This window comes from Dehalobacter sp. CP (genome assembly GCF_047652685.1).
GTDB lineage: Bacteria > Bacillota > Desulfitobacteriia > Desulfitobacteriales > Syntrophobotulaceae > Dehalobacter.
Genome location: NZ_CP157399.1, coordinates 260,001 through 375,343, shown reverse-complemented (window position 1 = coordinate 375,343; position 115,343 = coordinate 260,001). Strand labels below are relative to the sequence as shown.

Here is a 115,343-nt window from a genome sequence, read left to right as displayed (position 1 = left end):
TGTCGGAATCCTCATCATAAATAGGTTTGTTCAGCGATACGTACGAATTGAGCGGAATATGCTTTTGTCTGGTAGCCGTCTTGATCGCTGTAATAATCTGCCGAGTTATGCATAACTCGGCAAATGCTCTGAAAGAGGAGAGCTTGTCCCCACGAAAGTCACGAATTGCTTTATACAGCCCAATCATGCCTTCTTGAATGATATCTTCCCTATCCGCACCGATCAAGAAATACGATCTGGCTTTTGCTCTGACAAAATTCTTGTACTTATTGATCAAGTACTCCTGAGCTTCTGCGTCACCGATCTTTGCTAACTCAACTAGTTCCTCATCTGCTATGTACTCATTAGCCTCGAATTCTTCTGGAATCTCTGTCTGGATACTGTAAGTCAAGTCCATCCCTCCCGAAACCGATTCACGAAGGTAACGCTGAAGCCTCCATTATATGCTTATAACAAAACAATTATACCTGAAATGCACAAATAGCGTCAAGATGAAGATTGGCGGGATATGGCAGATTAAGTCTGATTTCTCTGTCTCCGTACCTCATACATGATGATGGATCCGGCTACGCTGGCATTCAAAGATGAAATTCTGCCACACATTGGTAAGGATATAATTTCATCACAGGTTTCCCGGATCAGTCTACCGAGTCCCTTATCCTCTCCGCCAATGACGATGACCCTTGGCCCTTTCAGTCCCGCCTGATAGATATCTTTGCCGCCGGCTTCCGCACCGGATACCCAGCAGCCCTCTTCTTTGAGATATTTCAGTGTCTGGACAAGATTGCTTACTCTGGCCACAGGCACATATTCCACAGCTCCGGCCGACGTTCTGCCGACAGCAGGTGTGAGTGCGGCACTTCTTCTTTTTGGAATGATCACCCCATGAACACCCGCTGCATCGGCAGTCCGAAGAAGAGCTCCTAGATTATGCGGATCCTCGATCTCATCCAGAACAAGGATAAATGGATCTTCCCCTTTTTGCCTTGCTATCTCCATAATATCGGATGGTTCTGCATATTCTTTGGCAGCAGTAAATGCCACCACTCCCTGATGCTTTTCTCCGGCAGTATATTTGTCCAGGACAGTATTCTCCACAAATTGGTACGGTATGCCACGCGTTTTAAGCAGATGCAGGATGTCCGAATTTCTTCCCTGCCCCTTTTCATTTTTGACCAGCACTTTATTTACCGGATTCCCGGATTTGATCAGTTCGGTCACAGCGTTGCGCCCGCACACAATATTTTCTTCCAAAGCCGGTTTCTCCTTTCGAAAGTTTGTCGTAGCATACTAACCTCTAAAATTTGTATATTACGACGTTCACTTTCTTACATATTTTACAACACTGTACTGAATGTCATTATAAGTTTGCAATTCACCCTCGGACTCAACTCTCCAATTGTCATCTTCATCGACATTCCTAAGATGCTTATCCGCAGGGAATGTGTGCCTGATTTTTGTCACATACAGTTCATTCAGATAGGGCATGAGCAGCTGAAAAAGTGATTCTCCGCCAATCACACAGATATCGTCCGAAGGGTATTTTTTCAGCTCCTGAAGCAGGTCCTCCAGCGAATGGCAGATTATAACTCTGTCGTCCTGAAAATCCCTGTTTGTACTCAGGACGATATTGGTTCTGTCCTTCAAAGGTTCTTTCCCTGGCAATGATTCATAAGTCCCTCTGCCCATGACCGCAACCTTGCCGACGGTCATCTGCTTAAAAAACTTCATATCTTCCGGAATTCTCAGCAGCAGGTCTCCTTTATAGCCAATACCCCAGTTTTGATCTACCGAAACGATTGCTTTCATTCCTTAGCCCCCTAAAAAATTTCCAGAACGACGCAACAAATCATCTGTGGATAATAAAATGCTGCATGTGAATCGCAGCCGTTACTTTTGCCTGAAACAGAACAGATCTCTTACTTCCTGCTGTTTGCCGCAGGTCATCTTCCCTTCATGGCATTTGCTGACCAGACAGGGCGGCAGTGCTTTTTCATAGAGTACACCGGATAATTCTCTGAGGATCTTCAGTTTCTTGACAGCGAGCTTTCTGATTTCCCACTGGGCGTTTAGGCAGGTCCTTTCCGAGAGCATCTGATTGTCTATCCTCGCATTTGTGGACATAATCATTTTTAAAAGCTGGCAGTTCAGGATAAACGGCATAGCTTTGCCCAGCCCCAATTTTTGATAAATCTCCCTGGAAAATGTCCGATAGGCTTCCGTCAGATTTAAGAACTCCTCCAAAAACGGAGAATCGCGAATGCTGTCCGGAACGATTACCGGTCTTTCTGTGTCGCTGAAAAGGTTACTGAAGTCTTCCCGGAACATTTCCGGCAGACGATGACGGACCTGCTGGTGATACGTCACCAAGGAACACATCATCCCAAAAGTGGTCCGGACCTGTTCGGCAATACTTTCATGACCGTAACCAAGCACTCTCTGGACAATTTCTTTCGCCTTAACTGGAGCTTCCTCCCCCCAGGACAGCAAAACCTCGGAAGACGCCCTGCTTTTGGTGCTGGTCAGAGCGCCCAGACCAGCCTTAATGTCCGGATCCTGACAACTGGATAATAAGATGAGGTCATCTTCGGGATTAATTCTCGCCAAATCTGTCCGATAGAAGTCCTCAATGATTGTTAATTCTGCCGTACTGTCATAGTCATCGGGGAACAGCACGCGTAATTCAGCCGGAAGGAAGGCTTCCAGCTCATTTTTCAGGGTCTCGAATATCCCTTCATATTTCCTGTCATTGAATAAAAGAAAGAACTCCCATAGTTTGTCCCCGGACATCGAAACGGATAGATTCGTCTTTGCCGCGAGCGGCAGTATATAGCGGGCATCTTCAATCGGAATCGCGTAAAGGTAATGCTCAGGCTTAGGTCTCCCTTTAAACCCGCCTTCCTTTAGTGCACACATTCTGGTATACAGATCCAATGCTTGCTGCCCGAGCTCCAAGGCTCTGTGGCAATCTTCAGGCGGTAGGTCAGGAAAAGCAAACGCGTCCTGATCAAGCGCCACATATCTTTGACTTTGTTGGACATAGGATGCTTTCAGCTCACAGAGCAGCATGCTCTGAACCCGGTTGATACCTTCGGCAACAAAGAATATATTGGCCGTTTTCAGAACTTTCTTTAGTTCCGTGGCGGATATCCCGCTTAAATGACTCCGTTTAATCCAGGCTGCGACTCGGTCCAGTCCGGTATGTTCAAAGTTCGTGATCTTCATGTTTCGACTCCCCCCGTTTCCCGGTTTCTTCGGGTAAAGTACCTCTTTCTGTTTTCTTGCTATTTTCTGTCGCCATTGTCTCAAGAATCCCGTCTATGTTGTTTAGAACCGCGCCCATCCGAGTATTTTTGCCAGTAATATGCCAGTAGCCGATAAGCGCTTCGAAGGCTGTAGAATGCCTGTAGGTGACAACATCAACACTACGTGGATAGTGGCCCTTCGCATTCCGACCCCTCAGAACAACCTCTGTTTCCGTTTCATCCAGTTCGTTCATGAGATGCCTCAGAATACCTGCTTGCGTTTTGGCCTGTACATAGAAAATAGCCCGCTTATGCATGAGTTGTACCTTGGCAATGTCCTGCTCCAGAAGATGCTTGCGTACCCATAATTCGTAAACGGCGTCACCTATATAGGCAAGCAGCAGGATATTAATATCCTGCCACCGTTTATTGATTTGTACCGACCAAATATCCGGCATGCCGTTATCCTGTTCAGGTTCGTTTTGCTTAGGCAAATGTTATCATCCCTTAACTATTTCAAATACCAGCGGGCACCCTCAGGGGTATCTTCAATCACAATCCCAATTTCTTTAATCCTGTCCCTGATGAGATCCGCAGTCGTCCAGTCCTTGTTCTTACGGGCATTGGCCCTGATCTCCATCACAAGCTCCATGACCTGGGCCAGTTTTCCGGAATCCTCCTGTAAAACTTCAGCCTCTGCTTCCAGATCAAATCCAAGTATCCCAGCCAGCTCTATCAAAGTCTGTGCTGCTTCAGCCAAAGGTTCAGTCTTAATAGAAACTTTGGCAAGGTACGTATTGATTCCTTTGGCCAGCTCGAATAAGGCTGCATAAGCCTGGGCCGAATTAAAATCATCGTCCATAGCCTGTTCGAAAGCATTCCTGGCCTCCAGACTGGCCTTAGCCATTTCATCATCCGCCTTCTGGTTCCGGTTCACAGCAATGATACCGAACGTCATACCCTCTTTACCCTGTGCTTTGCCCAGGGCTTCTTTGGCCAGACGCACGCTGTTTTTCAGGCGGTCCAGTCCTTTTGAGGCCATGACCAGCTTCTCATCATCAAAATCCAGCGGACTGCGGTAGTGTGTTCCGAGCAGATAAAAACGGATAACATCTCCCGGGAATTTTTCGGTAACATCTCTGACCAGAAAGAAATTCCCCAGCGATTTGGACATTTTCTCCTGATTAATAGTAATAAACGCATTATGCATCCAGTACCGCGCAAACTGCTGGCCCTCCAGACAGCCTTCGGACTGCGCAATTTCATTCTCATGATGCGGAAAAACCAGGTCGCCTCCGCCCCCATGAATATCAAACCCAGGCCCGAGGTATTTCAAGGACATCGCTGAACATTCAATATGCCAGCCGGGCCTTCCTTTACCCCAGGGGCTCTCCCAGAAAGGTTCTCCCGCTTTGGCTTTTTTCCATAGCGCAAAATCCATTGGGTTATGCTTCTTGTCATCCACCTCTACACGTGCTCCGGCCTGCATATCTTCAAGCGTCCGGCCGGACAGCTTGCCGTATCCAGGGAATTTGTCGACAGCAAAATAGACATCCCCGTCAATATTATAGGCTAAGCCCTTTTCCTCCAACCTGCGGATAATGTCAATCATCTCCGGGATATGTTCCGTGGCTTTCGGGTGGATATCGGCAGGAAGAATATTCAAAGCCTTGGCATCCGTAAAGTACTCATTAATATATTTGCCGGCCAGCGCTATCGGGTCACAGTCTTCTTCAGCTGCCCGGTTAATAATCTTATCATCGACGTCGGTAAAATTCTGGATATACGTAACGTCAAACCCTTTATGGATCAGGTAGCGCCTGATCATATCGAATACTACCAGCATCCGGGCATTTCCCAAATGGAAATAATTATACGTCGTAGGGCCGCAGGCGTACATTGAAGCCTTTCCCGGTTCTCTCGGAACAAACGCTTCTTTGCGGCGTGTAAGTGTATTATATAGTCTAATCGCCATCACGATTTCCTCCTTGTACTTACTTCGAGTAAGCAGCCGTTTTCTCCAATCGCCCGTAAATATTTTCTTTACCCAGCAGTTCCATGATCCGGTCGAGATCCGGGCCATGCATCTGCCCCGTAAGCGCAATCCTAACCGGCATAAATACATCCTTGCCTTTCAGGTTAAGTTCTTTGGTGATCTCTTTTAATATGCTCTTGGCTGCCGGTGCGTCGAGCAGCGCGGCTTCCCGGACCTTGGCTGCAAAAAGCTTCAGCACTGCCGGTACGGTATCTGCCTTCATAATCGCTTCAGCTTCCTCCGTCAGCACATCAATTTCTGTTCCAATAAAATAATGAATATAGGACTTAACCTCGCTTAAGCAGTTGATTTTTTCCTTGACGGCGTCAATAAAGCCGGTCACCCACTGCTGTTCGGCCAAAGAAAGCTCATTCGGAAAAAGTCCTTTTTCTCTCAAAAACGGCAGCACCAACCGGGCAAGGTCTGCCGAAGAAGTCTGTTTCAGGTAGTGCGCATTGATGTAGTTCAGTTTATTCAAATCAAAAACTGCCGGGCTCTTTGATACTTTTTCCAATGAAAATTCTTTCTTGAGTTCTTCGATCGTAAAAAATTCCTGCTCACCGGAAGGCGACCAGCCTAAAAGCGCGATAAAGTTCACGACGGCCTCCGGCAAATACCCTTTATGGAAATAATCCATGACAGCAGTATCCCCGTCCCGTTTGCTCATCTTCCGCCCTTCAGTATTCAAAATCAAGGAGATATGGGCAAAATCCGGTACTTTCATTCCAATGGCCTCATAAATTAAGACCTGACGCGGTGTATTGGATAGATGTTCTTCTCCTCTGACGACATGCGTGATGCCCATCAGGACATCGTCGATGACCACGGCATAATTGTATGTTGGGATTCCATCTGATTTGACAATGATATAATCCCCGATGCCATTACTTTCAAAAACGACTTTCCCTCTGACCAGGTCATTGATCACGATATCCTGGCCTTCCGGCACTCGGAAGCGGACAACAGGTTTCCTTCCTTCCGCTTCATAAGCCTGGCGTTGTTCTGCGGTCAGCGTCCGGCATTTTCCGAGATAGCGCGGGGTCTCCCCACGGGCACTCAGCTCCTGACGCTCCTGTTCCAGTTCTTCTTCCGAACAGTAGCACAGGTAAGCATGTCCGCTCTGAAGAAGCTTATCCGTGTATTCACGGTATGTATCGAGCCTTTCCGTCTGCCTGTAAGGGCCGGAATCTCCGCCGGCGTCTATCCCCTCGTCCCAGGTGATCCCCAGCCAGTGCAGCGCTTTCATGATATCCTGTTCCGATTCCCGGCTCGACCGTTCCAGGTCGGTATCCTCTATCCTAAAGACAAAGGTCCCACCTTTGCCTCTTGTAAACAAATAATTAAAAAGAGCTGACCTTGCTCCTCCGATATGCAGGGGACCGGTCGGGCTTGGAGCAAACCTTACTTTCACCGTCATAATCGACATAACCTCATTTCTACTTCGTACTGCTTGTCTTCATCAAGTATTAATAAAATACAAGATATAAAAAAATAAAAATAATAGCGTTTAATATTATATCAGGTCATACAGGCAAAAGACAAACGATTGCCTGGGAACTGATTCCTTCTTCTCTGCCCTCGAAGCCCAGGTACTCCGTCGTCGTTGCTTTGATCGATATACAGTCCGGACTTGCGTTCAGAATCTCAGCAAGATTCCTTCTCATCTGCGCAATATAAGGCAATACTTTCGGTTTTTGAGTAACAATAATACTATCCAGATTCCCAAGCCTGTAGCCTTCGCCTTGCGCAAGCTTTACAACTTCAGCCAGCAATGCCAGACTGGAAATGCCCTTGTACCGGGCATCGCTGTCGGGAAAATGTTTGCCAATATCACCAAGCGCACAAGCCCCGAGAATCGCATCCATTACGGCATGCGTCAGAACATCCGCATCAGAATGCCCCAAAAGTCCTTTGTCATGGGGAATTTCTACTCCGCCCAGAATCAACGTCCGTCCCTCAACCAGTGCATGGACATCGTAGCCCAGTCCCATCTTCATTTGAGGCACCTCTCTTCTTCTGTGCAGGATGGACTCCGCCCAAAGCATATCTTCAGGCGTGGTCACCTTGATATTCTCGTAACTGCCTTCAACAACCCTGACCGGTAAGCCCTGCCACTCAAACAGAGAAGCATCGTCCGTGGCCAGGTACTGCTGTTCAAAGGCAAGTTTGTGTACTTTTTCTAAAAGGTTCCGGTTAAAAATCTGCGGTGTCTGAATCGCCCGAAGCTGTTCCCGCGGGGGTGTTTCCATAACTTGGCCCTGAGTATCCACCTTTTTCACAGTATCTTTCAAAGGTACAGCCATGACAGCCGCTTCAGAGTCAGCCGTTTTTTCAAGAAAACGGTTCAGATCATCCAGTGTTAATAAGGGTCGGGCACCGTCATGGACGATCACGCTGTCCACTTCAGGACTTAAGGACTGAAGCGCCCGGTAAACGGATTCCTGCCTTTCGGCGCCTCCCTCAACCACTGCCGTCACCTTTTTCAGGTTGTATTCTTCCATCAATTTTTTAATTGTCAAAATATCTACCCTTGCCGCAGGAATAATGATTTCTTTAATTAGCGGACAAAGTTCCAGCGTTTTTAGAGTAAAAACAAGGATAGGGGTCCCGGCAAGTTCAAGCAGAAGCTTGTTGCCTTGACCCCCCATCCTTTTTCCCCGCCCGGCGGCAGGTACAATAGCCGCAATATTAGCCGAATGCATTAAACTCATGGGAAAACTCCTCAGATGATTTTTCCTGCATCCCTTTGGGTTTAGCAAAGATCATCCTACCCGCGGCAGTTTGCAGAACAGTCGTAACCAGCACGGTGGTCTGTTGCCCAATGTACCTGCGTCCTCCGTCAACGACAACCATCGTTCCGTCATCCAGATAAGCTACGCCCTGTCCAGCCTCTTTTCCTTCCTTCATAATCTGAATATACATCTCTTCGCCCGGAAGGACAACTGGTTTCACAGCATTGGCCAATTCATTGATATTTAAGACTTTTATCCCCTGAAGCTCGGCCACTTTGTTCAGGTTATAATCATTGGTCAATATCGGTGCGTCCAGAATATTCGCCAGTTTGACAAGTTTACTGTCCACTTCAGCGATGTCTTCAAAATCACCTTCGTAGATCTCGACCTTGATGACCGATTCCTTGGAAATCTGATTCAAGATATCAAGTCCTCTCCGACCCCGGTTTCTTTTCAGGGCGTCTGAAGAATCGGCAATATGTCTGAGCTCTTCCAGAACAAAACCAGGAACCAGAAGAACCCCATCTATAAAGCTCGTTTTGACAATATCCGCAATTCTGCCGTCAATAATCACACTGGTATCAAGCACTTTATAGCCTGCAGCAGCGGACTGCTTCCCGTGCCCCTTATCTTTATTCTTTTCTTTTTCAGCACGTTCCCCTTTCAGTTTGGGTAAAAAGTTGAAAAATCCAAGAATATCATCCTTGCGCGTGATCCCAATAATCAAGCCGACGTAGCCAAGTAACAAGCTGACGACGACAGACAGAATTGGGCCGAGAAATGGAATACCCACAAAAGTAATGCAAATCAGGCGGGCAATCAGCAAACCGACAATACCCCCAAGTGAACCTCCGACCAGATCGTGAATCGGCATGCGGGTAAGTCTGCTTTCCAGCCATTTGACAAGGCCAATAAAGACTTTCATACATACAGGGGCGAGAAAGAAACCAAAAGCAGATAACACAATAAAAATAATAATATAAGTCCAGTATAAGTGAATCTCAAAACCTAATGTCTGACTAAGCTGACGAATATCGACAACCTTTAATAACAAGTAATCTACGTAAATTCCTGCTGCACCGAACAGCAGCGTAATGATGCCGCGAACAATTTTGCTAAGCATCAAATTCACCTCCCTTTTTCTATATTTTGGCTAAAAACAATTCTGTTTATACCAGGAGCCTGAAATTTTCCTAATCTGTCCCTATGAAATTGTTTAGCGGTATTTTCCCCTGTATCTCATCATTATATCAGGTTGTATTTCTCTTTCAAAGTAAACGACAAATTATTTCAATATATCTTAATTCAAGAAATATTTCCCGATTTGATGAAATTGACAACAGCTTCTGATGCTGTCTATAATGAAATTGGCAGAAAGGAAGTGTATGTACTATGAGTCCAATCAATAATGATTTTCAAGAAACGGTTGATGCTATGCTAATTCGACACCAAAGCATCTTGGATATTTTATCAAAAGGACAAGAGGCTTCTTCCCGGGTAAACAGGGCTATCACGAAGGCTGTAACTTCTTGCGGCTGTGTCTCAGTGGATGCCCACAAAAGTCTAATTCCGGAAAATGCTACCATATCAGATCTTAAGTTTCTCCTGAACAGTCATCTGGAAGGAAACCTTTGTTCCAACTGCCGTGAAGTTGTCGAAACCGAACTGGGAAATCAGCTTTTTTACATCTCAGCTCTTGCCAATATTCTGGGCTTGTCTGTAAACGGAATCCTGGAAAAGGAAGAAAGCAGACTCAAAACACTTACAGTTTTTAATTTTAGATAGCCGAGCTTAAAAGAAGATTAAAGAATGCGGAGATATTTTCTGTCATTTTGTATATTTGTATATCAGTTACTAATGCCATATCAGTGATGCCTTGGAATGACTGCCGCGGATGTCTTTTGACATCCTTTTTTATTTTGGTATCAAAATTATCTAAAAAAGAAAATCCAGCACTTCCTCAATGTTCTTAACCGGAATGATCCGGCAATCGGTCCTCCCGATACTGTCTGCATTGACTTCTGGTACCAGGCAATTTCGGAAACCAAATTTTTCCGCTTCTCTGATCCGCTGCTCAATATGAGAAACCCCTCTAATTTCTCCGGTCAGACCGAGTTCCCCGATTAAGGCCATATTTCCAAGCGGCTGATCTTTAATTCCCGACATCACAGAGGCGATGACGGCAAGATCCGCTGCCGGTTCATCCACATCGAGACCCCCGGCAATATTGACAAAAACATCCCGGGCGCCAAAAGCGTATCCGGCCCGTTTGTCCAGAACTGCCAGAAGCATCAGCAGGCGGTGGTAATCCATCCCGTTTACGGTTCTTCTCGGCGGCGTGAAGATGGACGATGTTACCAAAGCCTGGACCTCCACTAAGAGCGGCCTTGTTCCTTCCATTACGACAGCCACCCCGGAACCAGCGGATACCTGTGTATGATCGCCCATAAAAAACATGGAGGGATTTGTAACATCAGCTAGACCGCAGCCTCTCATCTCAAATACCCCAATTTCGTTGGCCGGACCGAAACGGTTTTTAACTGCCCGCAGCAGACGGAAAATATGGTGCTGATCTCCTTCAAAATACAGGACCGTATCGACCATGTGCTCCAGAACCCTGGGCCCGGCAATCGCACCCTCCTTTGTAATATGGCCGGCCAGGAAAACTGTAATCTCATTTTCTTTGGCCAGTTTCAACAAGAAAGAAGCCCCTTCTCTGACCTGGCTGACGCTTCCGGGTGCAGACTGGACGTCTTCGAGTAGCATCGTCTGAATTGAATCAATAAAAATGACTTTATAGCCTTTGTTCAGTACCTCCGAACGTACTGCTTCCAGGGAATTATCGGCGAGTATATGTACCCGGGAAGAAGAAAGTTCCATTCTGTCAGCCCTGAGTTTGATTTGCCGGGCAGACTCCTCTCCCGACACATAAAGCACATTTTCCTTCCGGGAAAGATATTCTGCCATTTGCAGAAACAGCGTGGATTTGCCGATTCCAGGCTCTCCGCTTAAAAGAACAAAAGATCCTTCGACAACCCCTCCCCCAAAAACCCGGTTAAGTTCCTGACTTCCGGTATCAAGTCTCTGCCCTTCCATCGTTTGGATTTCAGTCAGAGGGATCGCCTGAACGATCCCTCTGTTTTCTGTAGGTTTGGATTTTTCTACGCGTTCCTCAATCAGTGTATTCCATTCACCGCATCCGGGACACCTTCCGAGCCATCTCGCGCTTTCCTGCCCGCATTCCCGGCAATAGAACTTCGTCTTTGGGCCTGCCAAAATTCCTTCCCCCTTAGACCTTTTCCAGTTTCTTTCTGCCCTTTTTCTTGACGGCAGCGGGTTTCACAAAAACGACTTCTTTGTCGGAAAGTTCGACCTTAATCGTATCGCCTGCGTTATAAGTTCCTTCAAGAATCTTTTCAGACAAGGGATCCTCAATCATTTTTTGGATGGCCCTCCGTAAAGGACGCGCCCCATAAGTCGGATCATTACCCTCTTCTGCCAGATGCTCCAGAACCTCATCATCCAGGACCAGTTCAAGCTCCTGCTCTTTTAGTCGTTTGCTGACATCCTTGATCAGGATTTTTGTAATCTTCACAAGATCGTCTTGCTTGAGCGGATGGAATACCACCATTTCATCCACTCTGTTCAAAAATTCCGGACGAAAAGTCTTCTTAAGTTCCTCCATGATCCTGGAACTCATGGATTTATATTCGCTTTCTTCGTTTCTTCCGGAGACAAAACCCAGAGATTCTTTTTTGAGGAAAGAAGCTCCGACGTTGGACGTCATAATCAATACGCAGTTGCGGAAATCCACAAGCCTTCCCTTAGAGTCCGTGAGCCTGCCGTCTTCCAGTACCTGCAGCAGAATATTAAACACTTCAGGATGGGCCTTCTCTATTTCGTCAAACAGAATGACGCTGTATGGTTTCCTGCGGACCGCCTCCGTAAGCTGACCACCTTCATCATGACCGACATATCCCGGAGGCGAACCTACCATCCTGGATACGGCATGCTTTTCCATATATTCGGACATATCAACTCTGATCAGCGAATTTTCATCCCCAAACAGAGATTCAGCCAAGGACCTCGCCAGCTGGGTTTTTCCGACTCCTGTCGGTCCGAGGAAGATAAACGAACCAATGGGCCGCTTAGGGTCTTTGAGTCCCGCCCTGGCCCGTCTGATCGAACGGGCAACAGCCGTGACCGCCTCATCCTGTCCGATCACGCTCTCATGCAGAAGGGATTCCAGTTTCAAAAGTCTGAAGCTTTCTCCTTCTTCAAGTTTATTCACTGGGACTCCTGTCCAGCTCGATACGATTCCGGAGATATCCTCTGGCCCCACGACCATCCGGTCCTTGTCTCGGCTTTCCTCCCAGTTCTTACGAATCTCGCTGAGCTTTTCGCGTTTCTTTTGCTCTTCGTCTCTGATTTCGGCGGCTTTTTCGAATTCCTGCCTTTTTACGGCTGCTTCTTTTTCTTTCTTCAGATTTTCGATTTCTTCCTCCAGCTCTTTCAAATCCGACGGTGCCGTAAAACTGTGAATGCGAACTTTGGATGCAGCCTCATCAATTAAATCGATGGCTTTATCGGGCAAAAATCTGTCGGAAATATACCTGTCGGACAAGCGCGCTGCCACATCAATCGCCTCATCGGATATCTTCACCCTGTGATGGGCTTCATACTTGTCCCTTAAGCCCTTCAGAATGGCCACGGTTTCCTCAACTGTAGGCTCTCCTACCTTAATCGGTTGAAAACGTCTTTCCAAGGCTGGATCACGTTCAATATGCTTACGGTATTCATCGAGCGTCGTTGCTCCGATACATTGCATTTCTCCTCTGGCCAGGGCCGGTTTCAGAATATTGGCTGCGTCAATGGCTCCTTCGGCAGCCCCCGCTCCGATCAGCGTATGGAGTTCGTCGATGAAGACGACCACGTTGCCCGCCAGCCGGATTTCTTCCATGACTTTTTTCATTCGCTCTTCAAATTCACCGCGATATTTTGTCCCTGCTACCATCGAAGAAAGATCGAGTGTCACAACCCGTTTATCGGCAAGGATCTCCGGCACTTGGTTGTTGACAATCCTTTGGGCCAAACCCTCGGCGATGGCCGTTTTTCCGACCCCGGGTTCTCCAATCAATACAGGGTTATTCTTCGTCCGGCGGCTCAGCACCTGAATGACTCTTTCAATTTCATTTCCCCGGCCGACGACGGGGTCAAGCTTCCCTTCAGCGGCCATAACCGTCAAGTCCCGTCCGAACTCGTTTAAAGTCGGTGTTCCGCCTGCCTGTCCGGGTTTGCTGTTATTCGCGGCGGCACTTCCGGGCATTGATGTGCCTTCGGTTTCTCCTCCCAGGAGCTCTACAACCTGCTCCCATATTTTTTCCGGACTGATCTTAAGATCCGCCAGGACTCTCGCAGCAATTCCTTCTCCCTCAATGATCAGGCCAAGCAGAATGTGCTCGGTTCCGATATAATTGACCCCCTGGCGTTGAGCCTCTTCGGTGGCAAGCTGAATCACGCGCTTCACTCGCGGAGACAATCCGACCTCTCCACTGATAGGGGTTCCTACGCCAATGATCTGGGTAATCTTTGCGCTTACCTTGTCAGGAGCCAATCCAATCCCGGTCAGCGCCTTCGCGGCAACTCCTTCTCCTTCTTCAATCAAAGCCAAAAGAATATGCTCAGTCCCTATAATCTTATGGCCCATGCGTTTGGCAATCGCCTCAGCAAGCATAAATACTTTTTCTGCCTTTTGCGTAAATTTTCTTGACATTCTGATCCTTCCTTTCCAAACTTATCGGCGTTTAATTTACATTCTCACTCATTTTGTGATGGTAGATTCCACGCACAAAATTAGCTCTTTCTGCGTTAATATGATAAGCATCCAGCTGCTTATTGAGATTATATTGCAGACATCCCTGCATTGAGTTGATCAAGACAGACACGAAACCTGCAGAAACTCTAGACAAAATGCCCATATCAATGCCCAGCCGGTCCTCCGATAGAAGTGAATAGATCTCTTCCGTTTCAAGGATCCTGACATTTTCCAAAGTCCCCCGGGCCCTCCATACTTTGTCTTCGACGATAAGCGGAGATTCTTTGCGAACAACTTCCCGCATCTGGACTTCCCGTTCCATCAGCTGCCGCGTCACCGCATCAAGATGTGCCAAGGTGTCCTCTTCACTCTTACCTAACGTAACCTGGTTGGATATCTGAAAGATATTTCCGAAGGGCCTGGAGCCTTCACCGTACAGGCCGCGTACTGCCAACCCAAGCGAAGTCAGGGCACCCAGAACCTGCTGGACCTGATTGGTTAGCACCAGGGCCGGCAAGTGAACCATTACGGATACTCTCAGGCCGGTTCCAACGTTGGTGGGACAAGTCGTCAAATAGCCAAGCTTTTCTTTATAAGCAATATCCAGATGCGCTTCCAGATAATCATCGACCAATCCTGCAAGATGCCAAGCTTCCCTGAGGCTGTTCCCCGGCATCAGCACCTGAATTCTCAGGTGATCTTCTTCATTGACCATGACTGCAATTTTATGGCTTTCGGACAAGGCCAGACCGCGTGCATATTCAGTCTCGTTAAAACCCGGGCTGACCAGATGCTTTTCAATCAGTACCTTCTTCTCCACCGGAATAAGCATTTTCAATGGAATATAAACAAGCTTTTCCCCTTCAGCGGTAAAACCGTCCAGAACGCTGGAAATCTGTGCTTCAATTTTTTCGGCATCATCGTGGGACATGACGTGAGGGAAAGGATTGTCCGCGATATTTCTGGCCAATCTGATTCTGGAACTCAATACAATCGGAATGTCCGGCGTATCCTTCATCCAGAAGCTGTCTTTGGCAAGCAGTTCCCGATAAGTCATTTGCTCTCACCTCCGACAGTATTCTCCATTTCTTTAATCCGGTCTCTTAATATAGCTGCCTCTTCAAACTTTTCTGCTTTTACTAGCTCCAAGAGTTGTTCTTTCAATTTGACTATTTCCTGTTTGTTTCGGAACGAAGCGCCTCGTCTTACCGGCACTTTCCCGACATGCATCCCTCTTCCATGGATCCGGCGCAGGAGCATTTCCATTTGGGGCTCGAATTCATCGTAACATCTGCTACAGCCCATTTTCCCGGCTTGCTGTATCTGGGAAAAAGTTCTTCCGCACCCGGGACATTTTCCGGGCTGGCTGTCTACGATCGTCTGATCATACTGTCCTGCCGGATTTACCCCAAATAATGCCTGTAAAAAATCCGATACCATTCCAGGGTAGAGATTGAAGCCGGTACCAGGCGCTTTCTGCGCACATTCCTGGCAAAGATGAAGCTGCGCCGCCTGTCCATTAATGATTTTGGTCAGATGAACCACAGCCTCCCGTTGTTGACAGTTCTGACAAAGCATTGCTATCCCCCCGATCAATCATTAACATCGTCCCGGCACATATTCGCCAGTATTTCTTTCATCATACGGGCCCTAAGCGTAGAAGGCAAATTCGTCACTCCAACCAAAAGCCGGTCGGAAAAAATCGTTTTTACCAAGATTGCTTCTCTTTTGGTGAACAGATCTTCTTCTCTGAGTCTGTCCACAAGATTGTTGGCCCGATCCTGGGAAAGGTCATCCCCGATGAGTTCCGACATGAGTCTCTGGAATTTACCCTCAGGATCAAGTCCCAGCCTAACAATCCTTAAATAACCGCCGCCGCCTCTTCTGCTTTCAACAAGATAGCCGCGTTCTGCAGTAAACCTCGTTGTAAGAACATAGTTAATCTGGGAAGGAGCACATGAAAAGAAATCAGCAAGATAACCTCTTTGCAGGACAATGTACCCAACTTCGGCCTGCTCTATAATCTTTTTGAGGTACTCCTCGATTCTGTCCGCCAAATTACTCATCGTCATCCATCCTTATTTCAATGTTGACCTTTGCTGACTTTATGACCTTTCTTGACCTTTGTAACTATTTTAACCCTTTTTGATCATTTTGAAAACTATTTTATTTAAAAAAACCTATCCGAAGATAGGTTTTTATACTCGCTGACTACAAAAAATTTAACATTGCTGTACTTAACGAAAAGTCCTCAATCGCTGATAAACAAATACCACAAACCGAAGGTGACCGCTGCGACAATCACAACCAGAATAACAAGCTTTAGTCCACCAAAGCCGCTTTTCTGTTCGAACTCAAAATCTAGGTCATCGTCATCGTCTGCACTCGGGTCATTTTTACTGTTCATGATATAACTATTTAAATCAGAAAAGCGGCTTCTTTCTTCCGCCCCTACTTCTGTTTCCTCCAGAGTACCCAGATCAGTCGGTCTTTTCGGGATCATAGCGGTATCTTCTGCGTTGTAGGCTTCATCAGCTTTATTCAAATCATCCACTGCCTCAGTATCAGCAAGCGGGCTGAAGCTGTTCGGACTTGTTTCCGCCGGATCATTGATTTCGCTTATACCCTCTATTCCATTAAAATCATCTTCCAGGGAAGCCGCTTGGGAGATAAACAGTCTTTGCAGTTCATCCTGCCCCGAATTTTGATCACCAAGCAGAATTGTTCTGATCTCCTCATTGTCTTCATCCGAATCTCCGGCAAAAACAGGCCCTGCTTCCGCTTGATCCTCTTCCGGAGACTTCCCGGCCGTCCGGCCATATTCTCCGTTGGTCTGGTCAAATTCCCCGGTGTTCTGGTCATACTCGTCCATAGCACTGTCATTAATATCAGCCTCATCTTCAAGACTAAACTGCCTTCTGATGCTTTCCGCATTTTCCTCGGACAGTTTGGGCTCTATATCTTTCCAATACAAGCCTCCCTCCAACAACTGCCGGAGTTCCTCAGGATCAAGCCAAATCTCTTTTTTCTTATCATTTTTCATTCTAATATTTCCCCCACAGGTTGAAAATTCAGTCGAGTAAAGTATTATAAAGTATTATTTAGTAGTTCTACAAAGAAATTGTTTATCCTTCGTGCCGTATTTCTCAATTCAGATAAAATTTGCATCTTATCTTTTTCAGGATAAAATAGGATTAATAACTTTGATTAGAGAAAGAAGGAACCCTATGCCGTCTCTTTATCCGGAATTTAAGTTTTGTCCCGTGTGTTCTGCCGCACTGGAGTATAAACTAATTGAAGACAAAAAGAGGCAAAGCTGCCCGGCCTGTGACTATATCCACTGGGGGGAATACTCCCTGGGCGTAGGTGGTCTTTTGCTTCAAGACGACAAAGTACTCCTCGTCCAAAGAGCGCATAACCCCGGTAAAGGAAGATGGACCATTCCCGGCGGCTATGTAGAACAGAATGAAAAAATTGCCCAAGCGGTTGTCAGGGAAGTCCGCGAGGAAACCGGCATCCTATCGAAGCCTGTAAGCATTCTGGCAGTCCGCGATTACCCTGAAGATATCCCGAACGTGAAACACAATATTTATATTGTCTTCTTTCTTCGCGGTCTGGGCGGTCAATTAAAACATGATCCGGTCGAGGTAATCCAGGCCGGTTTCTACTCGCTCGAAGATTGTCGTAATTTACCTATCGCCCCGATGAGTCTTGAAGTGATCACAAAAGCAATCGAACACACCGGAAAAGAAAATCCTTTCCCAGGACTAATTCACAAAGAAGGAGTCCCTGTATTCGGTGCGCTTTCCGAACTATTCACTTTAATCTAAAAATAATTAAATTTAGGGTTAACCGTGATACTGATTATTAAGGGATATTTTACAATAAGTAAAATATCCCTCCCTGTCACAAACTATGATCATGCTAAAACGATATTTAATTTACGGGCTGATGGGCTGGAGCCTCGAAATAATCTGGACAGGACTTGATTCTCTTATTCACGGGGATTTTCGGCTAATGGGCTTTACCAACCTTTGGATGTTTTTTATATATGGTTCCGCTGCTATTCTTGAACCTTTACACGATTTAATTTCAGGATGGAGGTGGCCTTTGAGGGGACTCGTTTGGCTCACAGCAATCTGGGGGATAGAATATTTTAGCGGTCTGTTTCTACTTAAAATTCTGGGGGTCTATCCTTGGCGGTATACGGATCCGCTGGCGATAAACGGACTCATTACACTCAGCTATGCCCCGGTATGGTTTATCGGCGGCCTTCTCTTTGAGCGGGTTCACCGTAAACTTGATGCTTTCGTTATACTCACAAACAGATATTCAGAAAGGTAAACGGTAAACAAGCTCAAGGACATACCCATATAATGATACCTGGATGTGTATGCCTGGGTTATTCTGAGAGGATTTTTGCTAATTCTTCGGGGGTATTTACAGGCTCCCTGCAAGTAAAATCCCTGCAGACGTAAACCGATAGGTCCCTACCGACAGGGTAATCATCCATTCTTGGGATTAACTGTCCTAACGAACCGTCATTGTAGGCCACTGCAGCATATGGATGAAAATCCTTAAAAATGACGGTCTGCATTTTTTCTAGCGTTTGATTAGCGGAAGATCCCGACAATACCAGTTCCTCGCCTTGATTTAAGGCGTATTGGATCGCCTGAAGGAAAGCTGTGTATCCCGGAGGATAGTCCTCAACAGTCGTCCGGAATGAATTGATTTGTTTTTCAGCCCGTTCTTGCCATTTTGACAGTCCGGTAAGTCTCCACAGCCTCACTAGATTGCAGGCGCTCATTGAGTTCCCGGAAGGCATTGCACCGTCATAGATCTCCTTAGGCCTGAGTAGCAGTTCCTCAGCATCACAACCGGTAAAATAATATCCCCCGTTCGTTTCATCCCGGAACAGTTTTTCCTGCTCTTCCTGAAGAAATATCGCCTGCTCCAGGTATTCTGTTTTTCCGCACGCCGTATAGAGTTCCAGCAACCCGTGGACTAGAAAAGCATAATCATCGAGATAACCAGGTATACCTGCCTCACCATCCCTGTACCGGGCGAGCAGTCTGCCGCGGGAATCAAACATCCTGTCTCTGATAAAACCTGCGGCATTTTCTGAGGTTAGAAGAAGACTCTTTTTATCATTTTCCCAAGAGAGATCACCTGAGAGCACCTGCACTCCTTTGGCTAAAGCTCCAATCATCAAACCATTCCAGGAAACCAGGATCTTATCATCTTTAGCCGGGTGGACTCTTTTTTCTCTTGCTGAAAACAGAATGGTATTACAAATGTCCAACATCTCGTCCAGTTCGTCTCCAGTCAGACTATAGCGGGAAGTGAGGTCCCCAACACCGACATGAAAGATGCGTGAAGGAATATTTTTTCCTTCATAATTACCTTCATCCGTTATGCCATACGCATCACAATAGATATCCGCCACTTCTTCTTTTTGCTTAGAAAGAGGTTTAAATCCGTTTTTAAGCTCTCTTTCTTTTTGAAGGGATTCAATTCCATCCTGGAGTGTTTTTCTAATCTCATCTTTGGACCAAAGATAGTATTTGCCCTCCTCCCCTTCAGAGTCGGCATCTTCCGCACTGTAAAAGCCTCCTTCCGCAGAAGTCATATCGCGCAGAATGTACCGGAAAATATTCTGTGCAACCCGGCGGTATTTTTGGTTTTTCGTCCGCTGAAAAGCTTCTAAATAGACACGCGCCAAACCGGCGTTGTCGTAAAGCATTTTTTCAAAATGAGGGACCAGCCAGTAACGGTCTGTGCTATAGCGTGCAAAGCCAAACCCGATATGATCGAAGATCCCTCCGTCAGCCATGCTGTCCAATGTTTTTTCAACCATCGCCAATGCTTTGCTCTGTGGCTCTTCCATTGAATACCGCAGTAAAAAACCCAGGTTATGGGGAGCCGGGAATTTGGGAGCACTGCCGAATCCCCCGTATTTTGAATCAAACTTGTTTTCCAGCAGTTCATATCCTTTGCCCAGTAGGGTTTTACCCCAGATCGCTATATCACCGCTGTCTTTTTCTTTCTCTGTAAATGGCAGGGTCTGCTTGTTCTTTGGCACGGCAGACGTGGCGTTTTTATCCCCTCGATAATGCCTGGTAACTGTTTCGTAAAGTTCCGCTGCCGTTTGGATGACTTTATCTTTCTCTGTCTGCCACAACTCACCTACCTGACTCAAAATATCCATGAGACCAGGACGTCCGTAATGGCTGTGTTTTGGGAAATAAGTTCCGGCAAAGAAAGGCTGTTTATCCGGCGTCATCAGCACTGTCAGCGGCCAGCCCCCTGCTCCGGTCATCACCTGACAATAGGTCATGTACAGTTGGTCAATATCCGGTCTTTCTTCCCGGTCCACCTTAACCGGAATATAACTGCGGTTCAGAATTGCGGCGACTTCTTCATCCTCGAATGATTCCCGTTCCATGACATGGCACCAGTGACAAGTTCATCATAGTAGACAAGTCAGCTATACCCAATAGAAAGGAAAACCGGCTTATCCTCTGATTTTGCTTTGGTAAAGGCTTCATCACCCCAAGGGAACCAATCCACTGGGTTGTAAGCGTGCTGAAGCAGATAAGGCGACTTTTCATTCGCTAATCTATTGGGTATTTTATTTTGATTGTCCACATGACCACCTCCTTTTTTTATGAATGTACACCCCATATGCACTTTCAATTTATTTGAAGTTGACAATTACTTTTATATCGTCTCCGTTTTTCTGCCAGACTATGCTTTCAATAATAGTACGGTAGAGATCATTACGAGCCGCATTATCGGTTGTCTCAGTAATGTTTTCAAGAAAAGCGTCCAACATCTTTTGCCGGTCTGCATTTGTTATTTTAGCGGTAGACTTAGCTTTTTTCTTTAGTTCATAAAGCGTATTGCTTGTATGATAAATTTCATCTTCCCACTTCTTTTTTCTTCTAAGCCATTCACTTCGGCAATAATCCCCATATTCATAAGCGTCATTGACAACTTCCAATGCCCGCTTCTGCCTTTGAAGATTAGCGTCACATTCTATGATCATTTCATTAATGCTGTTTAGTGTATCATTTTCAGCCTCAGTTTCATTTGCAATAAAGTCAACCTTGTATTTCTTTATTTCCTCAAGCACCATTTTCTCAATGAAAGATATTCTTATACCTTCATTACGGCATTTTTCCCCCACGGGGTTAATATACCAGCACGGCTTCATAAATACTTCATTCCGCTTTACGTAGTAAGTATGGGAATGACCGCATTTTGCGCATTTAATCAGCCCGGAAAAAGCATATGTTTGATGGCGAGCCTTGGTACCGATCAGCTTCCTGTTTCCTATCAACTCTACAATTCTATCATGTTCTTCCTGCGTTTTAGCTGGCTCGTGACAGTTTTCGACCACTACCCATTCGCTTTTAGGAAAGACTTTCAAAGCCTTGGCGTTTGGGCGTTTCTGTTTATGACCATCTCCCTGGGTCTTATTGCTGATAATTTTCCCTAAATGGGTTTCGTCTGTCAACAACCTTTGAACAGTTTCTCCTCTCCAGTAATTCGACTTAACCGTAAGGATACCTTTTCTGTTAAAATTTTCAGCTATTTTCTGCGGAGGTATTCCTTTTATAGCTTCCTCAATCATATTTCTGTAAATTATATATCTTTCGTCATGGATGACAATTCCTTTGGGATTGTACTTATCTTTATAACGCTGATAGACATAAGGAAACGGCGGGATGCCGTTTGTCCATTGTCCCCGTCTTGCCCCAATTTTCTTTCCTTGGCGCAGCCTCTTGGTTATCATCTTGTATTCCTGCCGGGCAAAAAATCCCTTTAAATCGGCATATGTATCATCAATATCATCATTCAGGTCGTAAATTTTATCCGGAGTGATAATGAGCGTATTTGATTTTTGAAACGCCTTTTTGAGCCGGTCTTGCTCTCCCAGATCTCCCCTGCCTAACCTGTCATATTCAACAACACAGACAGCATCGTATACCCCTTCCTCGACTTCTTTCAAAAGCTTACAAATCTTCGGGCGCAGATCGATGCTGTCTGATGTTCCGACTTCCATGTACTCCACATATTTAAAATTGTTTCTTTTGCATAGGTCAATAAGAACCATGCGATGCTTTTCCAAATCCTCCATGCCCTCCGCACGGGATTTTCTAATATATATAGCTACATATCGGATAATGAATTTTTTATCCTCAATACCCAATATGCTCACCTCCAAACAAAAATAAAGCATCACACTTAAATAAATGAAAAACACTTGCCTTTGTGAATATTATCAATTTGCGAATAAGTAACGTCAAAGGTACGGAATACAGAGGATTATTGTAATTTTAAGCTTTACAATTATGAACTGGGCGGATCAGTATATTCAACTCGTTGTTTTCCTGAAGTTGGTACAGCTTCTTTTGAAATTGTCTAAGTGCTTGGTTAGATGGTTTATTCGCAATTACAGTAATTCTCAGTTTGCTTTCGCTGGACATTATGTCTCCTCCTCATTATCCTAATGAATCTGCAGCGGTAAGGGTATGCCTTATTTTAGAACCACTTATAGATTTAAATTGGCATACCCTTACCGCTTCTGTTTTGGTTTACTAAGGTTATTGGTTTTATCCGGCAGACGGCGGTTGACCGTCTCATAGGAATTACACCTCCCCGTCAGCGACCGAGGCGTACTCTGGGACTTAACCTCGACTGCACGCAAGTATCATTATCCCGCCGTATGTGTCATGGCCATAAATGCTACCAGCATTTATTTATTGCACGGGTATTTGTCGCTTCCACCTCAAGGTGATCATGGCGTACCTGCAATATGGCTTTCCTTTTCTAGGACATACGGGGAAAGTACCGGATAAAACACATATTCAATTTTCAAAGAACCTCCGAGGGGGTAGATAAAAGTCCCTCTATTAATCAGCAGATTTTTTGGTCGTTTATACCCCCCCTTTTGAAATTTTTAGGAAATTTTTTAACGGAATTGATCGAGTCGGCTTAACTTAACTCCCTACTTTTATTCCGCTAGCTTTTGTACATCCAATAATGTTTAGAAAAGAAAAGACACCGCAATCTTGCGATGTCAAATTTCATTGAGCAAAACAGTATCATTTCAGCTTTTTATCCGTTATCGAAAACAAGTCTTAGATTCATTTCCGTCCTCCGCGATTCTTATAATCCTTTTGAATTTCGTCGTTCCAGCCTTCTGGCATTGCGGAGCATTCGCGGAATGAAGCAACGGCCTCACTCATCACACGAAAATTCAATTCAACACCTTCTTTGTCTGCGTGATAGTTCTGGGCGCGGTCTGCGGGAATCCCAAATCGTCCAGCTGTTTCAACAGCGTCGATATTTGCACCGAGAAAGATAAACTCCCACCCATAATTTTTCTTTTGCCGCTCGATCTGCGCCTTGACCTTATCAGCCGAATATTCACGGCTGGAATTCTCCTCGCCGTCCGTGATAATAATAAACATTACCTTCTCAGCACGGTAATCGTCGGCTGTGTGTTTTTGAGCGTTGCCAATTTTGTGGATTGTCCTGCCAATAGCATCAAGCAGTGCCGTTGAACCGCCAACAGCATATTCCTTCTTGGTAATTGAGCTAACCGCCTTGATGTCGATACGGTCGTGGAGCAGTTCATAGTTGTTGTCGAACAGCACAGTCGTAATGTGGCATTCTCCGTCTACCGACTTTTGCTTTTCGAGCATCGAGTTGTAACCACCAATTGTGTCGCTTTCCAAGCCGCCCATTGAACCGCTCTTGTCGAGTATAAAAACAAGTTCTGTTAATCCTTTTTTCATTTTTCATGTCCTCCTTAAGTTTCATTACGACTTAAGGATAATAGTTTCGGCGGGACGGGTGGTCGCTTCGGAAGTGACATCTTACAAAATTGCTTTTGATTTTACTCCTTGTTTATCATTACTATCCCACCACGGATGCTTCATGCAAGAAGTAGTACTTACCATCTTTAATAATAATCTGAACACCTTCATCATATACTTCTTCTGGTTTATTTAAAGCTTTCGGCTTAGGTTTGGTTTGAGTGTTAATCTTTTGAACCAATCCTTGTTTTAATTCCTTGTATTTCCACTTTTCATCTACAAAACCTGGTATTGCCGAAAACAATCTATCAACTCCGGTCTTTGAAATACGATTTTTATCCAAATCAATACATAGTGATTTAACCTGTCTATCGTGCCATTGCTCTAGCAAATTTCTGGTTTGTACCGATTGCTCTAAATACTTGTTAAATAAGGAATAGCTCATATCACTTGATATGCCGCCTTTCCCAAATAAATATGTCAATTTGCTGATTTCCTCAAGAACGGTAACTAATATATTCTGATATTCAACAAGAATATTAAATACATCAATTTTTTTCTGATACTTTTTATAATCGAGATTAGGACTCTTTTGAGAAATGTCGGTTATCGTTATATTCACTTGTCCAAGTAGTTCAGTAGTAATACCTTTTAAATTTTCTAAAGTTGTTAGTTTGATTTTCCTTTGTTCGTCATTTTCCATAATTTCAGAACTGAATTGAGAAATCTCCCTAACGCGAGAAAGTAAAGATAAAATCCTACTCTTTAATTCCATCTCTTGAAAGTCGCTTATTTTGTCTATGCTCTTTGTCATAGTCTCTAGCTTGGAATTTATCTCCGACATATAATATTGCCCGACAACCAAAGAACCAACATTTATGACATTTGCAACACCGTTAGCTACCAAAGTAGCCTTAGAAATTTTTGTAGGGTCTACTTTAACAAAATTTGCTTGTCCTTTAATTCTTTTTGTTCCGCGATAAATACCTCTTACAGCACCTTCCATTTGTTTAGATTTTGTAAGGGTTGCTCCACTTGGAATTACCGCTTTATATAACTCAACACTTTTAAGAGCTTTTTTTGTAATTGTTTTTGCTGCGATTTCCGCTGCAGCCGGAATAGTCTCTGAGATTCGGGCAATAACCGTACGGTCTGTAATTTCAAATAGACTTTTTTCATCAAATTCGGTTGTCACCGGCAGTCGCTCTATTGGTATGGTTATTCCGCTTTCTTGAACACATTCTGCCTCAAGTGCCTCAGAAGTAATTGGGGCAGAATTTACAGTGTCTAAAACATCTTTGCTGTAAGAATTAGCTTTTCTCCTTGATTTAATTACCAAGGCAGCAATCAAAGCAACGATTATTATAGATAGTATTATTACCAGAAAATAATCCATGATTTCACCCTCCCAGCAACGGCTGGTCGTATTTGAACAGTACTTCATTAATCTCAAAAATGTCGTACTTCCTGCTGACAATAAAGTATTCGACAATAACGTCGAACTTCTGGCTGTGGGACAGGGCATAGCCAGCCCGCTCCAAAAGGTCATCCGTTTCATCGAGTGACAGCTCCAACGCCACTGCAAGGGCAACGGCAGTGCGCTTGCTCGGTGTATAACCTTTTCCGGTTCTGATTTTGGAAAACAGCTTTCGGTCAAGGTTGGCGCGTTTGTAGATTTCCACGTCCGTCTTGCCCTTGGCATCAATCAACCGCAGGAGTGTCTCCGAGAATGGCTCGTCCAGGCTGCCTATCAGCTCGTCAATACCAGTGCCAACAGTCGGGGCTTGCGTGGGTGACGGCACGTTATACCTGATAAAATCAGCTTCCTCAAGGACTTCACGCTCGACATCAAGCAACTCTTGCCGAGTATACTTGTGTTCTGCGACGTAATGCTCATCAATATAGCTCTCGACTTCACCGATAAGCTTCTCACTGACCGTGAACGCCGCCTTATCAAATACGGCGAGATACACTTCCAATTCGTGTTCTCCGAGGAAGTCTTGGATAGCTCCCGTGGCAACTTGCAGGGCTTCGTCTTTCGGGTAACCATAAATACCGCTCGAAATCAGCGGAAATGCTATGCTTTCGCATTTGTTCTCTACCGCTCGTTTCAGACTGTTTATGTAGCATAGGCGTAGTTGCTCTTCCTCACCATTCTTGCCGTCACGGTAAACTGGTCCCGCTGTGTGGACAACAAACTTGGCGGGCAGCCCGAACCCCGGTGTAATGACTGCGTCGCCAGTTTGAATCGGCCCGAGTTTTTTGCAGGCCGCTTGCAGTTCGGAAGCGCCCGCCGCCTTGAATATGGCCCCGCAAACGCCTCCACCCATTTGAAGCGCGGTGTTTGCAGCATTGATGATTGCGTCAACCTTCATTTTCGTAATGTCCTGCCGGACTATGGTAAAGGGCATATGGTCACCTCATATTTGAGCTATCCTCGAAGCTGTTTCTTCACTTTATACGTTTTGCTCGTTCGCGGTAATATGTCCACGTTTATAAGTTGAGAGGTCAATATGGATGTTTTTCCATCCACTCGATGGAACGATAGCATCAGATTGATGCCTTGACTGTAATTTGTTATTCTTCCGTTCTCGGGAATAGGTCGATAGTGGCTTTTATGTGTGTTATCCGTTTGTGGAACAATTCAGCAGTCTTAATCAGTTCTTGGGAACAATTCGATATATATAATGGCGATTAGCGATTAGCGATTAGCGATTATCTTAGCGTAAGCATCGCAAACAGCCGTTACAACGGTTTCAACTTCATCTATACAGTTGTATTTGCCGTATGAAATGCGAATAGCCGACTTTGCCTGTTGCTCGGATAGCCCCAGCGCAAGCAACACATGCGACGGTTCATCTTTACCGGAATTACAAGCAGAACTTGTGGATACACATACCCCTTTCAAATCAAGAAGATGCAAAAGCGATTCTCCAGAAATATTATCAAAGCCTAGATTGACTGTTCCTGGTAGTCGGTTCTCACAATCTCCATTAATCCTCACAAATGGGATTCTTTCTTTTATTCCCTTCACTGTTTTCTCAACCATAGCCCTTAAGAGCTTTACTCTTTCGGCCATTTCGCCGACGCTTTCCTCAATAGCGTAACCCGCCGCGACTATTCCGGCAACATTCTCTGTTCCGGCACGGATCCCGCGTTCTTGTTCACCGCCGAAAACCAACGGCGATAATTCTAATCCTGACCGCTTATATAAAATTCCCGTGCCTTTTGCTCCATTAAATTTATGGGCAGACGCAGTTAAGAAATCTACATTCAAAGACTTAACATCGACAGGGATATGTCCGACTGCTTGCACTGCATCGGTATGAAACAGGATACCTTTGCCTTTCAAAAGTTGGCCTATCTCTGCAATCGGCTGTACTGTTCCAATTTCATTGTTGGCAAACATAATCGAAACCAGTTTTGTATTGAGTTTGATTGCCGCTTTAACTCTCTCGATTTCAATGAAGCCCTTGCTATTAATCGGTAAATAGGTGACTTCAACTCCTTTTTCTTCAAGAGCATGGCAAGCGTTCAAAACCGAGTGATGTTCTATAGACGACGTAATAATATGAAAAGCTTCACCATTAAAATCGGCTAACCCATGCAAAACCCACGAATTGGATTCCGAACCGCCGGAGGTAAACGTGATTTCAGACGGCATCGAATTAATCGCAGTGGCAACCTGAAGTCGAGCCTGTTCGACTGCGCGTTTTGCTTTTACACCAATTGAATATAGGCTAGACGCATTGCCGTACTGCTCCTGTAAGAAAGGTAGCATTTTGGCAAGAGCCAATTCGGATATTTTTGTTGTTGCGGCATTATCAGCGTAAATCACGTTTTCACCCCCCTAAAATAAAGTACATCCTTGCTCCTTAAATTCTTCAACCTTAGCGAGCAGAAACTCAGCGTCAACCTCCAAATACTCAGAAAGGCAATCAAGACAATAAAAGGTCTTGGCACCCTTATTCAAAAGCTTTTTATTGAGACCCATCTCGTTTTTGTTCAAGTCTTCTTTTCCGCAAACATAACAGATTTTACCCTTCATATAGTTATACCTCTCTTATTCCGAATACAGGTACATCTTTTCCCTTGTACTCATTGTCGAGAAGTCCCAATTGAGTTTTGATTATGTCGCGCATACGATATGCTCGTTGTAAACAATAACGCTTGAAATCTGAAGCAGAAATATCTCGTGCAGTGCGAACATTCGGAAACAGTAATTTTAAGTATGCTGTGGCAATACGCTTTACAGCCTCGGTATCACGGGTGTCTGATTTATCAGGCACTTCTACAAGCTCGTCAACAATTGCACGATAACTCATATCGTCTCGAAGTTCGTGTAAAATGGAACAGAAGTATTCCGAGTTTAATGCCCAACCCGATATCTTCAAATCTTCATTCATTCTAGGGATATGCCATCCTTTGATGAATCCATGAAAACGGTCAATAAGTGCCGATTCATGGAAAGACTTAGGCAGTTCACTAAACATATTACTGAACCCACCGTCATCCATTATTTCTTTGCTGATATTGCCGCAAAGAACGAATCCGGCATCCGCGGCACGTTCATAAGAATCAATCTTAATAATTCCTGATTCAAGGTATGCTTTCAATACGGTGCGCATTTCATCAACATCACCGAATTGAATTGTTTGAATTTCGTCGAGCACAACGAAGTCGCTCGTGGCTACTAAGCCCTCGGTATGACGTGTCTTATGATAAAAGAGGGTGGCGCGGCTTATTTTACTATCAGTTGGTAAAGCTCCAAAACGGCTCACACGACCAAAGAGATACGATTTACCTGTGCCTTTAGGTGCAAGTTCAATAAGGTTGAGCCGTTTTTCGACAAATGGAAGTAGTCGCGTGAGCATGGTGAGTTTCGTTTCTTCGTCTGAGTATCCACCCGCATTGTAATCCACTGCGCCAAGTAAAACATCAATCCATTCAGCCGTTGAAAATTCTTTTCGTGCATCTTTGTAGTATTCAACATCAACCGTATATGGACAAAATGGCTTGAACGCAGTAAGCTTTATTTTGCCTTTATTCGCACCTTTTGCAGATGAACCGCTCTTTGTTTCAGGTGCAAACAAAATATCTGCATCTTCTGGAGAACGATAGCCAATTTCGACCATACCCCATGTTTCGCCGTGAAGCAAATCATCTTTACAGTCATCCCATACATCTTCTTCGATTATTGTGTCTTTGAAGGTCAACCCATAATCCGGTAAAGCAAAATAAACCTGCTTTTTTTCTACGCTAATTTCTGTGGTAATTTTAGCAAGAAAACGAACTTTTTCATTGCCCATAACAACACGGTCTTTTATTGCACTCCAGTCATCTTTGCGCGGCAAATAGGTCTGCACGAATTTCAAAACTTCTTCTGTGTCGTATTCTCCATTTTCGTCTTCAAACTTCTTCAAAAGCCAGTCGCGCATAAATGACGGCAAGTTTAATGCTGAGAAGAAATTTGTCTTTCTCAAATCCTTATAGACAACCATCTCATCAAAACAGTTGCGTAGTGTTTCTATCATAGCACGACCTCCTAAAACATACTGTCAAAATCATCGTCGCCGCTCTTTTTTTGCGTTTCGCTAAGAACGTCGAGATTGATTTTGCCGATTAAATTATCGCTGTCAAATACATCAGCAAGGTATTTGCCCGGGCGTTTAATTTCAGTTCGAATGCGATAATGGTTCTTGTCAATTTTCTTAGCTACGAACGGGGTTAAAATACCCTTGATAACCACACTCACTCGCTGCAATTCAGTTTTTGAAAACAGCATAAATTCTAATGGCTTTCTGAAACTTGCAATAAGCCTGTCATTATCTACAACCTCGACAGAAGTGTCAGGATTTGCGAGTGTAATTTCAATAATCGGGATAACGACTTCTTCCAAAGACGCTCCACCGTGAACTTCGACATTTGCCCTGCGACTTCCTTTGAATCGCCCGTAATTAGCAAGTACCAAGAATTGCCCGTCAGGACTTTCGGTAGCAAAAGGCAAATCATACAATGTTGGCGAATAATCCGCGGGTTTCTTACGACAACGTCCACTGTGCTCACCTTTGGTATCGGTGTCGTATTTTTCTTCTTGCTCATTTATGACAGCAAGACGGCTCGCACCATGATCGCTGGCGATTAGAACTTTCTTGCAGTGATGTAATGCGAGTTTTGTTGCCGCTTTTTCGAGAACTTCAGAAATAATATCCAACTCTTTAGCAAGATGAATCGGAGGATTACCTGGCTGATGAATATAGCCACCGCTTTCTTTATGCTTTAATTCATCAAGCCTTTGTTCTTTTTCCTTTTGGCCTCTCCATTCAAAATAAAATTCGTTGTTCATTGATGTTATTGTAGGCAATTCAGCCTGTGCAATGTGAATGCGAAGCGATAAGCCTTTGTTTTCACACAATTTTTGAATGTAGCTGAGAAATTCCACGCTAAGTGCGTCTATCCAGTAAAGATAAGTGTCGTTTAAATTAAGTGCGGTCAAGACTTCACTACGCGTACGCAAGCTGTTATATTTCCGCTCGATAGCCAGCGTTTCAACTTGCGTCAAGAAATCGTCTTTAATGGCGTTGCTGATCTTTTGACTTTTGTAGCTTTCAAAATATTCTGTCAGCAGTGTATTGAGTTCTCCGTTCACTTTTGGGTCAACGAAAATGTATTTTCGCAAGTAATCAACCAGTGCTGAATACACAATTTCAGCACGTTTCAATAGAGTTTCTTTATCGACGCTTGAAAAAAGTGCAATAAATTCCTCGCGCTCAGTCAATGTCCTATCTGTGAGTTTATATATACTTTCTGTTAAGTCACGCCTATTTTCCGAAACAAAAGCGGCGATATCTGACTCGGCAAATTTCTCTACAAGAACTTTTCGCTCGTTGTAAAAAGTATCAAATCGCCGATCTGTGTGAGGTACATTAATGATTGCATTTATGATATTTCGCTTGAAATCCGCAAATAAAGTCGTCGTTTCAATGACATACTTCAAATATGAATTGCTTATTTCTGATAACTTCAATTTTAAGGTAATGAAGTACAGCCAATTCTTATAGCCCACTCCGTTTATCCAAGCGGAAAACACATTTTCAGGATTGTCGCCAAATTCTTCAATAAGAGCGTTTATTTCGCCGTTAGCTGCATTTAGTGACGACAGAAATTCAGTCCACTGCTCGTCTGTTCCGAAAATTTTAGCAATAGAGAAAGTGGGATGAATGTGTTTTATAGCGTCATATGCAGAATTTATCTTGCTTACCACAAACATTGGGCAGTCAAAAATAACGTTTGACTTTGCTCTTATCTTTGTTTTCCCGCATTCAAATTCGTCCAGCAGTGCCTTTATACCCTCTATTGCGTGCAAGTTTAGATTTGAAGGTATAAAAGCAACGCTAAGAGCGGAGCTTGTGTCATCCGTGAACAGAACGCGCCTCCCGTCAAAACGAGTAGGGTCAGCATTTTGAAGCCGTAGCACGACGCTAGTAACTCCTCGAAGAAGTATAACAACACGGGCATTGCCGACTTTCATGTCTTTTATTTTAGATAAGCGATCAAAAGCAGCTTCTTCGCCACATAACGCAAGATATTCCCCAAGTCCGAGTATTACTATTTTTTTATCGGGACTTTGTCCGTCAATATCGGCAAAATCCACATTGCCAATAAGGCTATCCAGGTTCGGGCGTTTATCAGTGTTTCTGCATAGCTCGCTGACTTTGACGGACTTTAATCCAGCTTCTGACAGCTGTGTTTTTATGCTCTCGTAATTGCCATCGCCGACCACGAGGAAGAAAGGTGCGTTAACACTTGTATTTGACAAGTACTTTGTTACCTCATTCAAAGTCAGATACCCCCTCGTGTAATAATCTCTATCCCAACCGCTGCATTCTCCTTCACAAGGCGTTTGATATATACATCACGCTCATTATCCGTCATCTTTCCGAGGATTGATAGAGCGGTGTCGCTACCGCCTGCAAAATACTCTGCCTCCGCAAGTTTCTTGACTTCAGCTTGGACTGCCGGGTGAGAGAACCAGTCATATGCTTCTATTGTTAAGCGTTCAAGGCGCTCTCTCACTTTTGCCGTTGTAAGCATTTTAGAATAACTGCCAATGATGTACTTAACAAAAGCCTCATCTCGCTTCTCCACACTTTGTAAATCCTCAAAGAATGAAGCGTTATCAAGATATGCAAGCGCATCCTTTATAGCAAATTCAGGCGGATTAGTTTGATTTAGTGTTTCAAATGTTTTCTTTGCCTTGTCGTAGTCATCACCCACTACCAGCGCCAATATCGGTGTGCTGTATTTAGATGACCATTGTTTCGGTGTAGCTGTGTTTGTTCTATCTTTCCATAAAGCAAACAGCTTTACTTTCAATTGTCCCTTGCGAAACTCATCCGCCTTATCTCTAACCTTTATGTTACACTCGCTTGCGGTCATCGAGAACATACCAACAGGAAGTGTGCCAATTATTTTACCCACATCATCCACATCAACTAAATCGAGACCGTCAAGATATGGCGAGTAGATATCAATAAACAGCGATTTTTCATCGTTTAAGAGTTCTGCAAACTTTGTCCCATTAGACTGCAACTCGGCAAGGAACGTCTTGTATTGCTCGTGCAGTAGTTCGGTTTGCCCATAAATTTTTGCCATAAAATCGATGAGCTTTACGAGGTGTGGATACTTTATTTTGAAACCTTCAGCCGAAACATGAACAAATTTCAACCTATCACGCCAAGCAGCGAGAGCTGTTTTTAGGGAATTTGTATTAGCCGAAAGAATGCTGTTGGTTTCACGCGCGACTCCATACTCAGTCAGCAACTTGCGAATTTCTTCTTCGCCAGTTGTTTTTATCCATAAGCGAGAACGTTCGACGCTGAACAGTCTTCGAATGTCGTCGATGAGATTCGCCTCTGCATTGATATCACGAGCAAGGTCAAGGATTTTTCCGCCTTCAAAAGTTTTCAAATACTCACGAATACCATTTTGGCAGTTTTCTTTGGTGATTAACCTTTTTAAATTTTCGCCCAAAGTGGACTTAACCTGGGCAAGTTTGCCGATTTCGATGGCGATTTGTTGCGCTTCCGCTCCTTCTTTTTGAACAAGCGCTATATACTTTTCAACAACATCGTAAACGCCAAACTCGTCAATCTCAGAAAGTACCCAAATAGGCAATCCAAGGTCAGTCATCTTCTTGCCGACAGATATTGCCGCAATACCAACGGTTGAACAGGAGTCAGGTAAAATATCAAAGGCTTTTTCAGATAGGGAGTAGAACGCCTTTTCATCTGCTGTCATCCTTGCGATATAGGTGTCTTTGTATTTAGCAAGGTTAGAGTTACCTATGTAATCGCTGAGCATAAAGGCAAGCGTTTCCTCTTTAGATACGTTTTCAAACGGCTTACCAGTATTGTCAATAAAGCGATACGTATCGTTGCAATATTCTTTCAGCAAGAATCCGGCGAGGAACGCAGAAAGATTGCTCTGCGAAAATCCGAATTCTTCTTCCAGCATATTGTATAGGTCGCGGATAGAAACCTGCCCACCACTATTTTCAAATGCATCATTAATTTTCTTTTCAAGGGCGATCTTGATCTTTGAAATAGGCAATGCTGATAGGACAGGTTGTTCCCAATATCTATCGACTTTCCATACAGAATTGGGAGCGACATCTAATGTATATTTCTCAATATTCGCAACGTCATTACCAGAAGTCACTAATGCACCGTGTTTAGCACTCGCTTTTCCTTGAGAAAGTTTCAACATCCTTTCAGTCAAGCCTTTGTTGAAGTCCATAATTAGCTTATATTTTGTGACAACAAAGCTTTGCAATGCACCGATTACGCCCGTTGCATTCGGATGACGCTCACCTGCACGATTCGCAGAGGAGTAAACGATAAATGCTCCTCTTTCAATACTGTTCTTCCATTCGGTATCAAGGATGTTTCGAGCATCTTTCGCATACTTCTTCGCAAGGTCTTTATCGTTGCCGCTGTAATACATCGACATTGCCTGGAATTCTACATACCGCTCAACGGCATCTGCACCAAGCGGCGTTGAGAGCGCATCAATGAAAATAATATGTTTATAATCATCGTTTGCAGCGGCTTCCGCGATTGCTTTGCGGAATGACGGTACTTCCGTATCATCTTTAGCAAAGCAAAGAACGGCAACGAAACGCCAACCGTAGTCTTTATCTTTAAGGGAAGTCAGCAATCTGGTAAAGTCCGCGCCTGCGGAGGCTGTGAGCAGTTTACCATTCGGTGGCTCAATGTCGAATCGTAATTTTAACGCAGGAGTCAATGACAACACACTTGCCAAATCACCCTCTGCAATAAGTTTAGCAGTTGTTAAGCTTGAACGCAGGTCGCTTTTGTTTTTCTCAATTTTAGCTTGATCGCCCGCAAGTGCAACAACAGCATAAACCTCTTGATTGTTACCGATTTTGCGTTTAATCAACACCCCGTCGTTGACAAGTTTTTTTGCAATAGAAATTGCAGCATTTCCTTCCAGTTCTGAAATGCCTTCAAAGGCAAGCGACAGATTTTTATCGATAAGACGGAACAGTTCTATCTGATTGCCCGTGCGTTGGTCGATTGCTTGGATAATAAGAATCGTCTTTAAAACAGATTGTTCTTTTTTGCTTAGATTTTGCTGGCGCGGGTATGTATCAAGTATCGACTGAATATCAGCCGTGAGATTATTTCTACCTTTTTCATAGAAGAAATTCCACAGTAAATCAACCGTCAATAAAGGGCGGTCGCCATCTGATGCGGTATTGGAGATAAACCACTGAAACGCCTCAACATCCTCGTTGTCTGCTGTTTTGATAAAGTCGAACATGCTACGCTGGTTCGCCTCAAATGCAGTTGCTATATATTTCAGAACCATTGCTGCATATGGATGGAGTGGCATAATTTTTTTGATTACTTCAGTATTTGTAATGCCAGCCGTCTGCATAACAGCACGGCTTGATTCCGGCACAAGTGCATAGAGATTACTTGAAGTGCTGCCCCATGTGGTTTTGGCAGCAGGATTCACTTCAAGCGCACTCCCGATAAGGTCAAACGCTATGCTATCAGGCAGAGTAATTTCCGTAAACTCATAACGTTGTTGAACGACTTTCCATGCTTGATCTTGTGAGTTTGTGATAACGCTAGATGTTTGGTGCGTAACGATTACAAAGTAGAACGCAGTACTTTGGGCAAGGCTTGCAATCTTTTGAAATTCATCGAGTGAGTTTCGGTTGTTCTTGAAATACGACGAAAACTCATCCCAAATAAGGACAATTTTAATCTCGTTCTTCTTAATGATGTCTTTAAGCCATTCAATTAGCCTATCGGTGTTGAGTTCAAACGCAGTAATACCGCGCTTATCGGAAAGATAGAAAATGTTTTCCATCAATTCTTTTAACTCGCCGCCCTTATTAAGATCTTTCAGCACCTCGTCGGCTGTGGATTGAGAGAAGCGGCTCGAGAATTCTGGTAGCTGCAAATACTCGTCAAAGTGTTTTTTGTTCAGCGGATCTTCAAGCCATGCAATAACGCTGTCACGCAGAGTGTTCTCACCTTGGTAGGCGACGCCCGCCTCGACAAGCGCCGCTTTTACGCTATCTTGCACAGCAAGAAGCAAATCACGAGTGCCGTTAATGCCACCGCTGGCATATCGATACGTCACCACGATTTTGCGTTCTTTGTGACCGAGCAACCTACTAAGTAGGTCTTTGTTCGCATTTGTTTGAAGTACGTGTTTATACCTGTCGTCATCCCAATATTCACGCAATTCCACTTCGGGAGCTTCAAGTATTCTCTTTAAGGCATAGGCACACTGACTTTTGCCCGTACCGTAAGCACCATGAACCCAAACCGGGGATTTACTACCCGCAAGCATACGCTCCACATTTTTAAGGAGGTCAACAAATGTGGGGTGCGGATAAGTTTTCTTCCATAATTCTGGATTCATACAAATTGCTTCTTGGTCGATACAGCGAAAGAAATCCTTGTCAATATTGAAATATTCAATGTATTTGTCAGCCACTTTCAGTTGCCCTCCTAAAACAATTCGAGAACATCTTCTGATGTTTTGTCATCTTTAAGCGAGATTTTATCGAGATCATTAGTGAAAGTTGCGTTGATGAATTCGGGGTATTTGCCAGACAAACCAAGCAGCAGTGGTATCATCGCCTCGCGGTCAAGCCCAAAAATTCTGGTGGGTGAAACCCCGTCACGTTCGATATTATCAGAGAGTAAAGCATTCAGCGTGAATTCCTTATAGTCGTTGCACTTCTCAGCAAATTTGTAGAGAGCGTAGAGGATAACGCGGGGGTCGCTAAGCGAGCAAACCGTCCTTGCTAAGTCGCCGTCGTCGGAAACATAGCCGAAGTTAAGCTTTGTACCAAGAGGTGTTTCGGTTAGCCGCTTATATGCCTTCGCAACGGAACGTGCTGCTTTTTCTTTCATATCGAGAGCAAGAAGCATGTCTTCTACTGTTTTACGTTCGTAAAGTCGTCCTATATCAAGGTTAGCAACATACCAGTCGATTTGTGGATTCTCATAAACAAGGTTTGTGAAAATTATCCCCATAGAAGTGTCGCTATCCCAGCCAATTTCGGATAAGAGCTCAGCAAGCGGTAAACAATGATTTTTGTCTTGTAGGCCTGCATCTTTGAGAAAACGCCTAAAGCATTTTACTTGATTCGGGCCTAAGTCATTAGAAACAAAGAAATCGTCTTTGTCCTTGAAAAACGATGCAAGCCAAGAAGTCATTGGCGCATGGTCGTCGAAGCAATTAATTGTTTTCATAGTTTTCTCCTCCTGCGGTATTTTACGGCTTTCGTACATCAAACAACCGCTATTTATTTGGTGGCAGTCATGAATACCGTCAAACTCAAAGTTTTCACAAATGTTTGTTTTTTCACGTTTGCATTTGTTTATATTTTTGCAGTGAATGCAGTTATGACATTGAATACAATCCTTTATGTTTATCTTACCATTTTCAAACGTTATACAACCATTCTTGCAGTTTGTCTCACAAACTTTGCATCCAATACAGTACGCCGCTTTACGAAATACTTGTCGAAATAATTTGCCATATGCAGGGCTCGCCTTCATTTCAGCTTCTGATATTGCAATTTTGTATCCATCTTTCACTTCAGTAACTTTATATCTAATTTTGCTGTCATCAATTGTTTTTATCCATTCACGCCAATCTGAAGCGGGGTTAGTAATTGTTATTGTAATTGTTCCGTTTTTGCATGTTTCGGAATATCGAAGGGTATTTCCAGTTATTCCGCGACCACTACGCCTATTATCCCATCCACCATTTGTAACATAAGTTTCAAGGTTTTTCTTCCCTAAATCCCAGTTATTCATCCTACATATGATGTCAATATACTGATCAACCTCGACCTTGTAATTCTGCCGTCTAATGTAGTCGGAAATACCACCCGACATCGGGCAGAACAAGCATCCAGCTCTCCCGTTTCCTTTTTTATAGGCTTCGTTGATAATCAAATCGTGTGCGTATATATAAAGCCACACTTCAGCAGAAGTCCATTCGAGTATCGAATTATGGCTGTATTGTCCTTTTTGTTTCTTACCATAGTTTTCATATTCGTATTCAGAGCGTGCAATGCTCTCTTGAGCACGGACACCTACATAATCAAGCCCGACATAATTTTGTTTGCCCGTAACTTCCCTCAGTATCAATGTCTGTGGCGTGGACTTATGTACGGAACAGCACCAACGCAACACCCTGGACGGTGGAGCGAACAAGTCCCAGCTTTCGGCTGGTGAAAAATGCGAACTTGCGCGATAGAACTTCACACTGTCTTTCTTGCACTGTGCCTCAACTTTGTCGATAACGGCGTATGTGTCAGGAAACTCCATGCCCGTGTCTCCGAACACCACAACAAAGCTGTCCTGCGGTAGTACGCTCTTAACCAGATCTAACAGCACACAGCTGTCTTTGCCACCGCTAAACGCAACATGGAAGATGTCGAGCTTGCCAGCATATTTTTCGTATACATCGAGAATCTTCTTAGCGGTAGTTTCTTCAAGCCATCCGAGAATCTCTCGATTGTCATCAATCATTGCTGTTATATCAACGGGCCGGAGTTTCCCGCCCGGTTCTGGTAAATCAAGTGCGAAGAGGTTTCCTTTCTTGTCGGTGAATGATTCCCCTTTGTCTTCGGGGTTCTCGCAGACGGTTTTTGAGGTTGCTTTGCCGTTTGGCGTTTCCCTCCAATCGGGGCAAGTGTAGGCAAGCTGAACAACAGGTGCGTGGTAAACGTCGCCGCCCAAAAGCGAGGCAACAAGCCGCCCACGATAGTAGTAGCGGTTCGCCTCTGCCCACATACAGGGGGCATCGGTCTGCTGGTCGTATTTCCAGTATTTATCAAACCCAAGCAAGTTTAGCTCAGGAGCATAGACTGGGCGTGGCTCTTTCGAAAAAACTGCCGGGGTGGAATTAAGTACCAATCCGCCCGTTCTTGCCGAGTATGTGTAAGAGTACATCGCTTAATTCATCCCCCTTTACTATTTATTTCTTATGGCTTTCGCCTGATTGATAAGTTCTGTAACCTTGGTATACCGCCGTACTGAAATATATCCATTTTCTACCAGGAAGTTCAGTACGGGTTGCGCAACCAGTGAAACGTCCGATTTCGCAACTGCATCCGCCATTATGTCGGCATATGACAAGCGACTCTTTTTACGGACGATAGCTCCCGCATTCTTGCTGTTGACCGACAAGCACTCAAATCGAAAGTTGTCTGAAAAGCGACGGCAGTAACTCTCAAGTATGAACAAGTTCCAAGCCTGTCCGCAATGTGGGAGCATAGCGAATGTGGTCACCGATTGAAGAGGGATGTATTCACCACCCTGTAGGAAGTATTCTATCGCCATGTCGATTGCTGCCTTGTCAAAATGAATATATCGTTCGGCAACATAGGCATTTTCGTCTGTTCGCACTAAAACATCGTATCCCGCTTGCATAGGAATCCAGCGATGACATTCGCCAGTTAAGTCGCGCTCGAAATTCAGCAGGTTGTCAAGCGTGCAGCGGTCAAGCGTTTTGCAGTGTTCTTTTATGATGTGCAGAGCGTCGATATTGTCGCCTTTGCGGGTTATAATCTTTCCGTTCTTGGCATACTTGTCCGCAAGACATATAAAGTAAACAGCGTTATGAATTGCTGTAATGGATAGCTCATAATTGCGGTCAAAAATCTCGCCGAGTGATACATCAGATATTGATGCGTAGCCATGGATGCGGATCTCGGATTCGATGTAATGCGCAATTTCACGTTTCTCATGCTCAGCAATGTCAACTTTGCTGATATGAGTGAATTCGCCCTTGGCATTCCAAATAAAGTCGTTGGTTTGCCCGAGATGCTGCTCTATTCGAAACTGTGGTATGTATGTCAGACGTTCGGCAAGAATCTCATAGGTTAGAAGAATGTCATCACCCCATACCCGCAGGATTTCGTTTTGGAGAACATTGTATACCGAATCGTTAATCTGTCCAAAGAAGGTTTGAGTAAAGCTAAAATTTCTAAAGTCCGCGCGAAGTACTTCAATCAACATTTCCTCCGATACAATGCTTGCCTCAAAGAGCCACGATTCATGCCTGGCGTAGAACTCTGCGTAAAATATTGCCGCCGCACCGCACCGAAAGTAGTCTTTGGCTAACTGATAGATATGTTCTTTTGTGTCTTTCGAAATGACATAAATCTTGCCGGCAAACTCTGTTCCTTGCGCCCTAACATAACTAACAATGTCATTATCATCAAGCATTACTTCTTTGCCAAGTCGTTCTTTTGTAAATCTCCGTAAACGGCCGATTTCGATTCCGTTCGAATAGCGGAAACCATTTGTGAATTTCTCCGCAAGCACTTGGTTAATAGCCGCGCTTGTGTCATTGTCGATACTGACTGCATTAACAAATGAAATTTGACGATTATCCGTTACGAGTTTCCTATCTTCCGTTTCTACAATAGGAACGACGGAAGTGACATCGTGATATTCCAAGTATCTCAAGTAGCAACCCATGCCTGCAGAGAACATTCCGGACATGCTACTGTTGACCTGATTATAGTTTGGTGCGGCTTTAAAAATATCCCAATTTACATTTAATTCATCGGGTGTACGGCAAGTAAAAACGTTCCTGTCATTGCCTGCAACAGAGATTTCAAGTTTAGCGGGAGCGGTGCGAAGTGCGCGCATATACTGTCGCACCACATTTTCTAAATATAAAGTACCATTAGCGTTCGGTTGTGTAACCAGCCAAGCCACTACATCATCGGGGGTTATATCTTTCTGCGTAGAGTGTTCAGTCACAATAGCAGGTTCCGCCCCTTTGTCCTCAGTAACGGTGGCAACATCCTTCTTATGGGCAACTAGCTTCTCTTTCAGAAAACGTAAATATAACTGCCCGCCAACGACGAACACCTTATATGTGTTTCGGTCGGTAACGCGGAGCAACTTTACTCCTAAGAGTCTATTATACATAGTTTGAAACGCGCTAAACTGCGTGTATCCCCAAATACTGATGGAACTAATCTTTTTTCGGACGGCATATTCCGAAATTCTGTCCAAACAGGACAAAACAACTTCTGGGGAATACTTCTCTGTATTGCCGTCATTAATCCAGTTTTCAAACGCTTCTCTCATATTCGAAATGGATGCCAAGGAAACCTGTTCATCAGCAGGATTCACGGCAACATTCATGAGGTCTAATTCAGCCACTCCTTGGACTCCTCCTTCATTCTAATTCTTTAATTCTTTGCCCGGAGCACTCGAGCGTATCCATACATCAATCTCGGTAATCTTGAATGTGAAAAAGTCATTGTAATTAGCCGGATAGGGACAATAGGATCACATTATTCTCTTTGAATGCATACCAGTTATCTCCCAACTTCTTGTGGGATAATACTATTACAGACTAATCTATTTTTATTAATACTTAACAACCGCTATTGTACTAAACGCCTTCAACAAACCAACACTATCTGCTAAGTTCTTCTTGAATACATTTTCCCATTTCACTCCCAGTAATTTCAATATATAAGAAGACAACAATTGCTAAAATTCTCCATACTATGAAGAATTCCTTTAAATAATGATAATATTATTAAGCTCTATAATTCAAGCAACATTATTTTCAAATTCAATCACCTAAATCAATTCATATTCTTGCATTCGCACACAAAAATAACCCCCAGAGAAAAACCCTGGAGGTCTTGATATCATTGGAGCCGATGGCCGGAATCGCACCAACGACCTGTTAGATTCAGTTAAGGGCTAGAGCAAGTCACTCTATCAACAGCCTTTAGAAATTTGTAATCCCTTTATAAATTGCTTTTTAAAAATTTTTCAATATTTTTCAGCGCCTGATTTATGGAATGAGCTACTCTGCTTTTTCCAACCCTTTCAGTTCTGGCAATTTGTGTTATGCTCATATTCAGGAAGAAGTGAGCATAAAGTCGCTTCGCCTGTTTTTCCGGCAAGTTGTTTATAGCAGCATACAACTCCTGATTGCTCATTTTTCTTTCATAGATTTCCTCCGGAGATAAAACCAGTAAGATTACATCCTTTTCAATACCGTCGTCAGCATTAAGAGAATAATACGCCCTGTGTACACGCCTGCGTTCATGGTCAGCATGGTCCTTTCGGTTAAACTGTTTGAATTGATCCGCAACATCCTCAGTCACTTCAACAAAAAAATCAGATATATTAACAGGGTAGTAATCCCGCAAATTGATCCTTTTCATATAAACCTCCGTTTTGATTTTTTTGAAAAACCAAAACAGAGGGTGGTGAGCGGCAATCGACAAAAAATTTTCTTTTACGGCAAAAAACGCCCCATTGGATACAGTCCAAATAAGCATTTATGAGTTTTCGGATCTTATTATTAGGTTCTGATAGTTCTATATATCGGTGAAACTTTCCCCTTGCGCAGAGTAAGCTTTTTTTAACAATTCGTTATTGATGATGAGGCAAAAACAAATAATGATATCTGCTTCATCACGCCAAACCGCTAATCATTAATAGCGGTTTCCTTTTTGCAGCATACTGATTTGGCATAAAAAATACCCCGCTGAGCGTGAATTCAGGGGGGTACCGATAATTAGGCATGAAAACATCCCCGCCAAAGTCACGTTTTTTTTATTAGCGGGTAAGCTCAACCTATTTACTTGTGCGCAATCCATTAATATGACCTCTAAATATAATGTGTTCTGTCAGTTCCTGTATATATAGATGCACTATCTCGTTTTCTCATCTAAATAGGAACTGTAAACTGTTATTGGAGGTGAACTAATGGATCACAATGATTTTGACAGATTGGGCGGCATTATTAAAGCTGCCCGCAAAGCGAAAAGACTTACACGGGACCAGTTATCGGAACGGATACACATAACGCCACGTTACCTCATGTCCATTGAAAATGAGAATCAAAAACCCAGCTACACCATCCTTTTTCAGCTCATCCGGGAACTAGAGATATCCGCGGATACGATCTTTTTCCCTGAAAATAAATGCACGAATCCTGAAAGAGAACAATTAGTCCGGCTGCTTAGTTTTTGTGATGAGCGTGACCTTAGAATTGTGACAGCTACGGTGAAAGCTCTGTTAGGATCTAAGCAGCACAAGTACTAATACCATTGACTACTGTTTTCTTTCACAAACAGATTCTTCCTTATCGTCCTAATAAACAAAAAACAGCCACATAAAAGGGCTGGTTAAGCAATAAGCCTCCACGGCAGCCTGGCTGTCATAGCACTTAAGAATGCCTTAGACCCGCGGCTTTGCGTCCCTGCCTTTCAACAGGTTTGCCCTTTTCGTTAATAATTTAGTTTTTACAACAAGTGAAGTACAAAAAACGTAGCATTACTCAAAAAACATATTTATGATATAGTTTAACCTCCATCGTCATATTTAGGTAATATTTTCTAATTTTAGTTAATTATAACATATATGATTTATTGATGCTTGCCATATCAGAAAAACAAATCATTTCCAGACTATCTGTGGATATTTATATACAAGAATATTGAAAAGCAAGTACTGGTATTTTTTCCACGCTAACCGCCAGGAAAGCTATTCGGCATAGCATGCAGATAACTTTCCCCTGACACTATACCCCAAACAACCTCCAATACATTTCTCTTCTTCCCAAAACCTGCATCCGGAACATTCCATAAACGGAGGATGGCTATATCTTTTACTGTCAATCTCACGCAGAAAATAATCATTCACATCTTGAACGGTATTAAAGTCTTTTATATTTACGCTTAGATAATCTTCAAAAACGAAACACCGGGCGACGCTCAAGTCGGGCCTTATATCCATAACCGGCGAACAGATTCCCTTGTGAATCAGATCAAAACCCGAGTAGATGAAATTCACAAGCTGCTCGTTGGAAAAGATGCACTTGGGCGGATTATTGCAATCAACATGAGGAGAAATCCCATTTCTATGGCAATCGTCTAAAAAGTCAACTAATCCGGGCACATAACTTTCATAATGTTCAAGACTGCCCTTCTGGTTATTATCCGAGGGTACGGTAATGCTGTACCTGATGGTCTTTAATTTTAGTCTCTTGCTTTGCTCAATAATATATTGATATTGAAAGTCCGGCTCAAATATATTAATGCCGAGCGTAACCTGGGGTTCGATATTCTTTCTGCGATATTCGAATACCAGGTTTTCTACATTATCTATTGTCCTATTATATAGATGCTCACCGATTACATCCGGCCCATTTAAATTAATCAAGAAGGAAACCTTATTATCCGCAATGGATCGGCTCAAGGCATGATCTAAAGCAATGGCATTGGTGAAAATCTGGATTCTCCGGAAAAATGGATCATCTATTCCTTGATTCACCCACTTTTCAAAGTTCGGATGCAGTGTCGGCTCCCCCCCGAGCAGCCTTAAATCAACATGTGCCGACTTCTTAAAGAAATCGATTATATAGCCATAATTATCATCGGAAATATCGGCCTTGTTCTTGGGATCACAGTTGGCAAAGCAATAGGAACATTTTAAGTTGCAGTAATTATTTAACATAATATTCATAGGAACCTCCATTCCACCGCGTCACTGGCGGCACATATCGCAATTTTGAAGGAGAAGGGGATATCTTTATAACATTTGGACAGCAAAAAGAATAGCAATGAAGCCTTATCTAGCGGGTAATGACATTTTGAAAGTGTTTTACGTTTGTAATGGCGACAGCATTGCTCGATCCGGAATTATTGCTGGCAGTAACATAAAAAGTTATCGGCTGGACAGTTGTCCCGGCGGGAATCGCAAAAGATCCCACCCATGTATTTCCTCCGGTATTTGTAAAAGCAATTACTGTTGAATTTAAGGAATTGGTCGCGGTGACGGAAGTGGTGTTCCCCGTCGTTGTTGCTGTAATCTGGATTGTGGTGTTAGGGAAGGCGACGGCCTGTACACTTGCTACAACCGAGGGGGGCGGTGTCCAGTTATTCCAATCGCTGTAATTGGAATAATTGCTGTAAGCGCCCCAATCGCCATAGTTGCTATAGTTGCTGTAATTAGAATAAGCAGTCCAGTTCGAATATTGGCTCCATGTTTCGGTATGGTTTTCCCATTGCGTATGGTTTTCCCAAACACCGGCATTCGAGTAATTGGCGTTCCAATTTACATAATTGCCGTAAGTGTTGTTGTAGACATCAGTATAAGCGCCATAATTTCCATAATTGGTCCATCCGGAGTTAGGCCAGGACCATTCCACCCAAGCAAAAGCCTTTTCGGGCTGCAAGGAAAACTTAAGGCCCAAAGCCTTGGAGTATTTGCCCTCCTTGGCTTTGGGCCCATCCGGATGATTGTTGTCAAGAACCAGGTCTTGGGTTATTGAAGCATGCAGGACGCTTAATGAAACAAAGGCAAACAGCAATTTTTTTAATCTGGAAAACGTTCTTGCCATATCATTCACCTACCGCACAGGACAATGGCTCCGCCTGCCCTTTCTCCGCAACATAATCCTCGATCTGTTCCGCTTTATAAAAACAATACTTGCATGTGACCCCGCACTGGGCGGCGCATTGCGGCTTTTTCTCCAGGAAATAATCAAGCTTGGGCAAAAACTCAAATATCTCCTTCATCTTCAGTGTTCCGTACGGATGGAAAACCTTGTTCATAAAACGTGAATTATAAGTATTATAGAATTCATTCAGCGCGTATTCCGGATCGGTAACGCCAAGCATATAGGCCTTTATCTTATTGACCAATTCCGGCTTGGGGTGATCCCTGCCAACCAGCTTGATGCTGTTAACCCCTGCTTTCTCATAGCAGGGGATTTCCCAAGGGTAAATAATCCTATTCAGCACCATTTGAATGGCCGGACTTTTAAAGGTAATCTGATCACAGATGAATTTAGGGAATTCCCGGAATAACGGGCTGCATTTATAGATGTTTTCCTGCCTGCCGAACAAGGCATAGTGAATATTCTTGGTCGGACAACAAAAGATGCAGCCTTCATCGGCCATCAATTCCAAACCAACATCAGGCAACAACGTTTTAAACGATTCGATAAAAGTAAAATCCTTATTGAGATCGGAAGCGGGAATGACAGTGGAGATTCCTAGATTTTCGCTGGCATACTTGGCCTGGTTGATTGACCGGATATCCATCATCGTTGAAGCGTTTACGGCCAATCCGCTGAATTCCTCTTTCAAAAAATCAGCAAGAAGCTGGCTCCCAACCGTAATACTTCGCACCCCGATCTCCACCAGATGCCCGACAAACTGCTTCAGCTGGGGAATGTTGACTTCAAAGTCATACAGGGAAATGGTTGAGATATTATTCATCAGATAAATGAACGCCATCCCGTTATCCGAAAGCATTTTTATATAAGGCCTTAAATCTTCCAGTATCCGGATTTTGCCGCTGTCTTCCTGCAAATTAACCGACCGGCCATGTTCATACCCTGATTTGGCGTAAGATGTAACAGGCAGACTGTTATATACGGAACGGATTTTATACTTCGCCTTATTCAGGCTGTTGAGCTTTATTAACTCCTGAATATACCCATAGTCAAATAATAAAGGAACTGAGTAGTACAGTTCCTGCGGCTGGTTCGGGGGCTCAAACTTTTGCTTTTTCTTAAAGATATTGATCATACCTATCAACCTCTCTTTAAATCGCGAGAAACTCCTTCAACTTGTTTTCCGCGTTGACAGGAGTTTCTATCCGTTTAATCGATTCTTCTAAAATATTTTTCATCATCTTGGCGCTCCGGAATTGATGCCTGAATAAAAAGTTCAAGAATCTTGGGTTATATTTCGGCATATCTTCATAATCAATCTCATTAATAACCCGTATGATATGGCTGATCACGTTCCGGTGGGTGTAGCAATTTTCAGGCTCCGGCTTATTCATGGTCAGATCATACTGGATATTGTCATTGTAGCAGCCGCTATGGCAGCTGTAGAAATAATCACAATCGCCGCAATGCTGCAGCATCCTCCGGGTTCCCTCGTACCATCTTATATGGTTGGGATGATTTAAGATATCCTCAACCGATTCCATCTCAAAAATATTCCCGAAAGACACGGCGGCGCTCTCCGGCCAGTCCCGGCCGCAATGATAAATCGTCCCGTCGGGCTGAGTTGAAAACCAGTAATCCTTTCCGGCGCAGTCCGTAAACGCGCAGGAACCACCGGCATCCAAGGCGGCCATCAAATATCGCTCGCAAAGATCCGAATCGGCCGGTCGATACGTATCTAAAATCCAATAGTCAAAGAATTTACAGATTTCCTCAGCAACCATTTTCCCGTCCAGGGTATAGGAATTCATATTTTTATGGGCCGCAAAGATGAGGTTCATCTTGCAGCCCAGGCCTAAGCGTTTAAAGTATTCGTAATCGTCAATTATGTGGTGGATATTATCTTTCGTAATGATCATGATGGCGCCGCCCAAGACCTCATTTTTATCCGCCGTGGCAATCGACCGCATCAACCTGTCGGTATTTTTCCGGGTCAAATGGTTTGTCAAGCCATCGAAACTGAAGCCCGGCCGGATGTTCCACTTCCTCAAAACAGCGGCGTTCTCATCATCAATCAGCGTTAAGTTGGATTGCATGCAAATATTGACTTTCTTAAATTGCTGCTTAATCAGGGCGTTTGCTTCATCATAAAATTCTTTTCCAATCAGTAAAGGTTCCCCGCCGTGCCAGATCCAAGTGCCGACATTCACATCTTTGAACACTTTCAAAATCTGTCTGACCACTTCCAGCGTGACTTTGTTCCCTTCCGCGTTAAGATCCTTGCGAAACATCACATCATAACAATACGGACAATGCAGGTTGCAGGCATGCGTCGTTTTTACGATCAAAGTAGTTTTATCGGGATACGTAATATTCTCCGCGCCAGCCATCTTTTTGAAATCGATATCGCTCTCAAAATACTCCTTATGCCTTTTTATTTGTTTGAGAGACATGGAAAACATCAAGTTCTTATTGCCGGCAATAATGTCCAGAATCTCCCCGGAACTCATGCCGGGCATGATTTCCTGGTAAACACAGCTGCGCAGTTCCCTTTCGTATTTGTTGTTGAATTTACGGAACTGATACAACTCATCTTTTGCTATTAAATTCATAAGCATGCCCCCTATATCTTCAGCTGGGTGTTTTCTTCAGAATCGACCTTCCAAACCCCGTTTACCTGCAGCAAAATAATTCTTTCCTCATATTTGCTTACCCAAAAGTTGCCGCCATTCTGCGCCGCATTGATGACGATGGTAAACTTCAGGAATGCCCCTTCCTGATTATTTAATTGGGGGATTTGATTAAAGCTTATATCCTCAAGGCATAAAGACTTCATCTGTCTAGTATCCTTGTTTTTGATGCTTTCCGATCTGAAATTCGGGAAAAATTTGTCCAACGAACTTTGGAAATTCGCCGTCGTGTAACCGCTTCCCGGCATTTGCGACATTGCTTCAAGCTTCTTATAATCGGTAGATTTAAACTCTACCAACCACCGGGCTGCCGCTTCATAAGCAGCTTTTTCTTTGTCTGTTTTGGTGGCATTATTTTGGACATAAACCTGCTGTCCCAAGCTGTACAAAGATAATCCGGAATTGGCGGGAAGGTTCTGCTCCGGCGCAGGCCCAGGTTCAGGTTTGCTTGGCGTAACCGGGTCAGGCTCGCTTGGCTGATTCGGTTCAATCTTTTGCTGGCTTTGGGGCTCGACACTGGGCTGGGCTTTTGTTTCGGTTTCGGCTTCGGTTTTGATTTCCGGCTGCGGAGCTTGCTCCGGTTCAGTCTCTTTAATCGGCTCAAGCTCTTTTTCCGGGCTTTGATTGTCTTTTTGAATCTGCGTCTCCTGCTGAGCCGGGGTATTTTGTACCGGCTCAGTCTTTTTGGGGCTGCATCCAAAAAGAAGCATGGACAAAACAAGAAGCAGAATGGAAAATGTTTTAACTCTTAACTTTAACATGGTCGTATCCTCCTTTCGGGCCTACCGGAACATCCTCATCACCTATTTTGATATAGGTTTGGGAAAGTGTTTTTTTCTCTGAGGGGTCGGCAGTTCTGCGCCGTTCGTCCATATTCATCTCCATTTCCTCCAGTTGAGACAATATGGCGAGCTTGATAAATCTTTCCCTGCTCATCCCAATCGAAGCGCTGAAGCCTTCCGTTCTTTGATTCAAATTGTCAGAAACATCCAATTCCCATTTAAACATATCCTTTTTCCTCCTAAAAAACAATGTTACTAAAAAAGAATGTTATGAAAACAAGAATGAAGTAAGTATATAGCATGAAGAGATCAACACAGCTCCTCCTCCGGGAAAGGGTCTGCTCTTGACGCCATTGGCAAAGGAATTATTGTTTTCTCCAATAGCGATTAATACTAGCGAATCTGTTTTTACATCATGAATCGTTCGGGATAAGCCTTTGACCCTTACAGTTTGAAAAAAGAAATAAAAGAAAGCTGAAAACATGAAGATAGCTGAGTTAAAGAAGAAGGCCCCGGGTGTTAAAAACAGGCTGAGAGCCAACAGCAATTTAACATCACCTCCCCTCATCGCCCCGTGGGAATAGACGAATAAGAGAATTAAGAAAAGGAAAAAGAAAGACAGCCAGTAACTTGCGGAATATGCTTTGGCGTATATAAGATAAAAAATTCCGAGAATTAAGCCCGGAATCGTCACCCAATTATATATTTTCCGCTTCCGCCAATCCGTCAGAACACAAATTGACAGCAGTATTAAAGGGATCAGCAATGCCAAATCCTTAACCATTTCCTGCATCATCCTTACATTTCAAATTATGGCGAGATTTTCAAAGCAGCGTCTTTGGCTACTTTGATCGTCCAATAAGGGGTTGAATTTACGATTTGGGTCAAGCCGCGCTTTACTCTGACTTCGATATAAACCACATAGGACGGCTCCGTGATAGCGTGACCGTCTATCGGGCTTAACGCCGGCAAAACATCGGAATTATAGGTTTTATAATATAGCGTTGCTTTATTGACATATATAACCGGCGAGCCAGGAAGGGGATTCAGACTATTGTCTAATGATAGATTTTTCTTTACCATCTCCAGAAAAACAACGTCCGCTTGCACTGGGTCTATTTCTAAAACCCCTTGGTTTAATTTGGCCTGGTCGGTTTGCTGGCTGGCCGCTAAAGCGGCGAATTTTACACTATCCGTTATTCCCCGTTTAATGTTTATGGCGTGGTAGTAGTCCGTCCCCCAGCCAATAAGGGCAAGAGAAATACTCAGAAAAATCAGCAGTTCAATTAGAGATGAACCCCGGTCGTCTCTGATTATTTTAAATAGCTTCTTCATAAACACCTCATTTAAGGCAAATATTGACTCATGATCGTTTTGGTTACCGTAACCGTTTCCGATTTGGCAACCGGACGACCGCCTGACCAATCGGTAAATTGTCTGGGCCCGGTTATGGAAATGGTTATATATTGTCCGTAAGCAACGCGGCTTGCCTCACTGCCCGATCCGGTGATCGTGAATAAACCGGTATCGACACCGGTGTGTTTCAGCTGATCTTTAATTAGATTCCGGACCTCTGTCGTGGTTCCTCCGACAACTGCAGCCCTTTCCAACCCGAGATTCACGGCATTAACCATGGAGCCCTGCAGGTTATTAAGGAAAAACATCGATATGAAGGTGAAAAATATCACCAGCCATAAGGCAAAGACGATTAGGAATTCAATCAAGGTGGAGCCCCGTTCATTATTGGGGTTTCTCATTGGTTTTTTTCGTAATTTCAGCATAATTTCAAGTGGATAGCACACGTCTGAACGCATGCTATCCGCCCTCTCCCTTCCTCCTCACGGTGAGGATACTTTCATTAAGGAGTCGTGATATTGGTTATACTGGTATTCATATCCGTCAATTTGCCCCTGATTGTAACAAACAGCACTGATACGGCTGCTACTGTAGCCAGAACACCGCCGAAGATCCAAATAATATTTTGAACGAGATCTCCGCCTTCATCTTGATAAAGGTTTTTCAAAATTTTTCCCATAAAAAAATAACCCCCCTTCTTAATTCAATTTGCTCATTCCGGCTGAGTCATTGGCAATTTTAGCGGTTATTGTATTGTAAAGAATCACCGCAATGCCTACTGTTGCCAGAATGCCCCCCAACAGCAAGACGATATTTTGAACCAGATCCCCCCTTTCATCACGCAGCAATGCTGCCAGACTGCAGGCAATTTTTTTCACATATTGCCACCTCCTACATGATTTGGCCAAGGCTTTGGTTAGCCTGGTATAAGAGCGGGACAAGAATGACTACCGGGATCATGATAAAAGGAATGGCGGTCAAGGCTTCGACAAGCATTTTTTTGTTTTTGTACCGCCTTATTTCTTTTAATCCCTCAATATATTCAATGTCCCGGGACCGGCTGGCCATATAGGCAACCATATTGGAACTATCGATGGTGATAGATTGCATCAAAATATCCGCTAAGTTTTTCAATTCATCGATGTCTGTTTCTTTACTCAATTTAGCAAGCGCCGGTTTTGGCCCTGTTATGGACATATCCTGCAGGAGCTTTTCCAGGTGAGGCCGCAATTTATTGGTCGCGAATAAGGCCCCACGAATAGAATCAACTATGGTTTCTCCCGCTTTTCTCAAGTCAACAATATAAGCCATGATATCCGACAACTCATTGATGAGGGCATTTTGGTACTGGTTGTAAAAATACGCAAGAATGGCTGTGGGCGCTATGCTCCCCACAAAAAAGCCGGTACAAATCAGCCCTATTGCCATCAGCAAGTCTTTTGTGGAAAAGCCTGCAAAGCCAAAAAGAATGGCAAATATGAGGGGGGATAATTTTTGAAAAGTCCTAAATTCCGCATATCCCATCGGCATTGCTCCAGGCTGTTTGAGTATTTCCAGCATGTTTTCCGAACGATTCTGTCTCGGGGTTTTGCTTAATAATTTAGAGATATATTTTGCCGTCTTTTTGCGAAGTTTTTCTAAAGCAGGTTCCTGGGCTTGTCTATACGAAAGCGCGGTAGTGCCGAGAGAATTTATCCTCTTCGACTCCCTGCGGTTCGTCTTAATAAAAAACGCCGCCAAAAGCAGCATCAAACCCAGGGATATTCCCATAGAACAAATCAATAGTATCGTCATACTTGCTTAATCCTCCATTGATAAGAATTTCAGCAGCAGCGCACCCTCAATTAAGACAGAGATAATAATAGCATTCGTATAAAGGTGTCCTAATGAAGATTGTTTTACCAGGGCCAATGAATCCGGCCAAACAAGGCTTACGACTAGATACGTAAGAATCATTACCAGGGTAAAAGCCACCGCTTTGGAGATTAGCGGATTAAGATCCTCTTTAATGGATTGCACCCTGTTTTTTCTTGATCTGATTTTGTCCGTAAGCCTGTATAAAAGCTCTTCCGTGTCACCCCCGGCCAGCCTTGAAGAAACAATAACATTGTAAAAATCCCTGAATGACTGCAGTTTCAAAATTATAGACACTTTGTAGACAACCGTGCCAAATTCTTCACCTTTATTCACCCGGGACTGGATTCGGCTGAACAAAGACCGGATTTGAGAAGGCATTGCAGGAATTGAATCCCAAGTCGCGGCTTCAAGATTATTACGCACGATATAATTGTTTAAGATAAGGCTGAAAGTGTTCAAGGCCTGTTTATTCAGCCTTCTTCGCGTACTGTGATAGATAAGATTGATCATAACCCAAGGCATCAGCAAGCCGATGACCGTAATAATAATCATGCCGAAAATATTATGGCTTACGATTAAAGCCCCCGGACTTTGGTAAGTGGGATTCGGAATCTTCTCCGTAAGAGTTATTATTGAAAGGAAAAAGGAAATAAAGCTAAACCCGATACTCATAAAAAAGAGAGCTTTTAAGCTCAGCTTTAGATTTGTTATATAGATTCTTTGCTCGTAATATCTTGCAAAATTGCTTATCCTGATGTTGTTTTTTACTTTATCTTGAAAATGGTTAATCCTTTCATTAAAGAATACGGATACTTGTTTCTTTCCATTTTTTCCAAGAAACCAGGCGATTACGGATAATAGGAGCCCCATGCTTATGCCATAACAAAGAACAAGCGTCATATCAACCACCTCTTAACATCACCGGCGTTTTTTCTGCCCTTAGCCATAAGACGGTAAACAAGTTTTTTGCTTATGGGGTTAAAGAACATTTTTCCGTCGCTGTCTCTTTTAAAGATATCTTTAATCACAATATTGCACTCCGCATCCAGCTCCAATTCAGCGACTTGGGTGATTTCAATTTTTCTGTCTACTATTCCTAATTGAATGATAATATCTACTGCGGTGACGATTTCAGTGTTAATGACCTTATCGCTGACGTTGGAAATCGCTTGAACCTTGGTTCTTAATTCCTGGCAGCATGCTTCAGCGTCATAGGTATGAATGGAAGCCATTGTATTGGCATGGCCGGAACGCATGGCCCTAAGCGTATACATGGCTTCGACCGGAAAACGGATCTCACCGACCAGAATCACATCCGGATCCATTCTCATAACCTGGGGGTAGATTTCCTCCACCCCGATAGGATTGTATTTTGTGTCTCGTTCCAGCATTTCAACAACCTCCAGGCCAGGATAGTATTTAGCTAGCTGCAACTCCGGCCCGTTTTCGATAGTGATTATCCGCAAACCGCTTTCGGGATCGCCGGGACTATTTTCATCCGGAATAAGATCCTGAAAAATCGAGGCCAGGGTACGGATCAAGGTTGTTTTTCCGGTGTGAGTCCCGCCGCTCACGATGATCGTAGCACCCGCTCTTACCACATCCCGGATAAAATCAAGCTGCCGGTAGGAATGTTCTTCGCTGGGGATATTTTTGATATCTTCATACTCTTTGTTAGGAAAGTTGCGGGGCTTGCCTCTCTCTGATGTCTTTAACGTCCCGATCTTTTCAAGTTCTTCCAGGGAAAAGTTTTTATCCCTGAATCTCCGAATATTTAAGGTAATTCCGTGGCTGGGGACGATGGCGCTTTTATTGATGACAACCCTGCTTCGATCCGGAAGCCAGGCATTATCCACCATGGGGCTGCCCTCGTTGGCTTCCGAGTGGCAAGTAAGCAAGATGCGTTCCGTTATTTTTTCAAGATGGGCCAGATCCGTAAACTGAATATCCTTGGCTAAATACCTGACTCCATTCTTTTTATACGTGATTTGATATGGACCGTTTACGCAAATTTCCGTTATCTCCGGGTCAAGAAGGAAGTCATGGATAACATCATAGCCAATAATGGTTTTATAGGCCTCCCAAGCAATTTCATCGATGCTCATACCGGGCACATCGAGTTTCTCATGGCGAATGATATCTTTTATAACATTGAGGATTTGTTTTTGACATTCCCCTACCCCATAAATAGCGTCGTTAAGCAATTTTGGGTGGTTTTCAGTCAACATGGACTGGACAATACTTATTGTTTTATATAGGTGGGTTTTGCTGTCTGTGTCAGATGCTTTTGAGTCAACGACTTTCGCTGAACTGATTCTCATGTAAAGTTCCTCCAATCTGAATTCCGCATCAGCGTGGACTCCCGAAGCGCGGCGCGGTAAAAAATATACGGCCTTTTTTTACGGTCTTAGATAAATGAAGCTGCAGCAGAATGTTCTCAATTGCTTTATCAAACTTGCCGTATTTTAATAAGGGAATCAGTGAAACCGTGGAGTTATCATACAACACCTTGGAAATACCGGGTATTGTCCCCAGCAAAGGTAGCCCAAGATTGCTCTCAATTTTGTCTTTCGTGTACAGCGCCTTATTGGAATATTGGTTGATGATCAGTTTGAACCTATTGATATCCATATTTCGGGCATGCAGATTATTAAGCCATTTAGCGGTGTTCTCAATCGTGTTTCTGTTTTGGTCTACAATGACCAAGACATCTGTCGCTGCCCTTAGCGCCACGTCTGTAGGAATAATCAGCGTATCGCTTTGGACGTCAATAAAGAGGATATCTACAAGATCTGACAACTCAGTTATGATTGTACAGGCTTGCATATCTCCCAATTTATCTATTAATTCCGGTTCTTTCGTTAATCCCGTCCAGCATAATAAATTAGGAAGGTTCTTTGTTATATGGGCGTTTTCTTTAAGCAAATCGTGATAACTATAATTATCCTGCCAAGACTTAAGGATATATTCCATCGAGCTTTCTTTATCTTCCAGCTCTAAAAACAAGTGGAGACAGGGCGCTATTAACGAAAAATCCAACAACCCTATTTTTAAGTTTGTTTCCTTTGCCAGCTTCCGGGCCAGGTTGCAAGCAAGCGTTGACTTTCCAACACTGCACACACTCCACAAGACGATTATTTTCTTCAACTGCTGATCAACTGCATTATTTTCATCAGCCATATGATTTCCTCCCATAACGTTTACTTTTGAAGCTGAAGCAATGCAACAATAAAATCTCTGCCTATATTTGCCTGGGACTTTTCGATAACATCGTTTATGTTGTAGAGATCCTTGGCATTCCTATCGCGCTGCGCGAGGGAAATCGTTCCCATTGTTTCGGCCTGTTTGATTACTAAAAACTGCTTTGGCGTAACCTTGGCTATTATTTCTGTCGGGATGCCGGTTGTTTGCTCATTGCCTGATAAACTTCCAACCGATGCTGGCCCATTCAAATTATCCGCGGAAGATAATATCTTGCCCGATGAATCGGCAGTCGCTTCAATGAATAAATCTGTGATAATATACCCTGCAAGCGATAAATTGCCCGTTTGTTTCGGGTCAAGCGTTAAAACCAGGTCAACAGTTTGTCCGTACTTGGCAAGACCGGCAATGGAGCCGTTATAATCTGTTTTGAAGGCGATTAACCGCGGATTTTCAACCTTCGTCTTGGTGTTCTGCTCAATTTTATCCAACCGCACCGGATCGCCTTCTTTTAAAGGCCAATTCAGATTCTTGTTTACTACCTGGCTGATGCTTTCCGCAGTTCCCGAAGGAACACTTTCCCTTGGAACGCTTTTAACTTTCAATTGCGCTGCGCTTATGATGGTATCTTCGGGAATATTTGCGGCGGCATAAACCGCAGGAATCAGGCCCTTTGCATAATCTAGGTAAAAATAAAGGCCCAAACCACTCCCTAAAGCGATAACCAAGCCTAAAATAAAAAACACTTTTCTCAAATTAAACACCTTCCTTAATTGTTCACAGCTTTGCTCATCCAATAAGCATTCGTTAAATCCAGCAAAGCAGAATACTCATATTTTTCGAGTGAACTATTCAAAAAAACTAGGCCTGCCAATCACATAGAAACCTGAAGAACTTGCACCGGAAACACTGGTTACCGCTACATTGTTCTCCCCTGCATTGCAATTGGCAATTAACAGATTTTCGTTTTGCTTTCCCACAATAATGCCCACATGGCTTAAGTCAGGATAGAACACCAGATCCCCCGGTTGTGCGCTGCTCCAGTTCACCGGCTTACAGGCGGCATACTGGCTTGAAGTTCCTGTTCCGATTATCTCCGCCGCATCAACATTAGCTGCCGCATTGGCAAACACCCATGCAACATAGCCGGAGCAATCCAACCCGAAAGGCCGCACGGTTCCGGTAGTAGGGCTTCCCTCGGCTGTTACCTTGGTAAGTGTTCCCCAGCGGCTGTCCCAGCCAATGACTGTGGATTTGCCGCCCCAAAAATAACTGACTTTACCGATAAGGGAATAAGCGGCCAGCACCACATTTTTGCGCTGCTCGTCCAAATCCGGCGGCAGATTTTGTGAAATAACAGCAATTTCCTGGGGGGATAAGGTAATATCCGTATAGCTACCGATAAGCTTTGCAAACAGCTCCCGGTATTTGTACTGCATAAGCTCATTCACCATCCCCACTTGCTGCGGATTGAAACGGTATTGGATGATCATGTCCGCATAAGATTTTGTGTTTACACGGATATGCAAAACAGTCTCGGTGCTGGTCGTTTCTCCATCCGAATGCTCAATCGTTTCCAGCCAGTAGTCAATTTTGTTCATATCCCAAAAGATGTCCCGCAGGATTCCCACTTTTGTATCGTCAAGGGTGGCGACCTGCATGCCTTTTTCCGGATCGGCGGCCACCTTCACCGCGTAAACCGCCAGGATGTCCCGCCAGTTGCCGACCATATTGCTGCTGCCGTTGTTGGACAAATCCAGCGTGTCATGCGGGTTTTCCCTCTCTATCTGTTCCAGTTTTGCCGTGAACTCTCCGTTCAGCCGACTGACGGCCTCCGACATTACCAGCGTGTTCTTGCCGGTTCCTTCGTTGGAAAAGAAAATTCCGAAAACGGAGCTTGCCATAAGCCCCACCAGGCATATCAGGAGGATAACCACTACCGCCGCCCAGCCGCCTGCGGCAATCAAAGCTATCAGGCTCTTTAAGGCCGCAATGATCGCTTTAATTGTAGCCAGCATTGTTTTTGCCGCTGCCTTTGCTGAGGCCGTCGCTGCTTTCGTTGCGGCCCGCGCCATCTGCGTCGCCCTTTTCGTAGATTGAGTGGTTTTAACGGCAGTTTGAGCTGCAGATTGCGAAGTTTTTATAGCCGTTTTGGCACTACGTTCTGCAGTTTTGGTCCTTCTTTGCGCCGTTTTAACCATACCCTGGACCGCTTGCTTTATGTTTTTGCTGCTCGTTGCGTCAAATTGCTTGATCCTGCGCCCTGTTTGGCCGTATGTTTTGCCAGTTTGCAACGCTGCTCTTTCTGAGCGTTGGAAAACAGGGTTGTGCAAGACCTGCCCCATTCTCCGTTCAGCCATCCGTCTCGCCTGGGCTTGAGCAGTATTTTCCTTAGTCGTTTGAATCCCTTTGCTATACAAAAGTTTTCGCTCTGTCCTTGAAACATGGACTCCGGTTCTAGAAGTACGCCCTGGCTGGTTCCCATGAGCAATAGTATGCGAGGCATTTGTTTCCCCTCCCCGCCATTTTTTTATTTTTCTAACCGCGTTTTTGCCGTACGTTCCCGCAGCTGCCGCTTTTCGGCCAACTGTTTCCGAACCGTCTTTTACTTTGCCCACCGCATCATCCACATAGCTGCCCTCTTTGTTATGGTCAGTCTGTTCAGCCTGTTCTTTCGTGCGGATATAGGCGTTTTTCATCCTATGGGATATATCCGAGGCCTTATCCAACATCTTTATATCTTTAATCGTTGATTTCGTCCTTATCTCTTTCATTACCCCACCACCTTCCCCGCTGAATCTTAATCTATTTGAAGAATTTACCGCTCCATTACGGAAAGCTGCATCCCTGGGTAATCCTGGCCCTGGCAATATTCTGGATAGCGCAGCCGGATCGCTTCAAAAAAGTAGGGTGCAAAGCGGCAGTCGAAAAGTTCATACGGCGCCGAGTATCTTTCTTTCCCCTCCTCCATCCATCCGTTCCAAAGATTAAAGGCCAGACGGCACAACCGAATAGTTCCTCCGGTCTGCCAAGCCGCCGCAAGGTTCTGCGGTTTGATGCAATTTTCCTTAAAGTCAAATAAGGAACGGATATGCTCCCTTGTTTCCTTGCTAATTCCCATGGCGTAGAAAAAAGACCTGTGGTAGACGTCGGTATTACCCGCCGCCGCGAGCATATCGTAATAAAAATTCTCATGTTCTTTGCTTGCGAACCTAGTATTTTCCATTGATTTTTCCTCCCGATATGATAAAAAGCCGTCGTTTCGTACTCGGCTTTCCTCAATAAGCTTATAGAATTAGACTTCCGCCTGCTCACCCGGTTTTGTGGTCATCAATCGGTAAAGCCTGGTGTTGTGCGGAAATTGGTCGGTAAAGGGTACCAGAGAACTTCCTACCTTAATGAGCCCGTTCCCCGCGTCGACGTTGGTGATGTAGCTGAGCTGAAGGTCGGAAATATTTAATAGCCTGGCCAGCTCCATCCTGTCGGTGGAGGCCTGGTTGAGCATGACAATGAATTCGCTGTTGGCCAGCATCGTTCTCGCCGTGTGGCTCTGCAGCAAATCATCGACGTTTTGGGTTATGCCTGTGCAAAAGGCTCCATACTTCCGGACGCGCTTCCACAGGGTGAAAAGGAAATTGGCGGAATACTCATGCTGAAACAACAGGTAGATTTCATCAATGATAATAAAAGTGTTTTTGCCCTTAGCCCTGTTCTGCGTAATACGGTTCAGGATGCTGTCCAGGACCACCAGCATGCCGATGGGCAAAAGCTGCTTGCCCAAGTCCAGGATGTCGTAGCAGATCAGGCGGTTGTTGACGTCCACATTGGTCGGTTTGGCGAAAGTATTCAGACTGCCGCTGGTGAACAGTTCAATAGCCAGGGCAATTTCCTGGGCTTCCGACTCGCCCTGCTTTAAAAGTTCCGCGTGAAAATCCTGCAGAGTAGGTGCAGCAGTCTGAAAATTGCTTTGGAGGCACTTACGGTAGACACTGGCTGTGCAGCGGTCAATCAGGGACTTTTGCTTGGCCCCCAAGTTTTGGCCGCCGATCAGCTGCTCGCATAATGATAGGACAAATTCGGATTTTAAGATGACGGGATTGGCTCCGTCCCCATAATCTTTGTTCATATCCATCGCATTGATATGGTTTGGGGAAGTCGCTGAAATATGGATGATCTCGCCGCCTATGGCCTTGACCAAAAGCGAATATTCCCTTTCCGGGTCAATCAGAACTATATCGTCATCGCTGGACAGGATCTGGTTGACAATCTCCCGCTTGGCGGTAAAACTCTTACCGGAGCCGGAAACGCCTAAAACAAAAGAGTTTCCATTGAGAAGACATTTGCGGTTGGCAATAATCATGTTTTTGGAAATGACATTCTGCCCGTAGTAAATGCCGCCGCTGTGGGAAATTTCCTGCGCCCGGAAAGGAATAAACACAGCTGTGCTTTCGGTGGTCAGTGTCCGGATCGCTTGTATTTTTCTTAAGCCCAGAGGGAGCACTGTGCTAAGCCCGTCCATCTGCTGGAACGTCAGGGCGGCAAACTGGCAAAGATGCTTCCGCGCCGTAGTCAGCAGGGTTTCAGTATCACTATCCAGTTGCACCTTGCTGTCCGCGACATGCACCATGGTCAGCACCGCAAACATCATCCTTTGGTCGCGGGTGGTGAGGTCGTCCAGGAATTCCTTGCTCTCTTTGCGCTGCTGCTCCATATCGTAGGGCACGACGGCAGAAAAGTTATTGTTCTGGTTTTGCCGCCGCTGCCAGTTGGTGATGTTGGTTTCCACCCCCAGCAGCCTGTTTTCGACCTCCCGCACAGCTTCATCCGTTGGGATGGGTATAATATCCAAAGAGAGCATCATGCTGCGGTTCAAGTCGCAAAGCTCGGACACCATGCTGTCTTTGATGTAGCTGGCGTATTCCCTTAAGAAGATAACGCGCCCGAATTTGCCCCCCATGCGGAAATGGTCTTTTTCAAATTCGAAGGTGTCCGGACAAATATAATCCTTGAAATCGTGTCCTTTTCGCATGGTCTCAATCAGGTCGAACCGGAAATCTGTTTCCTCGCCGGGGCGGAAAAAATCATGCAGAATACGCAGGCGGTCGCCCGCGTCCAGCTCTACACATTTGGAACCCAAGTGGGAGAAATGAGTGACCAGGTCCGCGCCGATGCGGGAAAAATAGTTCCGTGCTTCATCAATATTCTTTTTAAGTACGGATACGGTCACGTACTTGTCCTGGACAATATTGCTTACTCCTGTGGCTTTGTCTAAGAGCATCCGGTTGTATTCACCGCGGTATTCGTCCAGCCCGTCATCCTTAAGCGGAATGAGGATGGAGTTTTCGAAGTCCGTTTTGTTCAAGCGGCGGTTGTTGATGGTTATTTTGGTAGTCGCTCCACTGTCTAAGGAATTGAGCAGTTCCGAATAGGACAGGAACATCGCTTCCTTGTCTTCTTTGGAGGCTACCGCGTAATTGATGTCCGTAAAGCGAAAGGATTTAGAAAACTTGTTGCCTGCCTTGAAAATTCCGTCCGGCCAGACGGCCTTGATCGGTATAGCTTGCTGTATGCCTTTGGGTATAACAAACTTCTCCTTATCCTGCTTGATAATTTTCTTCAGGGTCTTAATCATGGCGTTTTAATTCCTCCTTTTCCTTTTCTTGAATCGTCTGCTTCAGTGCTCCGTAATAAACATTCGTCGGGTAGAAAGTCAGTTTTTTTGGCAGGAGAAACTCCGACTTAAGGTACGCCCATAAAAACTGTTCCGCCGTCATGCCGTGGTAACGGATAAACCCCATCGCCGCAAAGGGGAACGCCCCTAAAATACATACCCAACTCACCGTTTCCGTGCCTAAGACATTCCGCAGCCCGAAGTAGACGCCGACGGCAACGCCAACAGCCAGGAGCGAAAAAATAAACTGCCGCATGGACAGTCCAAAAAACAAGCTCTCCGTATAATCCCGGATCTCCCGGTTGATTTTGACTTCCATAACTTAACCGCCTCCAATAAAAAACAGCCCCTTAAACCTAAGCGCTGTTCAGACTCCTATCTTTCTTTTTGGCTCTTCCTGTATTTTTCTTTCTCCTTCTGAATCTTATATACCAATTCGTCAACCTTGCGGTTCTGCTTCATAAAGGCCTCATCCTCTCTTAAGGGAATGCCTTTTTTCATGGCTTCTTCTCCAAGCTTATGGAGTTTTTCCTTTTCTTTTTCCAGCTTGTCATTTAAGCTTTCTTTTTTCATGCGGAGACCTCCGATTGTACTATTTAAACAATAAACTTCCATTTTATTCCTAAATGCGGGATAATGAGCATAGGAAGGAGTGACCGATTATGTCAATCGCGGCAATTATTTCCCTATGCCTTACGGCAGGATTGTTTATTATTTCTTCGTTATTTAAAATAGCCGGAAAGCTCCGGCTTGGTATTCCGCTTATTTATTTGCTCATCGCTGTTGTCAGCACCTTTTTCACACGATGGACAACGGAACATGAGCAGTTGGTTCTTATGGGATTGTATATCGTCATCGGCTTAACCGCGTTAAGCTGGATTATATCGCTTATAAAGACGATACGGCGCAGACGTGACGAGAAATACCTTGAAGATGATGTCGCATGGCAAATCCAGCGGGCTAGAGAAATGGGCATACCTCTCGATAAAATTCAGTTTAACGGACAGGGAGACTTGCTTGATCCAAGAACGGGGGAGCCTGTTGTCTATGGACAGGCTACTTCGTTCAAGGATATATAAGGATACCGGATTTTTACGTACGGTATCATCTCATAATCCCATCATCTCCCTTACCACCCGGTCGGCCATTTTCACCGCACCGACCAGCACCAGCATATTAAAAATAAGCTCACCTACATAGGACCATACCATGGTCACGGCACTGGCACTGGTATCGACCACCGGCGGGGAAGCTGCAAAAACAGAAAAGATAATACAGGCAAGTACAATAATCGCCCCTTCCAGACAGGCGGCGGCATAACTTTTCAAAAAGGATACGCCGATACTCTGGCTCGGCTCCCCGGCAAACGAGGCCAGCGGCACAGGAGCGATAGCCGTATATAAATAGAGCTTAAAAAACCTGCCGTACACCGTCATGATCATAATGAAAGACAGTACGGTGATGAATAAGCCCCCGAGCAGAGTGACCGCCCACAACGGGATGCTCTCTAAAAAGCCGCAATTCTCAACAGCCTGGACAATTGTATCCGGCATAACACTCTGATTGACTGTCCCAAAACCGGCGCTGCTCATAATGGCGGAGATAATCCCCTGCACGATGCTGAATAGTGACATCATTAGTTCCAGCCCGTAGGTTACAATAGCTTTAGCCAAGGCAAACCGGATGAACAGCTTCAAAGCTTGTTCAGGCTTTTTGACTTCTGCCAGGCTGCCGCAGGTTTTGACTACGCCGATAACGAAAAACAGCACCAGCAGGGCCATGCCGACGGCCTGCAACGCGCCGTGGATATTGACGATGACATTCCAGATACCGCCGCCTTTAAATTCCTCCGGCGATTGGGTTATGATTTGCAGGATCTCGGCCAGCTTTGCATTCCAGGTTGCCAGGGCGTTATTGAGATTATCGATGACCCAGTTGCCGCTTGACACAGATTAACCACCTCCAAAAAAATTAGGGAACAGACTTTGGATTTGTCTGTTCCCTTTAATTTCATATTTTTTTATAGGTAATGCTGTTACATGATTAATTTATTATCCTAAATCCTTTTTCCTTTTATTTTTTACATCGCTATACTCCGGGTGTGGGATATGAAAAATGGGACCCAGAAAATGCTGTGTATGAAAAAATAATGTTTGAAGAAATAATAAACAAAAGGTTATTTTTGGCATAAGGAGAATTATGGTATTGAAAGAAGAATCTACGTAATAACTTTCGAGTACTCCCATAAGATCGAAAAATATAAAAAAGGTGTTCGGTTATTAGTCGTTCTTCAAAACCGCATGCAAAGACACTGCGACTCCATGCGCAGTAAAACTGATTTATTAAAATATGAGAAATTAAGATTACTCAAGAGGAGGTAGTTTCATGATTCAAATCAATCCATATACACCAGGAGCAGGAGTGAAACCAGGATTCTTGGCAGGAAGAGACAATGTTATTGAATCTGCAGAGGAAGTATTGGCATATATATCGGCTGGTCAAACGCATCAATCTTTTATCTACTATGGATTAAGGGGTGTTGGAAAAACAGTCTTGTTAAACGAGATAGAGGATATTGCGGAAAAATATGAATATCTATACGAACATATTGAGATATCTGAAAATGATAATTTCAAGATTGTGATTGCACAATATCTTCAAAAAGTTGTTTTACAACTGAGTAATATGGAAAAGGCAAAAGAGAAAATAAAAAATTTCCTTGGTCTATTGAAAGCCTTTACTTTTACCATTGAAGATTTTGGAGAATTCTCTTTTGATGTAGACGCAATATCTGGAAAGGCTGATACAGGCAACTTTCAGAATGATCTTACAGAATTATTTTTAGGAGTTGGTAAGTTAGCAAGTGACGTCAATAAAAAAATTGCTTTCTTTATTGACGAGATACAATATATGAAAGAAGATAACCTCGAAGCACTTATCGCTTCGACTCATAGAATTCATCAAAAAGGTTATCCTTTGGTTATTTTTGGTGCAGGTTTACCTAAAATTGCAAAAATGGCAGGAGATGCGAAATCTTATTCGGAAAGGCTGTATAACTTTGTGAAGATTGATTCTTTATCTGGACCCAATTCAAAATCAGCTTTAATTGAACCGGCAAAGAATCAAGGTGTTTATTATACGGACAATGCGGTAGATAAGATAATAGAAATTACAGATGGTTATCCATATTTTTTGCAAGAATTTGGAAGGCAAGTATGGGAATACAAAAACGGTAATAGCATAGATGTAGCTTCTGTTGATAGTGCTTATGAGAAGTTTATAAATAAACTCGATGATAGTTTTTTCAAAGTACGTTTCGATAGAGCAACAGGTAATGAGAAGCTTTTTATGTTTGCAATGGCTGATTTAGGAAAAGGGCCTTATGAAACAAGTGCGATTGCCCATAAGTTAAAAAAAACACAACCTCAAATATCTTTAGATCGTGCTAATCTAATCAATAAAGGCTTTGTCTATACTACAAGTCACGGGTATTTAGACTTTACAGTTCCTCAATTTGATAAATTTCTCACTAGAATAAGACGGTAATTTAAGAATTTACCAATGGGTCGCCATCCGTGGCGTCCTCTGAATCTGGGATTGTATCAATGTAGTAGCCTTCGGGAACTTAGAGAAATCAGGCGGAAGTTGGAGAAAATACCAATATCATTTGAGGGGGATATGATGACAACATTCAAGAGAGATTTTGAAAGTATTTCTATACGTGTCTTACAAGACCTAGTAGATACAAGAACAATTGAAGATTCACAACTTGAATATAAACAAGAAGTGGGTCACTTGGTATCATTAGCCGAAGAAATATGTGCATTTGCCAATACAACTGGTGGCGATTTATTTGTGGGTATAACAGAAGAAAAAGGTGAAGCAATAGGGTTAGTAGGAATCAATACTCCAGACATTGATAGGGAAATTCTGCGGTATTCAAATGCAATTATAGGAAATACAGATCCAGCTTTAACTCAGCTAAAGGTAAGGGCCATTCGATTAGATAATGGAAATCATGTAATTCACTTCCGTATAAATAGGAGTTTTTCTCGTCCACACATGATAACTGCGAATAATAAATTTCCTATTCGGGTTGGAAATCAAAAAATGTCTGCTGGTATAACTGAAATTAGAAGGCTATTTAGTGAAATAAATGATTTCCAGAACTTATATGAACGTTTTCGTAGTCGAAGAATTGAAAAAGCCCTAAATGTGTATAACTTACCAACCCCTGCAGTATTAATTCATTATGTACCTTTATCTGCTTTTGAATTTAATAACCAATATCCTGTTATTGATAATATCTCAAAGTTACAAGTACCTGTTTTAAGTTTTACGGGTTCAAATCCAGTCATTAATGTTGATGGTGTTTTTAATCGTGCAAGGGAAAGGGAAGCTGGATTCACGCAAATTTTTAGAAACGGTATTATTGAGTTGGGATCATCTATTGTATTTAGACGAAATACTCAGGAACAGAGTATTGAAATGCTGCTTGAACATTTTGTACGAGAACTGACCATAAACCTAGAAAGACAATTAAGAAATTATTCAACTCTCGGCATGAGAAATCCCTTCTACTTGATTGTCAACATGATTGGTTGCCGTGGTGTGGAAGCCCATTTAAACCCCGAACGTTACTTCTTAATAGATAAGAATCAACTCGATGATGATTTTATTCAGTTGCCTGAACTTTGGCTAGATCCATCAACCGGCGTAGATCTAACTGCGGTTCTTAGCCCTTTATTACGCACCCTTTGGAATGCTTTTGGTCTTGATCAATAATAAATTTATATATTGCTCAAAGAAGGCGCTGTCATCCGAACAGTGAATTGCCAAAATTTAGAATATATGCACGTAATATATCGCTTTGGCAATTCACGGGACGTTATCGGCAATACGCCATGCATGATAGTTTTTGTAGAAATCATTTTTATTTGGGAGTGCATACTTCCCGCCTTCCCAAGACAAGCCCGCATTTATAGCGCGGGCTTGTCTTGATGATCCCTTACCGGCATGGTTCATCCCTGCCGGGTATTTTGTCCCTGATGACGCCATACTTGTCATCCACATAGAATTTATTGACAAACTGATTGTAGATTGCATGGCACTTAACGCCGTTAAATTCGGCTAGATAATCATTGTCACCCAGCCTTTTGAGAATAGTTGCTTCCCGCAGTTCACCGTTTAGTGAATGAATATGCATTTTTTCATTGATAGGGAAGTTATTAAACATGGCAATCAACCTCCTGTAATCAGGGTAAGGATCTCTTTGGCAAAGGTAATAATCACGCCGCCGGCCAGCGTCAGGAAACCGTTGGCCCGCTGGGACGGGTCGTGGGATTTAAGGGAAAGGCCGATCTGCACGATGCCGAAACCTAAAAGAATCATCCCGATGGCGCGAATGAGTCCGAAGATAAAATCTGACAGGTTGTTGACAACTGTCAACGGATCGCCCGCCGCATAAGCAGTTGCGGGAACGGCAACAATTATCTGCGCTATCAAGCAACTGAGCGCAAGCATTTTTATTGTTTTTTTAAACACTTTCAAAAGTTACCACCTCCAAAGCTATTTTTTAGGACTGCCAAAGGACTTCCAACTCTTCCCCGCTGAGAAGCTCGTAATCCCCTTCTCCGTTTAGGTTTAATGTCTTCCAATCCAGAGCGTTTTCCGTCCCTCCATGCCGGTATGGCTGACTGCCCCCGTCGACAGTTAGCCTCAGATTGGGGTGTTTAAGGATATCGTACTTGTCATCCAGTACCGCCCGTTCCCCTCGTATAAACAGTAAAGCATAACGGTTATCCAGCATCCGTACTTCATCGGGAGTCAGAAGCTCGCGCCCGGACAGCTGGTAATTAGTAGAGTAGCTGCCGTTCCTGCCCCTGCTCTGCCCATAACTGTTGACATCAATGGTTTCCTTGCCTAAAAGCTCCGACACATATTTATGCGTTGACTGCTCATTGCCGCCCAAATACAGAAACTCGTCGCAGTTGCCGACAATGGATTCCCAGCTGTCTTTAAACAGAGCTTTCAGCTGCGCTAAGTTTTGCAAGATAATGGACACGCTGATCTCCCGGGAGCGCACGGTGGAAAGCAGCTTGTCAAACTCGTCCGGCAAAGCGACATTGCTGAATTCATCCATAACAAAATGGACATGGACGGGAAGACGCCCGCCGTGCACGCTGTCGGCCAGGAAATAAAGCTGCTGGAAAAGCTGGGTATAGAGCATACCGACAATGAAATTAAAAGACGAGTCATTGTCAGGTATGACAGCAAAAAGCGCCGTCTTGCGCTCTCCTATGGATGTTAGTTCCAACTCATCGGTATTGGTGATACCGGCGATGGAGGCAAGATTGAACTTCTCCAGGCGGACACCCAGACTGATCAGAATGGATTTGGCGGTTTTGCCCGCTGCCAGCTTAAAAATGTTGTACTGCTTAACAGCCAGGTGTTCCGGCTCTCTCATTTCCAGCCGTTCAAACAACTCGTCCAGCGGGCTTTGGTAAGTTTCGTCTTCCTCCCGCACTTCAGCAGCAGCAATTAATTCCATGACCATCGGAAAATTTTGTTCTTCCCGCGAGGCTTCATACAGCAGGTACAACATCAAAGCCTCCAATAGGGCGGTTTCGGACCGTTCCCAAAAGGGGTCGTTGGTATTGGAGCCTTTGGGCGTGGTATTGCGAATCAGGTTGGTCACCAGCTTAAGAACATCTTTGTCGTCCTGCAAATAGGCAAATGGGTTGTAACAATGGGAAAGGTGCATATTGATTAAATCCAATACCTTGATTTCATAGCCTTTGGCTTTGAGCAGATTGCCAGCATCCCGCAGGATTTCCCCCTTGGGGTCGAGCACGACAAAGGAAGTGTTGGCCTGCATTACATTGGGCTTGGCGTAGAATCGGGTCTTGCCTGAGCCGGAGCCTCCGACTACCAGCACGTTTAAATTCCTTCTGTGCTTCCTGCCGTTCAGCCCGATACGAACGTTCTTGGTCAGGATTTTATTTTGGAACCGCTCTTTATCCCTGTATTTTTTATTGACAGCCGCAGAGCCGCCCCAGCGGGCGCTGCCGTGCTCCTCCCTCCGCCGGTAATTGCGTTTGGTGGTAAGGTAAATCCCAATACCAAGACCATAAGAGCAAATAAATATCAGGATACACTTAGGGGAATCATCAACCCATACAATGTCCAAGGGATTCGCCAACGCTGCCGTGAGCTTAGCGATAATTTCAGGAAGCCCGCCCGAAATAGATGGAGCAGTCAGCAGGGCCGCCCAGACTACAGGAATTAAAAAAACCGCAAAGAGTATCAGGGTGCTCCTTGCGGTCTCAGCGCGCCTCATCTTGGTGCCTTCGTCTCAGTTTTTTAGCTGGAGCGTCAATGGTTTTAAGCAGTAGTTCATCCACCGCGTCGGTCGGACGTTTTTCTTGAATCAAGTCGTTCCTGAGTTCGTTTAACGCATTGACCATTACACCTTGCTCATAAGTGTCCAGGGTAAGTACCCGTTCCTCATCTTTCATGACTTTCCTCCTCACTTTTTTGGTTCCAGCAAACAGTCCGTTATGGATCTTAATCAAGCCTTACCTCTCTTTCGGCTTTGATTTTGGAAATTTTACCGGCTGCCCTTGACGACCGGCATTCTGCCTTCCGGCTTGCGGTTGTTCCCTGACAGTAAAGCCCCTCAGTTTTTCCGTCTGCTCCTTCTGAGCATCTTTGATTTCCCGTAGTTCTTCACGAACAGATTTTATTGGACGCTCAGCACCCTCGGCGGCTTTCACGCTGCGCCCGGAGATAGGCTCGGACGGACGGGATTTCTCCGTCGTCGCCGTCGTAGGGTTTGTATTGTCAACCGGCTCTTTCTGCAAATCCCTTGCGGCTCTGGTCTTCTCGATTTCGCTCTTGATACTGGCCGTATCCACGGTCGCCAGCTTTAAGCGTTCCACAATACGGTTGATTTTGGCGGCGTCTTCCACCCGCACCATGAGGTCGCACATTCCGTCCAGGTTTTTTTTATCCCACAGAACGCAGTACAGAACTCCGTAGCGCTTGGCCTCCTCAGAAAACTTTTGCAAATCCTCATTTCTAACCGCAAAGACTTTCAGCTCTTTGCCGCTCCGCAAAAGCCCTTCCAGCCGGGTTTTGCCTTTGGTCTTTTTCTGGTCTTTTAGGACGGCATAAAGATAAGTGGCAAGGTTTTTCGCCCCCGCTCCCGAGATCTTAGCAACTACTTCAATCCCTTTAAGGCTCATATTGACCATTTGATCGGCTGCTTCGGCTCCGCTGTTCATGCTCTTTTTCCTCCCTTTGTTTCTCATTTTCCTCAAGTTTTATCTGGGACAGTTTCTCCTTCATCTCTTCAGAACGGAATTGGATGCCCCTACAAAGCTTTGTCTCCTTTCGGAGTCGGGACAGCTTCTTGGAAAGCCCTGCAATTTGCTGTTTGTATTCGGCAGTCCGCACGTTGTCTTTACAGCGGCGCAGGAGACGGTAAAGAGATTTGCGTTCTGCTGACAAGCCGGCCATTTCCTGCTCGAGGATGGATTGATAACTTAGAAGCTGCTCAGCATTTTCAATCCTGTGCTTGCAAAGCAGCCTAATCTGAGCGGTTAATTCCCCCAAATAACGGATATCTTCCCGCAATAAAAAATGCGTCCGTTTCCTGGACGCGGTATGTTTCGGCAAAACCCCCATTTTGTATAAGTAGTGAAAGTATAGCCCCTGCAAGCCCTTGAGTTTTCTGGTCTTTTTCAGGTCAGGACTTCTTCCGGCAGCAATGCGTTTTCGTTTGGGCTCCAGCAGAACCTCCTGTTTCTTAGGAATTCGGTTTTGAAGTATCCTCTCCTTAATAACATCCTCACTGTAACCCTTTCCAAGAGTCTTCAGCCGGACAAAGCGTTCCTTGCCCTGCGGACGAACCGCGATATATTTCACACCAGTTTTAACTTCATAACCCTGTTTTCGGAGAGTAGCAATAAACTGCGTGAAGGTCATGGATTCGCTGATTGCCTTGTCTACATCTTTGCGAATCAGCCCCCGCCAGGTGGGCTTGCCTTCCTGTCCTGCTTTCCATTCGGCATAATGTTCCGACCTGCCCTCCTGCGAATTTTCAATGACGGACAGAGAGTATTCCCGGCACAGCCGGTCGGAGGCCTGCCGCAATTGAGCGTAAGTCGCCTTGTTGTCGTAATAGCGCTTGCCGTCGGCGAAAGAAACGGAGTTCAGCACAAAATGGTTATGCAGATGGTGTTTGTCCAAATGGGTGGAAACAACAACCTCAAAACGTCCGCCCCAGAGTTCCTCTGCCAGCTTTACGCCGATAGCATGGGCTATTTCCGGATTTGCTTCCCCCGGCGAAAAGGATTGGTAGCCATGAAAGGCCAGAATTCCGTCTTTTTTTTGGAACTGCAGCTTGGTCTGTGACATTTGCTTATAGGCGATAGCTGGATCGCAATTGATGCCGGTAACATAATACTGCTTTTCAGTTTTGTCCTCCCGTGCTGCATATTCCAGTACATTCTGCAAGCCCTGCATGTTTTGGCTTGCAGAGCCCTGATTTTCAGTCTTACCGGGATTAGCGGCATAATTTATGACCCTGTCCAACCGGTCTTTAACATCCCATATCGCTGTGGCAGCCATGATTCACTCCAGCTCTTGCGGCGACGTTACCGCCTTGCGGATATCCAGTACGGCTTGACGGAGACGATTGGCTTCATCCTGAAAAACAGTTCGATCGATATGTCCCGTGGCATTAGCCTTGGCTGCAATTTGATTCAGATTATTGCCAATGGCGTGAAGTTCTTTCATCATGACATGATAATCAACCGGAGGAAGCTCTTTGGGTACAAAGCCGCTTATAAGGATGCGCAGGTAGGTTTCCCTGGATAGCCCAGATTTTTTGGCACCGGCTTGCAGTTTCTTCTTTTCTTCCGGATTGAGCCAGACCTGGACACGGATGTTGCGTCTTCTCATCGTCATTTCATCTCCTTTGCTTTGGATAGACCAAATCTATAGTTTGTATCAATAAGGCAGCAAAAAAAACAACCAGTTGAATTTAAGAACTCATCTGGCCGTTTTCAGGGAAAAACGCCTTATCATATATAGTTAAGCAATTTTATTTGATTCCCAGCTTCTCCCAATATTAAGCATTTTATAATACTGGTTTAATAATTTATCCAGCTTCTCACTTAGATTTACAACATCAGGATCAGTAAGAGGTTTACAACTCCCCAGCTTGTTCAGATCGATTTTCATATCTTCGATAATTTCAAGCAGTTGTTTGATTTGGCTTTCCATTGCTAACTTTAACTCCTTCTTACGAAAACTCACGAATATAATTTTACAATAAGATTATATGGCTTTTCCATAGGTTTTTTTGTCGTAATATAACATTTTTAGATTAAATTTCCTTAAAGAAATGGATTGGCGAATTTACAATTAGATTTTTTTAGATACTATAAACCAATTACTCATGAGGCCGCGGTACGGGGAGTGTCTCCCACTCAGCGTACGGCGGCCCGGTCCCGCGAGCGCTTTGATGTGCCATCATTCATAGTTCAGTGCATAGGCACTTGAAAGCGCTCGCCAGACGGAAAAGGAATACCCGTGAGCGCGGTATTCCAAAGGGGTTTTAGGGGAGAGACTGTGTTTAGCACAGTCTTTCCCCTAACAAGCGAATTTGGGAGACCAAATTCAGTGCTTGCTGAAACATGAGACACTAACTTATGTTGCATATTTGTAGCGATTACTACCTCCCGAAAAGAGAGAGCACGAAGATTGCCTCCTTACCGGAGAATTGATGCGTTTCTCATTTTCCATAAGGCCATGGGATGGTTTTGAATGCGCGCCAAGATCTCTTTGTTCTCAAACAGCAGATCAGGGCGGTATTCTTTTTGGGCAAAGGAATGTAAAAAGGCTTCCTCCCCTTCATCAAGATACAGCAGGGCAGAAAGGAATTCTCTTACCCGTTTTTTAACAGACGGTAAATCAAAATGCTCCGCCCGGCGGATAACAGGCAACAAGTCCGTTTTAATTTTATAATTTGTAAGACTGTCAATACTGTCGAGTTGAAAGTTTGCCGGATTCTTTCCTCCAGCAATCGCGCCGTAAAAAACCGCACACTTTTTCAGCAGCGGCTGTTGGCTCTCATCAAACAATCCGAAATAGACCATATTGTTAAGATCGTACAAGTCCCTCGCCGCGGTTCTTGTAAGCAAAGCAACGATTTTGCTCCCGAATATTTCCAATGCCGCCAAGGAATGCACCGTCATTTCATCAAACAAACCAATTGTATTGACTGTTCTATTTTCAGGCGGCAATACATGCGCACGAAGGGAATAATTGATTTCCACCTTGATATTGTCCTTCATTCCGCCAGTGTTCCGGTAGGAGAACACAAAAGAGTCCAGGCTGTGCGGCGCCTTGGATTTCGGACTTGGCTCATAGCCGTTGGCCAGCATATACTTTATAATGCTGGCTGATATGCGGCTGCGCTCTTCCAGCATTTCTTCCCGTGTACCGTTATGCATGTAATCCAGATCAAGGTCGATCGACATTCTCGGCAGATTAAAAATCGTCAGGTTGATGGCCGTTCCGCCTTTCAGCGCGAGAGCGTCCTTCAGCAAAGGATCGGTATTCAAGTGCTTAAGGATCTCTGCCAGACGGCACACCTTTTCCAAGGTATCACGGGAGAAACCAAGCGCCTGTGCTTGTTTGCCAAGTTTTCGCTTATCATATTCCGGCAAATTCATCTCCTCCTTCAGATAGGACGGATAGCAAATCGCGTGAGGCAAAAAGCTGCCATCGTCTGTTGTACTGTGCATTATCCTTATTCAAACCACGATGGAGATAACGGACACTCTCGGAAAGCCGGGAGGAGCATTGCTCAAAAAAACCGTCGCTGAGCTTCATGTCCTTTTTGAAGTGCTCCAATATATATCCGGCTTTTTGATAGAGAACCTGCTTCCTGTACTTTTCCAAATAGCGCAGGAGTTTGCTCTCATCGGCATAGGGAATCACGGATAAGCTGCGCAGCAGCTCCTCCAAACCGCCTATTTTTTCAAAGTCGTTGATGCCGTCTATGATTGTGCGTTCGAGATCGGTTACGGTTACGCCATCCGCCTTTTTCTCCACGCCTTCGTCTATCCGCGACATCACATAGCGATAGGTTCGTCCGTCAAATTCAAAAGAATTAAATCTTGAAGCGGACGATACATAAACATCATAAAACACCTGGTTGGTATACCCGTAATACGAAAACGCCGAATGATGAGAAACATAAGCGCTGGGAGTGATATGGCCCGCTATGGCAAAATGGCTGACGACGGGCATATTGTCCACCAGGTTGACGGCAACATACAAATTGCGCTTCACGCTTTTGATATATCCTTTTTTTAAATAATTCTGGATAAGATTACTTGCTGTATTGGGATTTCCCAACATCTTGCAGACATCCTCCCAGGTAAAACAGCCTTTGTCCAGCAGTTCCTCATAGTGTTTCATTTGTCTTCACCTCTGATAATTTTAATTATAGTATATTATCACCAAATTTTCAGCTATGCAGAGGTAAAATTAAAATATTTTTTATTTTTTGCATGTTTTCATTGTTATATAAGTGACATTAGTCCAAAAATAAAATAGCTGACCAACATCACTGCTAATCAGGTGAGCAAGTAAAAAAACTATACAATTTGGATTGCTGAATAAGTTTGCGTTTAATTACCAGGCGAAACTATGAAACTAGTGCTTCAATCAAAAGCTTTACAGCATCGCTGAAACCCTTCTGATAGGAAATTTCAGAATGGATAGACCCAATACATCCGGAGACACGTTCAATATTCTCGATTAGATCTTTCTGCTCCTGGCTGATACCCGTTTTAATCAGCTTTTCCCAAGCTTTACCGGCCTCATCCATATATTTATGGTATTCAGCCTTGTTTTGAATCAATTGATTGAGGTCTTCTTCATGATTTTGAATAAGGCTTAAGATGGACATCTTAACACTTTCTCCTCGCCAGTTTAAAAATGATATACCTTTGTAAGTATATCAAGTTAGACGATCTGCCTGAATTCTGCAATTATCCAAATAAGCCAGCTATTATATAAAACATACTAGCATGCATGATGTGTAGGTTTTTTTAAGGCATTAGAGTTCCATCTTTTCAAAATGAGGACGTTTCCACTTCCATTTCCGCCCCCATGATCCCTTCAACATTTCATCTACATAGATTTCAACTGCTGCACTATCCCGGGGTTGAAGCACAAATAAGTAATACCTTACTTGTTGCCTGTTAAATCTTAACAAAAAAAACCGTGCATTAATAAAAGAGGGCTGCTCTTTAACGAAACCAAATCTCTCAAAATAATCCTGCTCGTTTTGTCGATTAGAATGATTATAGACAATTAAACTGTGACCTTGACTATAATAAGATTCAATTTCTAGTGGAAAGGCATACTTTATGCCTTCATTATCAAAGCGGCTCCCTGTATCGTTTAAAAGTATATTATTATCCGGATCTAAGAATAAGAGTGAACATGTAGCTAGATGTTTAAGACTATCCTGAAACCATTTTTCTCGATAGGCCTTATTCGCTTTCAATATTTTTGAGTAAAATAAGGTTTTGGGCGGCAACAAGTTGCTCTCTTCAATCCTTTTAACGGTTCGGGCATTTTGTATATAGACTATTCTGTACAGTTCCTTAAACAATTCACTATCGCATTCAAGATACCCATTATATTTTTCAGCCAAATAATCCGTTAAATTACCGGCACTATCCTCCCCGTCATCAGTCAGGTACCAGTTGACCCCAATCCTTAAACCGCTTTTAGCTACATATCTTAACAAGCCGTATTTGCCGAAATCCCCGATATCTCCTGTAAATCTATTCTGCATAGTTCCACTCTCCCGGTCGGTTTGAATATACATCCAATAATACTAATGCCGCAGATTAGCAAACGGCATCTTTCCATATCTATCCTCAAAATCGCGAATCAGCATTTTTTCAATCTCTACCGGGTTTTCACCCTCATTGCAGATTCTCCAATATATTAATAGATCCCTGGAATACTCCAGCTGCCAGATTAATCGCCCGCCCCAGTGGCCGATATCATACCCGTATCCAAATTTAATATAGGTAGTTATTCTGTCACGCAGGGCTGCCTTGCTTATCTTACCTTTTTTGTCAGTCCCCCCGGCTTTTCCGAGGTATAGAATATGTGTTCCTTCTACCCAGTTCTTTAACACCACGTGTTCAGGTACATTGGGATTTTTCCTTTTGAAGAATCCACCGGTTCCTTCAATTAGAAACCTTTTTTCAGGATAATGAGGAGAGACAACGGCATAAACACCCTCAGTATTTGGTATTGATAAGGTAATATCTTGGTTTCTTTCATAGTCGCCAATACGGATAAACTGCTCAAATTTATTACTTGTAAGAAAACTGCTGTCAACAGAATCCATCGGTTCACCTCGCAGTCCATTCATATTATCTATCGCGCCAAAACCTCGGCAGACAGATACCGGAACCGCCCCCACCGCTTATCAGTAATAAAGCTAAAGTCGTGCCAGTACATATCATACGAACCATTTAAGACTATAGGTTCTTCACGGCCTTTTTTCGTACCGATACCAGTACGCTCATCCCAGTTCAAAACACCACTAATCTTTGCGCCTTCATTAATTCTGAAAGCCGCGTCACATGTGTTGGAAGCATTAGAAGTCTTCCAATAGGTTGGATCATTGGTCAACAATACCGCAAAGCCTTTGCTGAAAGGGCCACCGGAAGAAATCAGCTTCTCGACTCTCATAATGTCCTTCAAAAAGTCATACCGCCTGATATCTTGGGCACCTTGATTTTTCAAAATATATCTTTCTTCATTGACCACGACATTGCACCCCAATGTCATATATTTAAGCTCAATCGGAAACCACAAACCATTATCCTTAACTAAAATATCCACATGCATAGATTCATCTACATCTGCCGGACAATATTCCATTCTAACTTCGGCCTGCGGCATATTTTTTTGAATTTCCCAGGCTAGAGCAAATTGAAAATCCTTCTCTGAAACAAATATTTTTCTACATGTTTTCAGCGACTCAATAAGCACTTTTATATCCATCAGGCGACCCCTTCTTCAGATAGAATAACATTCAAATAAATCCATTAAATAAAGTTTTTTTATCTTCCCGCTTAATGCAGCTTTCAACTTGTTGGCTTATTTGACATTTCTCTATTTTTTTCCATTTTCCTTTAATTCCAAGTAAAGATAAAACCTCGGATAATATCAATTTAGACATTTTTTTGGTAAGTGAATCTTTACGATGCAAGTTGTTAACATCGCTCCAATTCTCGCTGCCTATTTATCACCATTTTTAGATAATCGTTATAATCCTTTCCCCGTTCCGGTGGCTCATCAGAAACCGCGTAATGAGACGGAAGAATTGTCTGAATGGTCTTGGACGCCAGCTGTCCTACCAAATCATTGTCCAAGTGCAAAGAGATTTCGCAGATCCGGGAGAAATCTTTCAAATATTGCATTAAAGCCGCAGGCGGAGTACTTTCTCCGATATCCTGTCTCGGCTTGTAAATACCGGCAAGAGAAAGGCAAAAATCTTGCCGCCAGTCCCTGTTTGCCAATAAATCCAATGTACAATAAGACATTAGATCAATGGCGCTTTCAAACAAATGAAGTTTTCCGCTTCTACCTCTTGCCGGTATGGAAAAGGAATAGTGCTTGTCACTCCCGTTCGCTTCTCCCATAAACCTTCTGCGGGATGTGCCCCGGAGCGACGCGTACCGGGGTACGCCTTGCCGGTCAAACCCCACAAACACCGCATTGTGATAATTGCAGCTTTCATACAGGCTTTTGGTTTCTATACAATAACTGATTACCTCCCTATCAATTCCACGGCCAGCCAGATAAGCAATTACCCGGTCATTGTTTTCGTTTTTCTCCGGCAGGAGCAGCTTTCTCGGCTCGGGGGATACCGGTTGTTTGGAGGAAACAGGCGGCAGGGTTAACACTTGTCCGTCGATTTGCATGACCGCTTCAGGCAGGGTCAGGCCCCGCACTTTAACCAGATAATCCAGCGCGGACCGCCCGCCGATGCCGCGGGACCACCAGCACCATTTGCCATTGCTGATCTTCAGACTGTCATGGCTCCGGGTCGTATAGACATTGCCGGAAAAATGCACCAGCTCCTGCGGCTCGTAAGATTGCAGGTAAGAGAGCAGGTCCATTTGCTTGGCGCGCTCGATCTGCTCCGGTTTCACATAAGGCATGTTGTTCACCTCATCTTTCGTAGCCCACGGCTTTCTTTTCCGAAAGCTCGGGCTCTTCATCCGGCTCGTCGTCCAGCATCTCGTTTTCCCGCTTGTCCATGTTGAGCAGGACATTCAACTCCGCCAGTCGGGCGGACTTTGTCTGCAGCTCTTGTTCTTTCTCAAACGGGATCTCAATCTGCTCTTTGGCCGTCTCCACCTGCTGATGGAGTGTTTTCAGTTGTTCCCGGCTATATTCCAGCTTCTTGGGCATTTCCGCCAAAACATTGTTGATCCTGGTGATGTTGCCGAGGATATCTGCCCCTAGCGTTACGGGATGGCTCAAAGCACCCCGCAGGGCAACCTGGTACTGCTTGCCGAAGGTGTCAAAAGAAATCAGCATCTGGAAGCCCATGTAGCTGCCCAACTCCTGCGGTTCCGGAGAAGTCATCAGCTTGCAGGCTTCCAGAATCGCCGTACCCGCTTTTGCCTTTTCGGTATAGGCAGCGCCTTTAACAGTCATCCCCGCAAACTTGCTCTCCTCTGTGCCGTTTTCGACGGGTTCCAGAGTGCTGTGCCGTTCGTATCGGGCAAGGTCTTTTTCATAGCCCGCAAGCCGTTCCTCAATGGATTTGATTTGCTTCGGGTACTGCTTTAGCAATCTGTCCTCCAGCGCGTAACGTTGGCTTAGATGATTGGCTTTGAGCAATTTCAACTTGGAAACCTGGATGTCCAAATCCATCTTCTCCTTGATAAACGGATTGCCCGTCGCCAGCGCCTTGACTTCGGCGTAGGAAAGGGCCGTCTCGTCAATGTCTTCGGCGCTTCGCACAGGGGACTTGCTGGTCATGATCTGGGAAATAAACCGCTGCTTGTTCTCCAGAATCTGATAGAGATAGGCGTCAAAAGTGTTTTCAGTAACATAGCGGAAGATATGCACCTCGTCGTTTTTATTACCCTGCCGCACAATGCGCCCGGCGCGCTGCTCCAGGTCCCGCGGCCGCCAGGGACAATCCAGATCATGGAGCGCGATCAGCTTGTCCTGGACATTGGTCCCGGCCCCCATTTTAAAGGTGGAACCTAGGAGTATACGCACCTGTCCTTTGCGCACCTTGGCAAACAACTCCTTTTTCCTGGTTTCCGTATCGGCATTGTGGATAAAAGCAATCTCATCGGCGGGGATACCGCCGGCAATTAGCTTTTGGCGAACGTCATCGTACACATTGAAGTTCCCATCGTTCTTTGGTGTGGATAGATCGCAGAATACAAGCTGCGTCAGCTTTTTGTCCTGATGTTCCTGCCAAAAGCGGAAAATATTCTCCACGCAGGCGTTTACTTTGCTTTCTTCATAGTCGGGCAGCATAGGACTCATCAACCGCTGGTCGAGAGCCAGCTTGCGGCCGTCGTTGGTGATTTTCAGCATGTTGTCCTTATTCGGCTCGACCATCCGGTTGCGAACCTGTTCAGCGCGCTCAGCCAACTCGGCAACCATATTCTGCTGGAATTGGCTCGGCTTCACTGCCACATTGCGGAAGTTGGCTTTCGGGACGGGCAGGTTCAGCATGTCCGCTGTCTTGATATCCGCAACCTCCTTGAACATATTCATTAGTTCCGGCAGGTTGTAGAACCGGGCAAACCTCGTTTTAGCCCGATAGCCGGTACCCTCCGGAGCAAGCTCGATGGCGGTCACGGTCTCACCAAAGGTGGAGGCCCAGCAGTCGAAATGCTGGAGTCCGTTCCGGCGCAGGACTTCGTATTGCAGGTAGCGCTGCATGGTGTACATCTCGGTAATCGAGTTGCTGATCGGCGTCCCCGTGGCGAAGATAATGCCGCGTCCCTCCGTCAGCTCGTCCAGGTAGCGGCACTTGGCGAACAAGTCGGAAGATTTCTGCGCCTCAGTTTGGGACAAGCCCGCGACATTGCGCATCTTGGTGTACAGAAACAGGTTCTTGTAAAAATCCGCCTCATCCACAAACAGCCGGTCAACACCCAGTTCCTCGAAGGTAACGACATCATCCTTGCGGCTTGTGTCGTTGAGCTTATCCAGCTTCAGTTTCAGGGCCTTTTTCGTCCTTTCCAGCTGCTTGATCGCATAACGCTCGCCCCTTTCCTCTTTAAGCTCCTGGATGCCGCCAGTGATCTCCATGATCTGTTCCTCCAACTGACGCTTTTGGCGTTCCCGGGAGATGGGAATTTTCTCAAACTGGCTGTGCCCGATAATAACCGCGTCGTAGTCACCCGTGGCGATACGGGCGCAAAACTTTTTGCGGTTCTGGGTTTCAAAATCTTTTTTGGTGGCGACCAGGATATTGGCGGAAGGATAGAGCTGCAAAAACTCTCCCGCCCACTGTTCCGTCAGGTGGTTGGGCACAACGAACAGGCTTTTGTTGCAGAGCCCCAGATGCTTGCTTTCCATGGCTGCCGCCGTCATCTCGTAAGTCTTGCCCGCGCCCACGCAGTGGGCCAGCAGGGTGTTGCCGCCGTACAGGATGTGGGCCACCGCGTCCACCTGGTGCTGGCGCAGGCTGATCTCCGGATTCATGCCCGTAAACCGGATATGGCTGCCGTCGTATTCGCGGGGCCGGATGGCGTTAAAACGGTCGTTGTAGATTCGGGTAAGCTGTTCCCGCCGTTCAGGATCTTGCCATATCCAGTTTTGGAACGTCTCTTTGATGGCTTCCTGCTTCTGTTGGGCAATAGCCGTTTCCTTTTTGTTCAGCACCCGCCTCTCCGCGCCGTCTTCGCAAACGGTGTCAAAGATGCGCACGTCCCGAAGGTTCAGGGTTTCCTCAATAATTTTATAGGCATTGATGCGCTTTGTGCCGCAGGTCACGTTGGCCTTGATATTGTCGCTGCGGTCGTCGTTTTTGCCCTTGACATTCCAGTTAGCGGTATAGGACGAATAGAAAACGTCGATATGCCGCCTGTACATCGGTGGAGTTTCCAGAAGTTCAAAGATGAAATCCTTGACCACCTCGGGCGGCAGCCAGGTCGCGCCCAACCGCACATCGATTTCGGAAGCGCTCAGATACTTCGGCTGCACCGCTTCCAGCGCTTTGATATTGGCAGTTAGCTTTTCCCCTTGTTCAAGCGGCAAGATTCTGGCAAGCTCCTGCACCTGTTTAAGTTTTTCGCGAACGTTGCCGGACAGGTATTCGTCAGCCGTTACATAGGGAAAAGAATCCACCTGAAAGAAAGCGCGAGGGACGTTTTCGGGGATCATTTTGCCGAAGTCGCGGAAGATCACGCCCTGAAGATCGTCGGCAAGCCGTTCTTCCGAAAGCCCGGTCAGATTCTGCATAAACGCCATGTCCACACGGGCTTTTTCCGCGATGGAAATCGCCAAGGCTTCGGCGGCGGTATCCACGTGGGTGACAGCCGTGCGCTGCCGGATGGTTCGCTTGGTGAACATATCCGCCTTGCGCTCCAGTTCGCCGTTCTCGTCCAAAATCTCCAGGGAACAAAGAAGACAGTAGGAGCTGTCATCGGAAAAAGCCATGTTGTTGCCGCGGCTGTTTAAAAGCCAGTACTTGGCGACAAAAGTGTCATACAGGATATTGAGCTTGCGCTGCTGCTTAAGGATGCTTTCATCGCCGTAATCTTCTGTCTGGTATTCGATTAAATCCCGCACACAGTCCCGGATGCCGATCATACCCTTGATCCGGCCCGCCGCTGTAACGGAAGTTTCCACCCGGTTCATGCGGCTGTTTTCCCGGTAATAGATTTCCCCGTCCGCCAGGCAGTAACTGAAGTTGCGCACATTGGGATCGGCCGGGATGGAATCGTCCGCCTCGTCTCCTAATTCGTCCAGCTCGTATTCCGTAATTTCAGCGTGTATGTTTTCCAGCGCATTGCGCAGCAGCCCGCCCAGATCGGCGTTCCCATAGGGGATGCAGGCAGTCTCACTCCTGTTGCCGTACATCCGCTCGTCATAAACCATAGTCCCCAGCACCATCATGGGATTGTCGGCAAAGTAGCGGTTGACGGGGATTCCGTCCTCCGTCGTGGAAAGATGCACCCAATCCGGCTCGATGTCGATCACCCGGTCGCGCTTTTGCAGGAATAGAATATCGGCTGTGACTTCCGTACCGGCGTTGGCCAGGAAAGCGTTGCTGGGCAGCCGGACGGCTCCCAATAATTCGGCCCGCTGGGCAATATACTTGCGGACTTCGGGGTTCTGTTTGTCCATTGTGCCCTTGGAGGTGATGAAGGCGATGATGCCGCCGGGCCGCACCTTGTCCAGCGTTTTGGCGAAGAAATAGTCGTGGATGTAAAACTTGTGCTTGTCGTACTTTTTATCAGCCACCCCGTAGCTGCCGAAGGGCACGTTGCCGACAGCCAGGTCGAAAAAGCTGTCGGGCAGGCTGGTTTCTTCAAAGCCCTGTACAGCGATGCTGGCGTTTTGATACAGCTGCTTGGCAATCCTGCCCGTAATGCCGTCCAGCTCCACGCCGTACAGCTTGGAACCCTGCATGCTTTCGGGGACAAGCCCGAAAAAGTTGCCGGTTCCGCAAGCCGGTTCCAAAATGTTGCCTGTTTTAAAGCCCATGTTTTCCAGGCAGACATAGATAGCCTTGATAACGACGGGAGATGTATAGTGGGCGTTTAAGGTGGAAGCCCGGGCGGACGTGTATTCATCCTCGCTGAGCAGCTCCTTCAATTCCGCGTATTCCTTGGCCCACTGGCTGTTCTGCCCGTCAAATACCTGCGGCAGGCCGCCCCAGCCGACGTACTTGGAAAGAGTCTCTTGTTCTTCCGGGGTGGCTAGGCGATTTTGCCCTTCCAGTTGGTTCAAGAGCCGGATAGCGGCTGCGTTCCATCCATATTTGGTCTTCTGTCCGCCCGCGCCCAAATTATTATTGGTAATACGGAAGTTGGCGCGGGGCTGTTTCAGCGTTTCCGGTTGAAGATCTTTGGCGGCCTTTGATGCTTCGCTGTCCTCAATGACAAGCTCCATGCCTCCGGTCATTTCTTTTTCGGTCGGTTGGCTTTCGGTTCCCCGCACCCATTCCGGCGCGTCAGGGTCGTCAGCGTGAAGGGTGACGCTATCCCTTTCTTCCGTCAGAAAATCCTCATACGTTCGCTGAAATACATCCTCGGCCAGCCATTCTTTAAACATCGGCCGGGCAGCATAGGCTTCATAGAAATCCGGATGCTCCTCCCTCATCGAAAGGATAACGTTATCAAGGGCTTCGTCCAACTCCCGCTCGGCGCTGTCAGGGTCTGTATCCCGGTCCCGCAGGTAGGGGTAAATCTCACCGGCTCGTATCCGGTTGACGATTTCCGGCAGATATGCTTGGTAAAGTTCACGGGGAGGCATTTTCCCCGCATTTTCTTGGCCGGTTTCTTCCTGAGGCGTTTGTTCCGGTTCTTCCCCGATAACCAGAAGATGGTCGTTCAACGGGTTTTCCTGCAGCATCCGTTCCAGGTCATCCCGCGCCAGCTCTTTGCTGAACAGCGGGAAGTCGGTATCGCTCAGCAGCACCTTGCGATCTTCTAAGGATATAATTTCGTATTCGTCTGCTCCGAGATAAACCTTATCGCCAAGAGATAAAACGAAATGGGCGTCTTTTCTTGGCAGATTCTCCGTCTTTTCAGAGGGAGATGGTTCCCTGCTCAGGTTCTCCCGGGCGTAAGCCTGCTCTGTGAGCTGCCTGCGGTGCTCCTCCACCAGTTGCTCATAAATTGGACGGTATTCTTTTTCCAGGTATTCTTTTTCCCAGCCTTTCAAATAGCGGCTGGCGGCAATCAGTTCTCCGAGCCGTTTTACAACCTGATTCCAGGACAGTCTTAATTCCGGATTGGTTATTGAACTGCCGATTCTGCTTAAGGAAATCCCTTTAGTGTCATGCCACTGGTTGCCGCTGGTCCCATCCAGGAAAATATGCGTACCGCCGCCGATTCCGTACTCCCGTTTCAGAAAGGCAATGGTTTCTTTCGGGGTATGCTGTTCCTGGTAGTGCAGATAAATGCGGAATTTGCCGTTTTGGGAACCAGTGCCCCGGCATAGGGCATGGTCGATTTCTTCCTGGGGAATAGAAAAAGCGGAGGATTTTTCGTCCTCCGCCTGTTCTATGGCTTCGATTTGCTGCTGAGCCGTCGGGAAAATGGTTAGCTGTATACGATCTCCGCCAGAACTGTTTCCTCCGCTTGATGTCTCAGGTTGTTCATGTATCCCGTCCAGCCCAGCTGGTCGGCCGCCTTGTCCGGGGCGGGACTTCTCTGCAAAAGCTTGGCTGTAATCTGTTCGATCCGATCCTTTGCCGTCCGGTCGGTCTCCGCCAGGTGGCTGTTCAGCTGGCCCGACAGTGTCAGACTGGCGTACAACCCTTTCTTGTTGTTTTTCAGATATGTCTTGCGCAGCATCCCATACTTGCCGATGTGCGCCGCTTCCTCCGGCAGCGTCAGGTCGGGAATCAGGTATTCGCCCTGCGGCGTGTAAGTCAGTTCCATCTTCGCCACCCCTTTCAAATCTCGAGTTTTGCGCCTTACTTTCATTGTGTCCGGCATCCTCATTTTTAGCAAAGGTATGGTTAGGATTTTTCTCTGCCTTATGCTGCTCCTTAACCGTCACCCCGATTTCCCGCAGGAGCATTTCGGAGATATCGCTGGCGGCGGCTCCCAAACAGGAAACGGTGTTCAGGGTATTAAAGTTCAAAACACTTTGGAAGTCCTCAAAACCAAAATGCTTTGCGGCATCACAGCCACAGCGGACTAAGAGCATATAGGCTGCGGAGCTTTTCAGTGCGTCTTTAAAAATGACTTCCACGTTCTGGACGTCCAATTCCTCCAGGAAACTGTTTTCGCGGGATTCCAACAGTTCGGAGAGATAATCCGGGAAATTGTCCTCTACGGCGTTGCGGGCGGCGGAGATTAAGGCGGTTGCCAATTCCCGCTTTTCCTCCAGCTCGCCAAAGGCATTCTCCAATGTTTCCGTTACGGCCTCCCCGTATTGATCCTTCATTTCCCAGAGTATGATAGGGCGATTATAACGGCTGTTGGTATCCGACACGTCAAACACATAGCGCAGGTTGGAGCGGCCCCCGCTGTCGTCGATAAGGGCGATGCCCTTGGCGCCCTTGTTCACCCACCGGCCCAGTTTCTCGTTCCATACCTCAATCGGAGCGCAGGCGGTCGCATCGGGACGCTGGGCGTAAATCAGCAACTGGTCCTGGAAGGGGTACTTGTAGTTCCAAGCCGCCGTTTGCAGGAAGTCTGTCCAGTTAAGCGGAGTTTTGACGACATTTAGAGCTGTCCTCTCTGCAAGTTCCGTAATCAGCCGCAATTTTGCTGCCACGTTTATCCCTCCTTGCTCCTTACTCGTGCTTATCTTTCCGGCTCCCGTTTTTTCTTCTTGGTCTGCCCCACCAGACTTTCATCGGGACCCTTTTCCTTTTGCAGGCTTCTCTCATGATGGACCTCATCCAGCGCGCGCTTGCAAAGATCTTCAAGGGCGGTCAGACGGTAGCTGCAATAATGCCCCCAATGATAATCCTTTTCTCCCTTTTTGCATCTCCAGGTTACAAACTTGGCGGGAGCATTTTCGTTCTGCCCGATGACAAATTCCAAATTCCCCACACTCAGCCGGTCGGTGATGGCATAGCCTGCGTTGGTTTCTCTCTCCATCCAAGATACCTCCTACCGCGCCTGTTCCTGTTTTCTGTGTTTAACTTGTCTTTCAGCTTCAATCTGCCACAGCCGTTCCTTGACCCAATCGGGCATGCATTCCGGTTTGATGACGCCTAAAATGTCCGAACGGTTCCAGCGGGATTCCTTGCCGGAATAGAGATTGACAACGTACACCGCCCGTCCTCTGGCTTTGCCCTGGGCGCCGAAGCCGCCCGTGACCAGTATCAGCTGCTTGTCGGCGGTGCGGTATTCCGGGCGCAAAGACTCTTGGCGAAGAACCGCCACTTTGTCCTCTATGCTCTCCCCGGCATCATCCGGAACACAGTGTTTCAGCGTTAAAGGCTCCAAGGGAACGGTTATCTTAGCCCGTTCCGCTTTAACCGCTTCAATCTGGGCCGTTGCACGGGAGATAAATTCAGCCATCATCTCCAGATAGTCCGCGCTTACGACTCCCTCGGAATATTGCTCTACGCCAAAAGGATTGTCCCAGGAACAATTGCACACCATATACGGGCTGCCGGGACTTTTTCCATCCTCCAGAAAAAGGATTTCCTTGTCTCCGAGGCAGACGGCATGTTTTACTTCATAGGTGTCCACCATCCGTTTTTCATTGCCCACGTTCTTCACGCTCCAATCCATTAAATAGAAAAGCTCCCTGCATTCTTACAGAGAGCCGTTTTACTGTCCGAAAAAAGAAAGCGGCTGTTTTCTCCGTTCTTTTCCGGCGTTATCCACTTCCTTCACACCGTTATCCACAATATTCACATTTCTATCTTTATTCTGTAACTCTTTGTTTCCGTAATTAGCCTGCCGGATCAGGGTCCGGAAAGTCTTTGGTTTCTTCTGCGCAGCCTGTTTCACAACATTCTCCTCCGTTAGTATTTTGGATCTCCTTCTTTAAGGCTGAGTATTTCTTTTTCGGCTGGTAATTTAAGGGGGTGAGGTGTGGAGAGGGGGGGCAAAACAGCAGGGCTTCACGCCGCCTCCTAAAAAAGGAAAGACTACCCCCTTGGTTTAAGAATTTTTGTTTGCTAGTCTCTGAATAAAGCATGCCGCTCTTTGCCGCTTTTATCTGAACGCTTGTCACATTTCGGGCAAAGCCTGCAATCCTTCTGCTCCGGCTTTTTAAAGGGCTTGCGGTCATATCCCGGCTTTTCCTGCATGATGCGCTCATATTCACGCAATTGCCCTTCCGTAAAGTACATGGAACCATCTCCTCTCACAAAAGGACATAAAAAAACGCTCTTGCTTATGGAAGAACGAAAATACCATTTGGCTGCTCATATTCTGTTTCAGCGCTCTTGCTCCCGCTGGCGTTTTTTATACCAGCTTTCAAGCAGCTGGATGATCAAGTCCTCCTTTTGTTTATCTGAAAAGTTTTTTGGGAAAAAGCGGTCGATACGCTCTTTTTGGATATTGAACTTTTCCTTTTGGTTCGGTTTTTCCTCGGTAAGAATAGTATAAATGACATCAGCGCTCAGTCTGCCCTCCTGACTAAGTTTTTTCAGACGTTGAGCCTGGGATAAGGATGGCGTGTTTTCCTCCTGCTTCATTGTCTCCAATAGTTCCGTTTGTTCTTTTTCGGTCAAGTAGGAGATTTCCACAGCGGGATTAAAGGCAATTTGTTTTTCGTCTACCATTTCTAGAATGGGTGGGATGAGTTCGGTTAGACGGATATAACGTTGAATTTGATTTCTACTTTCACCAACTTGCTCGCCAAGAATCTCTACGGAATACTTACCCTTTAAATCCTGCCCAACTTGGGTAGAATTTTCTTTGCTAGGTCTACCCGCTTGCCGTTTCATAGCGTCCAGCTTCATTTTGTATGCTAGCGCTTTCTCGCTTGGCAGAATGCTTTCCCGCTGTAGATTGCTATCCACCATGGCGACAATTGCCTCATCGTCGCTTAACTCGCGGACAATGCAGGGCATTGTCTCATTCCCCGCCAGTTCACTTGCTTTTTTGCGCCGGTGCCCGGCAACCATTTCATAACCGCCGTCCGCTTTGGACCGAACAAGAGCTGGAACCAGGATGCCGTACTGTTTAACACTTTCCGCCATTTCCAGCATGGCTTCATCCGCCTTAACTTTAAAAGGATGGTTGGGAAAATCGCTGATTTCCGATAAAGGAATATCTAAAACCTTCTCGCGCTGTTTGTCCTCGCGGCTGGCATCGGTTTCAAATAATTCATCTACCGAGGTCAACCTCATGTTTTTGACGTTGCTTTTGGCCAATTTCCAACACCTCCTTTGTGAAGGCCTGATAGGCCTTGGCGGCTATCCCGTGCGGATCGTGGGCAAAGATGCTTTTTCCCTCGGCACTTGTTTCAGCTGCCCGTATGGATAACGGGATTTCCGTTTGGAATACACAGAGTTTATCCCCGTAGTCCCGCCGTAGGACAAAGGAAATGTCCTTGGCAAAGGTGGTGCGGTTATCAACCATTGTGAGCAAAATGCCGTCTATCGTCAGCTTTGGATTGATTTGTCTTCTTACCCTGGCTATGGTCTGCATCAGCTGGGTCATTCCTTTAGCCGGAAGGTAGTGGGCTTGGACAGGGATGATCACGCTGTCGGCGGCGGCCAGAGCGTTGATGGTCATCATGCCGAGAGAGGGCATGCAATCAATAAGAACGTAATCGTACTTCTGCTTAACGGAATTGATATAGCTGCGCAGAACCATTTCCCTGCTCATGGCGTTTACCAGTGACACCTCGATAGCGGACAGTTCAATGTTTCCCGGTATAAGGTCAACACCTTCCGGTTGGTGCAATATGCCTTCGTCAGAATCAAACCTCTCCTCTGTCATGACTTTTGTAAGGATTGTTGCCAAGGTTATGGGTAAATTGTCCGGCTGATGAAAGCCCAAGGAATCCGTGAGGTTACCTTGGGCGTCTGCGTCTACCAGCAACACTTTTTTACCTTGGACTGCAAGACCGATTCCAAGGTTCACTGCTGTTGTCGTTTTCCCCACACCCCCTTTTTGATTGGCTAGAGCAATTACTTTGGACATATTTTCTCCCCCTTAATACGAAAAAGCCGCCTGCTTTTGTTCGCACAAAATTAAGCAAACGGCTTTTTCCTTATAAATAAAAAAAATTACATTAAATTATGGATTATTTAGTTTCCTGCTTAACGAAGGGAATAAGGGCGTTATCAATACCATCAAAGATCTCAACCAAATGTATGTGTTCGCAATCAACCCAGGCATTTTCCGAAACATGCTCTAACATTATTACCTGGAAATGTTTTTTTTGCTTTAAAATAAGTGTGTAAAAATCGTTCCATAGCTTAAAGATGTTCTTTACCTTAGCCCAGTCACTTTTATTTGAAAGTTTATCTTCACTTTCTTTGTAGTCATATTCAGAATTGTTGAAGTAAGGAATGCTAGGTTGATCTATAATAATAAAGCTAGGAATATATAGAGAATTTTCTGATAGTAACATATGGTGCATTCCTGCAAATAAACAAAGATGCAAATATAAATGATCTGAGCTACTGGATATTTTAGCGGTAATGGCAGATTTACTTTTCTTTAACGTTAAACGTTGATTCTTATAATCAAACCACGCTGAGAATTCACCATACTCATCTAAAGCAACTTTAGCGCTTGAAATATAAGTTTGGATGTATTCGTTTAATGTATCAATAATTAAAGTACGTCTATCCTCTGTCCCTGAATACATAACTTCTAATAGTTCTAATTCCTTTGATTTTTCACCAATTGATTTATCAATTTGTGAAAGGTCAAGTGGTGAAAGGTCAAGTTGCTTATATTCAGCTTTTATCTCACCAAGCGATACAAGCTTTTGTGCCGTTGGGATTAGCACGTAATCAACGTGAGCCGTTCTTGACAGCTGATCATCAAAAGCAGCTAATCTGGCGGTCAATTCTCTAATTCGGCGCTCAATGTCCAACTCAAAGGGACGTTTTTCATGGATCGCTTTCCTTACATTTGAAAGCTCTTTAGCTAATATATTTAAGAATTGACGATATTCTCCTTGAACATTTGCTGAAAAATTTTCTTGTAGATAAGTAATAGGGCGCAGTGCATCCTCATCATCTCTCAAGCTGTCTTTATATTTATTATAGCTTCTCTTGAATCTTCTCAACTTAGTCAACTGTAATGCTATTTTGGATCGTTCATTTTCTAATTTTTCATACTCCTGTTCTGTCGAAAAATTAGAAGAAAAACGTGAAGCTCCGTCAGCAATAAGCTGTTCGAGATGTCCTACTGCCTTTTCAAATGGCAACGCTTCATCCAAAAGTCCATTTTCTTTTGCCTGCTTTATTAACAACTGAAGTTTTTCATTAGTATGTTCCGCCTTTTTACCTAGCTTTTTCTTGTCTGCCTCCAGCACGGATATTTCCTGTTGCAATTCATTTATTTTCTTTTGTGTCGCTATGCTGTCAATATCAATAACACCAAAAGCTAAATCAAAAATTTGAGGCCAGACATCTCGATAACGCTCAAGCGTCATTTTGTCAAAAAACATCTTTCCATTAGCAATGATATCTTTAGACAAAGTATTAAATATTTGAAAGTATCGAAATGATAATCGCGTATTTTTTCTTACACTTCGTCCGCCATACGCAATAGTTACATTGTCATCGATAGAAAATTCCTGTTCCAGGACGGATTTTATTTGATCTTCTTCCAACTTCGCATAAGGAATTTCTGGGATTTCACCCATTTGCGAAAAATAATAATCTGGTGAGAATTTACCGTTTTCTGAAATTGCGCCACGGGCAATTGTATAAACCTTATCATTGATTGTAAAGCGTAATCCATACCAAGCAACATTTTCTCCAATATGCTCATGTGAAATAACAACTGTCTCGTTACTACCACAAAAACAATAGTCGACAATTTCTAATACTGCAGTTTTTCCAGTTTTGCTATTTCCAGTAATAACATTAACTTTATCGTTCACGAATTGCAAAGTTCTTAGATTCCCATCTTTTAACCACAAAAGCAATTTATCAATATAAAAATTCATATCTCAACCCGCAAGCTTAAGTACAATTCACTTGCGTCTCCTTTCATAAGAATATCCGCCAATCTTTTTGCTGCAGCAATCCTGTCCTTTGCTTTTCCCCCCAGAGTAGGATTGCTAAAATTGAATTTTTCGCCTGTAAATTGCACTTTTCCGTCGTTGATTTTTATAAGACCCAACTTTTCAAAGAGAATTATTGAGTTTACAGACAAAAGCAATTTATCTTGATATCTGCTACTAAAATTTGCAAAAACTATACTCTCTTTAATAATCAAATTTTCGATACTTTTTATATTAGAATTGGTCCGTTTGAGGACTTGTAATACCCTTGTATAACTCAATAGGGGTTCAATTAACAGGCATTTAGAAATTTCCATAGTGTAGGCATATTTCAAAACTGCCAATATTGAAATGCCTGAAATTAGTTCATTGTTTTTGAGGCTGTTATTTTCCATCAACATGATACCTATCTTTCCAAGCGAATTTCCATCCAATCTTTTCTTCTTTAGCCAATTTTATAAACTCGCCATTTGATAGCGGAATACCTAAATCTGTAGAAAATAGAGACAGTTTCTGCTCCATAATTCGATCAAAACAAATTAAGGCATTATCAAAGTCTTTTGTATAGTCTTTTTTTGTTGATCTATGTGAAGACGTATGAATATTTTTCCATTGCTCTGCAGCATCTGCATTAAATCGCTGCATTGTCGAATATGTAATTTTTCCATCTTGATACCAGTCCTCTAGCTGCATTTGAATACATAAATAGTGTTCAGTCAACCGTGCTATCTCGATTAAGCCATTATCATGCATATCTATGGCACCAATTTCAATTAGTTCTTTAACAAAATTTTGTTGCTCAAGGTGATCCGGTAATAATGGGTTATATGTACGTAACGGAAGGCAAGTTGTCCTGTATTTGTTGAATGCACTTTGGTATTTATTGATCCATTCAAAGTAAGTAATAACTTGATGGGTTCCGTTTTGAACTTTATTAAAAAAATCCTCTTTTAATTGAAGGAATACCTCTCCAAGAACATCATCTACATATTCTGTGGCAATCATTTTATCTCGGATGCCTTCACGGATCTGTTCGAACAATATATTCGGAGTATTCAAGAATTCAGTATGACACATAAAAGGGGAGATTACAGAGGATCCCAATTTGATAATGTCTTTTATGTATTGCTTAATTGTTTTATCTTGTGTTTGAGCTGACAGCTTACGTAGGTAAACGACGAATTGACTATCGGTAATTTCTTTCTTCTTTAATTTTTGAATATGTTCAAGAACTTCGTTTTTTCCTATTTGCCTATTTACAGCAAACACAAAGTTGGACTTATCAATGAAAACCTTTTGATCACTTTTCTCTCTTCTGCCCTCAGTTTCATCCGAGATGAGCTTACTCCAGTTAGATAATGTTTTCCACAAATCTTCGGAAAACCTAGCTAAATTGGCCTGCTCGCCTTTGCTATTTAATTCAGTCGTATGTTTAAGTTGAAAAAAGTAAGTCTTTTGATCATGGTGAGAGATAATATGAATATCATCTAGAGCTTCATACCCAACCTCTTCGCCTATGGAAAGGTGAAGCAGCTTAACTATAAAAAAGAGATATTGGTAGTCAAACCCCAATTGATTCACATCTGCTGCTGTAATTTCGGTACGCTTTCTAGACTCCACCATTAATAATTACCCCTCTTAATACCAGCCTAATCAGAATATGGGTATAGAAAATTCAATATCGAATTTCACTCAAATAAAGAGTAAACATCCTGCTTTAGTACTATTTGTTTTACGGCGAGATCACCACACGGAAGTCGCCCTGAGTCGTGGTCTTAATGAAAAGCTCTGTCGTTCCCAAAAGTTTGAGAATGTCTGTGCTTAGGGCGACTTTCGATCCACCGGGTTGTACTATAATCACTTCGAATTGAAGTTTGGAACGTCGAGCCTTTTCCTTGAAATAGGAGAGTGGTTTTATGTCCCCTTTAAGGAATCGTGAATAGCCTTCACTTACCCATATTTCATCTCGGCGTTTAAGGTCATAATAAAGGCGTGTCATGCCCAAGTGTTTGATGGTTATGCTTTTTTGAGCCTGCCCACAGATTGTATAGAAATTTCTGATATCGTTTGAAATCTGCCCGCCCAACGCCCCTTTACAATGAACAAGGCAAAGCTTAATCGTGCTTTCGTCGATATCCTTTAAGCAGACAAGGTCACCTGCTTCGCCTTTTCCATCATCATTAAAAACAACATCGTACTCATCGGCGACAGCTAGAAAACTCCGGTATTGGATTGTATTTTGGTCTCCAGCTTTTCCGATAGATTCCTTGTTCAGCGGAATAGATGACCATTCCCAGACTTCAAGCCGATCTCTCGGAAATTCGCCAGCATTCATGGGTATCGGGATATGATAGCAATTATAAGAATATGTACCATCTGCATACCGAACTATTACCGGATCGATTACGAAATATTCACGTACTTCGATCTTCGAACCATTACTTTTAAGGTAATAAACATCCGGCCCAGAGATTTTCTCATAGTAGTATCCGGCCACAGAGTTCCCATCGATCCGAAAACTATATTCAGATGAGGCCTTTTCACTCGATAAACAAATAATAATCTCACCATTATCTCTAACCTCGGATATTCGAAGATCAACCAGATAAAGAGGGACCTCTGTCGTACCAAACACAATATATTGATGATCGCTGAATGCTACCTGTGCCTGCTCGCCCCATTGTACACTTATCGGATATTCCTTATATGGCTTACTGAGTTTATTTGGCCTTAAGAAATCATTCGTTATGTTCGCAATATTTAGTTCTTCTTCCGCTGATACTTTCTCCCAGGTATCTTTAGTCCAGTCAATCCACTGTGCAATTGTACCCGACGCTTGTTGCCAAACCTTGCCTCGCTTTTGTGTACATCCCCAAAGCACTCGTTCACCATTTTCATAGCCAACACAAGCAATATTATTTAAGGCAGACTCCGCTCGCTCTATCGAAGCCAACCCTTCAGTAACATTTGGTCCAAAATATGATGTAAAGCTAATTGCACCAATTCGTGAAGAGCCAAGATTTTTAACTAGAGGAAGGTCAACATTGTTTAGGATATTGAATATTACCGGTCCATGGTGGAGTACCGTATACTCGTCTGTTATTGCTTTAGCTAAATCAGTACTTTTAAGTGCATCATAGTCGCTCGCATATATGAAAAGAGCATTATTCTTCTTATCCCATCTTGCTATGATTAGATGGTATTGTCGATCGAGTAAGTTCTGATAATTACCCCAGCGTACACGTGTCTTGTTATGGACAACAACTACTAGAACGTCTTTATCTCTACTTATGGAACGCCAACTCTCCGAATATTTGGGTATAACGGTAACGTAGTTCTCAGGGTTCCAATCTTCACACTGTGTTTTGAATATCTGTGTAGATAGGGAAGGACGCAGGTTCCACAACGAAAGATAGGTATGCAAATCTCCATCTTCTCGCAGACTATTAACTATGTCTTGAAGCCGGATTTCTTGGTCAATCCGTTCTTCACTTAATCTCTTTATCAAGGCATCCCAATCGGCACCTTCGGCGTATAGAGCTTCTAACTTTGCTTCTGTATCGGGATCAGCAATATTTACCACAACGGTAGCTTCCCCAATTTGTTCCCAGTTGCCTTTGCGGGTGAACCGTCCGATGAACTGTAAGGTAATTGCAAGTGACTTATGTGCGTCATGTAATGCAGCAACTTTCAGATTAGACAGATCGAAGCCTTCACCCAACATATCAACGCATACTACAATATGAGAGGCATCTCCGCCACGTTTTATAAGTTTATCTAGTGCCTCGCGATTTTCACGCGTGCGACCAGACCCTGAGTAGACAAGTTGAGGCGACATCTCTGGTGCAAGTTTCTCATAAAGTTGAAATACCTTTATTGCACGTTCTTTACTTTCGCATCGTGCCATGAGGATGTGATCACGTTTTAGCTCATTTCGGTCACGACGAAGTGCAGCCAACGCCTCTTCCGCAATACGAAGGTCTCGTTTTTCTTCATCACCGAATTCCTCAATAGTCTTCAAATTGATAGGACGGTAGTAGCCAGCTGCTTGTGCATCGCCAAGTTTATAATTAAATATGATTATACCGTCTATGCGCTTGTTATCTCTGCGGAAGGGTGTCGCAGTAAACTGTATAATTCGCTTCTCGGAAAACATTTGACGAACTTGAGACCACTGAGATGCCGGAATATGATGTGCTTCATCGACTATCAGATCTGTGCAGCATTCAGTGAGCACCCTTAGTGCTTCTGGTGTTGATGCACTCAGCGTCTGGGGTAAAGCGACAATGACATTTGCTTTTTCAATTATCGCTCTTGCTTCTTCCTCTGAACGAAGGCCGGTATTTAGTCTTGCAACATTGGGGCCTATTGTTTCTGGCGGGATGACTCCTAAATCGGACAGTATCCCCAAGGACAAGAATTTACCTGAAATCTGTGTCCGAAGCGTATTGCTTGGAACAATTACAAGAGTTCGCAGAAGCCTTTTGTAAATCTGAAATGAAAGCATAGTCTCCGTTTTGCCAGTTCCGGTAGGCAATACAACCGTAGCAGGCTCAAAGCTTTTCCCCACTGTAAAATGTGCGGCTATCGCGTGTAAGGCTCCGATCTGCGGAGGACGCAAACCTTTCGCTCCAACTTCATTGTCCTCCTCCCGAAAAGAGAATTTGCCCTTCCAGTTCTCAAGTATTTGTTCAGGGTTGCTAAACTTATCTAACAGTAGACCAAGATCATCCCATTTGAGTTGTGTATCAGGCCCCAGTTCGTGAATTCTCTTTAGATCTGGAGCAAATAGTACTAAACAGTTGGTTTCAATACGCCTTGAACCTTTACGGCGCAACAGCAGTTCGTTGAATGGAAATTCCAAACTTGTTTTGATGAGATAATTGCCTTCGTTCTCTGTTGTCTCGGCTTGTGCGCTAGTGCATACGCCTTGGAAAGCCTGCTGGAACACAGCGTTTCCACCCACTATTTCTCTTCTTAGTGGGCTTGGCGGTAGGGTGACTTTGCCTTGCCAATCAGGAAACAACCTCATCATTTATTTCCTCCAATATCTTTAAATCCAAAATTGTTTTAATCAAAGGTATCATAAGTATATTGGTTTACTTAATTACAGAATCTTTTTTAAACTTTCTCATTTTAGACAACATGTACAAATTCCACATGTTTCCTGTTTTTCCTCCTTGTTTTTACCAATTAAGAGTTCTCGTGTATATAAAAACACTTCAATAAAAATGGGGTAATGATCATAAAATAAATTCCATTTCTTATGTAAACCGAAATGAAAGAAGGATATAAATAAAAAAATCCAGACATAAGATCTAGACTTTTAATAATCATATTTCAATAAATGGATTAGCTTATTTTTCGATCTCCTCTTTACCGAATACTTGAAAATCCAAGCAATCAGAGCCTTTGAGCAATTTATTAGTTACATTCTTTTGTGAAACTGACACCAGTCACAGCAGGATTCCTGCGAAGAAGCGTCTAACATCACCTGTATACAATGTAAAAAGTATACAATGTAAAAAGCGCAGGTTCTAACTGCGTTTTACTGGGCTGAGGTTTGATACACCGCTTAAATATTCTATTAACAGAATAATACACTCAATCAATTATTAGGAATAATTCAAATTCTTCTTTTTCAACCCTCTTCGAAATCTTATAGAGTATTTGTTCTGTGTCCTTAATAAATTCTAAAGTGTTGCTCTTAAGAGCTTCAGGTTTTCTTAAATATTTATGCTGATAATTTTCAAATTGGGAAGATAAGTCTCCCATTTCTTCCTGAAAATCTTGAGCCATTTTTCTGATTTTCTCATCATGATGCTGTGTTAAGGATGGATAGATAAAAAGATCTTCATAATTTAAATGAGATAAGAGAATTCCACTTAAATTTCCTATCCTCAAGGAAATATTAAGTTGGTTTTTTCTTACTTCTTCTTCATCATATACATCTTCTTGTAACTCTATTATTGCTCGTCTAATTTCACTATGTTGTTTATTAATATTATTTTTATCCATTTGGCTCGCTCCTGAAATTTAATGTATTAACCTAGCATAGGAAATAACCCATATTCTTCATGTTCAATACGCGTTAAAACTGCAGATAACATCTTTTTTGTTTCACTAAAAAAATTATTAACATCCATAATTGTATCAGGTCTTTTTAAAAATGTATCTGAAAATTGATCATATTGAATTGATAGATCACCCATCTGGTCTTTAAAACTGCTTACAGTTTTCTTGACTTCACCTTCTTTATGCTTCAACAATTCAGGGTACAAATAATCATCCTCAAAATGTAAATGCATTGTAAGAATACCGCTTAAAGTACCTATTTTTAATGCAATTAGCAATAAGTTTTCTTCTGGCTCTTCATCCTTCATAAGATCCTCAATTTCAGCGATTATTTTTTTCATTTGATAATGCTGGGTTCTTATCAATGTTAACTCCATAATTCAGCCATCCTTTAACAAAAAATTAAAATTTCTTTTTCAATAAAATAGTTTTCATCTTATTTCATTATAATATGTATTATTATTACTTACAATAAATACCTCCCAGATGGTATTCGATACGAAGAAGATTTCAGAAGGAATTGAACTGGCTGACCTAAAAGTTGAAGTAAGAGTATCTTCTCCCGTTGCATAAGCCTTCAACTAATTATCCTGATTAAAAAATCCGTAACATTAGTTACAGATTTTTGTTCAAAACTATTGTAGACTAGGGATAAGCTATTAAAAGAACAACAATATGATTAGGAAAGTGAGGAATCAGTATGCAAAAATACAAATGCATCCCCTGCGGCTATATCTATGATCCTGAACAAGGCGATCCTGATGGCGGAATCGCCCCCGGAACATCATTTGAGGATATACCCGATGACTGGGTGTGCCCGATTTGTTCTGTCGGCAAAGACGATTTTGAACCAGTAGAAGATTAACCTAGAGGATTAATAAAGTATCAATATAACCAAAGATATAAAGAGGAGGAACTACTTATGAGCATGTTTTGTTATCAATGTCAGGAAACAGCAAGAGGAACCGGCTGCGATGTTCGAGGCGTCTGTGGTAAAACAGAGGAAGTTGCCAAGCTTCAGGACCTGCTGATTTATACCATAAAAGGTATTTCTCAAATTATTGTCAAAGGAAAGCTGGATATCGGCAATCTCGCTGAAATTAACCATCAGGTACTTAACAGCCTTTTTATGACCATCACCAATGCTAATTTTGACGATGCGGCGTTTGAGGCGCAGATTAAGAAAATGATTACTCTCAGAAATGATCTGAGAAAAAAGGTAACGCTCAATGATTGGCACGATGCCGCAACCTTTGAAGTAGACACCAGAGAATCCATCCTGGAAAAGGCTGCTTCCGTGGGAGTATTAGCCATGCAGAATGAGGATATTCGTTCCTTAAAGCAAATGATCACCTATGGACTAAAAGGCATGGCTGCCTATGCCGAACATGCCCTGAATATTGGAAAGGAAAACGAGGAGATTTACTCTTTTATTTATGAGGCACTCGATGCGCTCCTCGATGAAACCCTTTCTGCCGACCAACTGGTTGCCCTCACTATGAGAACCGGGGAATATGGCGTTAAGGCCATGGCCTTATTAGACGAAGCCAATACCTCAAAGTACGGCAATCCAGAGATCACCCAAGTAAACATCGGGGTCAGAAATAATCCTGCAATACTTATCACCGGCCATGATCTGACCGATCTGGAGCAGCTGCTTGAACAGACCAAAGGAACGGGTGTCGATGTTTATTCCCACAGTGAAATGCTGCCCGCTCACTATTACCCAGCTTTTAAAAAATATGACAATTTTGTGGGCAACTATGGTAATGCTTGGTGGAAACAGGTAACTGAATTTGAATCCTTCCACGGTCCTATTTTGTTCACCACCAATTGTATCGTTCCGCCCAAAAGCGAAGAAATCAGAGGAAGGATCTATACGACTAACTCTACCGGTTTCCCGGGTTGCCAACATATTATGCCGGATGCCAACGGCAAAAAAGACTTTTCTCAAATTATTGCCTTGGCCAAAACCCTTCCCGCGCCTGCTGAAATTGAAACCGGCAGCATTGTCGGCGGTTTTGCGCACAATCAAGTGCTGGCACTGGCCGACAAGGTAATCGAAGCAGTCAAATCCGGAGCGATTAAGAAATTCTTTGTGATGGCCGGTTGTGATGGCCGGATGAAATCAAGGGATTATTATACGGAATTTGCTCAAAATCTTCCGCAAGATACAGTTATTCTGACTGCAGGCTGTGCCAAATACCGCTACAATAAACTAGCCTTGGGCGATATCGGCGGTATTCCGAGGGTACTCGATGCCGGTCAATGCAACGACTCCTACTCGCTGGCGGTAATCGCCCTGAAACTGAAAGAGGTATTTGGGCTTGACGATATTAACAAGCTGCCGATTGCTTTCAATATCGCCTGGTATGAACAAAAAGCCGTCATCGTTCTGCTGGCACTTTTATACCTGGGTGTAAAAAACATCCACCTTGGGCCCACCCTGCCGGGCTTCCTTTCCCCCAATGTGGCCAAGGTGCTTGTCGAGAAATTCGGCATCGCCGGTATGGGAACCGTCGATGAAGATATTAAATTGTTTATGGCTTAATTATAGCTATGCCCTGTTAGCAGCTTTTATCATGCTAACGGGGCATTTTCCTATTTTCATTGTTATTCTTGGTGCAGAATACGAGGGGGTAAAGAATGAGTACTGTAGGACAGGTTATCAGCGCTATGATTGATTACTATGAGGGCGATGTACGACGGATCAATCATTTTCTAAAGGTTTATGGATTAGCCAAAAGCGTTGGTGAGATGGAAGGCCTGGATAAACGTATGCAGGAAATTCTTGAAATTGCGGCTGTCACACATGATATAGGAATTAAAAACAGCGAACAGAAATACAACAGCGCCGCCGGGAATTATCAACAGATTGAAGGGCCTCCGGAAGCACAGAAGTTATTGGAAAATATGAGCTTTGATTCATCATTAATAGACCGGGTATGTTGGCTGATCGCACATCACCATACCTATAATAATATTAATGAGATAGATTACCAGATATTAATTGAGGCGGATTTTCTCGTTAATGCTTTTGAAGATCATCTGTCTGAGGCAGCAATTAAAAACTTTTCTAAGAAAATATTCAAAACTGAAACCGGGAAGAAGTTCTTAAGCAAACTAAAAGCTAAAGACGACGATAAGTAGCATTTTAAACTGTTTTACAGCCTGTAACGCATGGGGGACACCGGCAGGCATGACTATAGTCTGTCCTTTTTTTATATGAAATTTTTCTTCCCCGATTGTGATCTCCGCTTCGCCATCAAGCAGGTATACCATCGCATCGCCGCCTGAAGAATGGGAGCTAATTTCTTCCCCTTCACCAAAAGCAAATAAGGTGATACTTACCGGCTTACCCTGGGCGAGAGTTCTGCTCACCACTTGGCCTTCCTGATACTGAACCAATTCCTCCATCTCTAAAACCTTGGAAAAGTCTATATTTTTCATGATATGCTGTGTCATTTTTATAACCTCCATTATTTTATTGATATTATTTACACCTTTTTTACCCAAATACGAAAACCATGATAGAATGTTGCTAAATTACATACTTTGGGAGGCTCTATGAGTAACAATTCCATTCCTTATGAAATTATGGACACTATCCTGGCTGAATTAAATATTGGTTTAACCCTAGTAGACAATACTGGAAAAATTATATATTTTAATCAATTAGCGAGCGAATTACTTGGGTGGGACTATAATCTACCTGAAAACAACATTCTCTCCTGTCATAAAAAGGAATCTAAGGATAAGGTAATTGCAAAGCTGAATCGATTTACGAAAAAGGAATGGCACAGAGTAATTAAAGCTCAAGACAGGTTTATCGAGAATGTCTATTCCCCGGTTAATATACCAGAGAAATTTGTTGGAGCTATGATAATTACCAAGGATGTCACGGAGAGAGAACAAACCTTAGAAAGATTAAAGAAAATTTCAGAGACAGACCCCCTTACAGGATTATATAACCGCAATCTCTTTAATGATATTATTCAAAGCTATATTGCCGAGTCCAAGCCGTACGGCATTGTTATGCTTGACATCAGCGGCTTAAAGTATATTAATGACCATTTCGGTCATGAAGATGGTGATCGGATTATCACTGAGGCTGCTAATGCTATCCGAAACAGTGTCCGGGATATTGACTGTGTATTCCGTTTTGGAGGCGATGAGTTTTTGATTCTAACCTCGAGTGAAATATCCGTTCTAGAAATGATCGAAAACAGAGTAAAGAGCAAAAATAGCATTCCCACCTCAGACAATCCCGCAGTATTGAACCTGAGTTTAGGCTATGCAACTTCCATGGAAGGAAAGAGCATGGAAGCCGTTCTATCCTTAGCCGACCAGCGAATGTACAAGGATAAAGAGACATTCTATTTGGGCGAAGGAAAGTTCTTTAAGCAATAATCAAGACGCAAATATATCCCGATACGATATCACCTATGTTTAACAATTCTCCTTTTGCAACAAAATAAATGTATATAATAATTGCTAAGGGAGAACTTTTTATGAATGATAAAGAGCTCATCAAGGAACTCAATAAAATCCTTACGTTAGAGCATGGGCACCTTGGGATGTATAAAGACTTTCTGGACTTCCCTGAAAAAGAGATCAGAAGGACTTTCCGCAGATTTATGGAAATTGAAATCGAGCACATTGGCAAATTGGAAAATGTAATCAGAAACCTTGGTGCCAAGCCTTCCTTGTTGATTGAAACAGGCGATATCTTCGGAAAAATGCTGGATATAACGCTAAATCTTACAAGTACCAAGAACGTTTTAGTGACTTACAGCAAAATCGAAATCATGTCACACCAAGGTTATGCCAAATTCGTCGTAAAGCTGGAGCAAGATAACAATAACCGAGAGCAATTCCTTTCCGAGTTTTTAGCTGGCAATATGCTCGAAGCAAAGCTAATGCATCTCTGGTTGGAAGACCAATTAAAAAAATATTAAGCAATTTTTGCGTGCTACATGCCATTCATTTTCCACAAATTCCGGGGGGCTTTACCCATTTTAACCTCTCCTTTGAGGCTATTCTAATGTAATCCATGGGACAAATCTCTATCATATGTTACAAACCGGAACTTTCTTTAGTGTTTGTGTAACGAATTGCACCCTTGAAGCATACCTGCCTGCATTTTGTGCATTGATGGCAAAGTGCAGTATTAATGAAAGCTTTTCTGTTTTCCTCACTTATCGTGATCGCACCAGCAGGACAGGCTTTCTCACACAGTCTGCATCTTATACAAGAATCGTTATTAATCTTTGCCGACAGTCTCGCGTATCGACCAAATAATCTTTGCAGAGCCCCAAACGGGCAAACTAAGTTATGAAATACAGCTGGCTTGTATCTGAGAGTAACTAGAACAGATATAACAAGCCAAATAGGAAGAATGGGAAGGTTGATATTCAGTATCCTATTTGACAGAAGCATGGCCGCTATACTAACTATTACAGCAACCCATGCAAAATAGCCATTTTTCAGCCATTTAGGCGTTCTTGTCGTCTGAAAATTAAGCTTTTTTGATAGCCACGCAACAGGATTCATCAGCGTATTCATGGGGCACACATACCCGCAATAAACCATGCCAAAAACCAATGAAGCTATTAGACTAATGGCGAATAAAGCAAGCCACAGCATAATTTTCCCATTAGCCAACAGATATAGAAACAGTCCAAGAAACAAAATACGAATTATATTATCTAAATATTTCATGATCCTTTCCCTCCTCTAGATATATTCTAATTATAGAAATATAATAAGGAAAAAGGTGTTACCAATGTAACACCTCAGGGAGTGATCTTATTATATGAATGATTATATGAATGACTATATAAGCCTTATACAAAAAAATACCCTTTTACATTCTTTATCAATCGAAGAAATGTGTTCCTACCTAAGAGACGGAAGTTTTAGGATATGCTCCCATAATAAAAACAACATCGTCCATTTTTCAGGCGATGTCTGTTTAAAGCTCGATATAATTCTTTCCGGTAAGGTAATTGTTGAACGTATTGATGAATCAGGAAATCTTATGACCATAGCGGAATTTTTCAGTAATGAAATACTTGGCGGCAATTTGTTGTTTTCAAAAAACTCGCATTATCCAATGACCATCACAGCTAAGCAACCAACAATTATCCTGGAAATAGAAAAAGAACGACTTTTTACTCTATTATCATATAACCATGATTTCTTAAAAAGCTATCTTGAATACGTATCGGATCATGCTATGATTCTCGGGGATAAGATTAATCACGATGTCAACAAAACAATACGTGAAAGCATAATGAGTTACCTTGATGATGAACGGAAAATCCAGAATTCCGATCATATCAAGCTTAATTTAACAAAAAAGGCTTTGGCTGAGAAAATCGGTGTTCAGCGTACATCCTTGTCGAGAGAACTTGCTAAAATGAGAAATGACTATTTAATCTTATTTGATAAAAATTCTATTACTATTTTAAAACAATAATAAAAAGAACCAAATTGAGCTCAATTGTGTTTTCTTGAATCAATAAAATGGTACAGAGCTAATATTGGGTGCTTAATTAGCATCTTAGATCCCGAATATCTCATCACTTTTTTTATTTCTTGTCGCATCTCGGCTTTATAACAATGGATTTTACATTTGGCACATATTGGTTTTTTCTCATCAAATATACATTTTTCAATTATTTCTTTCGGTTATATTTGGATTGTCTACTATAGCAAAACTGACACCAGTGACAAGAGTGATACCCAATACTTAGGAAAACGGGTTTGTCTTCACTCTTCGCTTTATCGAAAGCTTCCTGACTCCAAGCGTACCAGTCTACCGGATTATATGCATGGTGTATAAGGTAGGGGCTTTTTTGATTAATGAGTCTATTGGGTTGTTTTTCCGTATTTATCATGGGCAGACCTCCATTTTTGTTGGATACAGAACATGCGATATATAGGGTATAGAACGTGTCAAGTATTAGTATGTCAGGATGGAGAAGAATTATAAAAAAGTTCCAATCTAACGTGATCATTATTTACTTGTTTTCTATGGCTGAACTCGCATATCGAATTATTTCTGGACTTCGTGCGACTCGGATCAGCAGAAGCCCCGTTGCCTATAGGAATAGCATTTGCAAAGGTATGATGAAATAAATGCCACCAAAGAAATGCATATGTCATAAAAATTAACCAAAAATTAGCAAGATGAATATTATAAAATAATACAAGCAATCATTAGTCACTAACGTATAAAATTTACAACTGAAAGGAAGTTTTTTCTCCCATGGCTCAACCAACAGTAAACCTTGGAACGGCCACCGGTTTTGCGGTTCTAGCCGGTTCCACGATTACCAACACTGGTTCAACCACGATTGCCGGGGATGTTGGGGTGTTTCCAGGTACAGCAATAACTGGCTTTCCTCCTGGTATAATAACTGGTACGACCCATGCGGGCGACATTGTCGCTCAACAGGCAAAAACCGACTTGGTTACAGCCTATAACAATGCTGCTGGTCAAACACCTACTGGCACAGTATCCGGCGACATTGGAGGGCAAACGCTCACCCCTGGCGTCTACAATTCTACGTCTTCGCTTGGGATAACAGGTGTTCTCACTCTCAACGCTCAGGGTGATCCCAATGCTGTCTTCATTTTCCAAATTGCTTCCACACTCACCACTGCATCCGCTAGCAGCGTGGTTCTTATCAATGGTGCCCAAGCTTGCAATGTCTTTTGGCAAATAGGCAGTTCGGCAACGCTTGGAACGGGGTCTTCTTTCCAAGGAACCATCTTGGCTTTAGCATCAATCACAGCGACGACCAGCGTTAGTGTGAATGGACGGTTACTGGCCAGAAACGGCGCGGTCACCTTAGATACCAACATCATTACCATAACGATATGTGCACAACCAATGCGCGGTATTTCCCTGTGGTAGATAGCTTTGAATCAAATACTGCAAGAAAATAATTGGACGATTCTGATTTACGCCAACGGCAATAACGAGCTTGAACCAGAAATGCACCAAGCCATGTTGAATGCGAAAAAGGTAGGTTCAAGTCCTGATGTCAAAGTAGTGATACAATTTGGCAGAGCAAAATATGAACTCGTAAAACTCATTCGGCAAAACACAGATCTGAGATCTGATGATAGTTGGAGTGGGGTCAGGCGTTACCTTTTTGCGAAAGGGAGTTCCTTTTTAGTCGGTAATCTAGAAAGTACTAATATGGCTGATCCCAAGACTTTATATGATTTCATTAAATGGGGGATGAGATTCTATCCGGCTAACAAGTACATGCTGATAATGGGTGGACACGGATATCAATTCGTTGGCATGATGACCGATTACAGCAAAAAAGCTCCCTATATCATGGGCATTCCGGAATTGGCTGGAGCAATCAATATGGCCGCAAATGAAATAGGTAAAAAAATCGACATATTGGTGTTGGATACTTGTTACTTCAATTCAATAGAAGTTATCTACGAATTAGGGAGAGACGAAAATCATTCAGTCCAAAGTGCCATTGCACCCATTAAAAACGGAGCGCTTGAGGGGTTACCGTATGATAAAATTATTGAACTAGTTCAAAGAAACAGCAATGTTAAAGATGTTACTGCGGTTATACGGGATATAATAGACAATCTTTCCTATGATTTAGTAGCTTTTGAGATTAATCATCAAAAGTTAAAGCAGATTAAACAGCTCTTTAATGATGCAGCTTCCGAATACCTCTCAAGAAATATTGACGATGGAGATACACTTATTAAAAAGGTGTTAGATGAACCGTGCGATACCATTCGAACAGTAGAATTAAATCTGCTGTCTTTGGTCATTCATTCTAAAAGGGTCTCACCTATCAAATCGCCCCTAGTTATAGTAGCAAACAGTCCTACCGATAATTTTAAATTATTATTGCGTTATTATCGATTAGGCTTTGCCCAAGGGAATTGCTGGACCCGTCTATTAAGTAATAAGCCTAAAGATGTGAATATGGCTGCCGAACAAAAAAGAAATCTTCTTCCACTTAAAATGAGACCCTCAGAGGTTTATGCCTATATTTCGATAATGAATCCAGGGCTAGATGAAATACGAAAAATAAAAATACTGAAAGATCTTTACCAGTACAAAAAATGGTGAGAAACCGGCAGATCATCCAATCGCTTCATCTATTAATTTTTTTATTGCTATCATAACGTCTAATGACCTATGTAAATAGCCGTTTTAGGTTATCTAGTTTGTATATTATTTCCCCATTGAGGTTTTTTATCATTTGATATTAAGCGTGAACAATGCTTTGTACGATGAATATGCTGTTATTACACGAATGAGGAGGAGACAAAAATATGACGCCTATAAACTCTAAAGAGTATTGGGACAGCCGGTTTGATGTTAATTGGGAAACGGCAGGGGGAAAGAATCAGACAAGATTTTTCATGAAACTGCTGTTGGAGAATCTACCCGAAGAAGTGTGTAAATACATTAAGGATGAGAGTCCCTTTATCCTGGATTGGGGCTGCGCTCTGGGACAAGGAGTTGAGGAGATTAGCAAAAGATTTCCAAACGCTCATGTGACCGGTCTGGACTTTTCAGAGATTGCTGTCAAAAAATGCAAAGCTGATTACCCATCCGGCAATTTCCGTTCGGAGATCCTCGATCCTCAAAAAGATTGCTTTAATGTTATTATCTCCAGCAACTGTTTTGAGCACTTTCCGAACCCGGCTGAAGTATTTGCTCAACATCTCTTAAGTACCGGCCAATATTATATACTTCTAGTTCCTTATAATGAAAAGCCTCCGATTTGTCCTGAGCATCAGATTATTCTTTCAGAAAACAGTTTTCCCTCAGAAATCAATGGCTTTGGGAGATGCTTTTTGAAAATTATAGATTCCCAAAACAGCGGATGCTGGTGCGGCCAGCAAATGTTAATGATCTATAAAAGGCTTTCAGCACAAAACAATTTAAATCCGTAGTTCTCTGATCTTAGCGGTTTCCCTTATACTCTCCGTTCAATGTAAGGAAGAACATCCTCACTAACCCTGACCTCATACGAGTGCCTTCTATGCACATACTCCTGCCCCAGCCGGGCAACCCTGATACGTTCCTGGTCATGGGCCAAGTAAAATAACACTTTGCTCACGGCCTCTTCTTTATCCCTGGCAAGTTCAAGGTGGGTTCCCTCACGGAAAATATAGGCACTCGCCTTGGTATATTGACAAAGATAGAATCCCCCGCAAGAAAGCACCTCATAATTCCGCATACTGGTCTGCGTAATACTGGAGGAATCACACTGAAATCCTAGAATGATTCTGGCAGAAGCACATAGATCCGGCAGCTTCTCATTGGGAAGAATCCCGGCGAAATGGTCTTCATTATCTCCTAGAAAAGCGTGGGCCTGTGGATCACTGTCCCAATTGTATCCCCAAATGCGATACTTATGACCTAATCCCAGCAAAGGCTTTAACAAAATGTTAAAGCCCTCTATTCTGGAAGCAAAATTGTACCAACTAGCCTGCACAGCAAAATCCAGGTCACACTCGGGCCTATATACCCCGCTTCGGTGGAATTCAGGATTGCAGCCAAACATAAGGAGATGGGCCTGAATTCCTTGATTCCGGTATTCACGGATACACTCCAAAGCGGTCGTAAATACAATATCGGCCATTTTTGCTATAGGCAGTGTTCTAGCAAAACCCACCGGATCTTCAATACTCCAGTAAATAAACCCGCAGCCATACTTTTCACAGGCCATAGAAATGCCAAGTGCCAGTTCCCCCTGATAGCCTTCCAGGATAACATAATCCGGTCCATATCGGGCTATGCATTTGTCAATATAGCTATTAATCTTGTCCTGCTCGGTATAGGGAACGCGGGTAACCTGTCCGTCCAATTCCAGAGTCACCATTTCGTCACCCATACAGGCCATAGGAAATATTTTTGTTTCCTCTCCATTTTTCTCAAAACCAGGCATCAGCCCATACTTCATGATCGGTGATGCGGAAAAGCAGGCAATTTTCAACAACTGTTCCCCTTTCAAGACAAGACCATTGTCGTTCTGTTATTACACCGCCGCATAGGAAACTTTGATATCAATATAATTTGTCGGATCAGTCCCATCGGTGCCAAGTCGGTAATAAAGCCCTTCATTTGCTGATATCGAATCACAATCCACATCTTCACATATTAGCGCGCCATAGGATGCACCCGGAAAACTCGTACTTCTTACGACTCTGGTAAAGGTAACTTCATCAGGGCTCCGGTATAAGTCAATTTCAATACAACTTGTAGAACTCATCGAGCAATAAATTTTATCAATACAATTAATTGTATACGCGAAACCAACAAAATCTGTTGGCAGAATCATCTGGTAGGAACCCCTTATACTTTGTTGGGCATCTGTTGCATTGTTTCCATCAAGAAAATATCTTGAAAAGCCGGCGCGCCTTAAAGCGTTCAGAGAACAGCCGCTACAGGTTGTCGACAGGGTTATGGGTGTATTGGAATCCTCTTCTCTCTCCACAATATAAATATTCTGACCTGCCGCCACTTGGACATCGTCAAGTGCAAACCTCTGACTTGTCCAATAGGCTGTGCATTCAGGGTTATTACTCTCGCCTGCTGCATATAAAATATTGGCATCCGCCTCACCACGGATAGCTTTTGCCAATAATTTTACCGTGTCAGCCAAGGCAACCTGAATCCCAATATGAACATTTCCCGCAGGAGGTGTTGCTCCGAGAGTATCTAAAAACGTATAGATCCTGCTGCCGAGTGTCAAGGTTTCCGAGTCATTGATCGCAGTAAAAGCTGCCGAGCCCAACCTACTGCAAAGATCGGGAAAGTATGCCATTTTTTCTACCTCCATTTATTAGACTTGTACTACAAAATATGCAAAACTCCGAAATCTGTTACTTGGCAATATTAACTCTTTGGATACAGTAAATTTAGCGACTCATGCAATGCGTCAGCTGAAACAGAGGATGATCCTTTTATTACACCTTCCAGGAAAGCTTTGTTACTCAGGCTCATCGTATCTTCCGGCTTGGTTTCCAATGCCAAGCTATTGTAGTATAAGGCTTCTTTGGGATGCCCCACCCGGTAATAGCACGAACAAAGCTCCGTATAAGGGATAAAGTCCCAACAATCATGTTCAACCATGCTCCATGTTTGGTTTGGTTTTTTCAATTTAGTAGCCAGTTCAAACCAAAAAATGGCCTTTTTATAATCTTCTCTGCTCTTATAATAATAACCAAGCCTGCAGCAAACTTCAGCCCGCGGTGTATCGTACTTAAAACTTTTGTGCAGGGAATCCAGCACTTTGTCATGGTTGTTTTGGGCAGCATAGCAAATAGCCAACCGGATACACGCATCCAGATAATAGAGCATAATATCTTCACTGCCGTCTAACAGATTCTCAAAATAGTGGATGGCCTCGGCAAATCTTCCGCAATTAAAAAGTTCTCTCGCAAAATAGTAAAGATTTCTGACATTTAACTTTTTCCCCTCAGCCAGTATTTTTTCATAAATGCTCAAATTCCTTGGCGAATTGCACTTTAGGCCCGTATGACAGATACAGATATCTGTCGTTAAAATTTCACCGTTAAAATCCAAGTACTCGTGCACCGGCTCCCGCCACTGGAAATTCTTGCTCCTCTTAACCAGGCGTTCCCTATAAAAAGTTGAAATAGAGTCACCTATTACCCCGGTGTTCACACAATACTTCATCAGCACAACATCCACATTGGGATTAAGCACATGCTTCAATTGCATCAGGGCAAGCTGGTCATGATTTTTCAGGAGATCATCGGCATCCAGCCACAAGATATAATCCATACTAGCCTTGGCAAAAGAAAAATTCCTGGCAGCCGCAAAATCGTCCGTCCAATCCCAGTCATAGATTCTAGCCTGGTACAAACAAGCAATTTCCTTGCTTTTATCGTCCGACCCGGTATCCACCACGATAATTTCATCTACAATATTCTTCACACAATTAAGGACATTGGGCAGATGTTCTTCTTCATTTTTGACGATCATACATAAGCTGATGGTAATCATAGCACCCTCCTCTTTGCTACTATATTCAAATGCCAAACGATAAGGAACATTTTTCAATTCTTATTTGATATAAACATCCGGCCAGCGTGTTTATTGCTGACCGGATGAAAAATGACTTTGATTTTCTGCCGGTTAATGAAGTTTTCCATCAACGCGTTTTGTTATTAGGGTAATAACGGTACAAATTCACCTGCTCTAAAGGTATTCGCCGGACTCAATTCCCCATTGGCCAGCCGGAAAGCCGACCAAATATAGATCCCATCCTGGACATTGGTTAGTGTAACCTCATACCTATTCAAGACTGTTGCATTAAGATTCAAACTAGCAAATTCTATTACATTGCCTGGCCCAATGGTCAGTAGCGTTGGCGTCCCAAGTGCCGAAATCCCCGTGCCTGAAGAAAAATCAAAGACCGTAAGCGTTACACTGACAGTAGCTGCTGTATTGTTCAAAACCTCGACGTAAAAATCATCATTATTATTTGGGTTATCCCGTTGAGCAATACCGGTGGTCAAATCCTGACTAAAACTTTGTTTCAATATTTGGAATACTTCGGTTTTGATTTCTTCTAAACCAAAGGTCGGGCTATAAATAGCCGTGTAGATCCCTTCGACCAGGGTCCCGATACTGAAGACTTCGGTCTTAATCTCCGCTAAACCAAACGTCGGGCTATAGACTGCTGTATAGATTGCTTCGATAAATGTGCTCCCGGACAAATTTTCTACTGTCGTGAAAATGGCTTCAACCAAGGTTCCAATTGAAAATACTTCTGTCTTAATCTCGGCTAACCCAAATGTTGGACTGAACACTGCTCCTTCGATCGCTGCCACTTCAGACTTGATCTCACCTAAACTGAAGGTTGAGCTTACTAAAGTCGTGTAGATTCCTTCGACCAGGGTGCCAATACTGAACACTTCCGTCTTGATCTCCGCTAACCCAAACGTCGGGCTAAACACCGCTCCTTCAATCGCTGCTACTTCAGATTTGATCTCACCTAAACTGAAGGTTGAGCCTACTAAGGTCGTGTAGATCCCTTCAACCAGGGTACCAATGCTGAACACTTCGGTCTTGATCTCTGCCAACCCAAACGTCGGACTGAAGACTGCTCCTTCGATCGCTGCTACTTCGGATTTGATCTCACCTAGGCTGAACGTTGAGCTTACTAAAGTCGTGTAGATCCCTTCGACCAGGGTGCCAATGCTGAAGACTTCTGTCTTGATCTCAGCCAAACCAAATGTCGGACTAAACACTGCTCCTTCAATCGCGGCTACTTCTGATTTGATCTCACCTAGGCTGAACGTTGAGCTTACTAAAGTGGTGTAGATCCCTTCAACTAGCGTGCCGATACTGAATACTTCCGTCTTGATCTCGGCCAATCCAAACGTCGGACTAAACACTGCTCCTTCAATCGCTGCTACTTCAGATTTGATCTCACCTAAGCTAAAGGTTGAGCTTACCAAGGTCGTGTAAATTCCTTCGACCAGGGTGCCAATGCTGAACACTTCGGTTTTAATCTCAGCTAATCCGAACGTCGGGCTGAACACTGCTCCCTCAATCGCTGCTACTTCGGACTTGATTTCCTGCAGGCTGAAGGTTGAGCTTACCAAAGTCGTGTAAATTCCTTCGACCAGAGTGCCGATACTGAATACTTCTGTCTTGATCTCCGCCAACCCAAATGTCGGACTGAACACTGCTCCTTCGATTGCTGCCACTTCGGATTTGATCTCACCTAAACTGAATGTTGAGCCTACTAAGGTCGTGTAGATGCCTTCAACCAGGGTCCCAATACTGAAGACCTCGGTCTTGATCTCCGCCAAACCGAATGTCGGACTGAATACCGCTCCTTCAATCGCGGCGACCTCGGATTTGATCTCTGCTAACCCAAAGGTTGCTCCGATGATGCTCGTATAGATGCTCTCCAGCAGTGTGCCAATACTAAATACTTCCGTCTTAATCTCTGCCAAACCGAATGTCGGGCTGAATACCGCTCCTTCAATCGCTGCTACTTCGGATTTGATCTCACCTAAACTGAATGTTGAGCTTACTAAGGTCGTGTAAATTCCTTCGACTAACGTGCCAATGCTGAATACTTCCGTCTTAATCTCAGCTAACCCAAATGTCGGACTAAACACTGCTCCTTCGATTGCGGCGACCTCGGATTTGATTTCTGCTAATCCAAAGGTTGCACCGATGATGCTCGTGTAGATACTCTCAATCAGAGTACCAATACTAAACACTTCGGTCTTAATCTCTGCCAATCCAAATGTCGGGCTGAACACTGCTCCTTCGATTGCGGCGACCTCGGATTTGATCTCTGCTAACCCAAAGGTTGCACCGATGATGCTCGTGTAGATACTCTCAATCAGAGTACCAATACTAAACACTTCGGTCTTAATCTCTGCCAATCCAAACGTCGGACTGAACACTGCTCCTTCGATTGCGGCGACCTCGGATTTGATCTCTGCTAACCCAAAGGTTGCACCGATGATGCTCGTGTAGATACTCTCAATCAGAGTACCAATACTAAACACTTCGGTCTTAATCTCTGCCAATCCAAACGTCGGGCTAAACACTGCTCCTTCGATTGCAGCGACCTCGGATTTGATCTCTGCTAACCCAAAGGTTGCACCGATGATGCTCGTGTAGATACTCTCAATCAGAGTACCAATACTAAACACTTCGGTCTTAATCTCTGCCAATCCAAACGTCGGACTAAACACTGCTCCTTCGATCGCAGCGACTTCGGATTTGATTTCTGCTAATCCAAAGGTTGCTCCGATAATGCTCGTGTAGATACTCTCAATCAGAGTACCAATACTAAACACTTCGGTCTTAATCTCTGCCAATCCAAACGTCGGACTGAATACCGCTCCTTCGATCGCTGCCACTTCGGATTTGATCTCACCTAAACTGAATGTTGAGCCTACTAAGGTCGTGTAGATGCCTTCAACCAGGGTCCCAATACTGAAGACTTCGGTCTTGATCTCCGCCAAACCGAATGTCGGACTGAATACCGCTCCTTCAATCGCTGCTACTTCGGACTTGATCTCTGCTAACCCAAAGGTTGCTCCGATGATGCTCGTGTAGATACTCTCAATCAGAGTACCAATACTAAACACTTCGGTCTTGATCTCGGCCAATCCAAACGTCGGACTAAACACTGCTCCTTCGATCGCGGCGACCTCGGATTTGATCTCTGCTAATCCAAAGGTTGCTCCGATGATGCTCGTATAGATGCTCTCCAGCAGTGTGCCAATACTGAACACTTCTGTCTTAATTTCAGCAAGTCCGAATGTTGGGCTACCTAACTTTTCCTCAATATTCTGGACTTCAAACTCGATAAGCTGAACCTCGGATTTGATCTCCTGCAGGCCAAAAAATGGATGGTAAACAGCGTCTTCTATAGATTTTATTTCTGTTTTAATTTCTGCTAGTCCAAAAGTTGGGCTTTCAAGCAATTTTAATATTTTCTTGCAGTCAGAATGCTTATGACAGTGTTCCTTTTTTTTACAATGAAATTTAAATGCCTTATTGCAGAGAAATAGTACGCCTGCTGCAGTAACACATATTTTTTTATTATTAACAATCACGATCTTTTTTCTGCCTGGCAAATTCTTGGGACATGTTTCATTATCTGGCTTTCTTTCATGAACAATTTTTAACGTCTCACCACATAAGAAAAGTCCCCCCAGTACCTCAATACATATTAATAACTTCTCACATATTTGTTTGATCGTTGTTAAAGAATTCTCTTTTCGTAATACCGCTTCAACTCCAGGACTTTCTTTGATATTGTCCATCTGAGACCTTATTGATACAAAACCGTCTTCAATAACATTAATTATTGATTCCAGTATACCGGGTTTAGCACCGGTTTTATTAGAAATAAATTTTAAGGTATCCAATATAGATTTATAGCTATTAAATGCTCTCGCGCTGGAAGCCTTAATTTCTGAAAAATAAAGTCCTCTTTCAGAACTATCTGGACTTTGTATATCCCCAACATCTTTTATATTGCTTACTGACGATTGAATATCTCTTAATTCATCTTTTATGATCTGTAAGCAGTCAATAAAATTTTTGCGAGATATTCTTCCACTTGCTCTTTGTTTATTTTCGGGGTTATCAACCACCATTCTTCCTCCTTTTTATTATTAGAAATTCTTTTTTGTGTTAAATTTAACCAATATTTCAGTACATGCTTATAAATATGCTTTTTAGGACATGAGGTGTGCAGATAAATCTTAGACTTTAAAGAATTACAAGAAAATAACCGAAGATTTTTCTTCGGTATAGCTTTTACTTACTATAATTTTTAGAGGATAAAAATTTATTGAATGGTCAATTGCTTAAATCGCATGGGGAACATAAAATTTATAACCGAAACAATCAGACCCCGGAGCAATATTGTTACTCGCTCCGGGGTCTGCAAATTTTAAAAAACTGAAGTTCTGAGATATTCGTGTAACTCAATGGACCTGATACATCCCTTTGCTTTGCATATAATTATAAATAGATTCGCCATGCTGCTCTTCCGTTTGAATATGATTTATGCATACTTTTGATGATCTATGATCTTACTGAATTATCCTAAAGATACGAAAAGACAGAGGATACTGTAAAACTACTTTGTAGTGGTTGGCGATACCCTCTTTCATTTTTTAGTGAACCGTATACATTCCTTTATTTTGCATATACCTGAAGATTTCTTCCCCCTGCCTTTGCTTTTCACTCTGTATACTATTCAGGTCCTGACGGAGGGAGGTATCCTGGATTTCAAAAATTACTGTATTATAGGCCCCAGAGAGATATTTTTCTGTTGAGAGCATATCATGGCAAAGCATCGAATCTTTTTGACCCGTCATGCCCTGAAGCTGGCCTGATGTTCCGGAAGTTTGGCTCAAACTTTGATCAATTTTTTGGACATGCTGCTGTTCATGCTGCGCCATGTTCTGAAAGAGTTGTTTGAGTTGCGGATCTTGAGCTTGATTGGCAAATTCGCTGCATTTTTGAGCAAACATTTGCTCGTGGCTTTTCAGATCTTCCAAAAGCATTTTTTCTTTCTGGCTTAATTGCATTTTAGTTCCTCCTATTATCAATATTCATTATATTTTGTTAAAAACCTATGATTATTATGCAAAAAGTTAAAATTGAATTGTTCTTCTTTGTATAATCTATAAGTATATTGCAAGACTATAGAAGGTAACGAACGATTAAAATCTAAATGAAGGGAGAAATACATTTGTTCAAACATGATAAGCAGCTACTGAAAGATGTACGCGTCGACGGTCCTAATCCAAATTATGCATCTTTAATGTTAGATCAATTAGGCGGACCGCATGGTGAACTCAAAGCAGCTTTACAGTATCTGTCTCAAAGTTATCGCATTAAAGATGAAAAGATTAAGGATCTTTTCATGGATATTGCTTCAGAAGAATTGAGTCATATGGAAATGGTCGCCCAGACAGTCAATCTATTAAACGGCCACACGCTTGAAGCCATGAATACTTCTGTTGGCACCGTGGAATCACATGTCATCGGCGGACTTGCCCCCATGTTAACCAATGCTTCCGGTTATCCATGGACTGGAGCATATATCGAATGTACCGGCGATCTCGCTGCAGATTTGCTGTCAGATATATCGGCTGAAACAAGGGCAAAAGTAGTTTATGAATATCTCTACCGGCAGATTAACGATAAAGGGGTAAGAGAAACGATTGACTTCCTTTTGAATAGGGAAGAAGCACATAATACACTTTTCCGGGAAGCATTCAATATGCTCCAGAATACAGGCTCACTTCAGGACTGGGGAGTTACCCAGGATTCCAAGGTATACTTTGATCTCTCAACACCTGGAAAGTACTTCAATGAACTTAAAGACCCCCAAGCGCCAAGATTCAATACTCCTGATCAACGCCACTAGAATCGAGTAGGATGCTACTGCAAAGCCTGTAGCATACTTTCACACAAGTTATCGTCCATTCTAGACAAACTATAAAAAAACAACCCGGGAATCATCGGGTTGTTTGCGTTTTTCCTGTCATTATTCTATCGTATATTAGAACTCAGGGTTTTTCCATTTTTTATACCTGGTCAATTCCTTGTCTAACTGGTTGAATATTAGCGCAAGAACAGCAGCATCATCGACTAGTCCCAGTGCAGCAATCCAATCAGGAACAAGATCAACAGGGGATACGAAATAGATAAGTCCGGCAATTACAGAAATGATGGCCGTTTTGGAGATCGTTCTGTAATCACCGTTTAACCAGTCTTTTAATAAAGAAAAGAGCAACTGAATTTTATCCCAGATATTCTGGATTACATCGCGGTTTTTATTGTTATCCGCTTTTTTCAGAGCTTCAGTAAGCAAATTTTCCGTCTTTACAGGGTTGTCCACATAGTCTTTAGCCTTGTTCTGCCAGCGCTCCATCTCCTGTGGCTCAATTATGATCTCTGCATCTTCGTATTGTTCAATTTCCTTAATATCATCAGCCATTTTTCTATCCTCCTGAATGCACCTTTACGACGAAAACTTTTGGCGAAGAGCAAAAATGACACTTGGTAAAACAGTGATGAAAATAATCGCAAAAATGATTAATGAAAAGTTCTGTTCGACTGTCGGAATGTTCCCAAAATAATATCCGCCCATCGTAAAAAGTGAAATCCAGGCCAAAGCGCCACATATATTATAGAGCATGAACTTCCACAACCTCATGTTGCTGATCCCTCCGACAAATGGTGCAAATGTCCGAATAATTGGTAAAAACCGTGATATAAAAATCGTTTTCCCGCCATGTTTTTCATAAAAACCATGGGTTTGAATGAGATATTTCTTTTTAAAGAGTCTGTTGTCTTTCCAATTGAATGCTTTCTGTCCAAAAAATCTTCCAATGAAATAATTCTGCGTATTTCCTGCGATTGCCGCAATAAGCAGTAAGATAAAAGCAAATTTAATATCCATCGCCCCTGTTGCTCCCAGAGCCCCGATGACAAAAAGCAAAGAATCCCCCGGCAGAAACGGTGTTACAACAAGTCCGGTTTCACAAAAAATGATTAAAAAGATAA

General features: G+C 43.7%; 110 protein-coding genes, 2 pseudogenes and 1 riboswitch (2 of these 113 cut by a window edge). Of the genes and pseudogenes, 20 read left to right on the top strand and 92 right to left on the bottom strand.

Annotated features, from left to right (window positions below; all coding sequences use genetic code 11):
* The 9 genes from sigH to AAH944_RS01770 form a co-directional block, all read right to left on the bottom strand.
* Nucleotides 1-397 carry the 5' portion of an RNA polymerase sporulation sigma factor SigH gene (gene sigH / locus AAH944_RS01810; protein ID WP_020491328.1) on the bottom strand. The gene continues 263 nt to the left of window position 1, outside the view, so the window shows 397 of its 660 coding nt (coding positions 1-397); it begins with the start codon at nucleotides 395-397; the stop codon falls past the left edge of the window.
* A 119-nt stretch (nucleotides 398-516) separates the two neighbouring features.
* Nucleotides 517-1,254 carry a 23S rRNA (guanosine(2251)-2'-O)-methyltransferase RlmB gene (gene rlmB / locus AAH944_RS01805; RefSeq protein ID WP_415536013.1) on the bottom strand — a complete coding sequence of 246 codons (738 nt, stop codon included), beginning with the start codon at nucleotides 1,252-1,254 and terminating at the stop codon, nucleotides 517-519.
* A 66-nt stretch (nucleotides 1,255-1,320) separates the two neighbouring features.
* On the bottom strand, nucleotides 1,321-1,809 hold the full coding sequence (locus tag AAH944_RS01800; protein WP_415536011.1) for a dihydrofolate reductase: 489 nt from the start codon (nucleotides 1,807-1,809) through the stop codon (nucleotides 1,321-1,323).
* 81 nt (nucleotides 1,810-1,890) lie between these two features.
* A complete protein-coding gene (locus tag AAH944_RS01795; protein ID WP_415536009.1) occupies nucleotides 1,891-3,225 on the bottom strand; it encodes an FAD-dependent thymidylate synthase in 1,335 nt (444 codons plus the stop codon).
* Nucleotides 3,206-3,739 (bottom strand): Mini-ribonuclease 3, encoded by a 534-nt coding sequence (locus tag AAH944_RS01790; protein ID WP_415536007.1) that lies wholly within the window; start codon nucleotides 3,737-3,739, stop codon nucleotides 3,206-3,208. The genes AAH944_RS01795 and AAH944_RS01790 overlap by 20 nt, the downstream gene beginning before the upstream one ends.
* Nucleotides 3,740-3,756: 17 nt before the next feature.
* Entirely contained in the window at nucleotides 3,757-5,220 is a 1,464-nt protein-coding gene (gene cysS / locus AAH944_RS01785; RefSeq protein ID WP_415536005.1) for a cysteine--tRNA ligase, read from the bottom strand.
* 19 nt (nucleotides 5,221-5,239) lie between these two features.
* Nucleotides 5,240-6,697: a glutamate--tRNA ligase gene (gene gltX, locus AAH944_RS01780; RefSeq protein ID WP_415536004.1), complete on the bottom strand. Its 1,458-nt coding sequence runs from the start codon at nucleotides 6,695-6,697 to the stop codon at nucleotides 5,240-5,242.
* 106 nt (nucleotides 6,698-6,803) lie between these two features.
* Nucleotides 6,804-7,991 (bottom strand): 2-C-methyl-D-erythritol 4-phosphate cytidylyltransferase, encoded by a 1,188-nt coding sequence (gene ispD / locus AAH944_RS01775; RefSeq protein ID WP_415536002.1) that lies wholly within the window; start codon nucleotides 7,989-7,991, stop codon nucleotides 6,804-6,806.
* Entirely contained in the window at nucleotides 7,969-9,135 is a 1,167-nt protein-coding gene (locus AAH944_RS01770) for a PIN/TRAM domain-containing protein (protein ID WP_415536000.1), read from the bottom strand. Before AAH944_RS01770 ends, ispD begins: the two co-directional genes overlap by 23 nt.
* Before the next feature lie 269 nt (nucleotides 9,136-9,404).
* On the opposite strand from AAH944_RS01770, the gene AAH944_RS01765 reads away from it, so the two are divergent.
* Nucleotides 9,405-9,797 carry a DUF1573 domain-containing protein gene (locus tag AAH944_RS01765; RefSeq protein ID WP_415535998.1) on the top strand — a complete coding sequence of 131 codons (393 nt, stop codon included), beginning with the start codon at nucleotides 9,405-9,407 and terminating at the stop codon, nucleotides 9,795-9,797.
* Between the two features lie 150 nt (nucleotides 9,798-9,947).
* On the opposite strand, the gene radA is transcribed toward AAH944_RS01765, so the two are convergent.
* The 6 genes from radA to AAH944_RS01735 all read right to left on the bottom strand — a co-directional run bounded on the left by radA (nucleotide 9,948) and on the right by AAH944_RS01735 (nucleotide 16,870).
* Nucleotides 9,948-11,288, bottom strand: coding sequence for a DNA repair protein RadA (gene radA, locus AAH944_RS01760; RefSeq protein ID WP_415535996.1), 1,341 nt, complete (start codon nucleotides 11,286-11,288; stop codon nucleotides 9,948-9,950).
* Between the two features lie 13 nt (nucleotides 11,289-11,301).
* On the bottom strand, nucleotides 11,302-13,785 hold the full coding sequence (locus AAH944_RS01755; protein ID WP_415535995.1) for an ATP-dependent Clp protease ATP-binding subunit: 2,484 nt from the start codon (nucleotides 13,783-13,785) through the stop codon (nucleotides 11,302-11,304).
* Between the two features lie 31 nt (nucleotides 13,786-13,816).
* Nucleotides 13,817-14,884: a protein arginine kinase gene (locus AAH944_RS01750; protein ID WP_415535994.1), complete on the bottom strand. Its 1,068-nt coding sequence runs from the start codon at nucleotides 14,882-14,884 to the stop codon at nucleotides 13,817-13,819.
* The gene (locus tag AAH944_RS01745; RefSeq protein WP_415535992.1) at nucleotides 14,881-15,405 is read right to left on the bottom strand and encodes a UvrB/UvrC motif-containing protein; all 525 of its coding nucleotides are present in this window, start codon (nucleotides 15,403-15,405) and stop codon (nucleotides 14,881-14,883) included. Before AAH944_RS01745 ends, AAH944_RS01750 begins: the two co-directional genes overlap by 4 nt.
* 14 nt (nucleotides 15,406-15,419) lie before the next feature.
* On the bottom strand, nucleotides 15,420-15,893 hold the full coding sequence (locus AAH944_RS01740) for a CtsR family transcriptional regulator (RefSeq protein WP_015043979.1): 474 nt from the start codon (nucleotides 15,891-15,893) through the stop codon (nucleotides 15,420-15,422).
* Nucleotides 15,894-16,078: 185 nt separating this feature from the next.
* On the bottom strand, nucleotides 16,079-16,870 hold the full coding sequence (locus tag AAH944_RS01735) for a hypothetical protein (protein WP_415535990.1): 792 nt from the start codon (nucleotides 16,868-16,870) through the stop codon (nucleotides 16,079-16,081).
* A 184-nt stretch (nucleotides 16,871-17,054) separates the two neighbouring features.
* On the opposite strand from AAH944_RS01735, the gene AAH944_RS01730 reads away from it, so the two are divergent.
* Nucleotides 17,055-17,657: an NUDIX domain-containing protein gene (locus AAH944_RS01730; RefSeq protein WP_415535988.1), complete on the top strand. Its 603-nt coding sequence runs from the start codon at nucleotides 17,055-17,057 to the stop codon at nucleotides 17,655-17,657.
* Nucleotides 17,658-17,742: 85 nt separating this feature from the next.
* Nucleotides 17,743-18,171, top strand: coding sequence for a putative ABC transporter permease (locus AAH944_RS01725; protein ID WP_348980699.1), 429 nt, complete (start codon nucleotides 17,743-17,745; stop codon nucleotides 18,169-18,171).
* Nucleotides 18,172-18,229: 58 nt separating this feature from the next.
* Here AAH944_RS01725 and AAH944_RS01720 read toward each other — a convergent pair.
* The 14 genes and pseudogenes from AAH944_RS01720 to AAH944_RS01655 all read right to left on the bottom strand — a co-directional run bounded on the left by AAH944_RS01720 (nucleotide 18,230) and on the right by AAH944_RS01655 (nucleotide 41,424).
* Nucleotides 18,230-20,511: pseudogene (locus AAH944_RS01720) on the bottom strand (thioredoxin domain-containing protein).
* 13 nt (nucleotides 20,512-20,524) lie between these two features.
* Complete coding sequence (locus tag AAH944_RS01715; RefSeq protein WP_415537741.1) at nucleotides 20,525-22,072, bottom strand: recombinase family protein; 1,548 nt, start codon at nucleotides 22,070-22,072, stop codon at nucleotides 20,525-20,527.
* A 97-nt stretch (nucleotides 22,073-22,169) separates the two neighbouring features.
* Nucleotides 22,170-22,319 carry a hypothetical protein gene (locus tag AAH944_RS01710; protein WP_415535986.1) on the bottom strand — a complete coding sequence of 50 codons (150 nt, stop codon included), beginning with the start codon at nucleotides 22,317-22,319 and terminating at the stop codon, nucleotides 22,170-22,172.
* A 660-nt stretch (nucleotides 22,320-22,979) separates the two neighbouring features.
* Complete coding sequence (locus tag AAH944_RS01705; protein WP_415535984.1) at nucleotides 22,980-23,633, bottom strand: vWA domain-containing protein; 654 nt, start codon at nucleotides 23,631-23,633, stop codon at nucleotides 22,980-22,982.
* Between the two features lie 121 nt (nucleotides 23,634-23,754).
* Entirely contained in the window at nucleotides 23,755-25,050 is a 1,296-nt protein-coding gene (locus AAH944_RS01700) for a topoisomerase IV (protein WP_415535982.1), read from the bottom strand.
* A 4-nt stretch (nucleotides 25,051-25,054) separates the two neighbouring features.
* Nucleotides 25,055-26,065, bottom strand: coding sequence for a macro domain-containing protein (locus tag AAH944_RS01695; protein WP_415535980.1), 1,011 nt, complete (start codon nucleotides 26,063-26,065; stop codon nucleotides 25,055-25,057).
* A 290-nt stretch (nucleotides 26,066-26,355) separates the two neighbouring features.
* Complete coding sequence (locus AAH944_RS01690) at nucleotides 26,356-27,492, bottom strand: cysteine desulfurase family protein (protein WP_415535979.1); 1,137 nt, start codon at nucleotides 27,490-27,492, stop codon at nucleotides 26,356-26,358.
* A 12-nt stretch (nucleotides 27,493-27,504) separates the two neighbouring features.
* Nucleotides 27,505-27,702 (bottom strand): hypothetical protein, encoded by a 198-nt coding sequence (locus tag AAH944_RS01685; RefSeq protein ID WP_415535977.1) that lies wholly within the window; start codon nucleotides 27,700-27,702, stop codon nucleotides 27,505-27,507.
* A gap of 4 nt (nucleotides 27,703-27,706) precedes the next feature.
* On the bottom strand, nucleotides 27,707-29,188 hold the full coding sequence (brxL, locus tag AAH944_RS01680; protein WP_415535975.1) for a BREX system Lon protease-like protein BrxL: 1,482 nt from the start codon (nucleotides 29,186-29,188) through the stop codon (nucleotides 27,707-27,709).
* Between the two features lie 11 nt (nucleotides 29,189-29,199).
* Nucleotides 29,200-31,494, bottom strand: coding sequence for a BREX-4 system phosphatase PglZ (pglZ, locus tag AAH944_RS01675; protein WP_415535974.1), 2,295 nt, complete (start codon nucleotides 31,492-31,494; stop codon nucleotides 29,200-29,202).
* Nucleotides 31,495-31,496: 2 nt separating this feature from the next.
* Nucleotides 31,497-35,693, bottom strand: a complete 4,197-nt coding sequence (locus tag AAH944_RS01670) for a hypothetical protein (RefSeq protein ID WP_415535972.1) — start codon at nucleotides 35,691-35,693, stop codon at nucleotides 31,497-31,499.
* A gap of 14 nt (nucleotides 35,694-35,707) precedes the next feature.
* Nucleotides 35,708-38,170 carry a phosphoadenosine phosphosulfate reductase family protein gene (locus AAH944_RS01665; protein ID WP_415535970.1) on the bottom strand — a complete coding sequence of 821 codons (2,463 nt, stop codon included), beginning with the start codon at nucleotides 38,168-38,170 and terminating at the stop codon, nucleotides 35,708-35,710.
* Nucleotides 38,171-38,191: 21 nt separating this feature from the next.
* A complete protein-coding gene (locus tag AAH944_RS01660; protein ID WP_415535968.1) occupies nucleotides 38,192-40,399 on the bottom strand; it encodes a hypothetical protein in 2,208 nt (735 codons plus the stop codon).
* A 602-nt stretch (nucleotides 40,400-41,001) separates the two neighbouring features.
* Nucleotides 41,002-41,424: a sigma factor-like helix-turn-helix DNA-binding protein gene (locus AAH944_RS01655; protein WP_415535966.1), complete on the bottom strand. Its 423-nt coding sequence runs from the start codon at nucleotides 41,422-41,424 to the stop codon at nucleotides 41,002-41,004.
* Between the two features lie 547 nt (nucleotides 41,425-41,971).
* On the opposite strand from AAH944_RS01655, the gene AAH944_RS01650 reads away from it, so the two are divergent.
* Nucleotides 41,972-42,310, top strand: coding sequence for a helix-turn-helix transcriptional regulator (locus AAH944_RS01650; RefSeq protein ID WP_415535964.1), 339 nt, complete (start codon nucleotides 41,972-41,974; stop codon nucleotides 42,308-42,310).
* Between the two features lie 99 nt (nucleotides 42,311-42,409).
* Nucleotides 42,410-42,498: riboswitch (cyclic di-GMP riboswitch) on the bottom strand.
* Between the two features lie 253 nt (nucleotides 42,499-42,751).
* Here AAH944_RS01650 and AAH944_RS01645 read toward each other — a convergent pair.
* The 21 genes from AAH944_RS01645 to AAH944_RS01545 all read right to left on the bottom strand — a co-directional run bounded on the left by AAH944_RS01645 (nucleotide 42,752) and on the right by AAH944_RS01545 (nucleotide 60,799).
* Entirely contained in the window at nucleotides 42,752-43,732 is a 981-nt protein-coding gene (locus AAH944_RS01645; RefSeq protein WP_415535962.1) for a radical SAM protein, read from the bottom strand.
* Between the two features lie 109 nt (nucleotides 43,733-43,841).
* Nucleotides 43,842-44,609, bottom strand: a complete 768-nt coding sequence (locus AAH944_RS01640; protein ID WP_415535960.1) for a hypothetical protein — start codon at nucleotides 44,607-44,609, stop codon at nucleotides 43,842-43,844.
* Between the two features lies 1 nt (nucleotide 44,610).
* Complete coding sequence (locus AAH944_RS01635; protein ID WP_415535958.1) at nucleotides 44,611-45,804, bottom strand: U32 family peptidase; 1,194 nt, start codon at nucleotides 45,802-45,804, stop codon at nucleotides 44,611-44,613.
* 16 nt (nucleotides 45,805-45,820) lie between these two features.
* On the bottom strand, nucleotides 45,821-47,281 hold the full coding sequence (locus AAH944_RS01630; RefSeq protein WP_415535956.1) for a radical SAM protein: 1,461 nt from the start codon (nucleotides 47,279-47,281) through the stop codon (nucleotides 45,821-45,823).
* Nucleotides 47,282-47,292: 11 nt separating this feature from the next.
* Entirely contained in the window at nucleotides 47,293-48,120 is an 828-nt protein-coding gene (locus AAH944_RS01625; RefSeq protein WP_415535954.1) for a hypothetical protein, read from the bottom strand.
* Nucleotides 48,101-48,367, bottom strand: coding sequence for a hypothetical protein (locus AAH944_RS01620; protein WP_415535953.1), 267 nt, complete (start codon nucleotides 48,365-48,367; stop codon nucleotides 48,101-48,103). The genes AAH944_RS01625 and AAH944_RS01620 overlap by 20 nt, the downstream gene beginning before the upstream one ends.
* Nucleotides 48,368-48,409: 42 nt before the next feature.
* Nucleotides 48,410-48,925 carry a prepilin peptidase gene (locus AAH944_RS01615; RefSeq protein ID WP_415535951.1) on the bottom strand — a complete coding sequence of 172 codons (516 nt, stop codon included), beginning with the start codon at nucleotides 48,923-48,925 and terminating at the stop codon, nucleotides 48,410-48,412.
* A gap of 26 nt (nucleotides 48,926-48,951) precedes the next feature.
* A complete protein-coding gene (locus AAH944_RS01610) occupies nucleotides 48,952-49,476 on the bottom strand; it encodes a TadE/TadG family type IV pilus assembly protein (protein ID WP_415535949.1) in 525 nt (174 codons plus the stop codon).
* 11 nt (nucleotides 49,477-49,487) lie between these two features.
* Nucleotides 49,488-49,898 (bottom strand): TadE/TadG family type IV pilus assembly protein, encoded by a 411-nt coding sequence (locus tag AAH944_RS01605; RefSeq protein WP_415535947.1) that lies wholly within the window; start codon nucleotides 49,896-49,898, stop codon nucleotides 49,488-49,490.
* 101 nt (nucleotides 49,899-49,999) lie between these two features.
* The gene (locus tag AAH944_RS01600) at nucleotides 50,000-50,176 is read right to left on the bottom strand and encodes a hypothetical protein (protein WP_287896734.1); all 177 of its coding nucleotides are present in this window, start codon (nucleotides 50,174-50,176) and stop codon (nucleotides 50,000-50,002) included.
* A 19-nt stretch (nucleotides 50,177-50,195) separates the two neighbouring features.
* Entirely contained in the window at nucleotides 50,196-50,375 is a 180-nt protein-coding gene (locus AAH944_RS01595; protein WP_415535945.1) for a hypothetical protein, read from the bottom strand.
* 13 nt (nucleotides 50,376-50,388) lie between these two features.
* On the bottom strand, nucleotides 50,389-51,291 hold the full coding sequence (locus tag AAH944_RS01590; protein WP_415535943.1) for a hypothetical protein: 903 nt from the start codon (nucleotides 51,289-51,291) through the stop codon (nucleotides 50,389-50,391).
* A gap of 6 nt (nucleotides 51,292-51,297) precedes the next feature.
* Entirely contained in the window at nucleotides 51,298-52,254 is a 957-nt protein-coding gene (locus tag AAH944_RS01585; RefSeq protein WP_415535941.1) for a type II secretion system F family protein, read from the bottom strand.
* Nucleotides 52,251-53,675 carry an ATPase, T2SS/T4P/T4SS family gene (locus AAH944_RS01580; RefSeq protein ID WP_415535939.1) on the bottom strand — a complete coding sequence of 475 codons (1,425 nt, stop codon included), beginning with the start codon at nucleotides 53,673-53,675 and terminating at the stop codon, nucleotides 52,251-52,253. The genes AAH944_RS01585 and AAH944_RS01580 overlap by 4 nt, the downstream gene beginning before the upstream one ends.
* Before the next feature lie 28 nt (nucleotides 53,676-53,703).
* A complete protein-coding gene (locus AAH944_RS01575) occupies nucleotides 53,704-54,534 on the bottom strand; it encodes an AAA family ATPase (protein ID WP_415535937.1) in 831 nt (276 codons plus the stop codon).
* Between the two features lie 20 nt (nucleotides 54,535-54,554).
* Nucleotides 54,555-55,301, bottom strand: coding sequence for an SAF domain-containing protein (locus tag AAH944_RS01570; RefSeq protein WP_415537739.1), 747 nt, complete (start codon nucleotides 55,299-55,301; stop codon nucleotides 54,555-54,557).
* Nucleotides 55,302-55,403: 102 nt separating this feature from the next.
* A complete protein-coding gene (locus tag AAH944_RS01565; protein WP_415535935.1) occupies nucleotides 55,404-57,329 on the bottom strand; it encodes a C40 family peptidase in 1,926 nt (641 codons plus the stop codon).
* A gap of 44 nt (nucleotides 57,330-57,373) precedes the next feature.
* Nucleotides 57,374-57,781, bottom strand: a complete 408-nt coding sequence (locus AAH944_RS01560; RefSeq protein ID WP_415535933.1) for a DUF6075 family protein — start codon at nucleotides 57,779-57,781, stop codon at nucleotides 57,374-57,376.
* Between the two features lie 69 nt (nucleotides 57,782-57,850).
* Nucleotides 57,851-60,187 carry a VirB4-like conjugal transfer ATPase, CD1110 family gene (locus AAH944_RS01555; protein ID WP_415535931.1) on the bottom strand — a complete coding sequence of 779 codons (2,337 nt, stop codon included), beginning with the start codon at nucleotides 60,185-60,187 and terminating at the stop codon, nucleotides 57,851-57,853.
* Entirely contained in the window at nucleotides 60,180-60,545 is a 366-nt protein-coding gene (locus AAH944_RS01550; RefSeq protein WP_415535929.1) for a PrgI family protein, read from the bottom strand. The genes AAH944_RS01555 and AAH944_RS01550 overlap by 8 nt, the downstream gene beginning before the upstream one ends.
* A 56-nt stretch (nucleotides 60,546-60,601) precedes the next feature.
* Nucleotides 60,602-60,799 (bottom strand): hypothetical protein, encoded by a 198-nt coding sequence (locus tag AAH944_RS01545; protein ID WP_415535927.1) that lies wholly within the window; start codon nucleotides 60,797-60,799, stop codon nucleotides 60,602-60,604.
* Between the two features lie 89 nt (nucleotides 60,800-60,888).
* On the opposite strand from AAH944_RS01545, the gene AAH944_RS01540 reads away from it, so the two are divergent.
* Nucleotides 60,889-61,305, top strand: a complete 417-nt coding sequence (locus AAH944_RS01540; protein WP_415535925.1) for a hypothetical protein — start codon at nucleotides 60,889-60,891, stop codon at nucleotides 61,303-61,305.
* A 30-nt stretch (nucleotides 61,306-61,335) separates the two neighbouring features.
* On the opposite strand, the gene AAH944_RS01535 is transcribed toward AAH944_RS01540, so the two are convergent.
* Nucleotides 61,336-62,175: a hypothetical protein gene (locus tag AAH944_RS01535; RefSeq protein ID WP_415535923.1), complete on the bottom strand. Its 840-nt coding sequence runs from the start codon at nucleotides 62,173-62,175 to the stop codon at nucleotides 61,336-61,338.
* Nucleotides 62,176-62,611: 436 nt separating this feature from the next.
* Here AAH944_RS01535 and AAH944_RS01530 point away from each other — a divergent pair, with 436 nt between their 5' ends.
* Nucleotides 62,612-63,772, top strand: coding sequence for an AAA family ATPase (locus AAH944_RS01530; RefSeq protein WP_415535921.1), 1,161 nt, complete (start codon nucleotides 62,612-62,614; stop codon nucleotides 63,770-63,772).
* Between the two features lie 135 nt (nucleotides 63,773-63,907).
* Nucleotides 63,908-65,011, top strand: a complete 1,104-nt coding sequence (locus AAH944_RS01525) for a helix-turn-helix domain-containing protein (protein ID WP_415535920.1) — start codon at nucleotides 63,908-63,910, stop codon at nucleotides 65,009-65,011.
* A gap of 223 nt (nucleotides 65,012-65,234) precedes the next feature.
* Here the strand turns inward: AAH944_RS01525 and AAH944_RS01520 are convergent, their stop codons facing one another.
* The 16 genes from AAH944_RS01520 to AAH944_RS01445 all read right to left on the bottom strand — a co-directional run bounded on the left by AAH944_RS01520 (nucleotide 65,235) and on the right by AAH944_RS01445 (nucleotide 81,802).
* Nucleotides 65,235-65,462, bottom strand: coding sequence for a hypothetical protein (locus AAH944_RS01520; RefSeq protein ID WP_415535918.1), 228 nt, complete (start codon nucleotides 65,460-65,462; stop codon nucleotides 65,235-65,237).
* 5 nt (nucleotides 65,463-65,467) lie between these two features.
* The gene (locus AAH944_RS01515) at nucleotides 65,468-65,749 is read right to left on the bottom strand and encodes a glutamyl-tRNA amidotransferase (protein WP_368294560.1); all 282 of its coding nucleotides are present in this window, start codon (nucleotides 65,747-65,749) and stop codon (nucleotides 65,468-65,470) included.
* A 52-nt stretch (nucleotides 65,750-65,801) separates the two neighbouring features.
* On the bottom strand, nucleotides 65,802-67,565 hold the full coding sequence (locus AAH944_RS01510; RefSeq protein ID WP_415535916.1) for a VirD4-like conjugal transfer protein, CD1115 family: 1,764 nt from the start codon (nucleotides 67,563-67,565) through the stop codon (nucleotides 65,802-65,804).
* Nucleotides 67,552-67,743: a hypothetical protein gene (locus tag AAH944_RS01505; protein WP_368293748.1), complete on the bottom strand. Its 192-nt coding sequence runs from the start codon at nucleotides 67,741-67,743 to the stop codon at nucleotides 67,552-67,554. Before AAH944_RS01505 ends, AAH944_RS01510 begins: the two co-directional genes overlap by 14 nt.
* 60 nt (nucleotides 67,744-67,803) lie before the next feature.
* On the bottom strand, nucleotides 67,804-68,511 hold the full coding sequence (locus tag AAH944_RS01500) for a PcfB family protein (protein ID WP_415535915.1): 708 nt from the start codon (nucleotides 68,509-68,511) through the stop codon (nucleotides 67,804-67,806).
* On the bottom strand, nucleotides 68,462-69,859 hold the full coding sequence (locus tag AAH944_RS01495) for a relaxase/mobilization nuclease domain-containing protein (protein ID WP_415535913.1): 1,398 nt from the start codon (nucleotides 69,857-69,859) through the stop codon (nucleotides 68,462-68,464). Before AAH944_RS01495 ends, AAH944_RS01500 begins: the two co-directional genes overlap by 50 nt.
* Before the next feature lie 3 nt (nucleotides 69,860-69,862).
* A complete protein-coding gene (locus tag AAH944_RS01490) occupies nucleotides 69,863-70,198 on the bottom strand; it encodes a plasmid mobilization protein (protein ID WP_415535911.1) in 336 nt (111 codons plus the stop codon).
* A gap of 126 nt (nucleotides 70,199-70,324) precedes the next feature.
* The gene (locus tag AAH944_RS01485) at nucleotides 70,325-70,516 is read right to left on the bottom strand and encodes a Spo0E family sporulation regulatory protein-aspartic acid phosphatase (RefSeq protein ID WP_415535909.1); all 192 of its coding nucleotides are present in this window, start codon (nucleotides 70,514-70,516) and stop codon (nucleotides 70,325-70,327) included.
* A gap of 488 nt (nucleotides 70,517-71,004) precedes the next feature.
* On the bottom strand, nucleotides 71,005-71,964 hold the full coding sequence (locus tag AAH944_RS01480) for a nucleotidyl transferase AbiEii/AbiGii toxin family protein (RefSeq protein WP_415535907.1): 960 nt from the start codon (nucleotides 71,962-71,964) through the stop codon (nucleotides 71,005-71,007).
* On the bottom strand, nucleotides 71,951-72,721 hold the full coding sequence (locus tag AAH944_RS01475) for a type IV toxin-antitoxin system AbiEi family antitoxin domain-containing protein (RefSeq protein WP_415535905.1): 771 nt from the start codon (nucleotides 72,719-72,721) through the stop codon (nucleotides 71,951-71,953). Before AAH944_RS01475 ends, AAH944_RS01480 begins: the two co-directional genes overlap by 14 nt.
* A 229-nt stretch (nucleotides 72,722-72,950) precedes the next feature.
* Complete coding sequence (locus tag AAH944_RS01470; RefSeq protein WP_415535903.1) at nucleotides 72,951-73,214, bottom strand: DUF6809 family protein; 264 nt, start codon at nucleotides 73,212-73,214, stop codon at nucleotides 72,951-72,953.
* A gap of 150 nt (nucleotides 73,215-73,364) precedes the next feature.
* Nucleotides 73,365-74,111 carry a hypothetical protein gene (locus AAH944_RS01465; protein ID WP_415535902.1) on the bottom strand — a complete coding sequence of 249 codons (747 nt, stop codon included), beginning with the start codon at nucleotides 74,109-74,111 and terminating at the stop codon, nucleotides 73,365-73,367.
* A 42-nt stretch (nucleotides 74,112-74,153) separates the two neighbouring features.
* Nucleotides 74,154-74,702, bottom strand: a complete 549-nt coding sequence (locus tag AAH944_RS01460) for a hypothetical protein (protein ID WP_415535900.1) — start codon at nucleotides 74,700-74,702, stop codon at nucleotides 74,154-74,156.
* A gap of 5 nt (nucleotides 74,703-74,707) precedes the next feature.
* The gene (locus AAH944_RS01455; RefSeq protein ID WP_415535898.1) at nucleotides 74,708-75,340 is read right to left on the bottom strand and encodes a hypothetical protein; all 633 of its coding nucleotides are present in this window, start codon (nucleotides 75,338-75,340) and stop codon (nucleotides 74,708-74,710) included.
* Nucleotides 75,341-75,552: 212 nt separating this feature from the next.
* Entirely contained in the window at nucleotides 75,553-76,503 is a 951-nt protein-coding gene (locus AAH944_RS01450) for a DUF3991 domain-containing protein (protein ID WP_415535896.1), read from the bottom strand.
* Between the two features lie 10 nt (nucleotides 76,504-76,513).
* Nucleotides 76,514-81,802, bottom strand: coding sequence for a DEAD/DEAH box helicase family protein (locus AAH944_RS01445; protein WP_415537736.1), 5,289 nt, complete (start codon nucleotides 81,800-81,802; stop codon nucleotides 76,514-76,516).
* Between the two features lie 528 nt (nucleotides 81,803-82,330).
* Between AAH944_RS01445 and AAH944_RS01440 the strand changes: the two genes are divergently transcribed.
* Complete coding sequence (locus tag AAH944_RS01440; protein WP_415535894.1) at nucleotides 82,331-82,492, top strand: hypothetical protein; 162 nt, start codon at nucleotides 82,331-82,333, stop codon at nucleotides 82,490-82,492.
* Nucleotides 82,493-82,593: 101 nt separating this feature from the next.
* On the opposite strand, the gene AAH944_RS01435 is transcribed toward AAH944_RS01440, so the two are convergent.
* A complete protein-coding gene (locus AAH944_RS01435) occupies nucleotides 82,594-82,935 on the bottom strand; it encodes a TnpV protein (RefSeq protein WP_415537734.1) in 342 nt (113 codons plus the stop codon).
* Nucleotides 82,936-83,035: 100 nt separating this feature from the next.
* Between AAH944_RS01435 and AAH944_RS01430 the strand changes: the two genes are divergently transcribed.
* Together AAH944_RS01430 and AAH944_RS01425 are read left to right on the top strand one after the other, a co-directional pair.
* Nucleotides 83,036-83,200, top strand: a complete 165-nt coding sequence (locus AAH944_RS01430; RefSeq protein WP_415535892.1) for a hypothetical protein — start codon at nucleotides 83,036-83,038, stop codon at nucleotides 83,198-83,200.
* Nucleotides 83,201-83,434: 234 nt separating this feature from the next.
* Nucleotides 83,435-83,731, top strand: coding sequence for a hypothetical protein (locus AAH944_RS01425; protein ID WP_415535890.1), 297 nt, complete (start codon nucleotides 83,435-83,437; stop codon nucleotides 83,729-83,731).
* Between the two features lie 77 nt (nucleotides 83,732-83,808).
* Here AAH944_RS01425 and AAH944_RS01420 read toward each other — a convergent pair whose 3' ends face one another.
* The 12 genes from AAH944_RS01420 to AAH944_RS01365 form a co-directional block, all read right to left on the bottom strand.
* Nucleotides 83,809-84,108: a hypothetical protein gene (locus AAH944_RS01420; protein WP_415535888.1), complete on the bottom strand. Its 300-nt coding sequence runs from the start codon at nucleotides 84,106-84,108 to the stop codon at nucleotides 83,809-83,811.
* Between the two features lie 12 nt (nucleotides 84,109-84,120).
* Nucleotides 84,121-84,750, bottom strand: coding sequence for a hypothetical protein (locus AAH944_RS01415; protein ID WP_415535886.1), 630 nt, complete (start codon nucleotides 84,748-84,750; stop codon nucleotides 84,121-84,123).
* A gap of 39 nt (nucleotides 84,751-84,789) precedes the next feature.
* Nucleotides 84,790-84,972: a hypothetical protein gene (locus AAH944_RS01410; RefSeq protein ID WP_415535884.1), complete on the bottom strand. Its 183-nt coding sequence runs from the start codon at nucleotides 84,970-84,972 to the stop codon at nucleotides 84,790-84,792.
* 170 nt (nucleotides 84,973-85,142) lie between these two features.
* On the bottom strand, nucleotides 85,143-85,316 hold the full coding sequence (locus AAH944_RS01405) for a hypothetical protein (RefSeq protein WP_415535883.1): 174 nt from the start codon (nucleotides 85,314-85,316) through the stop codon (nucleotides 85,143-85,145).
* An 87-nt stretch (nucleotides 85,317-85,403) separates the two neighbouring features.
* Entirely contained in the window at nucleotides 85,404-86,321 is a 918-nt protein-coding gene (locus AAH944_RS01400; RefSeq protein WP_415537733.1) for a ParB/RepB/Spo0J family partition protein, read from the bottom strand.
* Entirely contained in the window at nucleotides 86,299-87,120 is an 822-nt protein-coding gene (locus AAH944_RS01395) for a ParA family protein (protein WP_415535881.1), read from the bottom strand. The genes AAH944_RS01400 and AAH944_RS01395 overlap by 23 nt, the downstream gene beginning before the upstream one ends.
* 103 nt (nucleotides 87,121-87,223) lie before the next feature.
* Nucleotides 87,224-89,107, bottom strand: coding sequence for a DUF3732 domain-containing protein (locus AAH944_RS01390; protein ID WP_415535879.1), 1,884 nt, complete (start codon nucleotides 89,105-89,107; stop codon nucleotides 87,224-87,226).
* The gene (locus AAH944_RS01385; RefSeq protein ID WP_415535878.1) at nucleotides 89,104-89,559 is read right to left on the bottom strand and encodes a hypothetical protein; all 456 of its coding nucleotides are present in this window, start codon (nucleotides 89,557-89,559) and stop codon (nucleotides 89,104-89,106) included. Before AAH944_RS01385 ends, AAH944_RS01390 begins: the two co-directional genes overlap by 4 nt.
* Entirely contained in the window at nucleotides 89,549-90,787 is a 1,239-nt protein-coding gene (locus tag AAH944_RS01380) for a hypothetical protein (protein WP_415535876.1), read from the bottom strand. The genes AAH944_RS01385 and AAH944_RS01380 overlap by 11 nt, the downstream gene beginning before the upstream one ends.
* A gap of 109 nt (nucleotides 90,788-90,896) precedes the next feature.
* Nucleotides 90,897-94,199, bottom strand: coding sequence for a DEAD/DEAH box helicase (locus AAH944_RS01375; RefSeq protein ID WP_415535874.1), 3,303 nt, complete (start codon nucleotides 94,197-94,199; stop codon nucleotides 90,897-90,899).
* 569 nt (nucleotides 94,200-94,768) lie between these two features.
* Nucleotides 94,769-95,182 carry a hemerythrin domain-containing protein gene (locus AAH944_RS01370; RefSeq protein WP_415535872.1) on the bottom strand — a complete coding sequence of 138 codons (414 nt, stop codon included), beginning with the start codon at nucleotides 95,180-95,182 and terminating at the stop codon, nucleotides 94,769-94,771.
* A 26-nt stretch (nucleotides 95,183-95,208) separates the two neighbouring features.
* Nucleotides 95,209-95,616: a hemerythrin domain-containing protein gene (locus AAH944_RS01365; RefSeq protein WP_415535870.1), complete on the bottom strand. Its 408-nt coding sequence runs from the start codon at nucleotides 95,614-95,616 to the stop codon at nucleotides 95,209-95,211.
* A gap of 323 nt (nucleotides 95,617-95,939) precedes the next feature.
* Between AAH944_RS01365 and rd the strand changes: the two genes are divergently transcribed.
* From rd to AAH944_RS01350, 3 genes are all read left to right on the top strand, one after another.
* Nucleotides 95,940-96,104, top strand: a complete 165-nt coding sequence (rd, locus tag AAH944_RS01360; RefSeq protein ID WP_415535869.1) for a rubredoxin — start codon at nucleotides 95,940-95,942, stop codon at nucleotides 96,102-96,104.
* Nucleotides 96,105-96,161: 57 nt separating this feature from the next.
* Nucleotides 96,162-97,790: a hydroxylamine reductase gene (hcp, locus tag AAH944_RS01355; RefSeq protein ID WP_415535867.1), complete on the top strand. Its 1,629-nt coding sequence runs from the start codon at nucleotides 96,162-96,164 to the stop codon at nucleotides 97,788-97,790.
* A gap of 95 nt (nucleotides 97,791-97,885) precedes the next feature.
* The gene (locus tag AAH944_RS01350; protein WP_415535865.1) at nucleotides 97,886-98,389 is read left to right on the top strand and encodes an HD domain-containing protein; all 504 of its coding nucleotides are present in this window, start codon (nucleotides 97,886-97,888) and stop codon (nucleotides 98,387-98,389) included.
* Here the strand turns inward: AAH944_RS01350 and AAH944_RS01345 are convergent.
* Nucleotides 98,363-98,704, bottom strand: a complete 342-nt coding sequence (locus AAH944_RS01345; protein ID WP_415537731.1) for a cupin domain-containing protein — start codon at nucleotides 98,702-98,704, stop codon at nucleotides 98,363-98,365. The genes AAH944_RS01350 and AAH944_RS01345 overlap by 27 nt on opposite strands.
* 102 nt (nucleotides 98,705-98,806) lie before the next feature.
* Between AAH944_RS01345 and AAH944_RS01340 the strand changes: the two genes are divergently transcribed.
* Complete coding sequence (locus AAH944_RS01340; protein WP_415535863.1) at nucleotides 98,807-99,649, top strand: diguanylate cyclase; 843 nt, start codon at nucleotides 98,807-98,809, stop codon at nucleotides 99,647-99,649.
* Between the two features lie 101 nt (nucleotides 99,650-99,750).
* Nucleotides 99,751-100,197 (top strand): ferritin-like domain-containing protein, encoded by a 447-nt coding sequence (locus AAH944_RS01335; RefSeq protein WP_415535861.1) that lies wholly within the window; start codon nucleotides 99,751-99,753, stop codon nucleotides 100,195-100,197.
* A 118-nt stretch (nucleotides 100,198-100,315) separates the two neighbouring features.
* Here AAH944_RS01335 and AAH944_RS01330 read toward each other — a convergent pair whose 3' ends face one another.
* On the bottom strand, nucleotides 100,316-100,960 hold the full coding sequence (locus AAH944_RS01330) for a 4Fe-4S binding protein (RefSeq protein ID WP_415535859.1): 645 nt from the start codon (nucleotides 100,958-100,960) through the stop codon (nucleotides 100,316-100,318).
* 94 nt (nucleotides 100,961-101,054) lie between these two features.
* Between AAH944_RS01330 and AAH944_RS01325 the strand changes: the two genes are divergently transcribed.
* Nucleotides 101,055-101,720 (top strand): Crp/Fnr family transcriptional regulator, encoded by a 666-nt coding sequence (locus AAH944_RS01325; protein ID WP_415535857.1) that lies wholly within the window; start codon nucleotides 101,055-101,057, stop codon nucleotides 101,718-101,720.
* 20 nt (nucleotides 101,721-101,740) lie between these two features.
* Here AAH944_RS01325 and AAH944_RS01320 read toward each other — a convergent pair whose 3' ends face one another.
* Both AAH944_RS01320 and AAH944_RS01315 read right to left on the bottom strand, forming a co-directional pair.
* Nucleotides 101,741-101,908, bottom strand: a complete 168-nt coding sequence (locus AAH944_RS01320; protein WP_415537729.1) for a nitrous oxide-stimulated promoter family protein — start codon at nucleotides 101,906-101,908, stop codon at nucleotides 101,741-101,743.
* 56 nt (nucleotides 101,909-101,964) lie between these two features.
* A pseudogene (locus AAH944_RS01315) lies at nucleotides 101,965-102,141 on the bottom strand (DUF255 domain-containing protein); the annotation flags it as partial.
* A 371-nt stretch (nucleotides 102,142-102,512) separates the two neighbouring features.
* Here AAH944_RS01315 and AAH944_RS01310 point away from each other — a divergent pair.
* From AAH944_RS01310 to AAH944_RS01300, 3 genes are all read left to right on the top strand, one after another.
* A complete protein-coding gene (locus tag AAH944_RS01310; RefSeq protein WP_415535855.1) occupies nucleotides 102,513-103,163 on the top strand; it encodes an ice-binding family protein in 651 nt (216 codons plus the stop codon).
* A 6-nt stretch (nucleotides 103,164-103,169) separates the two neighbouring features.
* On the top strand, nucleotides 103,170-104,363 hold the full coding sequence (locus AAH944_RS01305) for a clostripain-related cysteine peptidase (protein ID WP_415535853.1): 1,194 nt from the start codon (nucleotides 103,170-103,172) through the stop codon (nucleotides 104,361-104,363).
* A gap of 206 nt (nucleotides 104,364-104,569) precedes the next feature.
* Nucleotides 104,570-105,196: a class I SAM-dependent methyltransferase gene (locus AAH944_RS01300; protein WP_415535851.1), complete on the top strand. Its 627-nt coding sequence runs from the start codon at nucleotides 104,570-104,572 to the stop codon at nucleotides 105,194-105,196.
* Nucleotides 105,197-105,219: 23 nt separating this feature from the next.
* On the opposite strand, the gene AAH944_RS01295 is transcribed toward AAH944_RS01300, so the two are convergent.
* The 6 genes from AAH944_RS01295 to AAH944_RS01270 form a co-directional block, all read right to left on the bottom strand.
* Nucleotides 105,220-106,242 carry a CgeB family protein gene (locus AAH944_RS01295; protein WP_415535850.1) on the bottom strand — a complete coding sequence of 341 codons (1,023 nt, stop codon included), beginning with the start codon at nucleotides 106,240-106,242 and terminating at the stop codon, nucleotides 105,220-105,222.
* A 42-nt stretch (nucleotides 106,243-106,284) separates the two neighbouring features.
* Nucleotides 106,285-107,073, bottom strand: a complete 789-nt coding sequence (locus tag AAH944_RS01290; RefSeq protein WP_415535848.1) for a hypothetical protein — start codon at nucleotides 107,071-107,073, stop codon at nucleotides 106,285-106,287.
* A gap of 71 nt (nucleotides 107,074-107,144) precedes the next feature.
* The gene (locus AAH944_RS01285; RefSeq protein ID WP_415535846.1) at nucleotides 107,145-108,278 is read right to left on the bottom strand and encodes a glycosyltransferase; all 1,134 of its coding nucleotides are present in this window, start codon (nucleotides 108,276-108,278) and stop codon (nucleotides 107,145-107,147) included.
* Nucleotides 108,279-108,442: 164 nt separating this feature from the next.
* Nucleotides 108,443-112,414 carry a hypothetical protein gene (locus AAH944_RS01280; RefSeq protein ID WP_415535844.1) on the bottom strand — a complete coding sequence of 1,324 codons (3,972 nt, stop codon included), beginning with the start codon at nucleotides 112,412-112,414 and terminating at the stop codon, nucleotides 108,443-108,445.
* A gap of 333 nt (nucleotides 112,415-112,747) precedes the next feature.
* Nucleotides 112,748-112,831 (bottom strand): spore coat protein, encoded by an 84-nt coding sequence (locus AAH944_RS01275; RefSeq protein WP_415537727.1) that lies wholly within the window; start codon nucleotides 112,829-112,831, stop codon nucleotides 112,748-112,750.
* Nucleotides 112,832-112,939: 108 nt separating this feature from the next.
* Complete coding sequence (locus AAH944_RS01270; protein WP_015043990.1) at nucleotides 112,940-113,356, bottom strand: spore coat protein; 417 nt, start codon at nucleotides 113,354-113,356, stop codon at nucleotides 112,940-112,942.
* Between the two features lie 164 nt (nucleotides 113,357-113,520).
* Here AAH944_RS01270 and AAH944_RS01265 point away from each other — a divergent pair, with 164 nt between their 5' ends.
* Nucleotides 113,521-114,201, top strand: a complete 681-nt coding sequence (locus AAH944_RS01265) for a manganese catalase family protein (RefSeq protein ID WP_026156250.1) — start codon at nucleotides 113,521-113,523, stop codon at nucleotides 114,199-114,201.
* Nucleotides 114,202-114,336: 135 nt separating this feature from the next.
* Here the strand turns inward: AAH944_RS01265 and AAH944_RS01260 are convergent, their stop codons facing one another.
* Nucleotides 114,337-114,774: a YkvA family protein gene (locus tag AAH944_RS01260; protein ID WP_415535842.1), complete on the bottom strand. Its 438-nt coding sequence runs from the start codon at nucleotides 114,772-114,774 to the stop codon at nucleotides 114,337-114,339.
* Nucleotides 114,775-114,798: 24 nt separating this feature from the next.
* A protein-coding gene (locus AAH944_RS01255) for a DedA family protein (RefSeq protein WP_415535840.1) crosses the window boundary here: on the bottom strand, nucleotides 114,799-115,343 show its 3' portion. It continues 94 nt past the right edge of the window; the window shows 545 of its 639 coding nt (coding positions 95-639); its start codon lies beyond the right edge, outside the window; the stop codon is at nucleotides 114,799-114,801.

Bases quoted from the DNA above. Each gene is read 5' to 3' on its own strand.
- AAH944_RS01435 (WP_415537734.1), bottom strand. From the start codon at position 82,935: ATGGAACTGACTTACACGCCGCAGGGCGAATACCTGATTCCCGACCTG.
- AAH944_RS01530 (WP_415535921.1), top strand. From the start codon at position 62,612: ATGATTCAAATCAATCCATATACACCAGGAGCAGGAGTGAAACCAGGA.
- AAH944_RS01560 (WP_415535933.1), bottom strand. From the start codon at position 57,781: ATGGAAAATACTAGGTTCGCAAGCAAAGAACATGAGAATTTTTATTAC.
- AAH944_RS01630 (WP_415535956.1), bottom strand. From the start codon at position 47,281: ATGAATTTAATAGCAAAAGATGAGTTGTATCAGTTCCGTAAATTCAAC.
- AAH944_RS01470 (WP_415535903.1), bottom strand. From the start codon at position 73,214: ATGTCCATCTTAAGCCTTATTCAAAATCATGAAGAAGACCTCAATCAA.
- rd (WP_415535869.1), top strand. From the start codon at position 95,940: ATGCAAAAATACAAATGCATCCCCTGCGGCTATATCTATGATCCTGAA.
- AAH944_RS01795 (WP_415536009.1), bottom strand. From the start codon at position 3,225: ATGAAGATCACGAACTTTGAACATACCGGACTGGACCGAGTCGCAGCC.
- AAH944_RS01715 (WP_415537741.1), bottom strand. From the start codon at position 22,072: ATGCTTTATTTTTGTTTGGAGGTGAGCATATTGGGTATTGAGGATAAA.
- AAH944_RS01600 (WP_287896734.1), bottom strand. From the start codon at position 50,176: ATGGGAAAAATTTTGAAAAACCTTTATCAAGATGAAGGCGGAGATCTC.
- AAH944_RS01635 (WP_415535958.1), bottom strand. From the start codon at position 45,804: ATGATCAATATCTTTAAGAAAAAGCAAAAGTTTGAGCCCCCGAACCAG.
- AAH944_RS01800 (WP_415536011.1), bottom strand. From the start codon at position 1,809: ATGAAAGCAATCGTTTCGGTAGATCAAAACTGGGGTATTGGCTATAAA.
- AAH944_RS01665 (WP_415535970.1), bottom strand. From the start codon at position 38,170: ATGTACTCTTACACATACTCGGCAAGAACGGGCGGATTGGTACTTAAT.
- AAH944_RS01725 (WP_348980699.1), top strand. From the start codon at position 17,743: ATGATCATGCTAAAACGATATTTAATTTACGGGCTGATGGGCTGGAGC.
- ispD (WP_415536002.1), bottom strand. From the start codon at position 7,991: ATGAGTTTAATGCATTCGGCTAATATTGCGGCTATTGTACCTGCCGCC.
- AAH944_RS01585 (WP_415535941.1), bottom strand. From the start codon at position 52,254: ATGACGCTTGTTCTTTGTTATGGCATAAGCATGGGGCTCCTATTATCC.
- AAH944_RS01655 (WP_415535966.1), bottom strand. From the start codon at position 41,424: ATGAAAAGGATCAATTTGCGGGATTACTACCCTGTTAATATATCTGAT.
- AAH944_RS01525 (WP_415535920.1), top strand. From the start codon at position 63,908: ATGACAACATTCAAGAGAGATTTTGAAAGTATTTCTATACGTGTCTTA.
- AAH944_RS01545 (WP_415535927.1), bottom strand. From the start codon at position 60,799: ATGAAAAAAGAAAGCTTAAATGACAAGCTGGAAAAAGAAAAGGAAAAA.
- AAH944_RS01460 (WP_415535900.1), bottom strand. From the start codon at position 74,702: ATGAATGGACTGCGAGGTGAACCGATGGATTCTGTTGACAGCAGTTTT.
- AAH944_RS01650 (WP_415535964.1), top strand. From the start codon at position 41,972: ATGGATCACAATGATTTTGACAGATTGGGCGGCATTATTAAAGCTGCC.
- AAH944_RS01705 (WP_415535984.1), bottom strand. From the start codon at position 23,633: ATGAAAAAAGGATTAACAGAACTTGTTTTTATACTCGACAAGAGCGGT.
- AAH944_RS01565 (WP_415535935.1), bottom strand. From the start codon at position 57,329: ATGAAAGAGATAAGGACGAAATCAACGATTAAAGATATAAAGATGTTG.
- AAH944_RS01260 (WP_415535842.1), bottom strand. From the start codon at position 114,774: ATGGCTGATGATATTAAGGAAATTGAACAATACGAAGATGCAGAGATC.
- AAH944_RS01730 (WP_415535988.1), top strand. From the start codon at position 17,055: ATGCCGTCTCTTTATCCGGAATTTAAGTTTTGTCCCGTGTGTTCTGCC.
- AAH944_RS01445 (WP_415537736.1), bottom strand. From the start codon at position 81,802: ATGCCTCCCCGTGAACTTTACCAAGCATATCTGCCGGAAATCGTCAAC.
- AAH944_RS01485 (WP_415535909.1), bottom strand. From the start codon at position 70,516: ATGGAAAGCCAAATCAAACAACTGCTTGAAATTATCGAAGATATGAAA.
- AAH944_RS01510 (WP_415535916.1), bottom strand. From the start codon at position 67,565: ATGAGGCGCGCTGAGACCGCAAGGAGCACCCTGATACTCTTTGCGGTT.
- AAH944_RS01685 (WP_415535977.1), bottom strand. From the start codon at position 27,702: ATGAAGGGTAAAATCTGTTATGTTTGCGGAAAAGAAGACTTGAACAAA.
- AAH944_RS01750 (WP_415535994.1), bottom strand. From the start codon at position 14,884: ATGACTTATCGGGAACTGCTTGCCAAAGACAGCTTCTGGATGAAGGAT.
- AAH944_RS01610 (WP_415535949.1), bottom strand. From the start codon at position 49,476: ATGAAGAAGCTATTTAAAATAATCAGAGACGACCGGGGTTCATCTCTA.
- brxL (WP_415535975.1), bottom strand. From the start codon at position 29,188: ATGATAGAAACACTACGCAACTGTTTTGATGAGATGGTTGTCTATAAG.
- AAH944_RS01395 (WP_415535881.1), bottom strand. From the start codon at position 87,120: ATGTCCAAAGTAATTGCTCTAGCCAATCAAAAAGGGGGTGTGGGGAAA.
- AAH944_RS01555 (WP_415535931.1), bottom strand. From the start codon at position 60,187: ATGATTAAGACCCTGAAGAAAATTATCAAGCAGGATAAGGAGAAGTTT.
- AAH944_RS01605 (WP_415535947.1), bottom strand. From the start codon at position 49,898: ATGAGAAACCCCAATAATGAACGGGGCTCCACCTTGATTGAATTCCTA.
- AAH944_RS01325 (WP_415535857.1), top strand. From the start codon at position 101,055: ATGAATGATTATATGAATGACTATATAAGCCTTATACAAAAAAATACC.
- AAH944_RS01335 (WP_415535861.1), top strand. From the start codon at position 99,751: ATGAATGATAAAGAGCTCATCAAGGAACTCAATAAAATCCTTACGTTA.
- AAH944_RS01755 (WP_415535995.1), bottom strand. From the start codon at position 13,785: ATGTCAAGAAAATTTACGCAAAAGGCAGAAAAAGTATTTATGCTTGCT.
- AAH944_RS01625 (WP_415535954.1), bottom strand. From the start codon at position 48,120: ATGTTAAAGTTAAGAGTTAAAACATTTTCCATTCTGCTTCTTGTTTTG.
- AAH944_RS01380 (WP_415535876.1), bottom strand. From the start codon at position 90,787: ATGGTGGAGTCTAGAAAGCGTACCGAAATTACAGCAGCAGATGTGAAT.
- AAH944_RS01475 (WP_415535905.1), bottom strand. From the start codon at position 72,721: ATGAAACACTATGAGGAACTGCTGGACAAAGGCTGTTTTACCTGGGAG.
- AAH944_RS01285 (WP_415535846.1), bottom strand. From the start codon at position 108,278: ATGATTACCATCAGCTTATGTATGATCGTCAAAAATGAAGAAGAACAT.
- AAH944_RS01490 (WP_415535911.1), bottom strand. From the start codon at position 70,198: ATGACGATGAGAAGACGCAACATCCGTGTCCAGGTCTGGCTCAATCCG.
- AAH944_RS01465 (WP_415535902.1), bottom strand. From the start codon at position 74,111: ATGCAGAATAGATTTACAGGAGATATCGGGGATTTCGGCAAATACGGC.
- AAH944_RS01745 (WP_415535992.1), bottom strand. From the start codon at position 15,405: ATGCTTTGTCAGAACTGTCAACAACGGGAGGCTGTGGTTCATCTGACC.
- AAH944_RS01385 (WP_415535878.1), bottom strand. From the start codon at position 89,559: ATGGAAAATAACAGCCTCAAAAACAATGAACTAATTTCAGGCATTTCA.
- AAH944_RS01350 (WP_415535865.1), top strand. From the start codon at position 97,886: ATGAGTACTGTAGGACAGGTTATCAGCGCTATGATTGATTACTATGAG.
- AAH944_RS01575 (WP_415535937.1), bottom strand. From the start codon at position 54,534: ATGGCTGATGAAAATAATGCAGTTGATCAGCAGTTGAAGAAAATAATC.
- AAH944_RS01330 (WP_415535859.1), bottom strand. From the start codon at position 100,960: ATGAAATATTTAGATAATATAATTCGTATTTTGTTTCTTGGACTGTTT.
- AAH944_RS01345 (WP_415537731.1), bottom strand. From the start codon at position 98,704: ATGACACAGCATATCATGAAAAATATAGACTTTTCCAAGGTTTTAGAG.
- AAH944_RS01390 (WP_415535879.1), bottom strand. From the start codon at position 89,107: ATGAATTTTTATATTGATAAATTGCTTTTGTGGTTAAAAGATGGGAAT.
- AAH944_RS01455 (WP_415535898.1), bottom strand. From the start codon at position 75,340: ATGGATATAAAAGTGCTTATTGAGTCGCTGAAAACATGTAGAAAAATA.
- AAH944_RS01640 (WP_415535960.1), bottom strand. From the start codon at position 44,609: ATGGCAAGAACGTTTTCCAGATTAAAAAAATTGCTGTTTGCCTTTGTT.
- AAH944_RS01770 (WP_415536000.1), bottom strand. From the start codon at position 9,135: ATGCTTAGCAAAATTGTTCGCGGCATCATTACGCTGCTGTTCGGTGCA.
- gltX (WP_415536004.1), bottom strand. From the start codon at position 6,697: ATGACGGTGAAAGTAAGGTTTGCTCCAAGCCCGACCGGTCCCCTGCAT.
- AAH944_RS01740 (WP_015043979.1), bottom strand. From the start codon at position 15,893: ATGAGTAATTTGGCGGACAGAATCGAGGAGTACCTCAAAAAGATTATA.
- AAH944_RS01415 (WP_415535886.1), bottom strand. From the start codon at position 84,750: ATGGATTGGAGCGTGAAGAACGTGGGCAATGAAAAACGGATGGTGGAC.
- AAH944_RS01580 (WP_415535939.1), bottom strand. From the start codon at position 53,675: ATGAGAATCAGTTCAGCGAAAGTCGTTGACTCAAAAGCATCTGACACA.
- AAH944_RS01440 (WP_415535894.1), top strand. From the start codon at position 82,331: ATGCCACTGGTTGCCGCTGGTCCCATCCAGGAAAATATGCGTACCGCC.
- AAH944_RS01450 (WP_415535896.1), bottom strand. From the start codon at position 76,503: ATGCCTTATGTGAAACCGGAGCAGATCGAGCGCGCCAAGCAAATGGAC.
- AAH944_RS01370 (WP_415535872.1), bottom strand. From the start codon at position 95,182: ATGGATAAAAATAATATTAATAAACAACATAGTGAAATTAGACGAGCA.
- AAH944_RS01270 (WP_015043990.1), bottom strand. From the start codon at position 113,356: ATGCAATTAAGCCAGAAAGAAAAAATGCTTTTGGAAGATCTGAAAAGC.
- cysS (WP_415536005.1), bottom strand. From the start codon at position 5,220: ATGGCGATTAGACTATATAATACACTTACACGCCGCAAAGAAGCGTTT.
- AAH944_RS01290 (WP_415535848.1), bottom strand. From the start codon at position 107,073: ATGGCATACTTTCCCGATCTTTGCAGTAGGTTGGGCTCGGCAGCTTTT.
- AAH944_RS01400 (WP_415537733.1), bottom strand. From the start codon at position 86,321: ATGAGGTTGACCTCGGTAGATGAATTATTTGAAACCGATGCCAGCCGC.
- AAH944_RS01550 (WP_415535929.1), bottom strand. From the start codon at position 60,545: ATGGAAGTCAAAATCAACCGGGAGATCCGGGATTATACGGAGAGCTTG.
- AAH944_RS01300 (WP_415535851.1), top strand. From the start codon at position 104,570: ATGACGCCTATAAACTCTAAAGAGTATTGGGACAGCCGGTTTGATGTT.
- AAH944_RS01280 (WP_415535844.1), bottom strand. From the start codon at position 112,414: ATGGTGGTTGATAACCCCGAAAATAAACAAAGAGCAAGTGGAAGAATA.
- AAH944_RS01520 (WP_415535918.1), bottom strand. From the start codon at position 65,462: ATGTTTAATAACTTCCCTATCAATGAAAAAATGCATATTCATTCACTA.
- AAH944_RS01615 (WP_415535951.1), bottom strand. From the start codon at position 48,925: ATGGTTAAGGATTTGGCATTGCTGATCCCTTTAATACTGCTGTCAATT.
- AAH944_RS01310 (WP_415535855.1), top strand. From the start codon at position 102,513: ATGGCTCAACCAACAGTAAACCTTGGAACGGCCACCGGTTTTGCGGTT.
- AAH944_RS01735 (WP_415535990.1), bottom strand. From the start codon at position 16,870: ATGAAAAATGATAAGAAAAAAGAGATTTGGCTTGATCCTGAGGAACTC.
- AAH944_RS01340 (WP_415535863.1), top strand. From the start codon at position 98,807: ATGAGTAACAATTCCATTCCTTATGAAATTATGGACACTATCCTGGCT.
- AAH944_RS01620 (WP_415535953.1), bottom strand. From the start codon at position 48,367: ATGTTTAAATGGGAATTGGATGTTTCTGACAATTTGAATCAAAGAACG.
- AAH944_RS01365 (WP_415535870.1), bottom strand. From the start codon at position 95,616: ATGGAGTTAACATTGATAAGAACCCAGCATTATCAAATGAAAAAAATA.
- AAH944_RS01540 (WP_415535925.1), top strand. From the start codon at position 60,889: ATGTCAATCGCGGCAATTATTTCCCTATGCCTTACGGCAGGATTGTTT.
- AAH944_RS01695 (WP_415535980.1), bottom strand. From the start codon at position 26,065: ATGCCCTTTACCATAGTCCGGCAGGACATTACGAAAATGAAGGTTGAC.
- AAH944_RS01375 (WP_415535874.1), bottom strand. From the start codon at position 94,199: ATGATGAGGTTGTTTCCTGATTGGCAAGGCAAAGTCACCCTACCGCCA.
- AAH944_RS01710 (WP_415535986.1), bottom strand. From the start codon at position 22,319: ATGTCCAGCGAAAGCAAACTGAGAATTACTGTAATTGCGAATAAACCA.
- AAH944_RS01405 (WP_415535883.1), bottom strand. From the start codon at position 85,316: ATGTACTTTACGGAAGGGCAATTGCGTGAATATGAGCGCATCATGCAG.
- AAH944_RS01765 (WP_415535998.1), top strand. From the start codon at position 9,405: ATGAGTCCAATCAATAATGATTTTCAAGAAACGGTTGATGCTATGCTA.
- hcp (WP_415535867.1), top strand. From the start codon at position 96,162: ATGAGCATGTTTTGTTATCAATGTCAGGAAACAGCAAGAGGAACCGGC.
- AAH944_RS01495 (WP_415535913.1), bottom strand. From the start codon at position 69,859: ATGGCTGCCACAGCGATATGGGATGTTAAAGACCGGTTGGACAGGGTC.
- AAH944_RS01505 (WP_368293748.1), bottom strand. From the start codon at position 67,743: ATGAAAGATGAGGAACGGGTACTTACCCTGGACACTTATGAGCAAGGT.
- AAH944_RS01500 (WP_415535915.1), bottom strand. From the start codon at position 68,511: ATGAACAGCGGAGCCGAAGCAGCCGATCAAATGGTCAATATGAGCCTT.
- AAH944_RS01590 (WP_415535943.1), bottom strand. From the start codon at position 51,291: ATGACGATACTATTGATTTGTTCTATGGGAATATCCCTGGGTTTGATG.
- AAH944_RS01645 (WP_415535962.1), bottom strand. From the start codon at position 43,732: ATGAATATTATGTTAAATAATTACTGCAACTTAAAATGTTCCTATTGC.
- AAH944_RS01700 (WP_415535982.1), bottom strand. From the start codon at position 25,050: ATGGATTATTTTCTGGTAATAATACTATCTATAATAATCGTTGCTTTG.
- AAH944_RS01430 (WP_415535892.1), top strand. From the start codon at position 83,036: ATGCTGCTCCTTAACCGTCACCCCGATTTCCCGCAGGAGCATTTCGGA.
- AAH944_RS01515 (WP_368294560.1), bottom strand. From the start codon at position 65,749: ATGCTTGCGCTCAGTTGCTTGATAGCGCAGATAATTGTTGCCGTTCCC.
- AAH944_RS01420 (WP_415535888.1), bottom strand. From the start codon at position 84,108: ATGGAGAGAGAAACCAACGCAGGCTATGCCATCACCGACCGGCTGAGT.